The following is a 111,066-nucleotide window of genomic DNA, read 5'->3' as shown; positions in this document are numbered from 1 at the left end:
TTTCGGCACCTACGATCAGGTCTCCAAGTCCTTCACCGTCGATGACACGAAGCCCAACGCGGTTTGGGTCGAAACCAGCCGCCTCGGCGAAAAGGCCAACCCGGTGTCGAGCTTCCTGTTGCAGTTCATCGGCTTCTGGGACTGGGATGTGCGGACGACCTCGGTCTTCACCCGCGAAGTGCTGCCCTGCACGACCGACGGCTTTTACGCGAATGGCCGCGTGGACATGCAGTCGAACAACAAATTCATGAACGGCTTCTGCGTCCACTCCGACACGCAGGTCGAGATGAATCAGAACAACTTCTTCGACTACGACAATGGCGTTCGCGTCTCGATGCCGACCTTTTCGAACCTGATCATCCCGGACAACGACTACACGAAGAACACCAATCTTGACGCGGCGCGGATGGAGCGGGGCCCTTACAATCTGAATGTCGAAAAGCTGATCGACGAGATCATCGCGGGCATCAAGTCGGGGCATGTGGACTACGCGCGGAGCTATATCACCAACCTCACGGTTCTGGATGTCACGCCGGGATCGGGTGCGGGTGGCTCGGGCGGCGGCTCGATCACCGGCACGGTGACCGATGGGGTCGAGACCGTGGTGGAGGTTGCTGTGGATACGACGGACACCACCAACACCAACGGCTCCGGCAAGAAAGAGCTGTCGATGGCCGACCTGACGAAGGGCCGCATCCACCAGGTGAGTTGCACCAGCGGCAACACCCTGTCGGTCGCGGCCGAGACCTTTGAGGACGTCGTCGTCATCACCGATTGCGACTTCGCCTTCGCCAATGGCGTGGTCCTGTCGAACGCCACTTTCATCACCGAAAGCACGGACATGGACAGCTCCATCGGCTCGCCCCAGGGACTGACCATCGGTACGGCCTCCGGCTGCGCCACGAACGGCTCTGCCACTTTGGTCACGCGGGGCGGCATGAAGTCGGCGGCCAAGATCAGCATGTTCGGCGGCCAGATCATCGCAGCCGGCAACGTGAACTTCGCGGCACAGGGGCTGGGCTTCGGCAGCGCCTCGGTGATTGCGGGCGGTGAGATCGATGGCACGTCGCTGGCGACATTCGCCGGATGCACCGTGGGCAACGGCCACTTCTTCACCGTGATGGGACGCCCCCGTCTGCGCGGCTGACGCCGGAGAGTTTGCAACCGGTCAGGGGCGCTTTCGGGCGCCCTTTTCCATGGTGCGAGGTCCGTTTGCGTCACGGGTCGTCGTATTAGGCGATTGCCAAGCGCCCGCCGAGTTGTTTCGATCTCCTCAGGCAGAGGAGGGACGATGCGCTATTCTGGGTTTCGCGTATTTCGCGAGGGGTTGCGCCGGAACAGCGGCTGGCAGCCCCTCTGGCGCGATCCCGAACCGAAACCGGCCTATGACATCGTTATCATCGGCGGCGGGGGGCACGGCCTTGCGACGGCGTATTATCTGGCAAGCGAACACGGTCTGACGAATATCGCGGTTCTCGAGAAGGGCTATCTGGGCGGCGGCAATGTGGGCCGGAATACGACCATCGTCAGGGCCAATTACCTGCTGCCGGGCAATTCGGAGTTCTACAGCCACTCGCTGAAGCTCTGGGAAGGGCTAGAGGGCGCGCTCAATTTCAACGTCATGCATTCGCAGCGGGGTGTCCTGAACCTTTTTCATTCGGACGGGCAGCGGGATGCGGCGGTCCGGCGCGGGAATGCGATGATAAATCAGGGGGATGACGCCATTCTGCTGGACCGTGAGGGTGTTCGCGAGAAGGTGCCGTTTCTCGATTTCGATAACCACCGTTTTCCGGTCTATGGCGGGCTTTTCCATCCAAGAGGCGGTACCGCGCGGCACGATGCCGTGGCCTGGGGCTTTGCCCGCGGCGCCGACATGCGCGGCGTCGACCTCATCCAGAATTGCGAAGTGACTGGCATCGACATCGAAGGCGGCCTCGTGCGCGGCGTCCAGACCACGCGGGGCGCGATCCGGGCGGGCAAGGTTGGCATCGTCGTCGCCGGGCGGTCGAGCCAGGTGGCGGCGATGGCGGGGCTTCGCCTGCCCATCGAAAGCCACGTCCTGCAGGCCTTCGTGACCGAAGGTCTGAAGCCCTGTCTCGACCACGTGGTGACCTTCGGCATGGGGCATTTCTATATCAGCCAGTCGGACAAGGGCGGTCTGGTCTTCGGTGGTGATCTGGATTTCTACGCCTCTTATGCGGCGCGGGGGAACCTGCCCATGGCGGAGCACGTGATGGAGGCGGGGATGAGCCTGATGCCGATGATCGGGCAGGCGCGGGTTCTGCGCTCCTGGGGTGGTATCATGGACATGTCGCCAGACGGCTCGCCCATCATCGACCGGACGCCGGTCGAAGGGCTCTATCTGAACTGCGGCTGGTGCTATGGCGGGTTCAAGGCCGTGCCGGGTTCGGGTTTTGCCTTTGCGCATCTTCTGGCCCAGGACCGTCCGCATGAGACCGCCGCGCGCTATCGTCTCGACCGGTTCCGGACGGGTTCCGGGCTGATGGATGAAGAGGGTACCGGCTCTCAGCACAACCTGCATTGAGGGGGCTGGCGCAGGTGTATCAGGATCGCTCTTTCATCGCCGGTTCGGAGGGCGCTCATGCGGATTGAATGTCCCCATTGCGGCGAAAGGGACCTGAGAGAGTTCACCTATCGCGGTCACGCTCTTGCACTTTCCCGACCTTCCGAAGGGGCCAGCGCGGAAGAATGGGACGATTTCCTGCACAATCGCGACAATCCCGCGGGCGCCACCCAAGATCTCTGGCGGCATGACCCCTGCGGCGCGTGGCTGGTGGCGGAGCGCAGCACCACGACCCATCAGGTGCGCGCCACCCGCGCGGTTCGGGGCGGCGAGGCATGAGAGTCCGGGGCGGACATGAGATCGACCGGCGCACGCCCATTCGCTTCACGTTCGATGGCCGCGTCATCGAGGGGTTTCAGGGTGACACCGTCGCCTCGGCGCTGATGGCGGCTGGGGTGCGGCTGGTCGGGCGGTCGTTCAAGTACCACCGACCACGGGGGCTCGTCACCGCCGGGTCGGACGAACCGAACGCGCTCGTCACCACCGGGCAGGGGGCCGAGCAGCGCCCCAATACGCGGGCGACGATGCAGGAGATCTGGCCGGGGCTGGAGGTGCAGTCCCAGAACCGCTGGCCCTCGCTTTCCATCGATGCCATGGCGGTCAACGATCTGGTGTCGCCCTTTCTGGGCGCGGGGTTCTACTACAAGACCTTCATGTGGCCGAGGAGCTTCTGGGAGAAGGTCTATGAGCCTGCGATCCGGCGGGCTGCGGGGCTTGGTGCCTTGTCCGGCGACAGCGCTGCGGACCGGTCCGAGAGGGCCTTTGCCCATTGCGACCTGCTGGTGATCGGCGCCGGACCGACCGGGCTGATGGCGGCGCTGACGGCTGCGCGGGCCGGTGCCGACGTGATCCTTGCCGACGAGAACACGCGGCCGGGCGGGCGTCTCCTGTCCGAGCGGATCGAGGTGGGGGACGAACCCGGCGCGGAGTGGGCGGCGCGTGCTGCGGCGGAACTGGCCGCGATGCCCAACGTTCGGATATTGTCCCGCACCACCGTGACCGGCGCCTATGATGGCGGCACCTTCGGGGCGCTCGAGCGTGTGGCGCTTCACGCGGCGCCGGGTGCGGCCCCGCCGGAGTGTTTCTGGCGGATCGCCGCGCGGCGGGCGGTACTGGCGGCAGGCGCCCTCGAGCGTTCGATTGCCTTTCCGTCCAACGACCGGCCCGGCATCCTGATGGCGGGGGCAGCGCGGAGCTATCTTCACCGCTGGGGTGTCACACCTGGCAAGCGGGTCGCGATTTTCGGCAATAACTCAGATATTTACCGAACGGCGAAGGACCTTTCGGCGGCGGGTGTAGAGATTGCCTTTGTCGCGGATACACGTCCGGGAGAATCAGGCAAAGGTGACTGGCCGGTCTTTCAGGATGCCCGTGTCGTCGCCACGAGGGGGCGGCGCGGTCTGAGCGGTATCAAGCTCGACCATTCGGGCGGCACCGCGCAGCTCCGTGCGGATGCGCTGCTGGTGGCGGGCGGCTGGAACCCGGCGGTACACCTGACCTGCCACATGAATGGGCGTCCGGTCTGGGACGAGGCCATCGCAGCCTTCGTTCCCGCGCCGGGCGCTGTGCCGGGCCTGATCGCGGCAGGTGCTGCGGCGGGGCGATTTTCCACGGCCGCGTGTCTGGCGGACGGTGTCAGGGCTGCGGGTGAGGCGCTTGAGGAACTCGGGTATTCCCTTCGCGGCCGCCCCGATCTGCCGGAAGCGGAAGATGCGCCCTACGACATCACACCTCTCTGGACGGTGAAAGCGCCGGGCCGGGCCTGGCTGGACCTTCAGAACGATGTGACGACCAAGGACGTCCGGCAGGCGGCGCAGGAGAACATGACCTCGGTCGAGCATATGAAGCGCTACACGACCCAGGGCATGGCGACCGATCAGGGCAAGGGGTCGAACGTGCAGGCGCTCGCCGTTCTGGCCGATGCGACCGGGCGCGGCATCGCCGCCACCGGTACGACCACCTTCCGCCCGCCCTATGTTCCGGTTCCGATCGGGGCGATGGGCGCGGGCGCCCGGGGCGAGGGCTTCGCGCCCCGTCGTCTGAGCCCGACCCATGCCGCCTGCGTCGCGCGGGGCGCGCCGATGATCGAGGCGGGGCTGTGGATGCGCCCCTCCTATTTTCCGCGGGATGGCGAGCGAGACTGGCGCGAAAGCTGTGACCGCGAGGTCGGGCATGTGCGCCACGCGGCAGGCGTGGCCGACGTCTCGACCCTTGGCAAGATCGACGTGCAGGGGCCAGACGCCGGGAGGTTTCTGGATTTCGTCTATGCGAATGGAATGTCCGGGTTGGCACCGGGACGTGTCCGTTACGGGTTGATGCTCCGCGAGGACGGCCATGTCATGGACGACGGCACGGCGGCGCGACTGGGGGACGCGCATTTCCTTGTCTCGACCACGACAGCCGCAGCGGCACAGGTCATGGCGCATATGGAATTCGTGCAGCAGGCCTATCTGCCGGACCTCGACGTCGCGTTCTCGTCCGTCACCGATGCCTGGGCGCAATTCGCAGTGGCGGGACCGCGCGCGCGGGACCTGCTGGACCGCGTGCTGGACAGGCCTGTCTCGTGGGACGGTTGGCCCTTCATGTCCTGTGGCGATGTCTCTGTGGGCGGCGTTCCGGGACGGCTTTTCCGAATCTCGTTCTCGGGCGAGCTTGGCTACGAGATCGCGGTGCCGGCGCGCTATGGCGGGGCGCTGTTCGAGGCTCTGGTGGCGCGGGCCGAGGATATGGGCGGTGGTGCCTACGGCATGGAGGCGATGAATGTCCTCAGGCTGGAGAAGGGATTTCTGACCCATGCCGAGATGCATGGCCGCGTGACCGCCTTCGACATCGGGCTACAGGGAATGCTGTCGGCGAAGAAGGATTTCATTGGCAAGGGCGCGGCGGCGCGACCGGGGCTTCTGGATGCGACCCGCGAGCGGCTTGTAGGGCTCAGAGCAGTTGAGCCGGAGGATCGGATCGTGGCGGGGGCGCATCTTTTCGGCGAGACGGGCTCTGAGGGCTATGTCACCTCGGCCGGGTTCTCGCCCACGCTCGGTGGCTTCATCGGCCTCGGCTTTCTGAGGAATGGGCCGGAACGGTACGGTGAGCGTTTGATCCTCAAGGATCGGCTGCGGCGGATCGAGGCGAAGGTGGATGTTGTCGCGCCCGGTCCGTTCGACCCAGAGGGAGGCCGGATGCGTGGTTGAACTGATGGCGCAATCGCCGGTGTCCAGTCGGCTGCCACTTGAGATCGGTGGCGTCACGCTGGCGCTGGCAGAACCGGGGCGCGTCACCTGGGTTGCGGTTCGGGACGACGGCGCGCTTGCCAGTGCGTTGGAGGAAGAGGTCGGTTGCGGCCTGCCGACCGCGCTTAGGTCGACCACAGCGTCTGGATTGCGGCTGGTCTGGCATGGACCGGGGCAGGTGCTCGCCATCGGCGCGCTGCCCTCTGCGCTGGCGGGTCTTCCGATGACCGATCAGAGCGACGGCTTTGCCTGCCTGGCGCTGTCCGGCCATGGCGCGCGGGATGTTCTGGCGCGGCTGACGCCGGTCGATCTTCGCGGTCACGTCTTTCCTGTGGATGGCGCTGCGCGAACCCTCCTTGGGCATATGACGGCGACACTGATCCGGGAGGGCGATGCGGCTTGGCTTTGCCTTGTGCCGAGGTCGATGGCGGATAGCGCGGTTCACGACCTGACGCGCGCGATGGAAGGTGTCGCGGGGCGGGCGACGCTGTGACCGGATTTCGTCGTGGGCTTTGCCCGCGCCGACCGGCCGGGGGAGCGCTGCTCCCCCGGACCCCCTCGGAGTATTTTCACCAAGAAGAAGAGGCGCGCGCGTCTGGACTCGGACCGAGGCGGCGCCGATAGTGAGACCATGAGTCTGCCACCCGGTTTCATGGACGAGCTTCGCAGCCGCACCTCGCTCGCGCAGGTGGTGGGGCGGAAGGTCATGTGGGACCAGCGGAAGTCCAACCAGGGCAAGGGCGACATGTGGGCGCCGTGCCCATTCCATCAGGAAAAATCCGCTTCTTTTCATGTAGATGACCGAAAGGGCTTTTATTACTGCTTCGGCTGCCATGCGAAGGGGGACCTGTTTTCCTTCGTTCAGGAAACCGAGAATGTAGGCTTCATGGAGGCGGTCGAGATCCTGGCCCGGGAGGCCGGGATGCAGATGCCCGCGCGGGACCCGAAGGCGCAGGAGAAGACGGACCACCGCGCCAAGCTGGCCGAGGTCATGGAGCAGGCGGTTCAGTTCTTTCGCCTGCAGCTGAAGACCGGCGGCGCGGCGGCGGCGCGGGAGTATCTGGCGGGGCGCGGGCTGTCGGGTGCGGCGCTCGACCGGTGGGAGATCGGTTTCGCGCCGGACGGCTGGCAGGGGCTTTGGGACCATCTGACGGGCAAGGGCGTGGCCGAGGAATTGATCCTGGGCGCGGGACTGGCCAAGCCCTCGAACCAGGGCAAGCGGCCCTATGACACATTCCGGAACCGGATCATGTTCCCGATCCGCGACGTTCGGGGGCGGTGCATCGCTTTCGGTGGCCGGGCGATGGACCCGAACGACAACGCCAAATACCTGAATTCACCGGAAACCGATCTCTTCGACAAGGGGCGGAGCCTGTATAACCACGGGCCGGCGCGCGAGGCGGCGGGGAAGGGCCAGCCGCTGATCGTTGCCGAGGGCTATATGGATGTAATCGCCTTGTCCGAGGCGGGGCTGGCGGCGTCTGTGGCGCCCCTTGGTACGGCGGTGACCGAGGATCAGGTCCGGCTTCTCTGGCGGATGCATGACGAGCCGGTGATCGCGCTAGACGGGGACAAGGCCGGGTTGAGGGCTGCGCTGAGAGTGATAGACATCGCGCTGCCGATGCTCGAGGCGGGCAAGTCGCTTCGCTTCTGCCTGATGCCAGAGGGGTTGGACCCCGATGATCTGATCCGCGCCGAAGGCGCCGGCGCGATGCGGAAACTGGTGGAGGGGGCGGTGCCGATGGTGCGGCTGCTCTGGCAGCGCGAGACCGAGGGCCGCGTCTTTGACAGCCCCGAGAGGCGCGCGGCACTGGACCTGTCGCTGCGTGAGGCCGTCAGGAAAATCGCGGACCCGTCGATCCGACGCCATTATGGAGACGAGCTGAACCGCCTCCGCCGGGCGCTTTTCGACCAGGGTGGGCCGGGTCGCGCGCGCGGGATGGGCCGGCCCTTCGCCATGGGGCGTGGCGGACGCTTCGCCGGACCCGCAACGCCGATGGTCGAGACCAAGGCAAGCGCGCTCGCCGCCGAGGGCGCCGCCTTCGAGGATCGGCTCCGCGAGGCGGTGATCCTTGCCACGCTGCTGCGGCACAGGTCGCTTTTGCCTGAGTTCGTGGCCGATCTGGAACGGCTGGACACGACCGATCCCGATCATGCCGCTGTGCAGGGCGCGCTTCTCTACCTTGCCGGCGACGGGTCTCTCGAAATCGAAACGCTTTGTCCGCCGCACGCTCTTGAAAAGGTCCACGCGCCGGCCCATGTGCGCATCGCGCCGGGGGTGCAGCCGCACGCGACGGAAGACGTCGCGCGGATGTCCTTGGCGGAAGAGTTTGCAAAGCTGACAGCGCGTCGGGGCGCCGAACGGGAGATCGCCGAAGCCATCGAGGATGTCGAGGGCCTGGTAGATGAAGGTCTGACCTGGCGGCTTGGCCAGGCGGCCGAAGCGCGGGCGGCGGCAGAGCGGTCGGGGCAGGAGGATCGGGCGGAATACGACACCGGACCCAACGGGGCGCGAATCAGACGTGAAGAGAAATCTGCCTTCTCTGCTCTGCTGGATCGAATCGACTTCGCCAAGAGCGGCCGCCGGGAACCGTAGCAAAAACGCTTTGCAAGCACATAAACAAGGGCCGCGCGGGTTGAAGAATCGTGATTCGCGCTAGATGATTCGGGTTGAAACCGAATCACAAGTTTTGTCGGGAGAGCCGCATGGCCGCCAAGGACACGGACGAGCGCAAACAAGACGATCAGGAAGGCGATGTCGTTCTCGACATGAGCCAGGCCGCGGTCAAGAAGATGATCGCGGATGCCCGCGAGAAGGGCTACATCACCTACGATCAGCTCAATCGCGTTCTCCCGCCCGATCAGGTGTCCTCGGAACAGATCGAAGACGTCATGTCGATGCTGTCCGAGATGGGCATCAATATCATCGAGGACGAAGAGGCCGAGGATGACGACGGCGACGGCAAGTCGACCGAGGTCGTTGAAACCTCTTCGTCGCGTGAGGTGGCGGTCTCCACGACCGAGACCGAAAAGCTGGACCGCACCGACGATCCGGTACGCATGTATCTGCGCGAGATGGGGTCGGTCGAGCTTCTGAGCCGCGAAGGCGAAATTGCCATCGCCAAGCGGATCGAGGCAGGCCGGAACACCATGATCGCCGGGCTTTGCGAAAGCCCGCTGACGTTCCAGGCCATCACGATCTGGCGCGACGAACTTCTGAGCGAGGACATCCTGCTTCGCGACGTCATCGACCTTGAGACCACCTTCGGACGGTCCATGGGCGAGGATGACGAGGACGAGCCTGTGGTCGGCAATGTTGATGTCGACGCCTCGGCCAATACCGAGAAGAAATCCGACGAGCCCGAACTCGACGCCGACGGCAACCCGATCCGGACCGACGATGACGAGGACGAGGACGATCAGGCCAACATGTCGCTGGCCGCGATGGAAGCCGCGCTCAAGCCGCGCGTGCTGGAGACGCTCGACCGGATTGCGCGCGATTACACTAAGCTGTCGGACATGCAGGACCTCCGCATGTCCGCCACGCTGAACGAGGATGACAGTTTTTCGGCCAAGGAGGAAAAGGCCTATCAGAAGCTGCGGTCCGAGATCGTCGAGCTGGTGAACGAGCTTCACCTCCACAACAATCGGATCGAGGCGCTGATCGACCAGCTTTACGGCATCAACCGCCGGATCATGTCGATCGACTCGTCCATGGTGAAGCTGGCCGACCAGGCCCGGATCAACCGCCGCGAGTTCATCGAGGAATATCGCGGCTACGAGCTTGACCCGAACTGGCTGGACCGGATGGCCGAGAAGTCGGGCCGTGGCTGGCAGACGCTGCTTGAGCGCTCGACGCCCAAGATGGAAGAACTGCGCGCCGAGATGGCGCAAGTCGGCCAGTATGTCGGTGTCGACATCCCCGAATTCCGCCGCATCGTCCAACAGGTCCAGAAGGGCGAGAAAGAAGCCCGTCAGGCCAAGAAGGAAATGGTCGAGGCGAACCTGCGTCTGGTGATTTCGATCGCCAAGAAATACACGAACCGCGGCCTGCAATTCCTTGATCTCATTCAGGAAGGCAACATCGGCCTGATGAAGGCCGTCGACAAGTTCGAGTATCGCCGCGGCTACAAGTTCTCGACCTATGCGACGTGGTGGATTCGTCAGGCTATCACCCGGTCCATCGCGGATCAGGCGCGCACGATCCGTATTCCGGTCCACATGATCGAGACGATCAACAAGCTGGTCCGGACCGGCCGTCAGATGCTGCACGAGATCGGCCGCGAACCGACGCCGGAAGAGCTGGCCGAGAAGCTGCAGATGCCGCTCGAAAAGGTTCGGAAGGTGATGAAGATCGCCAAGGAACCGATCAGCCTCGAGACCCCCATCGGGGACGAAGAGGACTCGCAGCTTGGCGATTTCATCGAGGACAAGAACGCGGTCCTGCCGCTCGACAGCGCCATTCAGGAGAACCTGAAGGAAACGACGACGCGGGTTCTGGCCTCGCTCACGCCGCGCGAGGAGCGGGTGCTGCGGATGCGTTTCGGTATCGGCATGAACACCGACCATACGCTGGAAGAGGTCGGCCAGCAGTTCAGCGTGACCCGCGAACGTATCCGCCAGATCGAGGCAAAGGCGCTTCGGAAGCTGAAGCACCCCAGCCGGTCGCGGAAGCTGAGGTCGTTCCTGGATCAGTGAGTCTTTCTCGAGAGCATATCGAAGAGCTCCGGGCACGCATCAAACGTCCCGAGGTGTCGCATGCTCTCGATGACATTATCGCATACTTCCTCGCCGCGCCGGAGTTGGTTCCGAAAGGCAAGACAGCAGGTCTAAAAAAGGCGCTACACGTAGAGTGGAAGGGGCGAGACGTTTTTGGTTTGATTGCCAATGCCGAATGGCTGTTGTGGTACTTTCGGCGACCGGGAGTAACATGCGGACTGTTCGAATATTCAGAGCTTCTGGAAACATTCCCGGACGCCAAAATGTCGGGTCGCTCAGAAAAAGACAAAGCTGAGCTGACCTTGAGAATAAGAAATCTTGACGATGCGCAGAGGTTGCTCGTCTCGGTTGATAAACTTTTCCGCTAACTGAAAGGGGGTCCGGGTTGTCGATTTTGAAGAGACTTTTCGGCGGCGGCGGGTCCGGCACGAAGACCGAGGCGGAAGCCACGGATCACAACGGTTTTTCCATCGTCCCGAACCCTCAGAAGGAGGCCGGAGGCTGGCGCGTGGGCGCTCGGATCGAGAAGGGCGGAAAGGTGCATCAGCTGATCCGGGCCGACACGATCCAGGATCAGGACCAGGCCATCGAAGCGTCGGTCCGGAAGGCCAAACAGGTGATCGACGAGCAGGGCGAGCGGCTCTTCGGTTAAGTCTTTCCCGGTTCAGGCGCTGGGGCTATCGTTCGACATGGACCCGATTTCACTGACTTTCTACGCCGTCATCTGCGGCATTCTCAGCCTCTTCGCGCCGTCGCTTGGCGGGCGGGTGCCCCGTCTCGCCATTGGCGCGGTTGTCGGGATCATCGCCGCGACGGTGCTTCCGGTGATCCGTGCGGCTGTCGGCTCCTGACTCGTTGCCATGACGCATTTTACCCTGACTGTTGCCACCAGCGCCGACGGCTACATCGCGCGGGCAACCGATGACGCGCCGCAGTCATGGGCCAGTCCCGAGGAGCAGGCGCTGTTCTTTCGGGATGTCGAGGCCGCGGACTGGGCGATCATGGGGCGGCACACCCATGAGGCGGCGGACAAGCCGCATCGGAGGCGTATCATCTTCTCGACGGGCAGGGGCGGCTGGCGGCGACCGACGCAACTGTGGCTCGATCCGCGCGATCTGACGCCGGGCGATCTGGCTGGGCGGGTTGCCGGCGTGGCACCGCTCGAGCGGGGGCTGATCCTTGGCGGAACGCGGGTGCATGACTGGTTTCTGGCCCATGGCGCCATCGACCGGGTGAATCTGACCGTGGAACCGGTCACATTCGGCGGCGGCTTGCCGGTCTTCTCCGACAGCGCGGGAGAGGATCCGGTCGGACTCTTCACACGGCACGGCTTCGCCATTTTGTCGGAAGAGGTTCTGAACGGGGAGGGCACGCGCTATCTTGAGCTTGAAAAGGCGGTGCTGCCGGACGGTCTGACATCGGAGGCAAGATGAATTCACTCAAGGCCACTGCAATCGGGGCCGTGCTGCTTGCGTTTCCGGGGGCGTCTGACGCCTTCGTGGCGGAGAACGGGCTGGTGGTAGAACCCGGCCCCGCCCGTGGTTTCGAGGTGACCTATCGCGGCCGCTCGGGGGCGCCGGCCTTCTGGTGCGCCGCGGGGGATTACGTGACGCGCCATCTTGGCCTTCGGCCCACGACGCGGATCTATCGTGTCTCCACCGGTCCCCGCCGTGGCGGGGCGGCGATGCGGTTCAGTCTGGATGCGGAGGGCGCCAAGAGACCGGGGCTTTTCATCTGGTCGGATGACAAGGGCCTGACCGCATCCTTTGCGCGCCAGTTCTGCGATCTGCCCGGAAGCCGCTGACCCGTGGCGGAGGTTATCGACATCGAAACCAGTGGACCCGGACTTTACGAGTTCACCGGAAGGCTCGCCTCGTTCGCCAAAGGGGACGGGGTGCTGACCGTTTTCGTGCGCCACACATCCTGTTCGCTTCTCATTCAGGAAAACGCCGATCCCGAGGTTCAGAGTGACCTTCTGGCCTTTTTCAATCGGCTGGTTCCGCCGTCCGATGACCCCTCCATGAGTTATCTCACCCACACCTATGAGGGGCCGGACGACATGCCAGCCCATATCAAAGCAGCGATGCTGCCGGTCAGCCTGTCGATCCCGGTCACGGGAGGGCGGCTGATGCTGGGTACGTGGCAGGGCGTCTACCTGTTCGAGCATCGCAGGCGACCGCATACCCGTCAGGTCGCGGTCGCCATGATACAGGCAGTCTAGGTTCAGTCTTCGAGAACGAAGGTCACCATCATGTTGACCTGATAGTACATGATCGAGCCGTCCTCGACGGAGACGCGCTGTTCCTTGACCCAGGCGGATTTCACGTTGCGAAGCGTCTTGTTCGCCCGCTCGATGCCGCTGGCGACGGCGTCGTCGAAGCTTGTCTTCGAGGTGGCGGAAATTTCGGTAACGCGTGCAATGGACATTTCAGTATCTCCCTTTGTCTAATGTCAGTCCCGTCAGGCGCTGATCGTCTGCGGTGACACGACCTCAATGCGGCGCCGGGGCGCTCCGTTCCCGGATTTCCCGAATTCAGCATCTTGCGCCCGGATTTCGCCCCTACCCAAAATGACGGGGCTCCCCTATAGTCTCGGTGGGTAGGTCAGAATGGACCCCAATCAGGCAGGGAGAAGAGGCGGATGCGCTGCCCGTTTTGCGGAAATATCGACACTCAAGTGAAGGACTCGCGACCGGCGGAAGACCATGTCGCGATCCGCAGGCGGCGGTTCTGTCCGGCCTGCGGCGGACGGTTTACCACCTATGAGCGGGTGCAGCTTCGTGACCTCGTGGTCATCAAATCCAACGGGCGGCGCGAGGATTTCGACCGCGACAAGCTGGAGCGTTCGATCCGCATCGCGTTGCAGAAACGTCCCGTCGAACCTGAGCGTATGGACCAGATGATTTCGGGCATCGTGCGGCGTCTTGAGAGCATGGGCGAAACGGACATTCCGTCCCATACGATCGGTGAGATCGTGATGGAGAGCCTCGCCCGGATCGACACCGTGGCCTATGTCCGGTTCGCCAGCGTTTACAAGAATTTCCAGGCCGCGGACGATTTCGACAAATTCGTCAGCGAACTGCGCCCCGCGCCCCCGGAAGAGTGACCGACACCGACCGGCGCCACATGGCTCATGCCCTGTCGCTGGCAGGGCGGGGTCTGGGCCGGGTCTGGCCCAATCCGGCGGTGGGCTGTGTGCTGGTTCGGGATGGTCGCATCGTTGGGCGTGGCCGGACCGCCGATGGCGGGCGCCCCCATGCCGAGCGCGTCGCTCTGGATATGGCGGGCGATGCCGCGCGGGGGGGCACGGCCTATGTCACGCTGGAGCCCTGCGCCCATCACGGACAGACGCCGCCCTGCGCCGATGCGCTGATCGATGCCGGGGTCGCGCGGGTGGTCGTCGCCCATGAGGACCCCGATCCGCGCGTGGCGGGCGGGGGCGTCGCCCGTCTCAGGGCGGCCCGGATCGACGTAACGGTCGGGTGCCTTGAGGGGCAGGCCAGGGCGATACAAGCCGGGTTCCTCAGCCGCGTGACCCGTGGCCGTCCCTGGCTGACGCTGAAGCTGGCGCTGACGCTTGACGGTCGGATCGCGACCGCTTCGGGGGAAAGCCGCTGGATCACAGGCCCCGAGGCGCGCCGCCGCGTTCATGCCGAGCGTGCCGCCCACGACGCGGTTCTGGTGGGCGCGGGAACGGCGCGGGCCGATGATCCCGACCTGACTGTCCGGGGGCTGGGCGATGTCGGACCGGGGCGGGTTCGGATCGTTCTGTCGCGCCATCTGCGCCTGCCGCGAGACAGCCGCCTGTTCCAGAGCGCGGGGGATCCGCCCGTCTGGCTGATCCACGCCGGGGCCGACGCGGGCGACGTGGGCGCGTGGGAAGACGCAGGCGCGCGCGTGATCGAAGGCAGGTCGCTCGGCACGCAGGTTGACTTGGCTCACGCCTTCGAGGCGCTCGGGCAAGCCGGGCTGACCCGCGTCTATTGCGAGGGTGGCGGCACGCTGGCCGCGGCGCTGATGACTGCCGATCTGGTGGACGAGTTGCAGGTCTTCTCCGCAGGCAAGCTGATCGGCGCCGAAGGGCAGCCCGGGATGGGCGCGCTCGGCCTGGCGCGGCTGTCGGAGGCGCGGGCTTTCGATCTGGCCGAGGTGTCGGCGCTTGGCGGGGACATTTTCCACCGCTGGATCAGACGCGTCTGAAGAACCTCTGCAGCCGCCCGAGAAGGGTCTCGCCCGGCAGATCCGCTTCGTCGCTTGCCAGAAGCGCGACCGTCTGTTCCGGGGACAGGGGCGCGCCCGTCGCAGGGTGGAAGTAGCGCGGGTATCCAATGAGACAGGCATGGATCAGCCCTGCGCGGGTCACGTCCTTTCCGCGATGCGCGGGCGCGGGCATCCGGTCGTCGGTCAGACCCCACCCGGCATAGAACGGCATTCCCAGCGTCGTCACGGGCTTGCCACGGAGAAGCGCCTCGAAGCCGAGTGTCGAGGTGATCGTCCAGACCTCGTCCGCCACGTCTATCGCGGCGGCGGCCCCCGCGCCGGTCAGCGCCACGTCGGCAAGTCCTTCGAGGTCGCTTTCCTCGACCCGGCCTTTTCGCAGCCCCGCTTCGACATCGGGATGCGGCTTCCAGATGATCAGCGCATCGGGATTGGCCTGCCGCGTCTCGCGAAGCAGGTAGATATTCCGCCTGATCTCGCCAGCGCCCATCAGGATGGAGGCGTCGTCTTCCACCTGTCCGGCCACAAGGATCTTGCGCCTCGGGTCGTCGAGTGACGGGGGAACGTCACTCTGACCGTATTTCGTCACGCCCGCCTTCGCGATGCGACGGGCAAGCGCTTCGGCGCGGCGAAGCTCTCCCTCGGGCAGGTCGCCGGAGGCTGCGATCAACCGGTCCAGCCGGCTTTCGCGGGTCGGGTCGAAATAGATGCCGCTATCATCCAGAACCAGCGATGCGGGCGGCGTCAGGCGGGCGCCAAGACCGCGGGAGCGGAGGAAGCCGTCTTCCATCCGGATCGTGCCGTCCGGGGCCTCCGCGCCGCCCCAGACCACCGCGCTGCGACCGTCTTTCTGTGCCAGGGTCTTCGCTTTGTCCGGGCTACTGGCGAACTTGAGCCGTTTTTCCTGTCCGAAAGCGTGCTGCAGGTGCGGGCGTTTCCAGCGCCGGATGCCTGCCGCGACATAGCCGGCCCGATCTTCGCGCCATTGCCGGGTCTGGGCATCCAGAATGGAGAGCGCATCCTCAACCTCGCACAGGCGGTCCGCCAGCGGATCGTACCAGACCGGGTAGAGGATCATGGCCGCCGCAAAAAGCTGCGCGCGGGAGAGCGTCCGGTCCCGCCGTGGGATCAGGTCCTCGTCCTGTGTCAGGCCCCAGCCGGCGTAAAAGGGCTGTCCGAAGACGCGCGGCTTGTGGCCTGCGTAGATCGCCTCGAACCCAAGCGTCGAGGAATGGGTATAGACCGCGACCGCGCCCTCGAAGAGCACCCATGGGCTAATTGGGTCCGAGTAGGGTTCGGCACGATCTACGCCACGGAGGTCGTCCAGCATTCCTTTCCGTGCGCCGCCCGCCGTCTCGGGGTGCTGCTTGACCAGAATGCGCGAGGCCGGGTTCTCGGCTGCGGCTGTCGTCAGCATCTGGCGGAAATCGTCTCGCGTGGCGCCCATCAGCGCGGCATCGCCCTCGGTCTGGTCGATCACGACCGCATAGCCTGGATCGGGCGGGGCGAGGTCGGGATCTGTGGCGGCGTATTTGCCCAGATGCGCATGGCGCATCCGCGCGGCTGCGTCGCGGGCACGGTTCAGAAGATGCGTGTCGTCCAGCGGATGAGTAGCCAGAAGAGTCTCGAGGTCAGATGGCACGCTTGCGTCGAAATGCACGCCCGTTCGGTCGAGGCAGAGGCCAAGGGGCAGGCTGTCTCGCAGGCGCGCAGGGTGCACCGATCTGAGAAACGCGTCCTCGACCGTCAGGACCGGGGCTTCCGTCCAGCCGGCGACCTTTTCGCCGCGCCAGGCGGTGGGGCTCCTGCCCCAGAGGCCGACCCAGTCGCCCTCGCCGGGAAGCCCCGTGGTTACGTCCCATCCCGCCAGCGACAGGATGCGCTTCAAACCGGGCTTGAGCAGCAGCCCGCCATTGTAGACGCAAAGCCGCGTGGCGGCGGCGGTGCCGTCGGTCACTCGACCAGCGTCTCGATCGACGCGGCCGCCCCAAGGGGCTGGACGATTGCGGACAGGATCTTGCTGAACTGGGTGTAGGGCGCCTCGGTGACGTAGATCGTGTCGCCATCGCGAATATCGAAGTCGCGGGCCACGAAGACACCGTTGGGGCTGGTCAGGTCAAGGACATAGACCACACGCTGTTCGTCCACGAAATCGTTCCGTGCCAGCACTGCGTTGGCGACCTCGGGGGTCTCGTCGCGGAAGACGAAGATGCCGGTCGGGTCGGCAAGGTTGGGCGAGAGACCGCCCACATTGGCCATCGCCTCGATCGCGGTAAGGGTCGGGGTGTCGAAAGGCACCTTGGTCTGCGCTCCGGTCGCGCCGAGCGCGGTGAAGGACCGGTTGTCCTGTTCGACAAGGATGCGGTCGCCCGCGCGGAGCGAAATGTCGAGCGCGGGGTCGCGGTAGAGGTCGCTCAGCCAGACGGTGCCGGATTCGTGGCCCCGGATCAGCGTGACCTGGGTGATGTCAGGCGTAAGCGTAATGCCACCCGCCTGCGCGAGCATGGCGGTCAGCGTGCGGGTCGGACGCTCGATCGGGTAGACCCCCTGACCGCCGACATTGCCGATGAGCGACACGGTCGCGCCGTCGCCCGCCACGCGGTTTACGAGGACCTGCGGGTCGGGCGTCTGCGCTTCCAGCTTTTCGGTGATGATCCGGCGGATCGCCTCGGGCGAGTTGCCTGCAGCGCGGATGCGGCCGGCATAGGGCACGAATATGAAGCCGTTACCGTCGACCTGGATTTCCTGAAGCGCGGCGCCGCCCGTACCGGCAGAGGCCAAAAGGCCATCCTGAACGTTTTCCCAGATCCGGAGGCTCAGGGTATCGCCGGGTTGGATCGTATCCGAGCCGAGCGTCGCGGCATTGATCAGTTTCGTGGGGAATCCGAGCGCAGGTGTGACCGAGGTCAGCTTTGCGACCCTGTCATCCACGGTCACGATATATGCATCGCCCTGCTTCTGGACGGAGCCAGCGAAGATTTCGTTCTTGGTGGGACCTGTACGCGGAAGGGCGCAGCCCGACACCAGCGCAACGGCCACAGAAAGCGCGACGGCGCGCCCGTAGGGACGGTGAATTCGAAACACTGCTCGGTCTCCTCGACCTTGTTTTTTGCCTGCCTCGGCCTGTTTTGCTGAGATGCTAGTCGCGCGCAGTCTCGTTTTCCAGAAAATTTCCGGGGCCTTAGGCGACGATATGCAACTGTTGCCTGTCGGACGCAGGGCTTTGAGCCAGTTTTTCATAAGGGTCGCGCGGGCTCAGCATCATGTCCGGCACCCGGCGAAGCGCCTCTTTCCTGCCGCGCGCTGAATAGAAACCGCCATGCACCTGTGACGTCGCCAAAAGGTACTGACGATAGGTCAGATATGCCTCGTGGTCGGGCGCGACGGGGTCGGCAAAAAAGGCGGCAAGAGACTGACCAGAAGCAAATTCGGGCCGGTCGTAGATGGCGCGGCCAAGTGCCCTCAGCGGCAGTCCGCGCCAGAGCGCCTGCTCGGCGGCGGTCGAGTTTACGGTTACAGCCGATGCCGCGCGATCGAGCAGATTGGCGAGCTTTCCACCGGTGACGAGATGAACCCGGCCCCGAAGCCCGTGACGGCGTGTCAGGTCGGCGATGAGCGGCGGTAGAGGCTCTCGCCCGTCTTCCAGTGGGTGCGCCTTGATCACGAGGTGGTGATGCCGTGGCGCGCCATGGGCGAAGCCGTTGAAGACTTGCATCAGGAAGGCGGCCTGAGACGGGATGTCGGAATGATCGCGGAAGTTCGCGTCATGGGCCAGTTGGCAGAGGACCACATGGTAGGGGAAACGGCCGTTCCGAATGCGCCAGGTCACGATACGACGTTGCAGGCGACGCCAGGGCAGTGTCGTCAGGTGATTGATATAAAGTGCGAATTCGCCTTTGGGGCCGGGCTGACGGTGCGGTCTGTAGCCCGGATGCCAACGCTCTCCGACCAAAAGAAGGAAATGGTAGACCGCGCCCCAGAAGATGTGCTGTCGCATCGCCCCCCATCGGTCCGGTGCCGCACGCAGGTGACCCGGACGGTGGGCAAGGGCGTCCGACATCTCGGTCAGACTGATCTCCATAAGACGTGAACCGGCGTTGGTGCCGCCCCGCTCGTAGGTGATCCAGTAGGGACGGAGGTACCCCTCTTCGAATACGTGAAAAGTCAGGCCAAGGGCCTCGGCCACCCCTCGCGCGGTTGCGTGAAGCGGGCGGCTCGCTCCGTAGCAGACGATATCGGTGATCCCGTCGCGCGCGATCCGGTCGCGAAGCGTGTTCTCCCAATCCTCGGGCCCACCGTCGAAGCGTTCGTATCCGGGCAGGCGGCCCCAGAAGATCCGGTCGCCAAGCGTCACGCCGATCCGCCCCACCTCGGCCCCGGCAGCGACAAGCTGACGGGCGAGGGACGCGAAGAAGGGACCGTGTGGGCCCTGAAGAAAGAGAAAGCGACGCTGTGCCATCGCCTTTCAATACGCGGACGAGGCGCGCGCGTCACGTCGCTTTGCTTGCCTGAGGCCCGCATTGGCATTACCCCGGCAGGGAAGGACCAGAAGGGCGGCACCATGTTCACGGGCATCATCACCGACGTCGGAGAAATCATCCATCTGGAGCAGGCCGGCGACCTGACAGCGCGGATCGCAACCGACTACGATGTCGATTCCATCGACATCGGCGCCTCCATCGCCTGCGACGGTGTCTGCCTGACGGTGGTGTCCATGGGACGCGAGCCGCGGAACTGGTTCGAAGTACAGATCTCTGCCGAAAGTGTCTCGAAAACGAACCTCGATACCTGGACGCTTGGTCGTGCCGTCAATCTCGAGCGTGCGCTCAAGGTCGGAGACGAACTGGGCGGGCATATCGTGTCCGGCCATGTGGACGGCGTTGCGACGCTGGTGTCGCTCCGGGACGAGGGCGACAGCACCCGGATGACCTTCGAAGCGCCCGAGGCACTGGCCCCGTTCATCGCGCCCAAAGGCTCGGTGGCGCTGAACGGCGCGTCCCTGACGGTGAACGAAGTGGAGGGCGCGCGCTTTGGCGTCAACATCATCCCTCACACCAAGGCCGTCACGACATGGGGTGCAGTCAAGGAAGGCGACCGGATCAATCTGGAAATCGACACGCTCGCGCGATACGTCGCGCGGCTGCGGGAATGGGGAGCGTAAGCCATGGCGGGTATCGGTCACAATAACGGCCCCACAATGGAGAAAGGCCGCGCCTGGCGGCGCTATGCCTGGACGCGGGCGCGCGCGGACCTCTTGCCCAAATTGCCGCTCGAAGTCGCGCGGCGGCGCGTGCGCCGCGCCCGTGAATTGGGGATCGACTATGCCTCCTATGCCGGTATCCGCGCCGCGACGGGCAGGGATATCGTGGCGCTTCTCTTCTCGACCAATGCGCTTGCTGCACTGAGAGACCTGAACATTCCCGAAGAGCGCGACGCGACGGTGCAGGCGGTGCGCGGCGCGGACCTGCTTGCGATGGTGCAACCGCCCATCGACCCGCACACCTTTCGCGAACGGCACCCGGTCTTCATACGTGCTGCGCGTGCGCCCGGCATTGCCAGTTCCTGGCGCGAGACGGGTGGCGCGCTTGCCGATCTGCGCGGTGCAGTTCCGGCCGACGGTGTCGTCGTCATCGGTGCCACGCATCTGGAAAGAGACTGGGTCGCGGCGGGCCGGCTGGCCGGCTTCATCAAGGCCGACCGCTACTTCGCGTCACGCTGACTGGCTCTGGCCATTGGCCGGACCTTGGGCTATGCGGGCGGCCTGAACGCCTGCTCAGGGATTAGCCGTACCATGTCTTTCGAAAAAGCCGGTGAAGTCGAGGAAAACTGGCGCGACGCCATCTCGTCGGTCGAGGAAATTCTCGAAGACGCCCGCAATGGGCGCATGTTCATTCTGGTCGACCACGAGGACCGAGAGAACGAGGGCGACCTTGTCATCCCCGCCCAGATGGCGACGCCCGAAGCAATCAATTTCATGGCCACCTACGGACGCGGTCTGATCTGCCTCAGCCTGCCGGCCGAGCGGTGCGACGCGCTGGGTCTGCAGCTCATGTCCTCGCAGAACTCGTCCCGTCACGAGACCGCCTTCACCATCTCGATCGAGGCGCGCGAAGGCGTGACCACGGGCATCTCGGCGCATGACCGCGCCCGGACCGTCGCCGTGGCGATCGATTCCGGAAAAACCGCCGCCGATATCGCGACACCGGGCCATATCTTTCCACTCCGCGCACGCGAGGGTGGGGTCCTTGTCCGCGCGGGTCATACCGAAGCGGCAGTGGATGTCGCGCGGCTGGCCGGTCTGAACCCGTCCGGTGTGATCTGCGAGATCATGAACGACGACGGTACGATGAGTCGTCTGCCGGACCTCGTGGCCTTCGCTCAGCGCCACAGCCTGAAGATCGGCACCATCAGCGACCTGATCGCGTATCGCAGACGCCACGACAACCTGGTTGCTGTCACACGGGAAAGCACGGTCACCTCGGAATTCGGCGGTGAGTGGCAGTTGCGCATCTTCACCGATACGGCTCATGGCGACGAGCACATCGCGCTCGTGAAGGGCGACGTCACGGGCGACGAGCCCTGCCTCGTCCGGATGCACGCGCTCGACCCGATGCTGGATGTCGTTGGCCTTGGCCCGAAAGGCCGCGCGGCGGAATTCGGGGATGCCATGGAGCTGATTGCCGCCGAGGGGCGCGGTGCTCTGATCCTCCTGCGCGACACCACTATGAAGCTGAAGACGGACGACGCGACCTCGCCGCAGACGCTCCGTCAGTACGGTCTGGGGGCGCAGATTCTGTCGTCGCTCGGGCTGTCGAAACTGGTCCTTCTGACGAATTCGCCGCAACCGCGCGTCGTCGGCCTTGAGGCCTATGGGCTGGAAATCGTCGGCACCCGCAAGATTTCGGAGATTGGATAATGGCCGGACATTCCGATAACGACCTGGGGCTTCCCAGCTTCGACCGCGCGGTCAAGGTGGCGATCGTGATCGCGCCTTACTACAAGTCCATCTCCGAGCAGCAACTCGCCTCGGCCCGTGGCGTGCTGGAGCGGGCGGGCGCGGTTCACGAGACGATCGAAGTGCCCGGAAGCCTGGAAATTCCATCGGCCATCGCGTTGGCGCATCGCATGTCGAACTATGACGGCTTCGTCGCACTCGGCTGCGTGATCCGGGGCCGGACGAGCCACTATGACGTGGTGGTAAACCAATCCGCAGAGGGCATCATGTTGCTCGGACTGCAGGGCGCGGCCATCGGCAACGGAATCATCACGGTCGAGAACATGGAGCAGGCGGAAGAACGCGCCGACGCGTCGCGTCTCGACACGGCAGGCGGCGCGTCGGCGGCGGCGCTGCATCTCATCGCTTTGGCGCGCCGCTTCGGCGGCTCCAGGAAGCCGGTGGGCTTCGGCGCGGACGACATTCTGCTTGCGGGCAAGACCGGAGGCGGCGACACCGCATGACGACCGCATCCAGACAGATGAAATCAGCCGCGCGGCTCTACGCGGTTCAGGCTCTGTTCCAGATGGAGGCGTCCGGGCAGTCGGCACCGGCGGTCGAGCGCGAGTTCGAGGACTTCCGTTTCGGGGCCGAGATCGACGGCGAGGAGCTCGCCGAGGGCGATGTGGACCTGTTTCGGAAACTGGTCGATGACGCGGTGAACTGGCAGGCCAAGATCGACCGCATGACCGATCGTGCGCTTGTTGCGAAATGGCCCATCGACAGGATCGATCCGACGCTCAGGGCGCTGTTTCGCGCCGCAGGCGCGGAGCTTATCGAGGGCGATGCGCCGCCGAAGGTCGTGATTACCGAGTTCGTGGACGTGGCCAAGGCTTTCTTTCCTGATGGCCGCGAACCCCGTTTCGTGAACGCGGTTCTGGATCACATGGCGCGAGACGCCCGGCCGGACGCGTTCTGAGGCGGCCGAGGGGCTCTGCCCCTCTTGGCCTCCGGCCAATTCACCCCGGGATTTCCAGACCCAAAGAAGAAAATTTGACTCAAATTGTCTTCGCCTGTTCGGAAATATCCCGGGGGAGGCGCCCGAAGGGCGACGGGGGCAGAGCCCCCTCACACGCAATCAGCAATTCGGAACGTTGACGGCGAGGCCGCCGAGAGCGGTCTCCTTGTATTTCTCGCTCATATCCTGACCGGTCTGGCGCATAGTCTCGATGGCGGCGTCGAGCGGCACGAAATGGGTGCCGTCGCCCCGCATGGCGAGCGAGGCCGCGGAGACCGCCTTGATCGCGCCGAGCCCGTTCCGCTCGATGCAGGGCACCTGGACCAGGCCGCGTACGGGGTCGCAGGTCATGCCGAGATGATGTTCCAGCGCGATTTCGGCGGCGTTTTCGATCTGCTCGGGCGTACCGCCCATCACAGCGGCAAGTCCCGCCGCCGCCATGGCCGAGGCTGAACCCACTTCGGCCTGGCAGCCGCATTCCGCGCCAGAAATCGAGGCGTTGAACTTCACAAGCCCGCCGATGGCCGCGGCGGTCAGAAGGAAGTCCCCCAGCCGCGCTTCGGATGCGCCCGGCATGTGGTCCAGCCAGTAGCGGATCGTCGCGGGGATCACGCCTGCCGCGCCATTGGTGGGGGCGGTCACAACTTGCCCGCCGGCGGCATTTTCCTCGTTCACGGCCATGGCGTAGGTGCTGATCCAGTCATTGATCACATGGGGCGCCTGCAGGTTAAGCCCGCGCTCGGCCTTCAGGCTGCGGGCGATTGCGGCGGCGCGTCGCTTGACGTTCAGTCCGCCGGGCAGGACACCGTCGCTGGCTAGCCCGTTGTCCATGCAGCCCTTCATGACCTCCCATATGCGCGCCATGCCCCGGTCGAGCGTCGCGGCGTCCCGGCGGGTGAGTTCGTTCCTGCGTTTCAGTTCGGCGATAGAGGCGCCCGCGTCGCGGCACATCTCCAGCATCTCCGCGGCGGTTTTGAACGGGTAGGGGACGGGCGGGCCGTCATCGGTATCCTTGCCCGCGGCCAGTTCCGCGTCAGTCAGAACGAAGCCACCGCCCACGGAATAGTATGTTTCCTGCAGGATTACGTCGCCTTCGGCGTCGAGCGCGTTCAGGATCAGACCATTCGGATGACCCGGAAGAGCGGGGCCGTAGTCGAAGGTCAGGTCTTGTTCGGGGTCGAAACGGAGCCTTCCGAAGCCTTCGGGAGAGACCGTTCCAGTCGCGCGAATGTCTTTAAGGGCCTGCTCGGCGGCCTCCCGGTCGTAGGTTTCTGGCAGGAAACCGGCAAGGCCCAGGATCACCGCCCGGTCGGTCGCATGGCCGACGCCGGTGAATGCAAGCGACCCGTGGAGCGAAGCGCTGAGGCCGCGTGGCTCGAACGGCGAGGCGCGGAGCCGGTCGAGGAACCGCGCTGCGGCCACCATCGGCCCCATCGTATGCGACGAGGAGGGGCCGACGCCGATTTTGAACATATCGAATACCGAGAGAAACATGTCCGTTCCCTTGTTGCTCGAAAGCCTTATCCGCTACCCGCCTGTCGCGAAGATGTCCCTTCGCGGCATCGGCGGGTGGAAAACGCCTTCAAACGTCTCGCCTCCTGTCTGCGAGGGGGCTATATCACCCCGAACTTAGGCGGATCGAGGCAGATTTCACGATGTCGATGCTGGAAGAAGTGGCGAACGGTCTTGCGAAACGGACGCTCGAGCAGATCGAGCGAACCGGCGACGAGACGATCGAGAAGCGGATCTCGGATGAGGTCGGGGCGTCTTCGCCCACGCTGCAAGAGGCTTTTGCCACCGCCATGCGCATCCGCAAGGCCGAAATCCGGGGCCATAAGCTGTTGGACAAATATGCGGCCGGCGCGGACATTCCGGTCGCGGCGATCTCGTCGCAGCCGCAGGACGATGGCGGCCACTAAGGCCGTCGCGCTCAGATAGCGCCCGACACCCAGACCAGCAGAACACCAAGCGCCACGGCGGCGAGCCCAATGGCGCGGCGTGTCTCGATCGGCGTCTCCGCGATCACCTTGATCAGCTCTTCCAAACGCGAAGGGGCCAGTGCGAACACCAGCCCCTCGAAGACGAGTACAAGTCCGATGCCTAGGAGGAGGACCGTCATCCGAAGGCCGCTCCTCTGGCCTTAGTTGCCGGACGGGGTCACGCCGGACGACAGACCGGCACCGTCGAGGAATTCGAAGAACTCGCTGTCGGGTGTGATGACCATGGTGGAGTTCTGCCCCTGCAGCGCACGCTCATAGGCTGCAAGCGAGCGGTAGAAGCGGAAGAAATCCTCGTCGGCACCATAGGCTTCGGCAAAGATCGCGTTCCGCTCGGCATCGGCCTCACCGCGGACGATCTCGGATTCGCGGCGTGCCTCCGAGACAAGCTCGACCACGGTACGGTCGGCCTGTGCGCGGATACGCTGCGCGGCTTCCTCGCCTCGGGCGCGCTCGTCGGTCGCTTCACGCTCACGCTCGGCGCGCATCCGGTCGAAGGTGGCGGCGAGGTTCTGCTCGGGCAGGTTGGTCTGCTTGAGACGCACGTCCACCACGTCGAGGCCGAGGGCCTGCGCACGGCTGTCTGCCAGCACGCGGATACGGTTCATCAGGGCGGAGCGCTCTTCCGACAGGATCGTGTTCGACGTCACACCCTCAGCACCAAGGACCGAGCGGATGTTGTCGTTCAGGATGTCGGCAAGACGGTCTTCTGCAAGGCGCGTGCCGCCGGGGCCCACCGCCTCGCGGAACTGGACCACGTCCGCGATCCGGTAGCGCGCAAAGGCGTCCACGACAAGACGCCGGTCGTCCGAGGGCGTGACCTCGATGGCGGGCGTGTCGAGCGACAGGATGCGGTCGTCGTACCGGACAACTTCCTGAATGAAGGGAATCTTGAAGGCGAGACCCGGTTCCTGCTTCACCGCCCGGATCTGACCGAACTGAAGGACGAGAGCCTTTTCACGCTCGTCCACGATGAAAATCGAGGAAAGGACGCCGACAATGGCCAGGACGGCCACGATGAGAAGCGCTGTTACACTGCGCATATCAGTTACCTCCCTGCGTGCCGCGACGCAGTTCGTTCAGCGGCAGGTAGGGCACAACACCCTGACCGCCCGATCCGCCCGCATTTTCGTCGAGGATGATCTTGTCCACGCCCCCGAGCACGCGCTCGATCGTTTCGATGTAGAGACGGCGGCGGGTCACCTCCGGCGCCTGTTCGTATTCATTCAGAACCGCGGTGAAGCGGCTGGCCTCACCCTGAGCCTCGTTCACGACCCTGGCGCGATAGCCCTCGGATTCTTCGAGGATCTGCGCGGCTTCACCACGCGCACCGGCCAGAACCCGGTTGGCGTAGGCGTCGGCCTGACGTTCGAGCCGGTCGCGTTCCTGTTCCGCCGCCTGCACGTCGCGGAAGGCGTCGATCACCTCGCGCGGCGGGTCGGCCTTGTTCAGGTTGACGCGGACGACATTGATGCCGGCCTGATAGCTGTCGAGGGTCGACTGGATCAGCTCCTCGGCGCGCTGCGCCGTTGCGGCGCGGTCACGGTTGAGAAGGGGGGCCAGTTCGGACCCGGCGACGATCTCGCGCATGGCCGATTCAGACACGGCGCGCACGGTTTGCGGACCGTCACGCAGGTTGAACAGATAGTCGGCCGGGTTGTTAATGTTCCAGACGACCTGGAAGTCGATGTCGACGATGTTTTCATCCGTCGTCAGCATCAGCCCGTCGCCGCCGGAAGAGCCGGAGCGACCCATGCCGATCTCTTCCGACTGTTCGCGGGTCACGGGGATGACTTCGTAGGTCACAAGCGGCCAGGGGGCGAAGTTCAGGCCCGGATCGCCGACGGCGCTGAATTCACCCAAGAAGAGCTCGACCGAGCGTTCTTCCGGGCGGACCGTGTAGAAGGATGAAAAAGCCCAGAGCGCTGCCAGTGCCAGAAGCCCGAGCCCAACGGTGCCGCGCGTGAGGCGCGGTCCGTCGCCGCCGCCATTGCCGCCCGAGCCGCCATTGCGGCCGCCACGGCCACCCATCAGCACCTTGAGCTGTTCTTGGCCCTTTTTCATGATCTCGTCGATTTCCGGGATCTGGGGTGTGTCCTGTCCCGGACGCCGACCCGGTCGCCGGTCATCGCCATTTCCGCCGGAGCCGCCACGGTTGCCACCGCCACCGCCGCCCCAAGGTCCGCCATTGTTACTGGCCATAAAGGCTGTTTCCCTCAATTATGGTCACGCATGTCGCTCAGAGTGCTACCTGTAGCGTCACCAGGTGAATTTCAAGCCGTTCTGACCGGCTTGTGCATCGTGACAAGCTCTTCCGACATGGTCGGATGAACGGCCACGGTGCGGTCGAAGTCCTCTTTCGTAAGGCCCGCCTTCACTGCGATGCCCACCATCTGGATCAGCTCGCCCGCCCCGTCCGCGACAATCTGGCATCCCAGAACCTTGCGGGTATCGGCGCAAACGACCAGTTTCATCAGCACCCGGTTGGGCTTTCCGGCGAAGGCCGAGCGCATGGGCCGGAACGACGTGCAGTAGACCTCGATCGGGCCGCGGTCGCGCGCCTGTTCCTCGCTCAGGCCGACGGTGCCCAGTTCCGGCTGGGTGAAGACGGCAGACGGCACAAGCTCGTGGTCTGGTGCGGTCGGGTTGTTCTTGAAGACGGTTTCGGTGAAGGCCATGCCTTCGCGAATGGCGACAGGCGTCAGCTGGATGCGGTCGGTGACGTCGCCGATCGCGTAGATGTTGTCGACGGCGGTTTTGGAGTACTCGTCCACCTCGATCGCGCCCCGGCGATTGATCCCGATACCCAGCTCTTCCAGCCCCAGACCGTGCGCATTCGGCGCGCGGCCGGTGGCGAAGATCACGGCGTCGTAGACCCGTTCCTGACCGTTGGTCGCTTTCACGCGGATCGGGCCGCGATAGGTGGCGGGCGCGTCTTTTTCCGCGACATCGCCGGTGTCTTTCGAGCCGCTGTCGCCTTCGCCCACCGGGGCGCCCATTGCCGCATCGGAGGCTGTCGGTCTCGGGCCGGCGTCGTCGCCGGCTGGACCCATTTCGACGATGTTCGTTCCTAGGTGCAGGTCGATGCCCTGCTCCTTCATCATCTCGGCCACCAGACCCCGCGCCTCGTCATCGAAGCCACGCAGAACCTGAGCGCCGCGATAATACTGGCAGACCTCGACGCCGAGGCCGTTCAGGATGCAGGCGAATTCGCAGGCGATGTAGCCACCGCCGATGATCAGAACCGACTTCGGCAGGCTTTCCATGCTGAAGATATCGTCCGACACCAGACCAAGCTCGGCATTCGGGATGTCGGGGCGCACCGGTCTGCCGCCCGTCGCCACGAGGATGGTCTTGGCGGTCACCGTCTCGCCCGCAACTTCGACGGTGTTGGCGTCGGTCAGTCGCGCCCGACCGTCATAGATCGTCACATCTGACCCGCCCAGCAGGTTGCGGTACACCTCCTCCAGACGGTCCAGTTCTCCGTTCAGCTTTGTCCGGAAGCCGGTCCAGTCGAAATTCTCTGCCTTGGCGTCCCAGCCGTATTCCCGCGCCAGATCGGCCTGGCCGCGAAACTCGGAGGCAAAGACCATGAGCTTCTTCGGCACGCAGCCCCGGATAACGCAGGTGCCGCCCATCCGGCTTTCCTCGGCCAGCGCCACACGGGCGCCGGTCGCTGCCGCGGTGCGCGCCGCGCGGACGCCGCCCGAGCCGCCACCGATGACGAAGAGGTCGTAGTCAAAGCTCATGGGTCAGTCCGCCTGCTCGCTGAAGAGGTTGTCGATCTCCGGTTCCAGCACTCGGGTGACGTCTTCTTCGCCCGTGTTGATATCGCGCATCTCGACCCGCCCGTCGCCGTGGCCGGTGACGATCACGTCGCAGATATCAATGAAAAGACCGTTTTCAACCACACCGGGGATCTGGTTCAGCACAAGAGCAAGCTGACGCGCGTTCCCGATCCGCCCGAGATGGAGGTCCAGAATGTGATTGCCCTCGTCGGTGACGTAGAGCCCGCCATCGGTCATGCGCGGCTCGGCCTTGGTGCCCATGACGTCGAGCCCGTCGAGCAGTTCCTCTATCAGCATCCGGGTGGTCCTCATGCCGAAGCCGATGACCTCGACCGGCAGGGGAAAGGCGCCGAGCGTGTCGACCTTCTTGGTCGCGTCCGCGATGACAATCATCCGGTCGGATGCGGTTGCCACGATCTTTTCCTGCAGAAGAGCGCCGCCGCCGCCTTTGATCAGGTTCAGCTCGGGGTCGTATTCGTCCGCGCCGTCGATGGTGAGGTCGAGCCAGCGCGCCTCGTCGAGCGTGGTGATGCGGATTCCCACCTCTTCGGCCAGCGCCGCCGTCCGCGACGAGGTCGGCACGGCGATGATATCGAGCCCTTCGTCCTTCACCCGTTCACCAAGGCATTTGACCAGCCACGCGGCGGTCGAACCGGTCCCCAGCCCCACCTTCATGCCGCTTTCGACAAAGGCACTGGCGCGCTTTGCGGCGGCGAATTTCGCGCGGTCGACGGGGGAAAGGCTGTCGCTCATCGGATGCTCCCTTGCATGGCCCCGGCCTTATAGGGTGGATAGGGGGCAAGTGCGAGGGGGAACCGAATTTCCTCTCGCAACGCGGACAAGCCTTTGCTAGACCGCGCCCGTTGCGGGTGTGGCGAAATTGGTAGACGCACCAGATTTAGGTTCTGGCGCCGCAAGGCGTGGGGGTTCAAGTCCCTCCACCCGCACCATCCTTTCGGAGCCTTCGCCGGGCGCCCCGAACCCGTGATTTATTTCCCCGCCTTTCGCCTTGCGCGCGCGCCCGTCCTTGCCTAGAAGGGCCGCTGATTTTTCGCCTTGCGGGACAGCGCCCCGCGGCCCGATGAGATGAGGACAGAAATGCAGGTCACCGAGACCCTGAACGAAGGCTTGAAGCGCGGCTACAACATTACCGTGTCGGCGGCCGAGCTCGATGAGAAGGTCAACGAGAAGCTGCGCGAAGCGGCTCCGGAAATTTCGATGAAGGGGTTCCGGAAGGGCAAGGTCCCAATGGCGCTTCTGAAGAAGCAGTTCGGCCCCCGTCTTCTTGGCGAAGCGATGCAGGAAAGCGTCGACGGCGCGATGGCCAAACATTTCGAGGATTCGGGCGACCGTCCGGCGATGCAGCCCAAGGTCGAGATGACCAACGAGAACTGGAAGGAAGGCGACGACATCGAAGTCGCCATGTCCTACGAGGCGCTGCCAGAAATCCCCGAGGTCGACCTGTCCAAGGTCAAGCTGGAAAAGCTGGTGGTCAAGGCGGATGACGCCGCCATCGACGAAGCGCTCGGCAGCCTTGCCGAGACCGCCCAGAACTTCGAGGATCGCAAGAAGAACTCCAAGGCCAAGGACGGCGATCAGGTCGTGATCGACTTCGTCGGTAAGGTCGATGACGTGGCCTTCGATGGCGGTGCAGCGGAAGACTTCCCGCTGGTGCTGGGTTCGGGTCAGTTCATTCCGGGCTTCGAAGAGCAGCTGGTCGGCGTGAAGGCGGGCGAGGAGAAGGCGGTCGAGGTCACCTTCCCCGAGGAATACGGCAACGCCGATCTGGCCGGTAAGGCCGCTGTCTTCGACGTGACCGTAAAAGCGGTAAAAGAGCCGAAAGCGGCCGAGATTGACGACGAGCTGGCCAAGAAGTTCGGCGCAGACGATCTTGCTGCGCTCAAGGCGCAGATTGCCGAGCGTCTGGAAGCCGAATATACCGGCGCCAGCCGACAGGTGATGAAGCGCGGTCTTCTCGACGCGCTCGACAAGGCGGTCAAGTTCGACCTGCCGCCGTCGCTGGTCGAGGCGGAAGCCAATCAGATCGCACACCAGCTCTGGCACGAGGACAATCCGGACGTGCACGGCCACGACCATGACCACATCGAGCCCACCGACGAGCACAAGGCACTGGCGGAGCGGCGCGTTCGGCTTGGCCTCGTTCTGGCCGAGGTTGGCTCGAAGCAGGAAATCACCGTGACCGACGCCGAGATGACCCAGGCCGTCATGAACCAGGCGCGCCAGTATCCGGGCCAGGAGCGGCAGTTCTTCGAGTTCGTTCAGCAGAACCCGGGGATGCGCCAGCAGATCCAGGCGCCGATTTTCGAGGACAAGGTCGTCGATCACCTGTTCGAGCAGGTGACGGTGAAGGAGAAAGAAGTCTCGAAGGACGATCTCCAGAAGGCCGTCGAGGCGCTGGAAGACGAATAATTCCGAAGCCAGAGGGCGCGGAAACGAGAAGACCCGCCGGCGGAATGCCGGCGGGTCTTTCCCTTTTGGGGTGGCTGCCTGATCAGCTGTCGGCGAAGAACAGGTCGACGATCTGGGTGCGGGTCACGATATCCGCGCGATAGTCCCGCTTTGCAAAAGGTGCGGGTCGGCCCGCGCGGCGCCAGGCCCGCGGCGTCATCAGGCGACAGGTTGAAACGACATAGGTGATGTAGGCGAAGGTTTCAGAGCGAAAGCCGCTCGCAGCGTAAAGTGCTGTCATTGTTGAACTCACTAAAAAGACTACAAAAAACTAAGTAACGATCCCCTTATCGCTCACGAATCGGTCCGATTTGCGGCAATCCGGGAAAATTTTCGCGGAATTGTCGCGACCCGTCGTGTGTCTACACACTGTTTCCGCGCGTTCTTGAAAAAGTCACGATCTGATCATGGTAAATATACCGTTGATCGCATATTAAGACCGGGTAACCAGTTTCGCCTCGTAAGGTGTAGTCACATGTTCGACCAAGCGCTCCCCCCCAAAGATTCCGGCCTGTCCTTTGACATGGACATCATGTTGGCTCTGCTGTCCGACCTTGATGACGCCGCATTGTCAGCGATCGAAGACGACCTTGATTTCTATCACTTTTCCGGCGTCGCGTCGGATCGTCTCAAAGGCCTTCTCGACATCGCCGCCATGCCTCCGGCCATCGCCGCCTGAGCCCTACAGCGGGCTGCCCTCGAACGGTTTGAGCGCGATGCCCGCGTCTTCCAGTCCCTTGCGTACCGCGCGCGCCACGGCCACGGCTTCGGCCGAGTCGCCATGGACGCAGATCGTATCGATCCGCGTTTCCAGCCGCTGACCGTCCTCGGTCAGGATCGCACCGGCCTCGACCATCTTCACCATCCGGGCCGCCGCTTCGTCAGGGTCGGTGACCATTGCACCCGGTTTCCGGCGGTCGACGAGCGACCCGTCCGGCTCGTAGGCGCGGTCGGCGAAGATTTCCCCCGCCCAACGGCAGCCAAGGTCGCGCACCACCTGTTCCATCGCGGTCGCGGGGTTGCCCATGATCACGACATCGGGGGCCACATCAAGCGCCGCCTCGTAGCAGGCCCGCGCCAGATCGGCGTCCTTCATCGCCATGTTCGAAAGCGCGCCGTGCAGCTTCAGGTGCCGCACCTCGCCCCCCGCAGCGCGCGCCATCGCCTGGGCCGCGCCAACCTGATAGCGGACCATGTTCGCGATGGTCTTGAGAGGAACCTCCATCCTGCGCCGGCCGAACCCTTGAAGATCGGGAAAGCCGGGATGCGCGCCGATGCCGACGCCCCGCGCGACCGCCAGCGCCATCGTCTCGGCCATCGTATCCGGATCGCCCGCGTGATAGCCGCAGGCCACATTGGCAGAGGTCACGACATCGAGAAGCTGGGTATCGTCGCCCATGCGCCACGGACCGAAGGCCTCGCCCATGTCGGAATTCAGGTCGATGCTCTTTGCCATGGGTTCCTCCCTTTTGGCGGGAAAAGACCCGAGCCGGGCCGGCAATGCAAGCCGGAATGGCTGCGCGGTGCATTAGCTGCCGCTGCCCTCGTCCGACGCGCGCGCGATCAGCTCCAGCACATGGGGTCCGATCCCCTCGACGATGCGTGTGACGCCCTCGGCATTTGGATGGATGCCATCGGGTTGCATGAGGGTCGCCAAGGCCGTCGCCATGTCGCTCTCTGCCGTCAGTGGCGCAAGAAACGAGGGATAGAGCAGAGCGTCATGCGTCTCGGCAAGGTCAGGGAATATGGCCTCGAACCGCGCCTCGTAATCGGCGCCGTAGTTGGACGGGGCGTCTAGGCCGACCAGAAGGACAGGCACGTCCGCCTCATCCGCCGCTTTCAGTATCCCATCCAGATTGGCGCGGGACACGTCGGGGTCGATCCCCCGAAGAAGGTCGTTGCCGCCGAGCGCGACGATCATCGCGTCGACTTCGGGCGTCAATGTCCACGCGACCCGGCTGAGGCCACCCGCCGTCGTGTCGCCCGAGACGCCCGCGTTTATCACCGTGACCTCCGCGCCGTTCCGATCTAGCCACCGGGACAGGACCGGGACGAAGCCGTTCTCCGGCGCCAGACCGAAGCCCTGTGTCAGGCTGTCGCCCAGAGCCGCGACGGTCACCGGCTCGGCCGTGGCAAGGCCCGTGCCAGCCAGAATGGTCAATCCGACATTGCGGATCGTCCGTATCACCCCATATGCCCCACTAAGCCAACGCCGCGGAGTTCTGATGACCGACACCGTCCTGTCCCTTGAGGATGCACGCCTTTCGCTCGACGGAAACGCCGGGCGCGTGGATATTCTGAAGGGTATCTCGCTGGAGGTCCGGTCAGGTGAAACGCTGGGTCTTGTAGGGCCTTCGGGGTCGGGCAAGTCCTCACTCCTCATGCTCATGGGCGGCCTTGAACGCGCGACGGGGGGGCGTGTGACCGCGCTTGGCCATGATCTGACGGCGCTGGACGAGGATGCGCTCGCCCGTGTCCGTCGCGAACATATGGGCGTGGTGTTCCAGTCTTTCCACCTGATTCCGACGATGACGGCGCTTGAGAACGTCGCGACGCCGCTGGAACTGGCGGGTGCCGCCGATGCCTGGGAAAGGGCGGAGGCCGAGCTGGAGGCCGTGGGCCTTGCCGGGCGCGCGGGCCATTACCCCAGCCAGATGTCGGGCGGCGAGCAGCAGCGCGTCGCGCTGGCCCGGGCCGCGGCGCCGCGCCCCGATATCCTGCTGGCGGACGAGCCGACCGGAAACCTCGATGGCGCCACGGGGCAGATTATCATGGACCTCCTGTTCGGGCTGAGGGATCGCCACGGCGCGACGCTGGTTCTCGTGACGCACGCGCCCGACCTTGCCGCGCGCTGTGACCGGGTGATCCGGCTGGACGATGGGCGGATCGCACCCGAAAGTCGCGCCGAGGCGGCGGAATGACACTGCCTGTCGCCGCGCGCATCGCCCGGCGCGAGCTCAGGGGCGGGCTGGACGGGTTTCGCGTCTTCCTCGCCTGTCTGGCGTTGGGCGTTGCCGCGATCGCGGCTGTAGGGACCGTCCGGGATTCCATACGCGCGGGGCTCGACCGCGAGGGGGCTACGATCCTTGGAGGCGACGCCGAAATAGAGCTGACCTATCGTTTCGCCGAGCCGGATGAGCGTGCCTGGATCGAAGGGCGCGCCCGCGCGGTGTCCGAGATCGTGGATTTTCGCTCCATGGCGGTCTTTGCCTCCGAGGACGGGGATGAAGAGCGCAGCCTGACTCAGGTGAAGGGCGTGGACGAGGCTTATCCGCTTCTGGGTGCGGTAGACCTCAGCCCAGAGATGCCGCTCGACACCGCTTTTGCGGGGCAGGGCGGCCGTCCGGGTGCCGTGATGGATCCGGTTCTGGTGGCGCGCCTTGGGATGGAGGTGGGCGACACGCTCCGCCTTGGTGAGACCGAATTCGTTCTGATGGCTGAGCTTCTGTCGGAACCCGACCGGGCGACGGCGGGGTTCGCGCTTGGTCCCCGCACCATGGTTCGGACCGAGGCGCTGGACGGAAGCGGACTGATCCAGCCAGGCACGCTTTTCGAGACGGAATACAAGCTGCTTCTGCCCGAGGGGACCGATCTGGACGAGATGCGCGCCGCCACCGATGCCGAGATCACCGGCGCCCGATGGAGCGACCGTCGGAACGGCGCGCCCGGCATCGCGGAATTCGTCGATCGGCTGGGTGCCTTTCTGGTTCTTGTGGGTCTTGCGGGTCTTGCGGTCGGCGGTGTCGGCGTCTCGGCGGCGGTCACGGCCTATCTGGACGGCAAGACAGGCGTCATCGCCACGCTGAAGACGCTGGGAGCCGACCGGCGCACGATCTTTCAGACCTATTTCCTGCAGATCGGCGCGCTGACGCTTCTGGGTCTGGCCATCGGGCTTGTGCTGGGGGCGCTGACGCCGTTTGTCTTCGGCCCGCTGATCGAGGCGCAATTGCCAGTCCCGGCCGAGATCGGCATTCGCCCCGTGGCGCTTGCCGAAGCGGCGCTCTATGGCGCGCTGGCGGCGCTGGTCTTCACGATATGGCCGCTGGCGCGGACCGAGCGGGTGCGGGCGGCGACGCTCTTCCGGGACGGCGCGGCTGGGGCGGGCTACAGCTTGCCGCGGCCGCTCTGGCTGGCGGTGACGGGCGGTCTGGTCCTGATGCTGGTCGGGGTAGCGGCCTGGCTTTCGGGGCTCGTCACGCTGACACTCTGGTCGGCGGCGGGCGTTCTGGCGGCTTTTGTCGTTCTCGTCGGCGCGGCCTATCTGGCCCGCTGGGTGGCGCGGCGGCTGTCGCGGGCGCGCGCCCTTCGCGGCAAGAGCGCGCTCCGCCTCGCCATGGGTGCCGTTGGCGGACCGGGCGGCGAGACCGCATCGGTTGTGTTGTCCCTCGGCCTTGGCCTGACCGTACTGGCCGCCGTGGGGCAGATCGACGCCAATCTGCGCGGCGCCATCGCCCGCGATCTGCCTCAGGTGGCGCCGTCCTTCTTCATGCTCGACATTCAGCCCGATCAGCTGGACGATTTCCGTGCGCGGCTCGACGCGAACGAGGCTGTCGAGACTGTGGAAAGCGCGCCGATGCTGCGGGGGATCATCACGGGCATCAACGGACGCCCCGCCGCCGAAGTGGGGGGCGACCACTGGACGCTTCAGGGGGACCGCGGCGTGACCTATGCCGCGACGCTACCCGAGGGCACGACGATCACCGCCGGCAGTTGGTGGTCTGAGGACTATACCGGCGCGCCGCAGGTCAGCTTTGCTGCGGAAGAGGCGGAAGAGCTTGGCCTTTCGCTTGGCGACACACTGACGGTCAACATCCTTGGCCGCGACATCACCGCCGAGATCACCAGCTTTCGCGAGGTCGATTTCTCGACCGCCGGAATCGGGTTCATCATGGCGATGAATCCGAGCGCGCTTGCGGGTGCACCGCACACCCATATCGCCACGGTCTATGCCGATGAGGATGCAGAGGCGTCCATTCTCAGAGAGATTTCGAACGCTTATCCGAACGTGACCGCCATCCGTGTGCGCGACGCGATCGACCGGGTGTCCGAGATCCTTGCCGGCATCGCCGCCGCCATCACCTATGGCGCGCTTGCCACGCTGGTGACGGGCGGCGTCGTGCTGATCGGTGCGGCGGCGGCAGGCGTGAGGGCGCGCACTTTCGAGGCGGCGGTCCTAAAGACTTTGGGCGCGTCGCGGGGCACGATCCTGAAGAGCTTCGCGCTCCGCTCGGCCTTTCTTGGCCTCGCCGCCGCAGTGGTCGCAATCGCCGCGGGCGCGCTTGCGGGCTGGGCGGTGACCACCTTCGTCATGGACACCGATTTCGTTTTCGAGCCCGTTTCGGCTCTTCTGATCGTCTTGGGCGGCGTGCTGGCAACACTTCTGGCGGGGTTGTTTTTCGCCTGGGCGCCGCTTTCGGCGCGGCCCGCAGGCATCTTGAGGGCGCGGGAATAGGAACTGCAGCCGCCCTCAGAGGAAACGGGCATTGGGCGGTTCGACAATAAACGGTCTTGATCGCTCCGAGGCTGACCAGGATGCTGTAGCCATGTCAGGGAATCGCCAGCGTCACTGGGAAAAGGTCTACTCCGAAAAGGCAGAGACAGATCTGAGTTGGCATCAAGATGATCCGGCACCCTCGCTCGCATTCTGCGATCTTGCAGGTATAGGCGCAGGGAACTCGGCAATCGACATAGGAGGCGGCCGCTCGCGCCTGGCTGAACGGCTGCTGGACCGGGGCTTGACCGATGTGACGGTGCTGGACCTGTCTCAGGCTGCTCTGGAAGCTGCCCGACGGGCCTTGGGGCCGCGTCGTGATGCTGTCACCTGGATCAATGCTGGCATCACAGAATGGCTACCCCAACGAACCTGGGATCTCTGGCATGACAGGGCTGTATTCCACTTTCTGACCGAGCAGGCCGACCGGGACGCTTACATCGAAAGATTGGAGCGCGCCGTGCGTCCGGGAGGTCATGCCATCATCGCGACATTTGCGCTGGACGGCCCTGAACGCTGTAGCGGGCTGCCCGTGCAGCGCTACAGCCCGGAAAGCCTTGGCCGGGTGTTGGGCCCCGGTTTCGAGCGGGTGGCGGACCAGGCGCACCTGCACAGCACTCCGTCAGGACGAGCGCAGTCATTTCAATTCAGCCTCTTCCTCAGAAAGGGTTGAGGATGCGGAAACCGGCCATGCCGGGGCGGCAGGGCTGGACAATTCCGAATTCGACGCCAAGCTTCGGAAAAGGTTTTTCGCGGAGATTGCAGCATGAGACTTCTGACTTCGGCCATGGTTCTGATGATGAGCGCCGGCGGCGCGCTGGCGCAGGATTCCTGCGCGGCGGGCAAGACCCTTGAGGACGGCGTCCTGACCATCGCGACGGGCAATCCTGCCTATTACCCTTGGGTGATGAATGACGATCCGGAATCCAAAGAAGGCTTCGAAGCGGCGGTCGCTTATGCGGTGGCCGGCGAGATGGGTTTTTCCGACGATCAGGTGACCTGGGTTCGGTCGTCGTTCGACGAGGCGATCCAGCCGGGCGTCAAGAATTTCGACTTCAACCTGCAGCAATACTCGATCACGCCCGAGCGTGACGAGATCGTCGATTTCTCGGCACCGTATTATTCCGCGGCCATGGCGGTGCTCACGACCGAGCCCGTGGCCGCGGGCGGCGCGACCCCGGACCTGGACTCGCTTGCAGGGCTAAAATGGGGCGGTGTGGCATCGCATACATCCTACGGGATGATTACCGGGGTCATCCAGCCGGACAGCGATCCGCTGCTTTACGGCGACAATGCCGATGTCACCGAGGCGATGAAGGCCCGCCAGATCGACGCGGCGCTCTTCGATCTGCCGACGGCGCTTTTCCTGGCTGCCGTGATGCTGGATGACGGGGTCGTCCTGGGCCAGTTCCCGGCGGATCGGAGTGAGAACCCCGACCAGTTCGGGATGCTCTTCGAAGAAGGCAACCCGCTGAAGGACTGCGTCGACGCAGCGCTTGAGAGCCTGAAGGCAAGCGGCCGTCTGGCCGAGATCGAGGCCCAGTGGCTGGCCGAGGCGACGGGTGTGCCGGTCATCGAGTAAATGACCTTTCGTAATGAGGGCAGGGGGCCGGCGCTGACACGTCGGCAGGCCTATGAGGCGCGATTGAGGCGGCGGTCAAACACGATCGCCGCCCTGTCTACGCTCGCGGTCGTCGTGGCCATCGTCCTTTTGGTGCCTCTCGCACCGCGCTGGGAAGCGGTGAAGAAGAGCTTCTTCAACTGGGATGTTTTCGCCCGGACCTTTCCGGGTCTTCTCGAAGCGTTTCTACTGGACGTGGCGATCTTCGCGTGGTCCGCGCCACTGATCTTCGGTCTGGGGCTTGTCATCGCGCTGATGCGCGATGTCCGCTCGCCGGCGCTCTATCCGCTGCGCCTGTTTGGCATCGTCTACACCGATGTCTTCCGGGGTGTGCCGGTCATCCTTGTGATCTACCTCGTGGGCTTCGGCATCCCCGGCCTCGGCCTGCCGCGTCCGTGGAATTCGCCCTATATCTGGGGGACGGTCGCGCTGGTGCTGACCTATGCGGCCTATGTGGCCGAGGTCTTTCGCACTGGCATCGAGTCTATCCACCAGAGCCAGCGGGCTGCCGCGTCTTCACTCGGCCTCTCGGAGGGCGACACGATGCGCTATGTCATCCTGCCTCAGGCGATCCGCCGCGTCGTGCCTGCCAACATGAACCTATTCATCGCACTGCAGAAAGACGTGGCGCTTTTGTCGTTCATCGGCCCGGTCGAGATCTTCCGGCAGGCAGGCGTCTACAAGTCTCTTCTGGCGAACTTCACGCCCTATGTCGGTGCCGCGCTGATCTTTCTGGCAATCACCATCCCGGCCACGCGCTATGCCGATTATCTGCTGGCCCGGCAGATGAAGGCGCGGAACTGATGGTCTGGCTTCAGGCGAAAGGCCTCAGGAAATCCTTTGGGACCAACGTGGTCCTTGACGGGATCGACCTGAGCATTGACCGGGGCGAGATGGTCTGCCTGATCGGCGCGTCGGGGTCGGGCAAGTCCACGCTTCTGCGCTGCCTGAACCTGCTCGAACCGCTGGATGACGGCGAAATCCGTCTCGACAGTGTCGATATCGCCGAACCCGGTCTTGATCCTGCGCCGGTACGGAGGCGGATCGGGATGGTTTTTCAGAGCTACAATCTGTTCCCGCACATGACCGCCGCCGAGAATGTTCTTCTTGCGCCCAGACGGGTGAAGCGCATGACGCGAGAGACCCTCTTGCCGGAAGTGACTGAGCTTTTCCGGCGCTTCGGTCTCGAAGACCGGATGGACCACTATCCGGACCAGTTGTCCGGCGGCCAACAACAGAGGGTGGCTATCGTTCGGGCGCTGGCCATGAAGCCCGAGATGATGCTCTTCGACGAGATCACGTCGGCGCTCGACCCCGAACTGGTGGGCGAGGTTCTGGACGTGCTCCGGCAGTTGCGTGCCGAGGGTATGACAATGGTTCTTGCCACCCACGAGATGGGCTTCGCGCGCGAATTGGCCGACAAGATCTGCTTTCTGGATCGGGGGCGCATTCTTGAAGAGGCGCCGCCCGAGGTTCTGTTCTCGGCGCCGAAAGAGGAGCGAACCCGCGCATTTCTATCCCGCGTTCTCTGAGGCGCCTTGTCAGGTCCGGTCGTCTCTTGCGACCATGTCGCGAAAACGCCTTTGGCAACCGGATTGTGGTCTTGACGGACGCGCCGCCAGCCTCTACCTAGCCCTCGCTTACGGCGGAGTAGCTCAGTTGGTTAGAGCAGCGGAATCATAATCCGCGTGTCGGGGGTTCAAGTCCCTCCTCCGCTACCATCCCATCCTAGACGTGCACTTTCGGCCATAGATGTCCCGCGGATGTCATGACACCGGCTGCGGAGAAATCAGAAAGCCGTAGCCGCTACGTTTTCCGCACTCGGGCTTTGATGCTGCTCTGGGCGACAAACCTGGAAAGCCGGCCTGACGAGTTCCCCCCGGTTTAAGCCCTCAGGCGAGGCGCCCAGATTGGCAAACGTGGTTCATACCCGCATTCAGGTCTGCGCCTCGACCCTCTTTCTTGCGAAGTCTATCCAAGGTTCGACATTCAGGATGTGCCCGACAACGCCAAGGCGCTGCGAGAGCGAGGCGGTTTCCTCATTCGCAAGGTCCGACAGCGAATTTACGCCACACTGGTGGAACATCCAGATCATACCGGCACCAGCGCCCGGCAGCTCGAACAGATCTGAGTCGGCATCGACCTTCTCGAAACCGGTTTCCTGAACTGGACTGGCCGTCGTCTTTGGCGCCTCGGCTTCCGGATCTGGCGTGGCCTCGGCCGATTCGAACGGAGCATCATCGCTTTCCGCTTCGGCCTCTGCCGCCTCGGTCTCGGAGGCTGGAGGCCGCTCGTTTGCCGACTCTGCCTCTTCCGGTACATCGGGCGCCATGTCGACGGGCGCGGCTACGGGGTCTCCAGACCCAGGTTCGTGACGGACCTCCGAAGGAATATCATCCGGGACGTGCGCTTCCGTAGCGGGTGCCGAGGACTCGATCGCAAAAAACGAGGCCGGGCTGATGGTCGTTTCGTTTTGGTGAGCAACTGGCTCGGCGCCCGCCGCTTCGCTACTCTCGGCGGACACGCGTTTTTTCGATTTCAACCGCGCCTCGCGGAACGCCAGAAGCGTTTCGCGCGCCTCGCGACGGGCCGCCCGTGCCTGTTCTCTGTAGGAAGTTTCCACCGACATCACATGTCCTTTCTGGTGCAACGGTCACTCTGCCTGTTCCAGCAGGCGGTCCCAGTCATCGAGCGCCCGTCCGGCGAGGCGGCGAAGGTTTCGCCCGGTGAGCCGATCAACCGCCAGTGAAGGAACAAGCGCCAGTGGTTCCATGTCAGTTGCGGTATCACCGGCCTCGCAAATCTCTTCGAGCCAGTCCATCATTTCGCCAAGATCAGCGCGTGAGGCGGCGTGCGACGCGTCGCCAGCTTCGGCCACGCCAACGAAGCCGCCGGACTTTTTCAGCCAGAGCGTGATCGACGCCGCCAAGATGCCGGCGCCATCCTGAACCCGTGACAGGGCACGCCCCTTGAAGCGCAGAGGCGGGGCGCCCGCGCGCCGAACCATCGTATCGGACCATTTGTCAGCAAGTACGCCGCGCGCTGTGCTGCGGCGAGCTGCGGTTCGGGACGTGGATTTCGAACGTGTTTTCGACAACATGCCAGCGCGGTACCATCACCTGCGTTAGCATGTGGTAAACGCGGCCTAATGCATCAGTGGCTGAATCACGAATTTCGCCGTCGGGAAGAAATCCCGCAGGAAATCGAACATCTCCGCCGCCTCGTCGATCGCCTTGAAGGAATAGATCAGGATGTCTTCGCCGTCCTGATGTACGCGGAGCTCAACTGCGCCGCTCCCGTATAGACTGCTACTCATAGTCTTCCCCCAACACAAAGTTACCCTCGCTTAACCGTAAGCCACGAAGTTTGAGAGCTTCAATGAATAATTTACTCCTGCGGTCGATACCGGCCTCGTTCGCTAGATGGCGAAACACGTAAATGCCAATGCCGCCGAAAGGAGCATTCAGCGTATGGATGAAATTGGTCAATTGAAGGAAGTCGACGGACGTTTCGAGTTCCGCCATGACGGTCTCGGCCTGGTTGTCCGCGGCGACCATCCCGAATGGGTCCTCATGGCCGCCGCCGAAGTTATCTCGAGTACCGCAAGGATCGAGGGCGAGGCCGAACTCGAAAGTCTTACAGCGCTCGCGGAGTTTGAAGAGGTGAGCGGAATCGAGGTCGATTCCGCGAAATTCGCCTTGAAGCAGCGCTTCGAAACGATCCCCCAGTGCATCGTGAGCCTGGGCAAGATCGACTACAAGTGGGCGACGGCGGAGGGTCGCGAGAAGCTCACCGAGGAATACGACGGCCATATGGTCCGCCGCATTCACGACATGTCTCTGACATTCAACGATTCCTTCCTCGATAACGAGGATGGTGTCGAGATGAACGACTAATCCTCCCGTCAACGACAAGGATACGAAAATGGAAATCATTCCTTTCGGCAGCCAAGACCTTGATAACATCTTGGCGCGTGAACCTCAGCGGGCGGAATACCTGCCCTTCGGCGCCGTCATGCTCGACCGGAACGGCAAGATCGTGAAGTACAATCGTGCTGAAGGCATGATCGCGAACCGGACCCCCGAAGACATGATCGGGAAGGACTTCTTCAACGAAGTGGCCCCCTGTGCCAAGGGCAAGCGCTTCCACGGTGAGTTCCTGACCTTCCACCGCACAGGCCAGATCAACGTCATGTTCGACTACAAATTCGCCTATAAAGGCGCAAATGTCGGCGTGAAGATCCATCTGAAGTCGCAGCCCGACGGCCAGCATTGCTGGATGTTCGTGAAGCGCGTGTAACGAGCCGTAGTTGGTCCGCAAGTGCGCACAGAAACAAACCACATACCCTACGAGGTCACGATCTCGGACGAGTTGCGGGCGCTCATGCGCGCCGCCAACTCGTCGGGTACGCCGTCCGATGGTGGTTGGCGCGAAGGCCGTCAGAGCCGGCCCGTCTACGAGAGGCGTAGGCTTCGCGTGGATGGCCATCCCCCGTTTCGGGACGATATGAGCGAGATTTTGGTGGTCCGTGTCGGCGGTCCGCCCGTTGCCGAAACTGTTTCGGCGGCTGGGGAAGCAGGCACGGAGACGCTCTCGATCATGTTGACGGCTGATGGGCATTGCGTTGCGCATTTTGCTGCTGAACCACCCGTGGGTGCACCGGCAAGACCAACCTATCGTCTCGCGCGGATCGAGGTCGGGGCAGATGTCTCAGCGCTTGTCCGTGAGGGCCACAGAGATCTCGAAGCGGTGATGACGACAAATATTGGTCCGGATAGTGCGAAAGCGCATGAGCATCCGGTCCAGCTCCTCAAACAAACCTCCGCGACCATGGAGAAAACGATCGCTCCATACGTCGCATCGTTGTGAAAAAAGGTGAACCCATGTCCTATGCACTTGAAGACACCAATAAAGATCATCCGGGTGCCGGCGGCGTCGCTCCCTCGAATATCGGGCAGCCCAACGGATATCGCATTTCGCGGTCTGGCGCCCGTCCGCTCAAGTTCAACGGGTCCGAACTTGCGATGGCGATGAGCTTCACTCCCGAAATTCCCTATTGGTATGAAATCAACCTCTACCGCACGACGGAGTCTGACTTTGTCGCCGCTGTTAGGCTCTTCCACCAATCGGAAGACAAGCTCGACACGGTCGAGGCGTGGCGCTGCAAGTCGCTGGATGAAGCGCTGACCAGTCTTGAGCATTATGATGCAGCGAATGACGTCGAAGTGACGCTGATCGCACCGGGTAAGGATATGGCCGCCTCGGAAGTCGCCGCCGCTTCATTGGAACTGCACGCGCGCATTCATGCAAAACGACAACACTACCGCGGCCTGGTCGGAGAAATTCTCCATGAGCTCGACGCAGGTTGACCGGTCGCAATTAAGTAGTTTGTCGCCATCCTTGGCAAATGGGGACGCCGAACGCTTGGCGTCTCCGAAAAACTTTGCTCTTGGCCGTGAGCATTCCGACCGTCTCTTGAGGCATCTCATCCTTGACGACATCCAGTCGAGCGGCGGGAAAGGACCTCTTTGGTTTCAGGCCGCCAAGGCGCTGTTTCGACCAGACGGCGGCGCGTCAGATGCGAAGGACGTGGTTATCGGCGAAGACGGTGTGGGTCTGGACAGCCTCGCGAGGCTCTCTGCAGCGTCCGCGGTGTCGCGTTTTTTCGATCTCGGTTCAGCCGGACTGGATGACTATCTCCTTCTTGAGCCTAGTCTCGACGGCTGGTGCGGTCTCGTTTTGAAGCGCCTGAAAGAAGCATCGGGTTCACCTGTTCTCGTTTTCCAGACCTCAGGCAGCACTGACAGTCCGAAAATGGTCACGAAGCCGGTTTCGGAGATGTTCATCGAGGGAACGGCTTTGGGTTCCGTCGGCGTCATGAGGGAGGTGAAGCGCATCGTGTCGCTCGCGGCACCGACACATGTCTTCGGATTCATTTTCTCGGTGATCATGGCAGAGATCAGGACCGTTCCTGTGATCGATTGCGCCCTGCGCTCTCCGATATCGGTCATGAAAGGGCTCCGACCTGGCGATGTGCTCGTCGCGACGCCGTTCCAGTGGAAGTTTCTGATGGAAACCGGAGTTTCCTTCCCGAACGGTGTCGGCGGGGTCTCGTCTGGCGCGGCCTTGCCGGAGCAGACTTGGAACGACTGTTCCAATGCTGGTCTCGCGACGATGACGGAGGTCTTCGGGTCCACAGAAACGGGCGGGCTCGGGTATCGGACTGCGCCTGACTCTCCTTTTGCGTTTCTGCCCCATCTGGATGTCTCGGCGGAGACGCTGAGCTATGCCGGTTCAGGCGTGCCCGTCCCTTTACAAGACGAACTGGAACGTATCGGCGAAGATGGCTTTACGCCAAAGGGAAGACTTGACCACGCGGTGCAGGTGGCCGGCGTAAACGTCTCCTTGAGCCGTGTGGCTGACACGCTCCGCCAGTGTGACCTGGTGGCAGATGCCGCTGTGCGCGTCTCGGGGGCACGCCTTAAGGCCTATGTGGTACCTGCAGATCCATTGATGCCGGACGAGCAAATCATGTCGGCGCTACATGCCCATGCGACCCGTCTTCTTGAGCCAGTCGCGCGGCCGATCGCATTTTCTATTGGTGCCAAGCTGCCGCTGAACGAGATGGGTAAGCTGTCCGACTGGTAGCGAGTCAAACAGGACGCCGCGGTCCGGATTTCTGGCCGTCATGGATCGATATCGGAGTTCACTTAAGAACTTATCAACCAGAATCGTGCGAAATCCGACGTGTCGACCGATAGAAAGTGAAGCGCCCGTGTCTGTGATCCCCCGCATCCCACCTGTCGATGTCGCCGAATTCGGACCGGCTTTTTCCTCCATTGCGACCCGCAAACCCGGCACGTTTTGCGACACCGCTGAAGTTCAGGACATTATCGGACGCGGCAGGCGCTGCCTCGATGCTGGTGTCGCTGTCCATCTCTCCGGCCCGGCCGGAATCGGGAAGACAGCCCTTGCCATTCGGATGGCGGCTGAGATCGGCCGCCCGATGGCATTGCTGACAGGGCATGAGGGGCTATCTTCCAAGGATTTTGTCGGCCAGGAGATCGGTCATTCGGAATCGGTGGTGGTAGACAAGTATATTCAAAGCGTAAGGCGAAAGCAGACGCAGCGTCGCGTCGACTGGCGTGACGCCATGCTGGCCGAGGCGATGCGCGAAGGCCATACACTTATCTACGATGAGTTTACGCGCGCCTCGCCACAGGCCAATGTGGTGCTTCTTTCAGTACTGGAGGAAGGACTGCTCGTCTCCGGTGGCGGGCAGAGCGGACATTCCTATGTCCGCGCCCATCCCGATTTCCGTATCATCCTGACTTCTAACCCGTCTGACTATGTTGCCGTGAATGCGGCGCCTGATGCTTTGCTCGACCGTATGGTGACATTCCGGCTCGATGGATACTCTCCGGAAACGGAGGCTGAGATCCTGCGCGCCACAACCGGGATCGACGCCAAACTGGCGCGGCGCATCGTCGCCATTGTGCGCCATATACGCGCCGAGCATGACGAGGCACTGCTGCCGTCCATGCGCACGTCCATCCTGATCGGACGCATCATTGCTCATGCCGCGCTGACCGATACGCTGGACGAAGAGCGGTTCCGAGTGGTTGTCTCGGACGTGATCCGCGGTCGTGCGCCTGACATCGCGCCCGACACCGTTGTACGGGCTGTCGCCCAATCAACGGTTCCACAGCCGAAGGACGCCTGATGCGCAGACCGGCACCCAATAACCCGCCCCAAGTCCACAAGTCCTATGCCACCGGCGCGCTGACACCGCAGGAGGCGGCGTCGCGGCTTGCGCGGTTGGAATTCGACATTGCGCGGTTGGAACGGGAAATCGCCAATTCCGAAGGTCGCGCGCATCGAGCGCGGCGCCAGCTCGCCAAACAGCATGACGATCGGTTCACGCTTCTGGACGTTATCGCGCGCGCTCCATCGGCCCTGAAAAAGAAGAAGTGACATGGAACATAGTCCGCCGGACACTTTCCTTTCCAGCCGCGGCGGTACCCGCCCGGGCTGGAAAGAGGCAATCGCAATCGCCCGACGCTCGGTATCTGGCATCACCGATCAGCCGATCGACGCGGTCTCGCATTGTCAGCGTAAGGAAAACGGCGACTGGAATGTCGTGATAGATGTCATCGATAGCCCCGCACGCATGGGGGACAATGATCTTCTGGCCGCATTCGAAGTGCATCTCGATGAGACCGGAGAGGTGATTTTCTGTTCGCGGACAAGGCGCTACCGACGAGAGGACCGGGAGGCGTCATGAGCCTCGACATGCAAAGCTCGGTCGGTGCCGACGGTCTGGCCGATGTGCTGGAGCGCATCCTCGACAAGGGGGTCGTGATCGCGGGTGATGTCGCGGTCTCGCTCGTCGGAATCGAACTTCTGACGATCCGTCTCAGACTGTTGATTGCGACGGTCGACAAGGCGCGCGAGATCGGGATCGACTGGTGGGAAAACGATCCGATGCTCAGTTCCCGCGCCCGTGGCCTCGAGACCGAAAACCGGGACCTGCTGGAACGTGTGGCGCTTCTCGAAGACCGGCTGGCTGGCCTGAAAGACAGGGACGGAGCAAACTGATGGCAGATCGTGAAAAAAGGCGAACCGACGCGGACCCGGTTTCGGATATTCGCGCAGGATTTGACGGCATCCTGAGCGCGCTGGGCGAGGCGCTATCGGACATAAGTAGTCGTATCGAGAACGGGAATACGGGCGAAGTCCACCGCAGCTTCGACATGGATACGGCCAAGGGGCCGCTCCGCGCCGAGGCGGGCGTGAGGGTGCGTTTCGCCGGACAGGAGATCGGTTCGACTGCGCCGCGACGCAGGGCGCCGACGACGCCCGTGAACGCCCCCAGGCCCGCGACGCGGGATGACACACCCCTCAGCGAAGCGCCGGTTCGCAAGATGGACCACGACATCGTCGAGGACGATGAGACGTGGCGCCTGACCGCCGACATTCCCGGCGTCGGCCGCGAGGACCTTGTGCTCGACCTGGTTGAGAACACTCTGATCATTACCACCACAGGCACGCGGCGCTTTCGCGGAGAAGCGTCCCTGCCGCCAGGCATCGCTCTGGACGACATCACGGTGAGCCTGAGAAATGGCATTCTGGAACTGTCGTGTCCGCATGGCGGCGAGGCGGGCGGATGATCTACCTCTACGGGCTTCTCGAACCGGGGGATGCCGAGGCCGGACGCATCGTTCTGACCGACGTCGCCGGGGTGACCGGTGCTGTATCGGTCAGCGCGTGCGGCGGTCTGGCCCTGATCTACGGTCCCCATGACGGAGAGGACATTCTTCCGCGCCGGCGCCTGCTTCTGGCCCATGCGAAGGTGCTCGAGCTGGCGATGCAGGCGGGCCCCGTGCTTCCGATGCGCTTCGGAATGAGTTCGCCGTCGCTGGACGAGGTCGAGAGGCTTGTGATCCAAAGCCGCGACGCGGTTCGCGAGGCGTTTGACCGGGTCCGCGGCCATGTCGAGATCGGCGTTCGGGTGTCCACCTCGGAGGAGGACGCGCTCAAGGCAGCCATTTCGGCCTCGCCGCAACTGGCCGCCGCGCATGCACGATTGTCAGACGGCCAGGCCGATCACTTTGCAAAAGTCGATTTCGGCCGGGCGCTGGGAGAACAGGTCGGACGTCGGCGCCAGGCTGCGCAGAAGAGGCTTCTGACCGAATTGAAGCCGTTCGTCGCATCGCATGTGCTTAAGGCGCCGGAAACTGATTTCGAAGTTCTTCGGGCCGAATTCCTGATCGCAGAGGACAGCCTCGATTCGTTCACTTCAGCACTGGAAGCGGCCGCCTCGGGCTTGGAGTTCGGCAATGGCACAGACGGCGCGGCGCAGATCGTGGGGCCCGGACCTGCCTTCCATTTCGTCAATATCTCTCTTGCCGGCGAAGCCGCCGGGAAGGCTGCCTGATGGGGTTGCTGACACGGCTTCTTGCGGTTCCCGTCTCGGGGCCTGTTCACGGCAGTCTGTGGATTGCGCGCAAAATCCACGAGGCCGCCGAGCAGCAATTGACTGACCCCGGCGCGATCCGCCGAGAACTGCAACAGCTCGAGGCCGCGCTGCTGGCCGGTCAGATCAGTGAGGAAGCATATGACGAGGCCGAAGAGGTTCTTCTGAACCGGTTGCGCGAGGCCCGGTCCGGGGCGGGCAGGTGAGCTTTCACGAAGTAACCCTGCGCGCGGCACCAGAGGCCGACGCGGGCCGGGCGGTCATTCGTCTCCCGTCAGACATGATGGCGGCGCTTGCCATTTCGCCGGGCGACGCCGTGGCCGTGCGGGGCAAGGCGCTGACCCACTGCCGCGCGGTGCGCGCAGCTTCAGGCGGCGACGCGGTCGAACTGGACCCGGCGGCGCTGGAGCGGATCGGTGCCTCGGACACCGGGCGCGCGGAGATTGCGGTCGCCGCTCTGCCGACGGCGAACAGCGTGCTTCTGACGCTGGACGGAGCAGAAATCAGGGTCCGGCCAGCGGACCTTTCCGAAAGCCTGTTCGACCTGCCGCTGACCCTCGGCGACCGCCTGATGGTACCGTCCGGCATGGGGCAAAGCGTGCCGGTTGTCGTGACAGAGATCACGCCCGGTCCGGCGGCCATCTTTTCCGCAAAGACGATCCTGTCCGTTGGGGGGCAGCCTGCGCCGGCCCCTGTTTTCGAGGGGATCGGTGGCCTCGAAGAACAGATCGCCCGCGTTCAGGAGATGGTCGCAACGCCGCTCGCGCGGCCCGAGCTTTTCGAACGGTTGGGAGTGCCGCCCCCCCGGGGCATTCTGTTCACAGGACCGCCGGGGTCCGGAAAGACGCTTCTGGCACGCGCCGTGGCCGCGCGCACCTCGGCAGCCTTCTTTCACATCAACGCACCCGAGATCGTGTCGAAACACTATGGCGACAGCGAAGCGGCGCTGCGTCAGGTCTTCGACGCCGCTGCCCGCAAATCCCCGGCGATCATCTTTATAGACGAGATTGATGCCGTCGCACCACGGCGCGACGCGCTTTCGGGTGAGAAACAGGTCGAACGTCGCGTCGTCGCACAGCTTCTGACATTGCTCGACGGGTTGTCTGATCGGGGCCGGATCGTGGTCATGGCGGCAACGAACCTGCCTGACTCCATCGATCCGGCACTGCGCCGACCGGGCAGGTTGGAGCGCGAAGTGGTGTTCCGCCCACCCAACCGAGCGGAACGAAGGGACATTCTGTCGGTCCATTTGGGGCAGGCCCCCCTGGACGCGGGTGTCGATCTGGACGCGATAGCCGAAGCAAGCCACGGCTATGTCGGTGCGGATCTCGCAGCCCTCGCACGCGAGGCCGCTCTTGCGGCGCTTGCCCGCTCGGTCAGGGCGGCAGGGGGTGAGGATATGGTCAGCGCAGACGACCTCGTTGTCTCCGCCGCCGATCTCGAGACGGGATTGGCCCTGACGCGCCCGGCAATCCTGCGCGATACCGTGGTCGACAGCCCGACGGTGCGCTGGTCGGACATCGGTGGTCTGGACGACGTGAAGGCGGCTCTGGAAGAGGCCGTCGTCTGGCCGATCCGGCACAAGGACAGTTTTCGCAGTCTCCGCGTTCCTGCCGCACGTGGTGTCATTTTGGCGGGGCCGCCGGGAAGCGGGAAAACCCTCTTGGCGCGCGGGCTTGCCGGTGAAAGCGGATTGAATTTCGTCGGAGTGCGTCCAACGCGCATCCTGTCGCAGTTTCTTGGCGAGGCCGAGCGTGCCGTAGCAGAACTTTTTGCCAAGGCCCGGCAGGCGGCGCCTGCGATCCTCTTCTTCGATGAATTCGACGCTCTTGCCCGGCGACGCACCGGGCAGGATGCTGTGCTCGACCGGATCGTGGGGCAGCTTCTGGTCGAGATGGACGGTCTCAGTCCAAACGACGACGTCGTCGTTCTGGCCGCCACGAACCGCCCGAATGCCATTGATCCGGCCCTTCTTCGGCCGGGGCGGATCGACCACGTGCTCACCGTGCCCTTGCCCGACGCGGCGGCGAGGAGGGCAATTCTGGACGTGCATTTCCAGTCGCGATCCGTTGAAGAAGGCGTCGATCTCTCTGCACTGGTCGGGGCGACCGACGGGTTCTCGGGCGCCGATCTGGCCAGCCTCGCACAGTCCGCTGCACGGCAGGCGCTGCGGCGGCACCTTTCGGGCAGCGACTTGGCGGCCGCACCAGCAATCGGCGCGGCGGATATCGACGCCGCGCTGGTCGCACTCAGGCGGCGTGCGTCGGATGTCGCCGTCGATCACTTGCGCCAGGTCACGGAGGCCATGCGATGAGACGCGAACTGCTGGCGATCCTTCCCGGTCATCCCGACCTGCCTCCACTGGGTGATTGCGGGGTCGTTCAGGACCATGGGTTCACGGCCATCCACGTGCCACCGACGCCCCTCTGGATCCGGGGCAAGATGCTTCGCCAGCGCCGACTGGAGGAGGCCCCGGCGCGCCAGAAACTGCTCGAAGGACTGATGCCCTCCGGGACCGTCCTGCCATTCGCTCCGGGCAACGTCATCGAGATCGCGCAGATGCCGGACCTTCTGAACTGCAATCGTGATATGCTTGATGGTCTGGCAAGGCGCCTGTCGTCGGTGGTCCAGTATCAGGTCTCTGTCGGCTGGGACGCCCCCCGGGTTCTGGAGCGGTTTCGCGACGCACCCGAGATCGTACCGCTCTTTTCAGATGCGGCCGTCTCGGGCCCCGCACTATCGTCGGCTGTGACACGGTTGGCGCAAAGGTTGGGCCGTGAGATCAGCGCGCGCCTCGAAGGTGTCGCTCGCGAACTGGTCGAGCTGCCGTGCGGCGCGAATATGATTGCCAATGCCGCGGTTCTTGTCGGTACCTCGGAGGACGCCGGTCTCGACGCGGCACTTTCGGATATCGATGCGATCTGGACCGAAGGGTTCCGCATCCGGCAGGTTGGGCCGGGGCCGGCCGTCTCCTTCGCGACATTGCAGCTTCATCAGGTATCTGCGTCCGGCGTGGCCGCTGCATTCGAGCGGCTTGGCGTCAAGGCGCCCGGCACCCCGGATGGTGTGCGCGAGGCGAGGCAGGCATTGCTCCGTAAACCGGACTGTGATGCAGCGGCCATCCGCCACGCCGCCCGCATCGCGCTGGCGGCCGGCTCCACCGCCTCTTCCGGGCCGATTGCGCTGATCGACACATGGTCCGAAGGGGTCTCTGTCACGCCCGGGCTGGAGGCGGTGGCATGACGGCGCTTGTCCTGCACGGCATCCTGCCCAAGGACGCCCCCGAGCCTTCCGATGCGCCGCAGCACCTCAGGATCGAGCTTGATCGGATGGCGCTGATCGTCACTTCCGCCCAGAGCGATGCGATGTCAGCAGAACAGGAGCCAGGCATCGACGAGGTTCTGGCACATCACCAGTTGCTCTCGGCCTATGCCCTTCAGACGGACGTGCTTCCGGTCCGGTTCGGGACCGTTTTTTCGTCGGCCTCCGGAATGCTCGATGGCATCGCCACGGATGAAGAATGGTTCTGTCGCGGTATGGCGCGGCTGAGGGGCCGTGTGGAATTCGCGCTTTCCCTCGTTTGGGGCGGGGGCGCTCCCGCACATGCGCCATATGAGCCGTCGCCGCCCTCCGAAGACGGGCGCACATTCCTAACACGGAAACGCGCTGTTCGCGACGGTATCCGAAACCTCTCGGCCAGAAGGGACGCCTTCGCGCGCGGTTTTGCCGAGAGGATCGCGACAGTCACCAACGAGTTGCGACAGAGCCCGACGGGACAGAAAGATACGATTGCCTTCTTCGCGGTTCTTGTGGATCGCGACGACATCGCCCCCTTTGTTTCCACCGTAAGAGATCTGGCGGAGGACGCCGGCGCGCTCGGCCTGACCGTAAAGCTTAGAGGGCCGGGCCCGTGTTATTCCTTCGCGGACATCCGGGAGACTGAAGAGCGGGGCAGGGTATCCCATGGCTGAACGCCGCCCCCTCGACATGGTATTCGCCACGCCGGAAGACGCATTGTCCGCGCGCGACGAGCGGCTGGTCGACCTTGTGGATGGGCTTCTCGATCACGGCGTCGTGCTCCACGGAGAGGTCTGGCTGACCGTGGCGGGCATCGATCTTGTTTATCTTGGTCTGAGCGCCGTCCTGACCACGGCCGACAAAATCCAGGCTGGACCGGGGGCGGCATGACGACCCTGCTTGGATGGACCCGCTCGGGCGGGCGTTTGCCGCCTGGATGCCTGGCAAAGCGGATGGTGAACGGCAACCTCGTAGAAATCGTGGCGGTGTCAGAGCTTTCAGAGCTGCGCGCCCGTCTTGCGCTGCTTCAGAAATGTTTTCGCATCTCCGATGGCTTCCTTCCGGCCCCTCTCGGTCATGACGCCATGTGTACCGACAGGATGGCAGCAGCTTTCGAGCGTATCGGGGATTGCGGCCAGTTCAGTCTGCACCTGCATTTCGTCCGGTCCGACGAGGGCGCCGCTACCGCTCCTACGACAGGTCGCGGTTTTCTGCGCCACCGCCGCCAGAGTAATTCTGACGCCAGGAAAGCGCGAACCGTCGGGGCGGAGGTCCTGCGCGATATCTCTGAACGACTGAAGCCGCGCGGCCAGTCGCTCCGCCCGATTGGTACCGGATTCGCGATGGACCTCCTCTTCCCGCGCGGCCAGGAAGCATCCGTGCGTAATCTCTTTTCTTCCGGACAACTTGGCGTTGACATCCACTTGGGCCAGCTCGTTGCATCAGGTCTCTGGGCACCTGTCGGCTTTGCGGCTGAGGCGTTGGCACCCGATGGCTGAGCCGCTGACGTTTGACCTGGACAAGGGCGCCGCATCCCTCCGCACGGCGCTGTCGGCCGCCGCAGGGCCGGACGGCCGGGTCGAGATCGATCCCGAAACCATCGAACAGGACCTGGCGCGTCTGGTGCTCGGCCTCATGGAATTCATCCGTCAGCTCATGGAATTGCAGGCGATCCGTCGGGTCGATGCGGGCACGCTCACCGACGAGGAGGAAGAGAGGATCGGTCTTGCCCTGATGCGCTCCGAACAGGCGATCCGCGACGTGGCCGGGCAGTTTGGCCTCGATCCTGCCGACCTCTCTCTCGACCTCGGCCCGCTCGGCAAAACGATCTGAGGCGCATTAGCCGGTCCTTAAGCTCGCTGAGCTAGGAGATGCGCGACATGTGTGCGCGCCGCCTTCGGCAGGGCGCAGGCAAATTGGTGATCAGCAGGAGGATGAGGATGTCAGGCCAGGACGCCACCTCGGAATATATTGAATTCTTGCGCGGACATGACCGTATTACGCATGTGGTGTCGGCGCCGCCCGCGCATGCGATTTCGACGCTGGCTCTGACACAGCGGTGCCTTGCCAGCGGCATCGATTTTCCTGTTCCGCTGCCTGACGGGCGCGTTGCAATCAAGGTCGACGGGGACGTCCCGCGCGCCTTGGCGGCGCTGGATTTGGTCATCGAGCGGCTTGATGCCGGCGAGGGTCACGTCTCGGACGTCGAGGACGTGGACGATGACGGCGTCGCGCAGGATGACGAGCCTGTGAGCGAACTGGACTTTGAAGCCAGCTCGGACACCGACCTTACACCGGACCATGAGGGGATCGAGACCTCGGAAAACCACGACGATGCGACGGAGCACATGGTCGAAGATGGGGTCATCGATGGCGCTGTCCCCGTCCCGGACGAGGATGCTCCAGCGGGATCTGAGGAAAGCGACGCAGCTGCCGAGGTGAGTGACGATTCGCCGCCCATGTTCCTGCGCGGCGGTGGCGCGGTACCAGAAGACGCGGACGCCCCGGTCGAGGGTGTGGACGAGTTCGCCTTTGTTGTGGACAAGGACGAAGACACCGGATCTCAGATCGATGAGGCGCAGAGCGCAGAAAATCCGATGGATGCCGAGGCTAGCGATCATGCAGAAGCCGTTTCCGAAGATATGCCGAATGCCTCAGAGGTGTCTGATGGAATTGGGGCCGCGGATGAGCCTGATGACACTAACGGCGCAGCTCGCGAAAACGCGCGCCTCGACGGGCTTGCCGAACGATTGGAAGCGGTCGAGCGACTGATCGAAGGCGGAAGAGTGGCGCAGGAGACTGTTGCACAGCAACTCGAAGCGCTGACACAAATGGTCGACACCTTGTGCTCGCGACCGCTGCCGCGTCCGGATACATCCGAATTCAACCGTGGCATGGCGCGTGTCACCGCCGCACTGGCTCAGACCATGCGGCGTCTCGATACGGTCGTCGACAAAGCGGCGGATCAAGGCGCAGGCATGGATGCTGCACAGGTTTCGGAGGCGCTCGCGCGCGGGTTCACCTCGCTCGCGGAGGCGATCCGCGGGGCGATGGGCGCGGCGTCCTCGCCGTCCTCCGAGACGCGGTCGGAACTCTCGGTCATCGCGTCCATGCAAGAGACGATGAGCCACCAGCTCGCCAAACTGATCGAGGCTCAGCCGGCTCACAAGGCGCCTGAGCTGGAGGAATTTCTGCTGGATGTCAGACATGCGACGGCCGAGTTGCTGGCCGAGCAGGCCCGTCTGGCGAAGGCAGTCTAAATATCGGAAATTAAGAAGTTTTTAGGAACGAGTTCATCGCTTCTTAGAAATTGTCCGATATCCAGACGAAATCCCGGGCTGCTGGGGTTTCTTGCACTCAAACGAAGGACTTAACATGGCTATCGAAAAAAGTGTTGCATCGGCCTCCATCGCCGAAGTCGTCGATCGAATTCTGGACAAGGGCGTGGTCGTCGATGCGTTCGTGCGTGTGTCGCTTGTCGGCATCGAACTGATCGCAATCGAAGTGCGTGCGGTTGTCGCGTCTGTCGAGACATGGCTCAAATATGCCGAAGCGGTTGGACTGACCGTGGATCCGGCCACCGCCTGACGAGGACGCTCTCCGGGATTTTCACAGCGGTCGCCGGTCTGACGCCGGCGTCCGCTTTCTGGCCGGGTAAGCTTATCTCGAGACCGCCGGCAGACCGTGCGGTGCGCCCTCCTCGCTGTCAGCCGCCAGGTGAGATGGAACGGGCGGTTCCTTGCTTTCGATGTGCGAAAGCATGTGCGTGACACCAGAGAGGTCACTGTCAGGTGATTTGAACGACGTCTCGGCTGGAAACGGTTTCCAGGCATTGCCTGGCTCATGGTCAGATAGATTTCGGGACGTCTTTCGGCTGGTCCGCTTCGCGTGCCTGACTTGGCGGTCATCCAAAACGATCCGCCCCGACCGTCTGGGCTGATGCCGCCCCTTGTCTGAATGCGCTGCAAGATCGACGGCTTCAGATGACTTCATGACAATGCCGCCTGGTTTATCCCGAATTCCAAGGTCCTGGCTGGCATGTTACACGCTTTTGCAATCAATCGTTTGGAATTGCCCGTCAGACTGTGAGCGGCTTCTGTCCCATCCGCGCGGCCAGAATGTCGATCTCGCCTCCGAGAGGGCGATCCTGCTCCAGGTATGGAGATGTTTTGCGGACAAACACCCGGAGCAGTGAGGCGGACGCCGAGAGAGGCGCAGCCGTGCCCCGCCGTTCGGCAATATCGAGCGCTTGTGCCGCCGCGATAGCCGCGATCGCTTGAATTCTGAAAAAATTGTCGAGCTTCTCTGACAGCATGCGGGCCGCGATCGTGCCCTGAGACACCACATCCTGATTGGCGCCGTTCGTCGAAATCGAATGCACTGATGCCGCGCCCGCAAGCCGCATCTCGGCCAGAAGCGCCGTTGAGGTGACCTGTGCCCCCATCAGACCCGAGTCCAGCCCGATCTCGCCGCCGCTCAGAAACGCAGGATAGCCGCGGATCAGCTTTTCGTCGGTGATGCGCGCGATCTGCCGCTCGTGAAATCCCGCAAGGACCGTGACGGCGTTTGCCGCCGCATCGGACGCGAGCGCGACGTGCAACCCCATGAAGTTGCCTCCATGCAGAGCAACCGAGCCTGCATTTGTCGGAAAGATCGGATTGTCGGTCACCGCGTGCAATTCGGTTTGGGTCACGCGTCGATGCCAGTCAACCGCATCCCAGACCGCGCCGATGACCTGCGGAGCACAGCGCAGGGAATAGGCATCCTGGCCTGCTTCATCCTCCTCTGTCACGCCCTGACCGGGTTCGAGCACGCGCGCGGCGAGCGGTAGGTCTCTGACGCAGCCAGTGCCTGCGATCGCCCGGTTCAACCGCTCGGTTGCGCGTTGCTGGCCGGGGTGAGGCCGAAGCGCGGCGAATGCCCGGTCCCAGGCCTCGCTTCGTCCGCCAAGCGCTTCGGCAAGGGCACCCGTGACCGCGACCGACCAGTCCAGCGCCCGTGCCATGCGCACAGCGTTCAAAACCGCGACCCCGGTCATGGCCGAGGTGCCGTTGACCAGCGCCAGACCGTCCCTGTGGGACAGATCGAGCGGCGCGATGCCTATCCTGGCGAGCGCATCTTTCGCGGCCACGCGAGTGCCGTCGCGCGTCAGGAAGTGGCCGTGGCCCTGGAGGCAAAGCACGATATGCGCAAGCGGCGTCAGGTCCCCCGATGCCCCAACCGTGCCGCGCATGGGAACTTCGGGCGCGAACTCGGAATTCAGGACGGCCAGCAGTTTCTCGACCGTGGCGGGTCGGGCGCCCGATGCGCCCTGCACCAGAGCCATGATGCGCGCCAGCACGATTGCCCGCGCCGAAGTCCAGGAGAAGGGCTCGCCGACGCCGCTGGCAAGGTGGTAGACGAGGTTTTGCTGCAGCCGCTCGCCGCTTTCCGCGTCGACCAGCCGATTGGCAAGAGGTCCGAAGCCTGTGGTCAGACCGTAGATATGACGCCGCTCGGACAGGGCGGCCTGGAGACGCGCGAACGCCCCTTCGCAGCGATCACGCGCGCTTTCCGCGAGAGCGATTCTCAAGCTGCCATCAGCGACACGTGCCGCGTCGGTGAGAGAAATGTGCCGATCGATCAGGAGGGTGCCAAGGTCTTCGGCCGCCATGTGCATGTCTGTCGTTTCCCGGTCCCAACGCTGTTGCCTAGAGGGGCTAGGCCATGTCGGTTAGCATTTCCCTAATTCCCATGAAAATCGGAGAGCTGCAGCGCGGCAAACCATTGCTTAACGAATGATACGGTATGCGGGCTTTCGAGCAGCACAGGACTTGCCGATGAGCACCGATACCCTCACCGAGCCGCCTCTTTCGGACGACACGCCGCCTTCCGCATCCGAAACCATTTCGGCGGCGCTTTTCGCGTCCGACGCCGTTTTGCGTTTCGACGCGGAAACGGGCGGTATTCTGACGATGAACGAAAAAGCGCGCGAGGCGCTGGATATCTTCAGTGACACCTATGACGGGTTGGATTTTACAGGCTCGATCACAGTCGATGGCGGCGAACCCAATGATATCTGGTGGCAGATGTCGGCGGGCGAACGCTCGGCCTGGACGGGCGCATTGGTCTCGGCCTCGGGTCAGAGCATGCCGGCGATGTTCCGCGGCGGCCTGTCGGCCGACGGCGCCGCGATTGACGTCGTCGCCATCGCAGGCGCCAGCGCGACCGCGGAGGGTGGCGGATCGGATTGGCCGTTGATCGAACCGGTTCTGGGCGTCATCGAATATGACGCCGACGGCGTGATCACCGCGGCCAACGATCGTGCCGTCATGTCGCTGGAGCTTTTCGGGGAAGAGGTCGCAGGACGGCATCACGATTCGCTCTGGCCACCCTCGACGACGCAGACCCCCGCCTATGTCGAGTTCTGGGAAAAGCTCCGCTCAGGCAGAATCATCGAAGGGCAGCACGAGCATGTCTCGGGCACCGGCGAGTCGGTCTGGCTGCAGAGCACGTTTCTTCCGATCCGCGATGACAGCGGTTTCGTGAAGCGGATCATGCAGATCGCGATGGATATCTCCGACGTGACGCATAAGGCGAAGCGTGACGAACTGGCGCTGGAGGCATTCAAATCCCAGTTCGCTTGGTCCGAGCTCGACCAGGAGGGGTATATTCGTTCGGTGAACGGAGCGATGCTCGACTGCTACGGTCTTCCGGAAGCCGAAGTTCTGGGCAAACGCTTCGATGCGCTCTGCGACGACGAATTCAGGAAATCCGAAGTCTTTGAAAACGCCTGGCAGGAGGTCTTGAAGCGACAGAAATACGCCAGGCTGTCAATCCGGCATGTGACCTCCGAGGCTTTGAAACGATGGATGGAAGTCACGCTGATTCCGGTGGTCGAAAGCGATGGTGAGGTGCGCAAGGTCATCCAACTGGCGCGGGACAACCACGATGAGCGGAACCACTCCCAGTCGCTGGAGGCCAAGAGTGGCGCCGTGGATCGCGGTCTCGCGTTGGTAGAATTCAATTTGCGGGGCGAGGTTACGTCGGCCAATAGGAAGATGTGCGAGATTTTCGGTGTCATTCCCGAGGATTTCACGGGCGTGAACCATGTCGATCTCTGCGACCCGGAATTCGCCACGACGCGACGCCATACGGATTTCTGGGACAAACTTGTCGCGGGCGAGGTGGTGGCGGGTGTTTTCCGCCGCATTTCGCCCGCCGGTGCGACCTTCTGGCTGCGCTGCGTCTATAGCCCCATTGTTGAGGCCAACGGACGCATCAACACGATTCTCCTCGTGGCAGAGGACGTCACTGAGAGCCACCAAGCGCTTTTGCACAAGGAGCAGAAGCTTCAGGCGGTCGACGATTTCGTCTGCATGATCGAATACTCGCGCGATGGCGATGTCGTGGATGCCGGCGGCACGTCGCTCAAATCCTTCGGTCAGACGGCTCAGCAAATCCGACGGAAGACCTTTTCGGATTTCTGTGCAAATGGGGGAGAGGTCAGTCGGAACGATACTGATATGTGGGCCGGCGTGTGTCGCGGCGAAACGGTTAAAGGAGAATTCCACCGCAGCCTAGAAGATGGCAATTCGGTATGGCTTACAGGCTCTTACAGCCCGCTTTACGACCGTTCGGGACAGGTCGATAGAATATTTCTTGTTGGAATCGACATCACCAAGGCACGTGCGGAGCGCATTGATTTCGAGGCGCGCTTCGCGGCCGCGGATTCCGGGCTCGCGATTGCGGAGTTCGACATCGACGGCAGCGTCCTTTCCGCCAACGAGAACCTGCTGAAATATCTCGGACACTCCCGTCGTGAGATCATCGGTGAACATCATAGCGCCTTTTGTTCCCCCGACTTTGTGAAGACCGACGAGTATCGGGAGTTCTGGCTGAGCCTCGCGCGAGGTGAATCATGGGTCGGGCGGATGAGCCATGTCGACCGATACAATGGCGATGTGCACTTGCATTCCATTTACTGCCCGATCCGCGACGAAAAGGACGAGATTTCGCGGATCGTCGCCTACTCGGTCAATGAGACACGACAAACGCGGTTTGAGCGGCTGGCGGTCGATTCCGCAGATGGTATCCTGTCCGAGACGCAGCGGTTGAAGACATCCGCGACGATGCTCTCGAGCCAATTGGCCGAGATCGCCACGCTTGCCCAATCTTCGCGGGAACAGGCCGAACGCAGTTGCGAAAACCTGACCACCGGGCGCGCCGCGTTCGAGACCGCGCGTGGGTCGTCTACCGAGATCTCGAAGGTCGTCGAAGTCATCGGAGACATCGCCGGTCAGACCAACCTTCTCGCGTTCAACGCCTCGGTCGAAGCCGCACGCGCCGGCGAACACGGAATCGGCTTCTCGATCGTGGCGGAAGAGGTGCGCAAACTTGCCGAGCGGAATGCCGATGCTGCGCGCAAGATCACCCGGCTTGTCGAGGATGCCGACCGGGAATTCGAATCCAGCTCGCGGAAGGTCGATGAGACGGTCGACGGCCTCCGCGCCATCACCAAATCCCTGAACGCCTCAATTGACGGGCTGGCATCGACATCCGAGGCCAACCTCGCGAATTCGAAGGTCTGTGACGGGATTGCGGACCTGGCCAATGCGCTATGCAAGACAGGAACCTGAGGGCGGCTGGAGCACCGAGGGGTCATGGCGTCTTCAGGATTGGGGACCGGCTTGTCGGTGTGCCCGTAAATCATCTGGCGGAGGTTTGCGTTGTCCCCGAACTTTCCAATCTGATGGAGCCGGACAAGGCCATTCTGGGGGCGTTTAACCTTAGGGAAAGCCTCGTCCCGCTTCTGGATATCGAAGCGTTGTCCGACCTTCCGGGCCGTCCCCGAAGCATCGAACGAGCGGCAGTGCTGAAATTCAAAGACCGCATTACGGCGGTCGCGGTCGATGAAATCGTCAGCCTGAGTGACGCGGATCAGATTGACACCCGTTTCGGCATGTCGGGCTCCGGTACCGCTGGGCATGGGGACCAGCGCCTCTTCGGCGGGGGCTTCGTTCTGGATGGAAAGGTGGTGAATTGCCTGGATGTCGAAAAGCTGTTCTCTAACGCGCAGGTCCCAAGCGTGTCTTTCGGGCGGGGCACGGGGCCCAAGGTAGAAACCGCGTCAAGCACGAAGTACCTGATTTTCACTTCTGGCGGTGCGCATTTCGGGGTCGATGCTGCGCATATCTCGGCGACCGTTCCGCGTAAGACCGTGGATAGCCGGGAGATCGGCGGCGACGGCGGGCTTTGCATGGGCTTCATCGACCATCATGGATGGAAGGTGCCCGTGGTAAATGCGAGCCGGGTTCTGGGCTTGGGGGACTCCGATGCCCCGCGCGAGACCGAAACGGTTGTCCTGCGTTTTCCTGGCGACAAACTGCTGGCGCTGTCAGTCGATGCGACCGAGCGTCTCTCGAACGTGCCGCTTGACCGCCTGAAACCATCCAGTCCTATTCTGACCAGGCATACCTTGCTTCCGCGGGTGTTCGTCGCCGAGACCGGCGCCCAGGTTTATGTGCTCGATTTCGAGGATTTCTGCCGCCGTCCGGACATTGCTTCGATTGCCGCTCTGTCCACACGAAGCAGCACCGAAACAGAGAGCGCGCCGCGAAAAGCTACGGATGGCTCGGGGATTGTCCGGGAAGCGGTGCGATACCTGATTTTCGATGCCGGCCACAAACGGGCGGTGCCAGCCGCTCAGATTTCCCGCATTCTGCCAATGCCGACGGAGCTGACCCCACCGGGTGACATGCCGCCAAGTGTCAAAGGTGTTTTCCCCGTCGGCGACCGTTCAGTCCCGCTCGTTGTTCTTCATGATGGCGCATCGGAAGGGCTGACGGAGAGCTACGTTCTTCTGGTTTCGCTCGGCGACCATGTCGTCGGGTTCGTCGCCGAACGGATATGCAGCATTCAAACCTCGCAATGGCGGAGTTCGTGCGACGCTGTCGACCGGATCGGTGCCAGTGAGATGGTCCAGGTCATCGACCGGGGTGAGACAATGGTTCTGCCCGTCTCGGACCTGCTGAGCGTCGCAAGGTCACTTTCCGCAACGGCGGCTAAGGACTGAAATCTCCTCGGTGGGCGCGACCTGCAAAGGGTAAGGAACAGAGACAGCGAGTGTGGTCGACGCTATCGTCGCGCGCCACCCTCGCAAAAAATCACAATGATCATGAAGAAATTGGAGCGGGCGATGAGATTCGAACTCACGACCCTTACCTTGGCAAGGTAATGCTCTACCCCTGAGCTACGCCCGCGTCCGTTGGGTGAGGGTCATCTATAAAGTCCGGCGGCAGGCTGCAAGAGGGAAATGTGCTGGCCGGTAAAAAAGCGTGTCGCTTTTTTCGAGGCTTGCAACAGCACGGCTGGTCCGCGGGTGTCGGGACGATTGCAGACCCATCGCCGCGTCGATGCGACCGGGAAATCTTACCAGCCAGAGGGATAGGCGTGGAGCGACAGCGCGGCCGTCATCAGGGCCGCATGATGTGCAGGCAGCACTTCGGCGATTTCCCGAGCTCCGAAATTGCCGTGGAGGCGACCGTCTTGCCCCGGGTGGGACCAGTCGACCACATCTGTCAGAACAAACTTGTGCTGAGCGGACGCGTCAGCAAGGGATTGGCCGACGAAGAATTCGCCTGTCCGACCGATGCGCTCGAGCCACAGAAATTCCACGGCTCCCTCGGAATTCGTCATTCGCACCCGTGCAGCCGATCCGGGAAGCGTTTTCCCGGATCGTCCCATGGCACCGGCAAGGAAGCGCGGAAAGCTCTCTCTGGCAAGCGCCGCACCACGATCGGCGGCGGCGCTGCGCATCATCGGATCATAGGAAGATCGTTCCGCGGCGGAGGCGGTGGACGGCTGTGCGATGGGCGAGCTGTTCGCGGTCAGAAACCCCACGGCAAGCAGGGCAATACCGGTCCAGCGTCCTATCGTCTTTGCAGTCATGCCACCCTCCTAACCAACGGATGGAACGGTTCTCGGCGAAAAATCGGGCCGCTTTGGCACCGGATTGTGACCAAAACGTGGATGGAGCGTTCATAGGTCCGGCCTGCGACGGCGTGTCCCGTTCGCCGACACTCTACGCGCGGCGTGGTTAGAACTTGGTAAACGGAAGATTATGAGCCCGGTCAGCTACTTGCGCTGCAACAGATCCCAGCGGTTGCCCCATGGGTCGCAAAAGACCGCGACCTGTCCGTAGGGCTCGTCGCGAGTCGGTTCCTCGTAAACCGTCCCTGCGGCCTCCATCCGGGCGCGGTCGCTCTCGATGTCATCCGTCTCGAGAAACAGCCAGACCCTACCAGCGCCCTGCTGACCGATGGCGGAAGCTTGCGTGGCGGACGCCGCACGGGCAAGGACGATGCCTGTCCCGCCGCCGGCTGGCCCGACCACCACCCAGCGTTTGTGTTCCTCGTCCCTGTCTTCTCGCAGAACCCACCCGAGCGCGGCCGTAAACCAGGAGATGGCGACGTCATAGTCTTCGACGATGAGCGTCACCAGCCCGAGGCGGCTCACTCCAGCTCCACAAGAAGGTCCTTGGCGTCGATCTGTGCGCCGGGCGCGACGTTGACCGCCTTGACGGTCGCGTCGCGTTCGGCGTGGATACCGGTTTCCATCTTCATGGCCTCTATGGTCAGAAGAAGATCGCCAGCCTTGACCGTGCCGCCTACCTGAACGCCAACCGAAGCGACGACGCCCGGCATGGGCGCACCGATGTGGTTCGGATTGCCCGGGTCGGCTTTGGGATTCACCTTGGCGGCCGCCGCGCTGGCGCGGTCGGTGACGCGCACGGTGCGCGGCTGGCCGTTCAGCTCGAAGAAGACCTTGGCAATCCCCTCGTTGTTGGTGTCCGCAATCGCCTGACACCGCACTTCCAGTGTCTTGCCGGGGTCGATTTCCACCGAGATTTCGTCACCCGGCTGCATTCCATAGAAGAATGTCTTGGTCGGCAGCGTGCGTACCGGGCCATAGGTGGCGTTCCGGCGCGCGTAATCGGTGAAGACCTTCGGATACATCAGGTAGCCGTTCAGATCCTCGTCATCGATCTCGCGTCCGTCGAGCTCCTTGGACAGGGCCTTTCGGGTCGCCTCGAGATCGACGGGGGGAAGATGCTTGCCCGGCCGCTCGGTTTCGCCTTTTTCGCCCTTCAGGATTTTCTTCTGGATCGCCTTCGGCCATCCGCCCGGGGGCTGACCGAGATTGCCCTTCATCATGTCGACGACGCTTTCGGGGAAGGACACCTCTTTCTTGGGGTCCTCCACATCGGCACGGCTCAGGCCTTGGCTGACCATCATGAGGGCCATGTCGCCCACAACCTTGGACGAAGGCGTGACCTTCACGATGTCGCCGAACATCTGGTTCACCTCGGCGTACATCTCTGCGACCTCGTGCCAGCGCTCTTCCAGCCCGAGCGAGCGGGCCTGCGCTTTGAGGTTGGTGAACTGACCGCCGGGCATCTCGTGGAGATACACCTCGGAGGCGGGGGCCTGCAGCCCTGACTCGAAAGCGGCATAGTGGCCGCGGACCGCTTCCCAATAGTTCGACATCTCGCGCACCGCGCCGATATCGAGGCCGGTGTCGCGCTCGGAGCCCTTCAGAGCCTCGACGACGGTGCCGAGCGTTGCCTGGCTGGTGTTGCCGGACAGTGCGTCCATCGCACAATCCACAGCGTCGACGCCAACATCGGCAGCGGCCAGGATCGTGGCCGAGGCGATACCCGCGGTATCATGGGTGTGGAAGTGGATCGGAAGACCGACATCCTCTTTCAGCGCCTTGATGAGAATGCGCGCGGCGTCGGGTTTCAAGAGGCCAGCCATATCCTTGAGGCCAAGGATATGTGCGCCCGCATCCTTCAGCTCGCGGCCCATGTCGACATAATATTTCAGGTCATACTTGGCGCGGTCAGGATTCTGGATGTCGCCTGTATAGCAGATCGTGCCTTCGCAGATCTTGCCCGTATCGATCACCGCGTCCATCGCGACGCGCATGTTCTCGACCCAGTTCAGGCTGTCGAAGACGCGGAACACGTCGATGCCGGTTTCGGCGGCCTGTTTGACGAAGGCCTGCACCACATTGTCAGGATAATTGGTATAGCCCACCCCGTTCGAGCCACGGAGCAGCATCTGCGTCATGATGTTGGGCATCCGCTGGCGAAGATCGCGCAGGCGTTGCCAAGGGCATTCCTGAAGGAAGCGGTAGGCCACGTCGAAGGTCGCGCCGCCCCAGCATTCCATGCTGAACAGGCCGGGCAGGTTCGTGGCATAGGCGGGCGCTGCGTTGATCATGTCGATCGACCGCATCCGTGTCGCCAGAAGCGACTGGTGGCCGTCGCGCATGGTCGTGTCGGTGATCAGGAGGCGCTTTTCTTCCGCCATCCAGTTGGCGACGCCCTCGGGGCCGAATTCCTCGAGGATATTGCGCGTGCCCGGTACCGGCGCGTCGGCACGGAGCGCCGGCGGCACGGGGTCGCGGGCATCTGCGTGAGGCTTAGGACGGCCGGCGGTCTCGGGATGACCGTTCACGGTGATATCCGCGATATAGGTCAGAATCTTGGTGGCCCGGTCCTGACGCGGTTTGAAGTCGAAAAGGCCCGGCGTCTCGTCGATGAACTTGGTGTGGTACTCGTTGTTCAGGAACATCGGGTGCTTGAGCAGGTTCTCGACGAAGGCGATGTTCGTCGCCACGCCGCGAATACGGAACTCGCGCAGCGCACGGTCCATGCGGGCGATCGCGGCCTCGGGCGTGGGGGCCCAGGCGGTGACCTTCTCAAGCAGCGAGTCGTAGTAACGCGTGATAACAGCGCCCGAATAGGCCGTGCCGCCGTCAAGACGGATGCCCATGCCGGTCGCGCCGCGATAGGCGGTGATCCGGCCGTAGTCGGGAATGAAATTGTTGGTCGGGTCCTCGGTCGTCACGCGGCACTGGATGGCGTGGCCGTGCAACTCGACGTCGTATTGGCTCGCGGTGCCGGTCGCCTCCATCAGGCTCTTGCCCTCGGCGATCTTGATCTGTGCCTGCACGATGTCGATGCCCGTGACCTCTTCGGTCACGGTATGCTCGACCTGTACGCGTGGGTTCACCTCGATGAAGTAGAATTCGCCCGAATCCATATCCATCAGGAACTCGATGGTCCCGGCGCACTCGTAATTCACCTCTTCGGCGATCTTCTTGCCGAGCGAACAAATCCGCTCGCGCTGCGCGCCGGACAGATACGGGGCAGGGGCACGCTCGACCACCTTCTGGTTCCGGCGCTGCACCGAGCAGTCGCGCTCCCAGAGGTGATAGATGTTGCCGTGACTGTCACCGAGGATCTGAACCTCGACGTGGCGGGCGCGCATGATCATCTTTTCCAGATAACCCTCGCCGTTGCCGAAGGCGGCCTCGGCCTCGCGACGGCCTTCGAGAACCTTTTCCTCAAGCTCTTCGGGCTTCAGGATCGGGCGCATCCCGCGCCCGCCGCCGCCCCACGACGCCTTGAGCATCATCGGATAGCCGATCTCTTCCGCCTGCTTACGGATCACGGACATGTCGTCGCCCAGAACCTCGGAGGCCGGGATCACCGGAACGCCGGCCTTGATCGCCACCTTCCGCGCGCTGGCCTTGTCGCCAAGGGCGCGCATCGTCTCGGCCTTGGGCCCGATGAAGGTGATGCCGTTCTTCTCGCAGGCCTCTACGAAGTCGGGGTTCTCCGACAAGAGGCCGTAGCCCGGGTGGATCGCATCCGCGCCGCATTCGCGGGCCACGCGGATCACCTCGTCGATCGAGAGATAGGCGGCAACGGGGCCAAGCCCCTTGCCGATCTGGTAGGCCTCGTCGGCCTTGAAGCGATGCAGGCTGAGCTTGTCCTCTTCCGCATAGACCGCGACGGTTCGTTTCCCGAGCTCGTTCGCGGCGCGCATGACGCGGATGGCGATTTCTCCCCGGTTTGCGACGAGAATCTTCTTGAATTCAGCCATGTGCATCCCCTTTTTGCAGGTGCAGCATTTGGTAGCCCCGAGGTGGTGTCAAGGCAAGGACGTTATCTGGGGCCAGGAAACGCTTGCCTTCCCGCGTGCCTCGATGGGGCGGTTGACACCCATCTGCGCCATGTCGAGGCGTATCTCTTCGGTCAGGATGTGGATCGCTTGCCGCACCCCGTCCAGACGAGCTGCCGCCAAACCGTAATGGAAGGCGCGCCCCAGCATCACGAAATCCGCGCCAAGTGCGATGGTTCTCAGAACGTCAGTGCCGGACCTGACCGCCCCGTCCGCGATGATCGGGACGTCCGGGCCAAGCGCTTTCCTGATCTCGACCAGGGCGGGCAGGGGGGCGGGCGCGGCCTCGAACTGTCGGCCCCCGTGGTTCGACACCCAGATCGCGTCGGCTCCGGCCTCGGTCAGCCGCAGGGCATCTTGGGCGTTGAGGATGCCCTTGACGATCAGCGGGCCATCCCATTCCGCGCGCAGCGCTGTCAGATAGTCCCAGTCCGGCGCGCAACGCACGGTCAGGCCGATATGCTTGTCACCCGCTGCCGGTGTCATTCCTTTGGTATAGGGATCGAAGATCTTCGGTCGGGGAATGGGGCGGCCGAAATGGCCAAGGGCCCAGGCCGGATGCATGGCGCTCTCGAGGAGCACTCCCGGCGTCAGCTTCATCGGATTGGCAAGACGCGCCCTGAGCTCGCGCGGTCTGCGGCTGAGAAGCGGCACGTCCAGCGTGAAGACCAGCGTGTTGAAGCCCGCCTCCCTGGCCCGCCTCAGGATGTCGCGGCGGATCTCGGGATCGCGTGGCGCGTAAAGCTGAAACCACGCGGAAGGGCCGAGGGCGCTCGATACCTCTTCCGGTGTTGCTGCCGCGACGGTGGAAAGGCCATAGGGAATGCCCGCCTCGCGCCCGGCCCGCGCCAGAAGACGCTCGGCATCGGCCCAGACGACGCCAGACATGCCGACCGGCGCGATGCCGAAGGGCAGCTTGTGGCTCTCACCCAGAAACTCGGTTGTCATGTCGGGCGCGGGATCGCCTGCCAGGATACCGGGGCTGAGCGTGACGGCCTCCATCGCCGCTTCGGCGCGGGCATGGGCCGCCTCGTTACCGGCACCCCCTTCGAGGTAACCCCAGACGAAACCGGGCAGGCGCCGCCGCGCGGTCCGGCGCAGGTGTTCGATGGTCGGATAGAGATGATCGAGCGACATGAGCGCCGCTTAACCGAAAACGCGAGGCATTTGAATGACCTCTTACGCCGATCCGCAAATCCACTTACCATTTCCCTCAGGGTGTATGTGAGGGTGCTATGAACGAACTTGCGGTGACGGCGCTGCTCTGCGGTCTTCTCGGCGGGGGCGTCACGGAACAGAAGCAGTATTTCCCCTCGCTGGGCGAGACGCGCCACATTCGGACCGATTGCGAGACGCCGACCCACGTGATCGAAGTCGGGCTTGATAACACGTCTTCGGCGCGCGACAGCGTTCATCAGGCGGTTTTCGCATCGATGCTGACCGGCAAACGGCCCATGGTCATCCTGATCGATACCGACGGCATGGAGGGGCGCTACGAGCAGGAAATGCGCCTCGTCACCCGCCGCCTCGGCGTGCCTTATGGAACATGCCGCAAGAATTTCGTTCTGCGCTGGGCCGCCACGTCGCCCTTCCGCGGCGTCGGGCTCGACAAGACGCTTGACGACCTCCCGCAAAGCGCAAGCACCCGCACCCATTGCGAGCTCGGCGCGGAATTCCAGGCCCCGAGTCTCGGTAACTGACCCGTTTCTTCTTGGCGGAAATACTCCCGCCGGAGGCGCAATCTGTCTCCGTGAACAGAAGAAGAACAGTTCTTTAACTCGCCTCTCAGGCGCGCTAGTCTCCCGCGCCATGAGCAGTGATTTCGCAGAAGACGAATTCCCCGACCGCATGCCGCTTTCCGCGCAGGCTCTTGCAGCGCGGCCTGCGCCCTATCTGGACGAATTGAACGCCCCTCAGCGCGAGGCGGCGACGACGCTTGACGGCCCGGTCCTGATGCTTGCCGGTGCGGGGACGGGCAAGACCAAGGCGCTGACTGCGCGCATCGCGCATCTTCTCTGGACCGGGACCGCGCGCCCGAACGAGATCCTTGCCGTCACCTTTACCAACAAGGCCGCGCGCGAGATGAAATCCCGCGTCGCCCGGCTGCTCGGCCAGACGGTCGAGGGGATGCCGTGGCTCGGCACCTTCCACGCGATCTCGGTCAAACTTCTCCGTCGACATGCCGAGCTTGTGGACCTGAAGACCAGCTTCACCATCTTGGACACAGACGATCAGGTGCGCCTTCTGAAGCAGCTGGTGGTGGCCGAGGGGATCGACGAGAAACGCTGGCCCGCGCGGCAACTGGCCCACATCATCGACAACTGGAAAAACCGTGCCTGGACACCTGACAAGGTGCCCGCCGCCGAACACGGCGCGTTCAACAACCGGGGCGTCGAGCTCTATGCCCAGTATCAGGAGCGGCTGAGGTCGCTCAACGCGGTCGACTTCGGCGACCTCCTTCTTCACGTCGTCACGATCTTCCAGACCCATGACGACGTGCTGGAACAGTACCGCCGCTGGTTCCGCTACATCCTCGTGGACGAATATCAGGACACCAACGTCGCGCAGTATCTCTGGCTGAGGCTTCTGGCCGGAGGGCACCGGAACATCTGCTGCGTCGGCGATGACGACCAGTCGATTTATGGCTGGCGGGGTGCAGAGGTCGGCAACATCCTGCGGTTCGAAAAGGACTTTCCCGGCGCCAAGGTGGTGCGTTTGGAACAGAACTACCGCTCGACGCCACATATCCTCGCGGCCGCCTCTGGGGTCATCGCATCGAACGAAAGCCGGTTGGGCAAAACGCTCTTCACCGAGGCGGAGGAGGGCGAAAAGGTCCGCCTGATCGGCCATTGGGACGGCGAGGAAGAGGCGCGCTGGATCGGGGAAGAGATCGAGGCGATGCAGACCGGCACGCGGGGGATGCGGCCCTTCGGTCTCGATGAGATTGCGATCCTCGTCCGGGCCTCGCACCAGATGCGCGCCTTCGAAGACCGGTTCCTGACCATTGGGCTTCCCTATCGTGTCATCGGCGGTCCGCGCTTTTACGAGCGGATGGAGATCCGGGATGCCATGGCCTATTTCCGCGTGGCCGTCAGCCCGGAAGACGATCTGGCCTTCGAGCGGATCGTGAACACGCCTAAGCGCGGTCTCGGCGACAAGGCGCAGCAGAAAATTCAGGTTGCCGCCCGGCAGAACGGCGTAAGTCTTGTCGAAGGGGCGCGGCTGCTGCTTCAGTCCAAAGGGCTGACCGGCAAGGGCGCGGCCGAGTTGCGGAAACTGATCGACGGGATCGACCGCTGGCACGCCGAGGCGCGGGCTCAGGCCGTGGCCCCGCAGGACGATCCGGATGCGGTGGTCGAGGATATGGACGCCCCAAGGGGCAGCGCCCATGACCATGTCGAACTCGCCGAGATCATTCTGGAGGAATCCGGCTATACCGAGTTCTGGCAGAACGAGAAGACGCCCGAAGCGCCGGGCCGGCTGGAGAATCTGAAAGAGCTCATCAACCAGTTGCACCAGTTCGAGAACCTGCAGGGGTTTCAGGAACATGTGAGCCTTGTCATGGACAATGAGCGCGACGATGGGGGCGAGAAGGTCTCTATCATGACTCTTCATGCGGCCAAGGGGCTGGAGTTTCCCGCGGTCTTCCTGCCAGGGTGGGAGGACGGGCTTTTCCCGTCGCAGAGATCCATGGACGAAACCGGGCTCAAGGGTCTCGAAGAGGAGCGGCGTCTCGCCTATGTGGGCATCACGCGGGCCGAAGAGCTGTGTACGATCAGCTTCGCGGCCAACCGCCGTGTTTATGGCCAGTGGCAGTCGGCGCTGCCGTCGCGTTTCATCGACGAATTGCCGGAGGCCCATGTCGAGGTTCTGACCCCGCCGGGGCTCTATGGCGGCGGCTTCGGGGCCGCGGGCATGGCGGCAAGCGCATCGCCGTCAATCTCGGGCGGAACTGGGTCGGACCTTTATGAGCGGGCCAGCCGCGCGGATGTTTACAACTCGCCCGGCTGGAAACGGCTTCAGTCCCGCGCAGGGCACCGCCCGATGTCGCAGCCGAGCGAGGGCCGGAACATGACCATCGACGCGACGGCGATCTCGGCCCATTCGGTGGGTGACCGGGTGTTTCACCAGAAATTCGGCTACGGGCGGATCACGGGCATCGAAGGCGACAAACTGGATATCGCCTTTGAAAAGGCCGGTGAAAAGAAAGTCGTCGCAAAATTCGTGACTGCGGCAAGTTCCGGTGGCGATGTCCCGTTTTGAGGGGCAAAGCATTAAAAAGTTTAAATAAATGCACCTAGTCCGCCGCGCTTGAGCGTGACTGTGCGGCGAAGCACCTAAAGGTTTTCGGGAACTTGCCATCCTTCGTCAGGGTTGCCTTGACGAAAGGAACTCATCGTGCGTGACCAGATCAAAACCGGAGAATTCGTTCACCCGCTCAGCGTGTGCGCCAACAATCTTGGCGGCGAGCGCGGTCTGACGCGAGAGGACGAAAATGCGTTCTTCACCCTGCCGCACACTCCGATGGATGCACGGCGTGGACAGGAATTCGTTGCCGTGGGCGCAAAGCCCCGCGCGGTATTTCTGGTTCTGGATGGCTGGGCGATGCGATGCGTGCCTCTTGCCGACGGCCGACGCCAGATCCTGAGCGTCGCATTGCCGGGCGATATCGTCGGTCTGGATAGTCTGGCGATTGGGACGTCGGACTATGCCGCAGTGGCCTTCAGTCACATGAGCCTCGCCGCGGTCGAACCGTCCGCGTTTCTGCGCGTCATGACCGAGCGTTCAGGTCTGCGCGATTGCGTCAATCGGGTCGAGGCTCTCGAGGCATTGCACATGCGCAACCAGATTCTCCGCCTTGGCCGCCTGAACGCGAAGGAGCGCATTGCCCATTTTCTGTGGGAGGTCCATGGACGCCTTGCACGCGTGGGTCGCGTCGAGGACGGCATGATGTCCTTTCCGATGACGCAGACCGATTTGTCGGACGCTCTTGGCCTGAGCCTTGTGCACACGAACCGGCAGCTTCAGGAACTGCGCCGCGACGACCTGATCACGCTCCGCCGTGACCGGCTGACGATCCATGCGCCGGACCGACTGAGAGAAGTGGCTCTGGCTGGCGCCGGCTGAGGATCAGTCGGCCCAGTTGCCGCCCCGGAAGACAGGCACGCGGGTTCCATCTGCCGCGATGCCGTCTATCTCGGTATCCTTCGCGCCGATCATCCAGTCAACGTGAACGAGGCTCTCGTTGCCTCCGCGCGCCGCCAATGCGTCTCCGGTAAGAGCACCGCCATCCTCAAGGCACTCGGTATAGCAGTTGCCAAGCGCGATGTGGCAGGCGGCGTTTTCGTCAAAAAGAGTGTTGTAGAAGAGAACGCCGGACTGCGAGATCGGGGAGGCGTGAGGCACCAGCGCAACTTCGCCCAGGCGCCGTGCACCTTCGTCCGTATCAAGCAGGTTTAGGAACGCCTGTTCGCCCCTGCTGGCCCGCGCCTCGGTAATCCGACCGTCTTCGAACACGACTTCGATCCCGTCGATCAGCGTCCCCTGGTATGCAAGTGGTTTCGACGCGCGTGCGCGTCCGCTCACGCGCATCTTGTGCGGTGTAGTGAAGACCTCTTCAGTCGGCATGTTCGGGTTGCACACGATGCCGTTCTTGGCCTCTGCCGCGCCACCTGCCCAGAGATGGCCGTCCGCCAGACCAACCGTAAGGTCGGTGCCCTCGGAGCGGAAATGCAGCGCATCGAAGCGCTGCGCGTTCAGCCAGTCGCGGCGGCGTGCGAGCTCGACATTGTGTTCGGCCCAGGCAGCGACAGGGTCCTCCACGTCGACGCGGCTTGCCTTGAAGATCGCTTGGGCGAGGGCGGCCTGCGCGGCATCCGCGTCGAGGTCGGGGAACACCTGCTCGGCCCAGGCGCGACCCGGATAGGCGGCGATGGACCAGTTGATCTCGAAATTCGCGATCTTCGCCATAGCGGGCTTGTAGGCCTTCGAGTTGGCCCGCGCCGCGCGCGCCACGCGGGCCGGGTCCTGGTCCGCCAGCGCCATGGGATTGTCGGCGGCGATATGGCAGCGCGCCCAGTTGTCCTCGAAGGCCTGCGCAACCCCCTGATAGAGCCATGCGGGCGCGGCATCGAGCGCCTCATCCCGCGCCAGTTCCATCCGTGCTCGTGTCAGGTCTTCGTCCGAAAGGACCGGCACCACGATGCCCGCGCCCGCCTTGTACGCCTCGCGCGCGACGCGGCGGATGAGCGGGAGCGCTTCTGCCGAGCCGGTCAGGAACACGTTCTGGCCCTCGGATACATTCAGACCGGTGCGCACCACCGCTTCGGCGAGCTTGTCCAGAAGGGCTGTATCGAAGGGAAGGGCGTCAGACATCGGGAACTCCGGTTTGGGCGTGGTTCTGGCCGAGAGGTAGCGTATTGCCGTCCGCGTTCCCAGAGCGAAACGCGGCGATCCTTATCAGGCGGCAGATAGTCGGAAGACAGGGTTCCCAAAAGAAAAAGCGCGCCCCGCCGGGACGCGCCTTTTTCAAGAAATCCGGCTGATATCAGGCGGCTTTCGCCTGCTCAGCTGCATTGCGCCGTTCGCTTTCCTCACGGCTGAGCGCGACCGAAGTCCGCACGCCTTTGGAGACGAATTCCATCAGGCCCTTGACCACGCGCTCGTTCGGGTCGATGCCCGCACAGGTCAGAACCTCGCGACCGTCGCGCGACCGCGCCCAACGCGCAATCTGCTCCGGTCCGTTGCCGTATTTCTTGTCGTCGGCGATGGCATCATCGAGCGCCGCCAGCACCACGGCTGCGAAAAGTTTTCGCGCGCGATTGCCCTGCTCGTGATTGAATGCCGTGCCGTCCACAAAGTCAGCCATTATCCACCTTTGTTTTTCCTGTCGCGTTTCATGGCGTGCCGCCCCTTATGACGGCTTCGCGACCACTTTAGTCTTTCTTTTTTGGAATACCTGATATGCGCTGTATGCATAACAGATCGCCACTTCCTCCGGATTTACGCGCCTTGTCAGCGTTTCTTCGGTCGAATATAGGACACCCCAACTCTCCATCAACCTTTACGCAGGGTTAACAACATGCCCAAGATCAACGGGAACGAGATTCGCCCCGGAAACGTACTCGACCATAATGGCGGCCTTTGGGCTGCCGTGAAGGTCGACCATGTAAAGCCCGGCAAAGGCGGTGCCTTTGCACAGGTGGAACTCAAGAACCTGCGCAATGGTTCCAAGCTGAACGAGCGTTTCCGCTCTGCGGACAAGGTCGAGCGCGTGCGTCTCGAGCAGAAAGATCAGCAGTTTCTATACGAAACCGACGGCATGCTGGTCTTCATGGACAGCGAGACGTTCGAGCAGATCGAGCTTCCGGCGGATATCCTCGGCGATCGGCGCCCTTTCCTTCAGGACGGCATGACGATCCAGATCGAATATTACGAAAGCGAAGCGCTGAACGCGACGCTTCCGCAAAAAGTGACCTGCAAGGTGGTCGAGACCGAGCCGGTGGTCAAAGGCCAGACGGCGGCAAACTCGTTCAAGCCCGCGATTCTGGACAATGGGGTCAAGGTCATGGTTCCGCCCTTCGTCGGGCAGGACGAGGACATCATCGTCAACACCGAGACGATGGAATACGCCGAACGGGCCTGAGCCTAGGCTTCGCGCAGGCTGCTTCTCAGCCTCATCACATCATCGCGCAGGCGCTCGATTTCGTCTAGCGTCATGCCGGTTTTCTCGGCGATGCAGCGCGGCACATGTGCCGCGCGCGTCTTCATTGCGCGGCCCTCGGCCGTGAGCGCGATCACCACCTGGCGTTCGTCCTTGTCGCTGCGCGTCCTGCTGACCAGCCCCATCAGTTCGAGCCGCTTGAGAAGCGGGGTCAGCGTACTCGACTCCAATTGCAGGCGCCGTCCGATCCCATTGACCGTTTGATCTGCGTCCTTCGTCCAGAGCGCACTGAGGACGAGGTATTGCGGATAGGTCAGACCCAGCTCGTCCAGAAGGGGGCGGTACGCCTTTTGCATCGCATGGCCCGCCGAGTAGAGCGCGAAGCAGATCATATCCTCAGGTGCGAGCGTCATGAATGGAGTGTATGTCGCGCGCGATATTCTTGCAAGCGATTGACAATCCGCCTGACAGGCTCTAATTAATCGTGCACGATTTAATCGCGTAATGTAACGGAGGAAAGCTATGTCTATTGAAACGAAATACTGGACCGAGGCGAAAGCTACCGGCGGCGGCCGCGAGGGCCGGGCGGGCCTGACGAACGGTATGCTGACGGTCACCATGGCGCCTCCGACCGAGTTGGGAGGTTCCGGCAAGGGACACAACCCCGAAGAGCTCTTCGCGACCGGATATGCCGCGTGCTACCTCGGTGCGATGCGCTTTGCGGCTCAAAACGAAAAGCTGGGCACCGTGCCGGATGACGCGACCGTAACGGCCCATGTCGGTATCGGCGGGCGGAGCGAAGGTGGCTTCGGGCTCAAGGTCAAACTTGTGGTCTCGATGCCCGGAGTCGAGCGGGACGTGGCCGAAAAAATCGCCGAGCGGGGCCACTTCATCTGCCCGTACTCGCACGCCACGAAGGGCAATATCGAGGTCGAGACGGAAGTCGCCTGACCTGATCCTCAGCTTGTGAATGGGCCCGCCGGAGCATCCCGGCGGGCTTTTTCATGCGCCGTCCGGAAGGCGCAAACGCGCATCACCGGCGCGCATCGGACCCGTGGCCCGGTCAAAGCGCAGATAGGCGATCGCCTTGCCTTCGGCCTGACTGTAAAGCGTGCCCGCGGCCTTGCCGTCTTCGGTGATGATCTCGGTGCCGACAGGTGCTTCGCCCTCGATCTCGACCGTGGCAAGACCTTTGCGCAGCTCGGTCTTGTGCTTCATCCGGGCGGTGACTTCCTGCCCGACATAGCAGCCCTTGCGGAAATCGACCCCATGCAGCCGCTCGAACCCCGCTTCCAGCGGATAGGTGTCGTTGGGGATCAGCTCGATCCCGCTTTCGGGGATGCAATGTGCGACCCGTATACTCGTGTCGTCGAGCGGCTCGCCCGCGCGCCCGTCATAGGCGCGCCAGCCGAGCGCCTCGTGCCGCGGATCGGCAAAAGCGCCGTCTGGCACCGGGCCTAGACCGCGCGAGACATCGATGCCCGACGGTTCGATCGAGACCTTGGAGCGGAGTTTGTACATGGTCAGCCGCTGCAACAGCCCGGCGGCAAGCGGTGTCGCCACGTCGAGAAGGATGGCGTCGCCCTCAGGCACCAGAAAGAAATCGGCCAGGTACTTGCCCTGCGGCGACAGGATCGCGGCCCAGACCGCGCCCTTGTCGAGCCGCCCGACATCGTTGGTGACCAGCCCTCGCAGGAAGTCGCGGGCATCCTCGCCCGTGATCCTGAAAACCGTTCTGTCGGTCATGTTCAAAACTCCTTCTGGCCCGCCGACGCGCCGCGGCGCGGTCAGCCGTCGAATTGCAGCGCGTGAAGCTTGGCATAGACGCCGCCGCGCTCCAGAAGCTCTTCGTGGCGGCCTTCGTCCACGACCCGGCCGTTTTCCATCACGATGATCTTGTCCGCCTTCCGCACAGTGGACAGCCGGTGTGCGATGACAAGTGTCGTGCGCCCTTGCGCCAGGCCGTCGAGCGCCTCCTGCACCTTGACCTCGCTTTCGGCATCTAGTGCCGAGGTCGCCTCGTCCAGAAGCAGTACCGGGGCGCGTCTCAGAAGCGCGCGGGCAATGGCGACCCGCTGTTTCTGCCCCCCCGAGAGAGCGGAGCCGCGCGGACCTGCCGGCGTGTCGAGACCGTCGGGAAGCCGCGCGACGAATTCCGACAGGTTGGCCGCCGCGACCGCTTCCTCGATCCGCGCGTCATCGACGCCGGGCGTGCTGAGTACGATGTTGTCCCGAAGGCTTTCGTCGAACATCGGTGCGTCCTGTGTGACCACCGAAAAGAGCGAGCGCAGGTCCTTCAGGTCGAGCGTGCCGGACGGCGTGCCGCCGATCCGCACCGCGCCGCTCGACGGGTCGACCAGCCGGGTGAGCACGTTGAAAACGGTGGATTTGCCAGCGCCGGATGCCCCGACAAGCGCCGTCGTCTGCCCTGCCTTGGCCGTGAAGCTTGCGCCGTTAAGGGCGGGCTCGCCGCCATAGACGACCACGACATCCTCGAAAACGATATCGGCTTCGTCCGGCTGCGTCGCCAGCCGGGCGGGGGTGTCGGGCGAAGAGATCGTTGGGGAGGAACGGAACACCTCCTGGATACGCTCCAGATTGGCCCGCGCCGCCTGCCACGCGCCGGTGACGTTGGCCACCCGGCGGACCGGCTCAAACAGAAGGCCCATCGCGGTGAAGAAGGACATGAATTCGCCCACGGTCTTGTCGCCGTCGATGATCTGATTGCCGCCGTAGACCAGCACCCCGGCAAAGCCGATGGCGGCGACGAAATCGGTCATCATCGGAATACCGGCCTGACCGGCGCGGGCCTTCATCTCTTGCTTGAGGTAACCGTCCGTGGCCTCGGTAAACCGGTTGTTCTCGCGGCGCTCCGACGTGTTCAGCTTGATCGTGTTGACGCCGTGGAAAATCTCGTCCAGCCGGGTCGAAAGCCGACCCGCCGCCTCGCGGGCGCGGAAAGTCGTCTTCCGCACATAGCGCTGAAGCGCCACGACAGGGCCGAGAAGCAGCGGCACACCCGCCACCGCGACCAGCGTCCAGAGCGGATCCACCGAGATCGCAACACCCAGAAGCGCGATCATCCCGATGAGGTCGCGCCCCGCTGCGCTCAGGATCACGCCCCAGATCATATTGGCCGCGCCCGTGTCGCCGCGCACCCGTTCGATCAGGGTGCCGGGCGGGTTCTTCTGGAAATACGCGCTGTCGAGCGTCATCAGATGAGCGACCATGTCCCGCTGCATGGTCGTGATGATCCTGAGACCCGCGCCTTGCATCAGCATCCGGTGAGAAAAGGCGGACACCGCCCGGATGACGAAGATGCCGCCGACGGCGGCGGCAACCCAGTAGACCGCCGACCGGTCGCCGGCGATGAAGACCTCGTCGAACATGGGCTGGATGATGTAGCTCAGAGCACCCAGCATCGAGCCTTCGACCGCCATGAAGAACAGCGCGAAACCGAGCCAGAGACGCTGCGGCTTGAGATAACTCCGCCAGAGCCACGACAGCAGCGCCAGATCGCCTGCCTGAACGGACGAGCTTCGGGCGCGGTCCGCCGAGGCGTCCACGCTCTGGTCGTCTGAAAGTTCGTCGGTGCGGCTCACGGGTGGGTTCCTGCGTTCTCGGGATGTCCTATCCGCTGGTGCCGCTTCAGACAAGAAGCGCCGATTGACGGCGCGCGGGCCTGCGCTTAGGCGGAGGTCGTGAGACGAGTATTTCCGACAGGTAGACGATGACGCTTTCCCAAGGCCGCCCCTATCTTGCCACTCCGGGACCTTCGGTCATTCCCGACAGGGTGCTGGCCGCAATGCACCGCCCGGCGCCGAATATCTACGAGGGCGAACTGGTCGAGATGGTGCCTGGCCTCATCCGCGATCTGAAGAAGGTGGCCCGCACCGACGGTCATGCGGCGATTTATATCGCGAACGGTCACGGCGCATGGGAAGCAGCGCTGTCCAATGTCCTGTCGCCGGGCGACAGGCTGCTGGTCCCCGCCATGGGAAGTTTCGCACGGGGCTGGGCGGATATGGCCGAGCGCCTGGGCGCGGTGGTCGATATCGTGGATTGCGGAACAACGCATCCCGTCGATCCGCAGGCGGTGGCCGAGCGTCTGGCCCGCGACGATGGCTCGATCCGCGCCGTTCTGACGACCCATGTGGATACGTCTTCCTCGGTCCGGGCGGATATCGAAGCGCTCGGGCAGGCGATCCGCGAAACCGGGCATCCCGCGCTCTTCATGGTCGATTGCATCGCCAGCCTTGGCTGCGACGTCTACGAGATGGACGCCTGGGGCGTGGATGTGACCGTGGCCGCCTGTCAGAAGGGGCTGATGACGCCGCCCGGCATGGCATTCGTTTTCTTCAACGACCGTGCGGACCGGGTGCGCGAGACGGCACGCGCCGTCACGCATTACTGGGACTGGCGGCCTCGTGTCTCGCCCGAACTTTTCTACCATTATTTCGATGGCACCGCGCCGACGCATCACCTCTATGGGCTGCGCGAGGCGCTGGACATGATCGCCGAAGAGGGGCTGGAACATGTCTGGCAACGCCACGCGACGCTGGCGCGCGCGGTTTGGGCCGCTCTCGACTGCTGGAGCACGGATGGCGGGGTCCTGTCGCTGAACGTGCCGGACGCCGCCGCGCGCTCGCACGCGGTGACCAGCATTCGGGCCGGTGGCGAGAACGGGGCGCGTTTGCGCGACTGGTGCACGCGCGAGGCAGGGCTGACGCTTGGGATCGGGCTTGGGTTCACGCCGCAGGATCAGGCTTTTCGGATCGGCCATATGGGGCACGTGAACGCGCAGATGGTGCTGGCAGTTCTGGGCTCGATCGGGGCCGGGCTTCGTGCGCTCGGGCTTCCGCATGGGGCAGGGGCGATCGATGCCGCGCTTTCGGTCATTGCTGAAGGGGGCGGCCCGGCTTGATCAGGTGCGCTTGCGCCGGAAATCGATGGTGATCAGCCGGTCGGCGATCCAGCTCACGATGCCCGCCATGATCAGACCCCAGATCGCCCATATCGCGAAAAGTGCCATGAAGATCAGCACGCCGAACGAGGCCAGAAAGGCCCCGGTATAGTCCGGTACGGGCGAGGGATGTTCGGGTCTGCGATCGTACATGCGCCAAGAATAGCGGCATTGTGACGCGGTTCCAGACCTGAATTCGGACAAGGCGAAACAAAATTTCGCGAGCGGCGGGATTCAGCCGTCGTTCATTGCGGATCCAGCTTCCGCCAGCGCCGGGGGCAGGGCTGCGGCGAAGCGGTCGAGGTCCTGATCCGTGCCGCAGCTGACCCGGATACAGCGATTGCCCGGCTCGGCGAAGGGCATCCGGATGAAAATGCCGCGCGCCACGAGCGCGTCGAGCACGGTCTTGGCGAATTCCGCGCCACGCCCGCAATCTATGGTGACGAAGTTCGTGGCGGATGGCAGGGGCGTCAGGCCGTTCTCTCGGGCGATGCCGGCGATCCGGTCGCGCGCTCTGGCGACCTCGGCTCGGACGATCTCCAGCCACTCGGTGTCGGCCAGCGCGGCGAGCGCTGCCTGCTGGCTGAGGCGGCCGATGCCGAAATGGTTGCGCACCTTCTCGAACGAGCGGATGACGCCAGCCTCTCCGATGGCGTAGCCGATCCGCATTCCGGCCATGCCATAGGCCTTCGAGAAGGTCCGCATCCGGATGACCTGCGGGTTCGACGTATCGATCAGCGGCGCGGTGCCGTCCGGAGCGAGTTCGATATAGGCCTCGTCGAGGACCAGAAGGCAGCCGTCGGGAAGGTCCGCGATCATGTCGTCGATGACTTGCGCGGGATGGTGGCTGCCCATCGGGTTGTCGGGGTTCGAGAGATAGATGAGCCGCGCCCCCGTTTCGGTCGCCGCTCGCAGAAGCGCCTCGGGGTCTTCATGGTCATCCCGAAACGGCACCTTGGTCAGCGTGCCGCCATAGCCTGCCACGTGGTAATTGAAGGTGGGGTAGGCCCCGTCCGAGGTCACGACAGAGACGCCCGGTTCGACATGGAGCCGGACAATCGAGTTCAGAAGTCCGTCGATGCCTGCGCCGCAGACGATCTCGGACATCTCGACTCCGTGATGCAGGGCAAGTGCGCGTCGGAGATCGTGGCTTTCGGGGTCGCCATACATCCAGACATCGGGGGCCGCGGCCTCGATGGCGCGGAGAACCTTGGGCGACGGGCCGTAGACGGATTCGTTCGCCCCGAGCCGCGCGGTGAAGGCGGTGCCCCGCTGACGCTCGGCGGCCTCGGGGCCGACGAAGGGGACGGTCGACGGAAGCGCCTCGGCGATCTTCGTCAGTTTCGCGCCGCTCATGGTTGCGCCCCGCTTCGCGGGTCGCGGTGGTCGGATGCCGGGACGGCGTCCGGACGGAATGCGGACGCATTCCGGTGCGCGGGTGCTGTCGCAGCCGCGCTGCCGGAGGGGCGCTGCCCCTCCGGACCTCCCCGGAGTTTTTTGACCAAGAAGAAGGCCATCAGGACACCTCGGCAAGGCGCGCGAGCGCTGTTTTCAGGCGCGTCTCTTCTTCCTCTTTTCCGGAGAGAAGCTCTTTCGTTTCCTCGACCACGTCATCCGGCGCGCTTTCGAGGAATTTCGGGTTGGAGAGCCGCCCTTTCAGCCCTCCCATTTCCTTGGCGAGCTTGCCGAGGCTCTTCTCGAGCCGCGCCTTTTCGGCGGCAATGTCGATCAGCCCTTCGAGGGGCAGCGCGAAAGTGCCCCCATGCACCGCGATGGTGGCCGAACCCTTGGGCGCGGCATCGGTGGAGGTGAGGCTTTCTATTCTTGCCTGGCGCAGAATCATCGCTTCGTTCCGCGCCCAGGCCGCTTCGCCTGTCTCGTCCAGCGCAAGTTTGAGAAGCGGCACCTTGGCGCCGGCGGGGACGTTCATCTCGCCCCGGACCGAGCGGACCTTTTCGATCAGGTCGATGACCCATGCCATTTCGGCATCGGCCTCGGTGTCGATCAGGTCGGCCCCATAGGTCGGCCAGTCGCCATGGATCAGGTGTTTCTCGCGCGTGGCGGACGCGCCCCAGAGCTCTTCGGTGATGAAGGGCATGAAGGGGTGGAGCATGATCAGAACCTGATCGAGTGCCCAGCCCATGACTGCGCGTGTTTCCTCGGCGGCGTCCGCGTCGAAGAGTGGTTTCGAGAACTCGAGATACCAGTCGCAGAACGTGCCCCATGTGAAGGCGTAGAGCGCGTTGGCGGCGTCGTTGAAGCGGAAGGCCGTCAGCGCCTCGTCCACGGCGGCCCGCGTCTTGGCGATCTCGCCCACGATCCACTTGTTCGCGGTCGCCTCGATGGGCTGTCCCGGCTGCCATCGCGCATGGCCGAAGACGCCGTTCATCTCGGCGAAGCGCGCGGCGTTCCAGAGCTTGGTGCCGAAGTTGCGGTAGCCTTGAATGCGCTGCGTGGAGAGCTTCAGGTCGCGGCCCATTGCGGCCATGGAAGTGAGCGTGAAGCGGACGGCATCGGCGCCGAATTCGTCGATCAGCTCCAGCGGGTCGAGCACGTTACCAAGTGATTTCGACATCTTCTTGCCCTTCTCGTCGCGGACAAGCGCGTGGACATAGACGGTGTCGAAGGGTCGTTCGCCCACGGTGGCGTATTGCATCATCATCATCCGGGCGACCCAGAAGAAGATGATGTCGAAGCCGGTGATGAGGACGGAGGTGGGGAAGTATTTCTTCAGCTCCTCGGTCTCCTCGGGCCAGCCGAGGGTGCCGATGGGCCAGAGGCCGGAGGAGAACCAGGTGTCGAGGACGTCGGGGTCGCGCCAGACCGGGTAGACCAGCTTCGTCGGGTCCTGATCCACCGTATAAGCCGCAAGGCTTTCGCTGATCGTGTCGATTGCTGTCGCGCGGTCCGCGACCTCGACCACGCGGGCGTGGTGAACGGGTGTCGGAAGGTCGGCAAGGACATCCCCGAAACGCTCTGCGACCTCGGCAAAGGACGCCGCCGCGTGGTGACGTTCGTCGCCCTTCAAAAGCGATTGGTCCGACAAAAGCCGCCGGAGTTCGACCTCGTCCAGCGCGCCGTCGCCTTCGTCGTCGGTGAACCCCGCCCCGGTCAGGTCGAAGCCGTACCAGACCGGGATCTGATGCCCCCACCAGAGCTGACGCGAGATGCACCACGGTTCGATGTTCTCGAGCCAGTTGAAGTACACTTTCTTATGCTGCTCGGGCAGGATGTCGGTCGTGCCGTTCCGCACCGCTTCCAGCGCCGGGCCGACGATCTTGGCAGTGTCGACGAACCACTGGTCGGTGAGCATGGGTTCGATGACGACTTTCGAGCGATCCCCGAAGGGCTGCATGATCTTCTTGGCCTCGACGAGGGGGACGAGGTTCTCGTCCTCGGTCCGCATCTCGCCGCCTTCGGAGGGCTCGACGGGCGCCTTGACGGCAGCCTTGCCGAGGCGCGGATCCGTTGCCTCGGTCATAACGGCCAGACCCTCGGAGGTGATCTGATCGATGACGCGCGTGCGCGCCTCGAAGCGGTCGAGACCGCGCAGATCGTCGGGGACGAGGTTGACCGCATCCGCCTCGGCCTCGGTCAGCATCGCCTCGCCTTTGGCGACGGAAATCGCCACGCCCGCCGCCTCGGCATAGGGTGCGCCGTCGTCGCGCATCGCACCTTTCGTGTCCATCAGGCGGTACATCGGGATGCCGCCGCGCTTGGCAACCTGATAGTCGTTGAAATCATGGGCGCCGGTGATCTTGACCGCGCCCGAGCCGAAAGTCGGGTCGGGGTACTCGTCGGTGATGATCGGGATAAGGCGGCGGTGCTCCTTCGGGCCGACCGGGATTTCGCAGAGCTTTCCGACGATGGGCGCATAGCGCTCGTCCGACGGGTGAACCGCGACCGCGCCATCGCCCAGCATCGTCTCGGGCCGGGTCGTGGCGATGGAGATATAGTCGCGGGTTTCGCGGAAGAGCTCGTTACCGTCTTCGTCGCGCTCGACATATTCATATGTCACCCCGTCCGCGAGCGGATACTTGAAGTGCCACATGTGGCCGTCGACTTCGATATTCTCGACTTCGAGGTCGGAAATCGCCGTCTCGAAATGCGGGTCCCAGTTCACCAGCCGCTTGCCGCGATAGATCAGGCCGTCCTCGTACATCTTGACGAAGACCTTGATGACGGCGTCGTGGAAATTGCCTTCCTCACCCGCAGGCGCGCCAGGAGCGCCCGACATGGTGAAGGCGTTTCGCGACCAGTCGCATGACGCACCGAGGCGCTTCAGTTGTTCGATGATCGTGCCGCCCGATTGGGCCTTCCACTCCCAGACCTTGGCGGTAAACGCCTCGCGTCCCATTTCGCGGCGGGAAGGCTGCTGGTGCCTGGCCAGTTCGCGTTCGACCACCATCTGCGTTGCGATGCCGGCATGGTCCTGACCCGGCTGCCAGAGCGTGTCGTGCCCGCGCATCCGGTGCCAGCGGATCAGGATGTCCTGCAACGTGTTGTTGAAGGCGTGGCCCATATGAAGGCTGCCGGTCACATTTGGGGGCGGGATCATGATCGAGAATGTCTCCGCGCCCGGCGCCGCGTTGGCCCCGGCCCTGAAGGCGCCGCTCTCTTCCCAGTCCTTGTAGATCCGCGCTTCCGCGTCCTCAGCGTTGAAGGTCTTTTCCATGGTCACATGCCTTTTTTGTCGGGCATCGTTTAGCCGGGCCGGAAGGCGAGGGGAACCCCCGGAGGCCATTCGGGACCACAGCCGCCAGGCCATTTCGGGGCTCCGCCCCCGCTCGTCCCTTCGGGCCGCGCTCCCCCGGAGTATTTCAGCCAAGAAGAAGCGCAAATTTGAGTAAAATTGTCTTCGCCTGTTCCAAAATATCCCGGGGGTGAGACCGGGCGAAGCATGGTCGAGGGGGCAGCGCCCCCTCAGCGGCGGTCGAGCTTGGTTGTCAGGTGGATCAGGCTTTCGGAATCGGTGACGCCGTCGATCTCGCCGATGGTGTCGAGGGCCTTGTCCAACTCTTCGGTCGTGCGGGCCGCGATGGTCACCAGAAGATCGATGCGGCCCGAGGTCGTGTGGACCGACTCGATCGAATCGATCTGCCTCAGCCGCGCCATGACCGCGACCAGCTTCCTCGGCTCGATCTCGAGAAGCGCGGACGCCCTGATCGGTCGTGCGCGGACCGCCGAACTGACCCGCACGGTGTAGCCCTCGATCGCGCCCGAGCTTTCCAGCCGCTCCAGCCGGGATTGCACCGTCGAGCGCGCGAGGTCGAGCCGCTTGGCGATGGCGGCCACCGGCGTGCGGGCGTTCTCCCTGAGGCAGCGCAGGATATCCCGATCAGTTTCGTCAATCTGTATCATATAGCCGTCTTATTGTCCGAAATGACCTGACATTACCTCAGAATGATACTGGTTTTCCACGGCCAAACAAGAGACTCTGCCGGTGTAACGCTTATTAGGACCCAACGCCGATGCGCCTGTCTCCCGCCCTCTGGTCGACCCCTGCCGCCTATCTCAACCACGCGGCGCCCGACCTGCCGGTGCTTTTCTTCTCGCCTGCCACGCTTCAGGACACGGCCAGGCGGTTCCTGGCGGGTTTTCCGGGGCTCGTGACTTATGCGGTCAAGGCCAATGACGGCGACGCGGTGCTCGACAACCTCATGACGGCCGGTATCGAGGCGTTCGACGTGGCGTCTCCCTTCGAGATGGAGAAAATCCGGGCCCGGAACCCTCGCGCGGTCCTGCACTACAACAACCCGGTCCGTTCCGAGGCCGAAATCCGCATCGCGCTCGGCTACGGCATGGCCTCTTGGTCCGTCGACGATCCGTTCGAACTGGACAAGCTCCTTGCCGCCGGCCTGCCCGATCGTACCGAGATCGCCGTCCGCCTCCGTCTACCGGTTGCAGGTGCGGCCTATCATTTCGGTGCGAAATTCGGCGCCGATCCGGACCTTGCCGTGGCGCTTCTCAAGCGCGTGGCAGAGGCGGGTTTTGTCCCGGCGATGACGTTCCACCCAGGCACGCAATGCGAGGCCGCGTCTGCATGGGTCACCTATATCGAGGCCTCCGCCGATGTGGCCCGCCGCGCCGGCGTCCGTCTTGCCCGTCTGAACGTGGGCGGCGGTTTCCCGTCGCACCGGACCGGTGACGCTCCGGCGCTCGAAGTGATCTTTGCCGCAATCGGCGAGGCTACGGCGCGCGCTTTCGGCGCGGACGCTCCGGCGCTGGTTTGCGAGCCGGGACGCGGGCTTGTGGCTGAGTCCTTCACGCTGGCCGCCCGGATCAAGGCTATCCGTCATGACGGCTCGGTCTTTCTGAACGACGGCATCTATGGCGGTCTGGCCGAGCTTCCGATCGTCGGCAATATCGACCGCATTACGGTTCTCGGCGAAGAGGGCTGGCGCACCGGCGCTGCGGTCGAACGGGTCGTCTTCGGCCCGACCTGCGACAGCCTCGACCGGCTGAAGGGCGCCGTGGGTCTGCCGGCTGATGCCCGTCCGGGCGACTATGTCGTCTTCCGCGGCCTCGGCGCATACTCGACGGCGACGGTCACCCGTTTCAACGGGTACGGCGCCATCGAGATCGTCACGACCGACTTTCCTGGCTGAACCCTCTGGACACGCCCCGCCGGCCCGCTAGGGTCCGGCGGGTAGCAGTCCCGAGGTGTCAGATGGAAAAGTTCGGCAAGGCGCAACCGGTCGCACGGTTCGAGGATCACCGCTTCGTCACGGGGCATGGACGGTACATCGACGATATCGCTCCCGAGGGTGCGCTTCACGCTGTCTTCGTGCGTTCGCAGGTGGCCCATGGTACGCTGGCGCCTGTAGACCTGACCGATGTGCGCGAGATGGACGGCGTCCGTCTGGCCGTCGCGGCCGAGGATCTGGACGAGCTTGGTGTCCGGAATTCCATGAAGGCGACGGTGGTCAAGAACCGCGACGGCACCAAGGGCGTCAAGACACTCCGGCCCATCCTCGCAACCGGGCGCGTCCGTTTCGTGGGCGAGCCAATCGCGTTGATCGTGGCGGACACTCTTGCCCAGGCCAAGGATGCCGCCGAGGCGGTCTTTGCCGAAATCGACGACCTGCCCGCCAAGGTGGACATCGCGCCGGGGGGCGAAACGCTCCACGAGAACGCGCCCGAAAACGTCGCCTTCACTTGGGGCAAGGGCGACGAGGACACCGTGAAGTCAGCAATCGCTGGCGCGGCCCATGTGGTACACACCCGTGTCGTGGACAACCGCATCATCGTGAATTCGATGGAGCCGCGCGGCTGCGTCGCGGACTGGGACGGTGAGCGGCTGCATTTCGGCTTTGGCGGTCAGGGTGTCTGGGGAACGCGCGACGAGCTGGCCAAGATGCTGGATCTGAAGAAAAAGCAGGTCCACGTGACCAATCCCGACGTCGGCGGCGGCTTCGGCATGAAGGGGATGGATTATCCCGAGTATTTCTCGATCGCAGGTGCAGCGCGTGCCCTTGGGCGCCCCATCCGCTGGATGAGTGAACGGACCGAGGCGATGCTCTCGGATAATGGCGGGCGCGACCTGATCTCGGACACCACGCTCGCGTTCGACGCCGACTTTCGCCTCGTGGCCTATCACGTCGAGACGGTCTGCAATCTCGGCGCCTACAACTCGCAATACGCCCAGCCGATCCAGACCGATCTGTTCCTCAAGGTCGCGACAGGTGTTTACGACCTGCGCACCGTGTCGCTGAACTGCCGGGGCATTTATACGAACACCACCCAGATCGACGCCTACCGTGGCGCAGGACGGCCCGAGGCGATCTTTGCGCTCGAGCGTTCGATGGACAACGCCGCGCGAACGCTCGGCGTCGATCCGCTGGACCTGAGGCGGCGGAATTTCATCAAGCCCGATCAGTTCCCCTACAAGACCGCGCTGGCCGAGACATATGACGTCGGCGATTTCGAGCGGGTGCTGGACCGGGTTGCCAGGGAAGCCGACCTTGCCGGTTTCGCAGCGCGCCGGGCCGCGTCCGAGGCAAAGGGAAAGCTCAGAGGGCAGGGGCTTTGCTACTACATCGAGAGCATTCTGGGCGACAAGGAAGAGACCTCGGCCATCGAATATGGCGATAACGGCAAGGTAAGGCTCTATGTCGGCACCCAGTCGAACGGGCAGGGCCACGAGACGGTCTATGCCACCTTCCTGTCGGACCAGACGGGCATCCCCGTAGAGGCGATCGAGATCGTTCAGGGCGACAGCGATCTGATCAAGGAAGGCGGCGGCACCGGCGGGTCGCGCTCGGTCACGGTGCAGAACACCGCGACGCTTGCCACGGTCGAGACGATGACCAGGGCATTCCAGTCCTATCTGGCCGAGAAGACCGGCGAGGACGGGATCGAGTTCGATGACGAGCGCTTCCGCATCCCCGGATCGAACGAGACGCCGACCATGCTGGACGTGGCCGCAATGGCGCGCGCCGACGGGCGCGAGGATCTGCTCCGCTTTCAGGAAAAGATCGAACTTGAAAGCCGCTCCTTCCCGAACGGCGCGCATATCGCCGAGGTCGAAATCGACCCTGAGACCGGGCTGGTGAGCGTCGACCGCTACACCGTCACCGACGATTTCGGAAACCTGATCAACCCGATGCTGGCCGAGGGTCAGGTGCACGGCGGCGTGGCGCAGGGGATCGGCCAGGCGCTGACCGAGCGCGTCGTCTATGACGGCGAAGGTCAGCTTCTGACGGCGACCTTCATGGATTACGCCATGCCGCGCGCCTATGACCTGCCGATGATCGGCTTCACGACCGAGCCAGTGCCCTCTACGACCAACCCGATGGGGATGAAGGGCTGTGGCGAGGCGGGGACGGTGGGCGCGCTTGCCGCCATCGCGAACGCCATGGCAGATGCCTTCTCCACCCGCGGGCTGGACGCGCCCGACATGCCGTTCACGCCCGAGAGGGTGTGGCAGGCGCTACAGCAGGAAGCGATCGCCGCCGAGTAACATTGCTCTCGAAGGCTTGACACTCTGTTTCGTTTACTGGGGCCGTCCGGCACCCTATCTCTTTGGGATGAGCGGGCGTTTTGAATATAGCCCAATGGGCCGGACAGTCGGGCGAAGATGAGCGTCGCCGCCCGCCTCCGCGACCTTCTGGGTCTGTTCCGGCGTACAGAGCGCAGTCAGACCACGTCATCCCGCGGGCCGGTGTCTCATGTCATCCTTCTCGACGGGACGATGTCGTCGCTCGATCCCGGTGAAGAGACGAATGTCGGCCTTATCTACAAGCTGATCGACGAGGCCGCCGAGAACGGGCAGGTGGGCCTGTATTACGAGGCGGGCGTGCAATGGACCGACTGGTCGGCCACGCTGGATGTTATCGAGGGGCGTGGCATCAACCGCCAGATACGGCGTGCCTATGGCTGGCTTGCCTCGCGCTATCGTCCGGGGGACGCAATCTACTTGATCGGCTTCTCGCGCGGCGCCTTCGCCGCGCGTTCGCTCGCGGGTGTGATTGGGCGCGTGGGTCTTTTGCGACGGGATTGCGCGACCGAGCGGATGGTGCGGGACGCGTACCGGCACTACGAGCTTGAGAGCGACCCTGAACTGACCGCGTATTTCCGGGACCATTATTGCTATCCCGAGACGCCGATCGAGGCGGTGGCGGTCTTTGATACGGTCAAGGCTCTGGGTTTCCGCGCACCTTTCATCTGGAAATGGGCCGAGGTGAAGCACGCTTTCCATGATGACCGGCTGGGGGCACATGTGCGGCACGGATTCCACGCCGTTGCGTTGGACGAGACGCGCGAGGCCTTCGCGCCCGTTCTATGGACCACGCCGGACGATTTCGACGGCCATGTCGAGCAGGTCTGGTTTCCGGGCAGCCATGGCGATGTGGGCGGCCAGTTGACCGGCTTCGCCGATGCGCGGCCCTTCGCGAATATCTCGCTGGTCTGGATGCTGGAGCGGCTGGAGAGGTGCAGCCTGCCGCTACCCGCCGACTGGCGCCTGCGCCATCCAACCGACGCCGACGCGCCCCGTGTGGGGTCGTGGCGCGGCTGGGGGCGGTTCTTTCTGGCGCGCCGCCGACGCGTTGTGGGTCGCGACAAGAGCGAGGCTTTGCACCCGACCGCCGAGGATCGCAAGGACCGTCTGGGCCTTCCGGTCAGCGAACGTCTTGCCCTGAACTGAACAAGCGGTTGCCGTTGCCGCAAACACCGTTATATCCCCCCACGAGGTCATACTTGGTGGGGTAGTAGGTGGTTCGAATTCGGTCCAGGGTAACCCGCTGTTTTACATATGTTTTGCTGACGTTCGGCGTGGCCGGTCCGACTGCTGCGGCAACTGTCGATGGCAGAAACGCAGCCTATCTTCGATCGGAACTGGTCACGGATTTTCTCGCCACCGGCGAGGCAGACGAACCAGCGCAGATGCCCTTCGATCTCGGAGTTTTCTACCAGATCGTCCGGGCGGTCTTTCCGCAGGGCGCGGATATGCTCTGGACGGAAGTATCCGGAGAACTGCCGGAGCCATCAGCACCGGCGTTCCGATTCTTCGACGTCGGTGGATAACCGGCACAGCACGGTGTGAGGTGCCGGCCAGACTGGTTCAGGCAACTTTCTGAAGCGTCGCGGCAGGTGCAAGACCAAGCGCGTGCGCCACGTCGCGGGTCAGGTCGGGGCGGTTCAGCGTGTAGAAATGCAGGTGCTCCACGCCGCCCTCGATCAGGTCGGTGCAAAGCTCGGTCGCAACCGCAGTCGCCAACAGTTCGACCCTGTCGTCGCGGGTCGCCGCCTCAAACGCCTGTGCCAGCGTCTCGGGGATATGCGCGCCGCAACGGGCGGCGAATTTCTGAACGCCTTCCCAGGACTGGATCGGCAGGATGCCGGGAAGGATCGGCGCGCTGATGCCGGCATCGACCGCGCGGTCGCGGAAGCGGAAGAAGGTCTCGGCCTCGAAGAAGAATTGCGTGATCGCGCCGGTCGCGCCAGCGTCAATCTTGCGCTTCAGCCAGCGGACGTCGGCATCCGGGTCGCTCGCTTCGGGGTGCGGATCGGGATAGGCGCCGACGAGGATCTCGTCGAAAAGACCCGTTTCGGCCAACGCGGCCACAAGCTCGGTCGAGTCCGCGAAACCGTCGGGGTGCGGCACGAAACGCTCGGCGCCCTTCGGCGGGTCGCCACGAAGCGCGACGATCTTGGTGACACCGGCTTCGGCATAGCTTCTGGCGATCTCCAGCGTTTCGTCGCGGGTCGCGTCCACGCAGGTCAGATGCGCCGCCACGTTCAGCCCCGCATGCTTGCCGATGGTCTTGACCGCATCGTGGGTCAGGTCACGCGTCGTGCCGCCTGCGCCATAGGTGACCGACACGAAGGACGGGTCCAGATGGGCCAGCGCATTCATCGTGTCCCAAAGGCGGAAGGACGCCTCGAGCGATTGCGGCGGGAAGAACTCGAAAGAAACTGTGGGCGCGGCCATGTCTGTTGGACTCCTGTAAGACAGCCTCTTGTCTCACAGTACCAAGCATGAAACAAATTCATAAAACTAAAGTTCATTATGAGCAGAACCGCGAATGCATATCGAGTTCCGTCATCTCAGAACGATCCGCGCCATTCACCAAGCAGGTGGGCTGGCGCGTGCTGCCGACCTTCTGAACATCACGCAATCGGCCCTCAGCCATCAGGTGAAAGGCCTTGAAGATCAGGTGGGTGTCGAGCTTTTCGTGCGGCGCTCGAAACCCCTGAAACTCAGCGCCGCGGGGCAGCGCCTGCTGGCGCTGGCCGAGCGGATCATCCCCGAGATGGAAGCGCTGGAAGAGGATTTCCGCAACCTCAAGACCGGCAAGACCGGGCGGTTGCATATCGCGGTTGAATGCCACGCCTGTTTCGAGTGGCTGTTCCCCGTCCTCGAAGAGTTCCGCAAGGCCTGGCCCGAGGTGGATGTCGACATCCGCCCCGGCCTCGCCTTTGGCGCGCTTCCGGCGCTGGAGCGGGAAGAGGTCGACCTTGTGGTGTCGTCCGACCCTGAAACGATCCGGGGCGTCGAGTTCCGTCCGCTTTTCGACTATGAACCGGTGTTCGTGGCCTCCGCCCAGCATCCGCTGGCCGAAAAGAAATTCGTCGTGGCCGAGGATTTCCGAGACGAGCTTCTGATCACCTATCCGGTGGACCGTTCGCGGCTGGACGTGTTCACCGAGCTTCTCACGCCTGCCAAGGTCGAACCGCGCGCGGTCCGGCAGGTGGAACTGACCGCCGTGATCCTGCTTCTGGTGGCGTCCAACCGGGGCGTGGCGGTGCTGCCCGACTGGGTGGTTCGAGAGGTGCGCTATCATTCGGACTATGTGACCCGGCCCCTGACCGAGGACGGGGTTACAAAGCGCCTGTACGCCGCCATCCGCAGTGACGACGCGGCCAAGCCGTTCATGGCGCATCTTCTCAAGCTGGCCCGCAAAATCCCGGTCCAACTGCAGCGCGGCGGCTGAGAGACCGCGAAACCCATTGTTTCCCAATAGGTATTTGCCTTGCGCACCCCTCCTGCGGATACTCCTGACCGTTGGTAAGGGGTTAGGGCTGGAATCATGCCGAAGCGTAATGGTGAAATGGTCGAGCGCATTCTTGCCGTTGCGCGCGACATCGTCCGCGAGGACGGGCCGGACAACCTGACGTTCGACCGCGTGGCGGCGCGGGTCGGGGTTTCGAAACAGGCGATCATCTACTGGTTTCCGAACAAGGCGCGCCTAGTCGAAGCACTGGTGCGCCCCGCGCTTGAGGCCGAGGCGGCGGCGGGCAAGGCGGCGCTGCGCGCAGACACCACAAACGCGGGCCATGCGATCCGCGCCTTCGTCGAGGCGCTGGCCGCCTTTCACGTCTCGGATCTCGACAGATTCCGACTGATGTATGTCACCCCGCAGATCGGGCAGCGCCCGGGACGTTCGGGCGCCATGCTCACCACGCTCGGCCGCATCCACCCCGCCACCACCGAAATGTACGACGCGCTGGCCGAACGGCTCGTCGCGGCAGGGCGATATGGCCGGGTCATCGACGCGCGCCGTGCGGCGACGGCCATTCACACCGCGCTTCTCGGCCTGCTTCTGAGAATGGCGATGGCCGACACGCTGGATGCGCCGCTCCGGCACCGGGATCACGCCCTGATCGACGCGCTTCTCGGCGTGCTCACGCCCGAGGCCGCCTGAGCGGCCCCTTGCAGCCTCCCTGATTGCCGCCTACCTCCTCGGTAACGACGGAAAGGACGGCAGATGGCGCGGATCGGAGTGACGGGACTGGGAACGATGGGCGCGGCACTGGCGCTCAACATGGCGGATCGCGGGTTCGACGTGGCGGTGCACAACAGAACCGAAGCCGTGGTCGATGAGTTCATGGAAGGAACCGGCTCTCTCTCGGATCGCTTCACGCCCGTGAAAAGCCTTGAAGCCCTGGTCGACGCGCTGACGCCGCCCCGCGCGGTTCTGATCATGGTGAAGGCGGGCGACCCCGTCGATGCCGTGATCGACGCGCTTGTTCCGCTGCTCGACAAGGGCGACCTAATCATTGACGCGGGCAACGCCGACTTCAACGACACGCGCCGCCGTACTGCGCGCGTGACCGACGAGGGCATCGGCTTTCTCGGCATGGGCGTCTCGGGCGGGGAAGAGGGCGCGCGGCACGGCCCGTCCATCATGGTGGGCGGCACCGAAGACCTGTACCGCCCCGTGCAGGACATCATCGAGGCCATCGCCGCGCGTTATCAGGACGACCCTTGCGCGGCGTGGCTCGGTCCGGACGGGGCGGGTCATTTCGTCAAAACCGTTCATAACGGCATCGAATATGCCGACATGCAGTTCATTGCCGAGGTCTTTGGCATCCTGAACGCCTCAGGCCGCAGCTATGCCGATCAGGCCGACCTCTTTGCCGAGTGGAACGGTGGGCCGCTGCAGTCTTACCTCATCGAGATCACCGCCGAAATTCTCCGGGCGCGTGACAGCGAGACGGGCGCGCCTGTGCTGGATGTCATCGTCGACAAGGCGGGGCAGAAGGGCACCGGACGCTGGACAGTGATCGAGGCGCTGAAGCTCGGCCAGTCCGCGACCGCGATCGAGGCGGCCGTCGCCGCGCGGTCGTGGTCAGCCGAGGCCGACGCTAGAGCCAAGGCCGAAGAGACCTATCCGACCGGCACGACCCGCATGTCCCACGTTCTGGATGGCGACCTTGAGAAGGCACTCCTGGCGGCACGGATGATCGGCTACGGGCAGGGCTTTGCGCTTCTGAGCGCAGCCTCGCGGCATTTCGACTGGTCGCTGGACCTGGCCCGGATCGCTGAAATCTGGCGCGCGGGCTGCATTATCCGATCAAGCCTTCTGGACGATATCTCGAGCGCCGCGCGTGACGGTTTGCCCCATGACCAGCTCATCCTCGCCCCCGGCATCGCGCCCCGGCTGGCCGACGCCGTTGAGGGGCTGAGGCGCGTCGTTCTGGCGTCGATGGAAGAAGGTGTGCCCGTTCCCGGGCTGGCTGCGGCGCTGTCCTATTTCGACACCTACCGGCGGGCGCGCGGAACAACGAACATGATTCAGGCGCAGCGCGACTTCTTCGGCCGCCACGGTTTCGAACGCCGGGATCGTGACGGCACCGGTTTCCACGGACCCTGGGCCGAAAGCGACTAGCCCGCGAGGCCAAGGGTTCGCAGCCCGTTCATTATTGGCCCCCCAAGTATCCCGGGGTTTGGGGCAGAGCCTCAATCCGCCCGTTCGACCGGGCACTGGGGTATTTTCACCTTGCCCGGTCGGGCGAGGTTGCGTACACGACGCCGGTTATTCCAAAGGGGCACGCGATGCAGGGCAGCGCCAATCTCAACGTGATGATCAAAGCCGCGCGCGCCGCCGGGCGCAGCCTGGTGAAGGATTTCCGCGAGGTCGAGAATCTTCAGGTCTCTTCCAAGGGCGCGGGCGACTTCGTGAGCCGCGCCGACATCGCCGCCGAAAAGATCATCCGCGACGAGCTGATGCAGGCGCGTCCGAACTATGGCTGGGTGGGCGAAGAGAGTGACGCGGTCGAGGGCAAGGACCCGACGCGCCGCTGGATCGTCGATCCGCTCGACGGGACCACAAATTTCCTGCACGGGCTGCCGCATTGGGCAGTGTCCATCGCGCTTGAGCACAAGGGCGAGATCGTCTCGGGTGTGGTCTTCGACCCCGCCAAGGATGAGATGTTCGTGGCCGAAAAGGGCGCGGGCGCATGGCTGAACGAATCCCGTCTACGCGTGTCGGACCGCACGAAGATGATCGAGTCGATTTTCATCACCGGTCTGCCCTTTGGGGGCCGCGGCGATCTGCCGGAGACTTTGAAAGATCTGGGCCGGCTTCTGCCGATGACTGCCGGTGTCCGCCGCTGGGGCTCGGCCGCGCTGGACCTCGCCTATGTCGCGGCGGGGCGTGGGGACGGTTATTGGGAACGGCGCCTGAACGCGTGGGATATTGCCGCCGGTCTTCTGATCGTCCGCGAGGCTGGCGGCTTTGTCGAAAGCCTGTCGGGCGAGGGCGATCCGCTGGAAACCGGCGATCTCATCTGCGGCAACCCCGGCGTGTTCGATAAGTTCTCGAAGACAATCCGAAACGTCTGACGTCACCGAACAAGGCATAGCGCAACGGTTTGTTTCCGTTTCGCCTCCGCGTCCCGACATTTCCGCCCCATTCTCGTCACAATGGGCGGCTTGGCTGGGACCATGTTGCCCCCACCCGAATTCACACGCAACGAAGACGGCGGTCTCCCGATGTGGAGCATCGCCGTCCTTCTTCTTCTTGCACTGTCCGTGATGTTTCTGCGTCCGGTCGCCCCCGAGCACATCACGCTCGAAGAAGGGCTTGGCCCCGAGGTCAGGATCGAAAGTCTCTGACATCCTGTCGCATGGGCGGTTTTCCCTTGCTTTTCTGCATCCGCGAAGTAATTAAGTTTCGTAATGGAGCATTCTTGCGCCATTAAGTTGCGAGAAGGGCTTGGCATGTTGGACAACGCACCCAGAGGAACAATCGTCATCGAGGATCTCGAGGTCGGCATGACCCGGACCCTGATGAAAGAGGTGACCGATCTCGACATCGAGCTCTTCGCGCAGGTCTCGACGGACCGGAACCCGGTCCACCTGGATGACGCTTACGCAATGGACACGATCTTCGGCGGGCGCATCGCCCACGGCATGCTGACGGCTGGCCTGATCTCGGCCGTGATCGGCGAGCAGCTTCCGGGCCACGGTACGGTCTATCTGGGCCAGAGCCTGAAATTTCTCGCCCCGGTCCGGCCAGGCGACATGGTGACGGCCGAGGTCGAGGTTCTTGAAATCGACTATGCCAAGCGGCGGGTCCGGCTGGATACCCGTTGCCTTGTCGATGGCAAGCCGGTCCTCAAGGGCGAGGCTACGGTCCTCGCACCCTCGGCCAAGTTCGACTGACCCTTGCGGCGTCCGGCGCGGGGCGCTACCCCCGCGACATGCGGATCCATCGGGACACCACCTTTCTTGCTGACAAAGACCGGGGCGCCACGGCGGCCATCGGCAATTTCGACGGTGTCCACCTCGGCCATCAGGCGATCCTGAAGATCGCGGCCGATGCTGCCGACGCGCCCTTGGGTGTCGTCACCTTCGAGCCGCATCCGCGCGAGTATTTCTTTCCCGACGCGCCCGCCTTCCGCCTCATGAACAGCGAGGCCAAGGCCCACCGTCTGGAAAGCCTCGGTGTGGCGCATCTCTATGAGCTCGGGTTCAACGCTCGGCTCGCCGAACTGACGCCGCGGGCCTTCGCGGGTGAAGTGCTGCGTGACCGGCTGGGCCTTGTTCACGTCACGATCGGTGCCGACTTCCGCTTTGGTAAGGACCGCGAGGGGACAGCCGAGATGCTCACCGAATTCGGAAGTGAGATGGGTTTTGGAGTGACCGTTGCCGATCTCGTCGCCGCCTCCGGCACCGAGGTCAGCTCGACCCGTATCCGCGAGGCGCTGAGCGAGGGCCGCCCCGAGGATGCCGCCCAAATGCTGGGTCACCTTCACCGAATTGAAGGTCCGGTCGAGCGAGGCGACCAGCGGGGCCGCGACCTGGGCTATCCCACGGCCAACATGTCCCTCGACGGGCTGCACCAGCCGAAATTCGGGGTCTACGCCGTGCGCGTCCGGGTTCAGGACGGCGATCACAAAGGCGATTACGACGGTGTGGCGTCTCTTGGCGTCCGGCCCATGTTCGGGGTGAACCGGCCAAACCTTGAAACCCATGTCTTCGACTTCAAGGGCGACCTTTACGGTGCGCATCTGTCCGTCGCGCTTGTCGCCTATCTTCGTCCGGAAGAAAAATTCGACAGCCTCGATGCGCTGATCCGCCAAATGGATGCCGACAGCGCCCGTGCGCGCGAGATCCTCGGATGACAGCCTCAGACCCGATCCGCCGCGAAGGCCTGCGCGACCTCTATTGGGAGCGTGTGCCGCTCCGCAACATGACGCCCCGCGAGTGGGAGGCGCTCTGCGACGGTTGCGGCAAGTGCTGCCTGAACAAGCTTGAAGACCCCGACACGAACGAAGTGGCATTCACCCGCGTCGCCTGCCGGCTGCTCGACGATGCGACCTGCCGCTGTGCACAATACGATATCCGAAAAACGCTCGTGCCCGAATGCGTGGTCCTGACCCCCGCAAACCTGGCCGAGATCGCCTATTGGATGCCGTCGACCTGCGCGTACCGGCTTCTTTACGAAGGCAGGCCGCTCTACGACTGGCACCCGCTCGTCTCGGGCCGCGCCGAGACCGTCCACGAGGCGGGGATGTCGGTCAAAGGCTGGACGGTGCCCGAGTTCGAGGTCGACGAGGACGAGTGGGAAGACCACATCATCGAGGATCTCTGATGTTTTTCGCGTCCGACAATTCCGGGCCCGTGCACCCCAAGGTTATCGAGGCGCTGGCCCGCGCCAATGACGGCTATGCCATGGGCTATGGGAACGATCCTCTGACCGCGCGTGCCATCGAGAGGGTGCGCGACCTGTTCGAGGCGCCCGAAGCCGCGGTCTGGTTCGTGACGACCGGCTCGGCGGCCAATGCGCTGGCGCTTGCCTGTCTCTCCGAGCCGTGGGATTCGATCTACTGCTCGCCCGCCGCGCATATCTTCGAGGACGAATGCAACGCGCCCGAATTCTATACCGGCGGCGCAAAGCTGATGACCATCGGGGATCAGGCCGACAAGTTCACGGCCGAGGCTCTGGCCGCCGAGTTCGCGCGGTGGCCGCGCTCGGTCCACACGCCGCAGCACGGGCCGGTGTCGATCACCAACGTGACCGAAAAGGGAACGCTTTATTCCCTGGACGAAATCCGGGCCATCGCCAATGTGGCCCATGGGCAGGGTCTGAGACTTCATCTCGACGGCGCGCGGTTCGCCAATGCCTGCGTTGCGCTCGGTGCGACAGCGGCCGAGATGAGCTGGAAGGCGGGCGTCGATGCGGTCAGCTTCGGCGGCACCAAGAACGGTCTGATGGCGGTCGAGGCGGTGGTGGTCTTCGACCGCGATCTCGCCCGTGACTTCGAGCTTCGCCGCAAACGCGCGGGGCATCTGCTGTCGAAGGGGCGTTACCTCGCGGCGCAGATGGACGCCTACCTGACCGACGACCTCTGGCTGGAGATGGCGACGTCGGCCAATCGCGCGGGCCAACGACTGGCCGAAGGTCTACGTCAGGATGAACGCATAGGGTTTCCCTGGGCGCCCGAGGCCAACATGATCTTCGCGGAATTGCCCTCCGTCGCGCACCGCCGCGCGCGGGAGGCGGGCGCAGTCTATCACGTCATGTCAGGCGATCCGGACCGCGACCCGACCGCGCTCTGCCGCCTGGTGGCCGACTGGTCCGCGCAAGACGCGGATGTTGACCGCTTCATCGACCTCGTGACCGGTTAGGGGGGCTCTGCCCGCCGGGTCTGAAGACCCTCCCCCCGGAGTATTTTCGAACAGAAGAAGACAATTTGAATCGAATTGTCGCTTCTTCTTGGTGGAAATACTCAGGATCAGACGTCGCAATCCGCACGCGGATCGGTGTCAGCGGGCGCGTGCCAAGGGTGGCGGATTCTCTCAGAATCCGGCTTTCTCGGCACTGTCCATGGCGACCATGCGGTCGATGGCATCCTGTCGGTGGGGGCGCCGGGTACGGCCATCCTGTTCGAGGCTGACGACAACCGCCGTGCCGGTAGCCCGAAGCGCGCCGTCGACATGGACGGCATAGGCCATGACGAAGCTCGACGGTTTGATCAGAGTTGTCCTGGCGGTCAGGAGATAGTTTTCGTCCTGGTACATCGGCGACAGGTAATCGGCGCTGACGTGGCGCACCACCAGTTGCGGGTCGCTGTCGGTGTGGCTGTAATCGGTCAGGCCGTAGGCTTTCACATAGGCAACGCGGATCGTCTCGAACCATCTTAGAAAAATGACGTTGTTCACATGGTTGAGCGCATCGAGTTCGTGAAAGCGCACGCGGTCGCGGTAGCCGAAGGGCCAGCCGGGCAGACCCGCGGCGGTCAGGGCGTCGCCGTCGAGATAGTCAAGATAGGCGGGGTCGCTCATGTCGTTGATCCTCGGGTGGCCTTGATCGTTCGGGGGATGGAGCGGGTGAAGGGAATCGAACCCTCGTCTTAAGCTTGGGAATCGTTGCGTGCCAGTGCAAACATCTACGACTAAACACAGCTACGGCTTCCTCGGGGGCGGATAAGTGTCTGTTAGAAATAGGAAAACCAAGAGAATTGTCCATCTCTACCCAACTTAGAACGGCCTTGAACTGGGTACTATGCTGGGCAAAATTCTAGGCAAAGCCGGGGGTCTGCAACCGCTCCAACCGTGATCTTTTGCTAGTCATCTACGCGTGAGTAACAGAGCACTTTTCGTGCGCGACGCATCATTTCATCGGGCGGGTGTGCAGTCATGGCGCTTATGAGTTCCGAATCCCAGTCCGGTTTCTTTAACTTCCCCAATACTACCATCGCAGCAAAGAACATCTCCTTCTCATGCGTCATTTCGCAATTTAGATGAGCGGCGCACCCGATAGCTTGAAATATCAGATCTTCGTTGTTCAAGTGAGCCTGATCGAGAAGTTTAGCGTGGTCGCGATCCGCATGCTTAAGGAAATTGTATGACTTCCTCTTCTCTCTCCAGAACTCCTGCACGTAGGCAGGCGGTCCCGAAACCCGGATCTCATCGACGTTCAGCTCAGGATCGTTGCGCAGCATCTCAATAAAGGGCTCAAGAGCCTCAAAAGCGCCGTCTCCCCATTTTTCCACGTCTTCTTTCGCCAAATTGCCGTCGATGTAATCTCTCGCTGCCCGTAGCAGCCCATAAACGATGCCGAAGATAGCGGGGTCCTTTCCTCGACGCTTCAAGAGATCGGCATAGAGGTTCATTGCGGCGGAGGCGACGGTGTGAATTGCGAGGGGGTCCTCTTCCATGAAGTACATCCTGATGGCAGCAGAAAGCTGACGTTCCGCGGCCGCCAACTTGTTCACGAAGACCTTTCCGTCTTCAGCCTCGTTCTTGATGATCTCCATCTACTTCCCTTCAAAGCTCGGCTTAGTACGGCATCGACCTGATTGGTGGTCCGCAAAGCACTGTGAACTCGCCATAATTTCTCTGTTTAACCCAAAGTGACCCGATCGAAGAAAATTTCGGACCGGGCACAGATTGCCGCATCTTATGCCACGGAGGAACGGATGACGATCAAGTTGACTCAAGGTGTGGTCGACCGGGCGACCCGCGAGGGCTCAGGAGCGACACTCTATGATGAAGAGGTTCCGGGGCTCGTGCTTAAAGTAGGCAAGCGCTCTGGCAGCTACCGCTACAAAGGCACCGTAAATGACGGTCGCTCGACCCCTTTGACCCTGACCATCGGCAGGGCGGACTGCATCTCGCTTAAGGAGGCGAGGAACGAGGCGCGCTCCCTCAAGGTCCGCCTTTCTCGGGGGGAAGATCCAAGAGATGAAAGAAAGCGAAACAAGGATGCTCCTACGGTCGAGGAGTATCTGGAGCGCTACCTTGAGAACCGCCCGAACCTCAGCCCGAGGACGCTCGTCTATTATCGTGATTGTCTCAAGCGGATGGGCCGGCTTGCGCGAATGCCTATGGATAGGATCACGCGGCAGGATGTCCGCTCGCACTTCGAGCGCGTGAGCCGCAAGGGAGCTTACGGGGCGAATTCAATGTATCGCACGGGTCGGGCCCTCTGGGCCGACTACCTCAGGTCCGACGAACTCTCAGAGGGGAACGTGTGGGCGCGGGCCATCAGGCCGAACAAAGAGACGCCAAGGGACTGGGCACTCGACGACGATGCATTCCGATCACTTTGGCGCGCTGTGGATGCCATGGAAAACCGCGTAAGGGCCACGGCGTGGATTTCCTTGGCACTGACCGGCCTGCGGCTTTCTGAGGCGCTGTCGCTCAGGTGGGAGAGCATCGATCTCGACGCAGGCACGGCATGGATCGCATCGCCCAAAGGCGGGCGGGATCGCGCCTTCACCCGCGCTCTGCCAAAGGCGCTGTGCTCCGAGCTTCATTCGATCAGAGAAGCTGCGCCCTGGTCGCCTTTCCTTTTTCCTGCCAACTCGAAGAGCGGGCACATCCCGCATCTTCGGACCGGCGACGCCGGGTTTCCGCCCCCGCACGCGTTGCGGCACTCCTGGGCAACTCGCGCGCTCGACCTCGGCGTCGAGATGTCGACGATCAGCCTCTGCCTTAACCATTCCCAGCTCGGCAAGACGACGACCTCCAGATACGTGTCGCGGGATAAGGTCACGAAGCCCGTAGTCGAAGCGACTGAACGTGTGGCGGAACATCTTCTTTCCTTCCGCGACTGAACTCCATCAAGCCCGACTGATGGTTCGCAGCCCAGCCCTCCGTGGCTCAAAATGGTCCTGACTGGTGACGAATGGAGTGCGGACCATGGGCTTGATTGAGAGGCTTGAGGAGAAAATCGACGCGGTACTGGACCGGCTGGAGGCGCTTGAGATGGCGGAGGCTATGGCTGTTTCGGTGTCTCCGGCTGATGCGGTGCGATGGCTCACGCCCGAGCAGGCGGCAGAGCATCTCGCGGTCGGGGTGAGGACACTCGAGCACTGGCGCACCAAGGGCGGAGGGCCGCCTTTCGCACGTCAGGGCCGGACGGTGCGCTATGAGGTAAAGCGCCTCGACGAGTGGATGAATGCGCGGGGGTCTAAATGAGGATTGACACGCAAAGGACTGCTTTTGTATTGAAATCAGCCGGTCATTTTGACCGCATGACTCGGTCTCGCAGACCGAGATGACAGTGAACCGAAACCAACGGATGAGGCGCCGGCCCTGACCGCCGACGCCCCCTGATCCGTGCAGTTAGAGGAGCACTGTCCTGTGCCCCATCATGATACTCAAGACCAAAAGACCCGCGAACCCTCGAAGGCACCGGCGGAGACCGCGTTTCCGGAGAACTTCGAGACCACTCTGACAAACCTGTGGGAGGCGTCTGAAGACCGCTTCCTCGAGCCGGCGTTCGTCCTGCTGCGTGACAAACGTGCGTTCCGGAAGAACTGGCCCAACCTTAGGCCGACGCTCGAAGAGGTACTCAGGCACCTGCGTAACTCGGCGGCGAATTCGGTGGGCATCCAGCCCGGATCGCTCGGATGCGTGGTGTTCGACTGCGACGAGGGCGATGGACCCGAAGCGGCGGCGGAGGCGCTGAGAGAGGCACACGGTGACGTCGTGGCCTGCGTCACGCCGTCGACAAGCGGTGCAAAAAACAAGGGCCATGTATGGGTCCGCTGTGACGATCCGGCAGCGGTCGGAAACTGGAAGTTCCGGACGGGGTACTTCCTCGAAGGCGAGGCACACGGCGATCTGCGCTCGTGGGGCGGTCAGGTACGCCTGAACCAGAACTCGGCGGCGCTGATCCTCGAGCACGTGATCGAGGGCGCCTCCGGCGACGTCATGACGGCTGCTGACCTCGCCGCCTATCGCACTTCATCGACCGCTGAGCGCGACCCCGCCTTCGATCGGACCGAAGGCAGGGTCCCGGACTGGCACGGGGCCGACGCTGCCCTCTGGCCGTGGCTCGAGCAAAGGCTGATCGAGGATCCGGACGACCGTTCGGCGGAGTTCTTCGCCGTCGTCGGACGGATGAAGATGAACGGCCTCTCGTTCGACGCCTGTCTCGAAACGCTCGAGCCCTATACGTCAGCATGGACGAAAAACGGCGCTGCCGACGGCAAGTATCAGGGCCAGGCGCTGAAAGATGCGCTCGAGAAGGCGTGGACGAAGCTGCCAGCACGTCCGTCTCCTGCCGAGGATTTCGAGGATGATGCCGACGTCATAGAAACTGACGATGAAGATCCGTCGCCGACCGGAGTTCTGAGGAACTGGGTCTGGGTCGCGGACGCATCGAGGTTCATCCGCCGGTCCGACCTGAAACAGTTCAACAAGGACCAGTGGAACAGTCTGTTCGCCGACCTCGAGCCGGAGGGCAGCCTCCTGAACAAAGTCTGGAGAAGCAAGACGCCCGTGCGGCGCTTCGAAAGCCTCGCGTACATACCAGGTAAGCCGGAGCTGATCGGCGACTCGACCTACAACATCTGGCGGCCGTCGCGCATCGAGCCGGCCGAGGGCGATGTCTCGGTGATCGAAGAGCACCTCGCGTACCTGCTGCCCGATCCGGTCGAGCGGGGCCACCTGATCGACTTCATGCACTTCGCATGCGTAAAGCCCGAGGTGAAAATTCACTTCGCGCTGCTGCTTCAGGGGATGCAGGGAACGGGCAAGACAGCTGTCGGCACGCTGATGAAGCGGATCGTCGGAACTGCAAACGTGGCCGAGCCTAGCCCCGATGAACTGAAGAGCCAGTGGACCAAGTGGCAGGAGGGCGCCTCGCTGGCGTTGGTCGAAGAACTCATGATGAACGGCCGCCTCGAACTGGCGAACAAGCTGAAGCCTGTCATCACGAATGAAACGCTGCGGATCGAGGATAAGGGCGCGCCGCTCTACTCCATCCCGAACCATCTCAACATGCTCTGCTTCACCAACCACGAGAACGCGGTGCGGCTTGAGGAGGGGGACCGGCGGTGGCTGGTCCTGTTCTCGCCTGCCGAGCCGCGCGATGACGCCTACTACAGCCGCCTGTTCGACTTCATCGAAGGTGACGGTCCGGCGCGCTGGCTTCGTCGTCTGCAGGCGCACGAGCCTGCGCTGAACCCGAAGGGCAGGGCGCCGGAGACGGCGGCCAAGGCTGCGATGCGGGAGGCGTCTCTCACTGACGTCGAGTCGACGGTCCGGGAATGGATGGCGTCGGGCACCGGTCCGATGGCAAACGACCTGTTCCGGTTCGACGACGCATGGGGAATGCTGTCTGGCCGTTCGCATAAGTCGAACCTGACGCTCGCACTGAAGGCGGTCGGGTGCGTAAAGCACACGCGGCAGACGAATGAAGGGCTGCCCAAGGTCGTCGTCTGGTCCTGCCGGAACCACGAGAAGTGGGAGAATGCCGGGCCGACGGAACGGACACGGGCATGGATGGAGATGGAGGGCTACGACACCCTCGCCGACTTCCAGGCAGTGAACTGAGCCATGCAAGTCGCCATTTAATCGTGGCGACTTGCCAGCCGACTTGGCGAGGTGGCTTTAGATTTGTTCCTTGTTTTTATGGTGTTCTTCGAGAGTAAGTCATCAAGTCACCTAGAATTACAGGTTGTCGCGAGTTCTGTTTCTTTTTGCGGCAGTGGAGCGTTCGATGGGGCGGACAACTCGCTCGTGTGTTCCTCGGACCTTGGGCTCGGTGACTTAGGTGCCTTGCTGTCTTGATTGGCTCAAATCGCTGAAATCGCTTCGAAAAGGGTAAGACATACAGTCAATCCCCTTCTTGTCTTGGGTTGGCAACGTGACTTCGCGGTCTGCGGGGCTGCAAGTGCTGGTTCGACGGAACTGGCGAATGCGGTATCCATGATGTGCGAGACGAGCGTAGCTGAAATCTTCGCCAGCGACATCTGACGACCGATCAGGCGCCCCTCGTAACGCCATGACGATGAAGGGGAATTGGCCCCCTTTTTTCGGAGCCCAGCATATGCCCAATAGAGCCACTGCCATCATGCAGCCTCCGAAGGAGCGCCAGGCAGGCAATGCGAGCGTGATGTCCTTCGAGGACATGCGCGAGGAACTGTTCGAGGAACTTGACCGCCAGGGCGGGGTCATCACACGCGCCTGCCGTGAACTGGGCGTATCTTTCCACGCCGTCCATCGCGAAAGAATCCGGGATGCCCGGTTTGCCGCCGAGCTTGCCGCCCGCATAGACGACGCCCGGAGGAACAGGGCGATGGAGATGGTGGACCTTGCGGACCGGCACGTCCGTAGCCACCTCGAACGCAACCTCGAGCCCTTGATCGATGACGACGGCAACCTCGTCCTCGACGACGACTTCGAGCCGGTCATGGTTAGCCGGCTCCCGCTTAAAGGTGTGATCGACGCAAGGCGCGAGTACAGGCAGCAACTCGATGGCGGGGAGGGGACGAGCATTGCCATCCAGAACGTGAACGAGGCTGTAGTGGCACAGGTGCCGCCCACGGCGCCTCGGCTGGTGCGCCCGGAGCTCTCGGCGGATTCTTATGGCATGGAGGACGCCGAGATCATCGAGGAGCTGTACGATGCCGAAGAGTGAGATGCAGCGGATCGCGGATGGGAGGCCGCCCACCGGCGCGTTTTCGATCTCGTTCGTGAACCCGTCCGGAGTGTTGGCGCTGCCGACCGCTGAGGGGGCCTATACGGTCCGCACGTTCATCGAAGGGTGCGTGCTCCACGTCGATGCACCCGACGACGGTCTGATCGCGGAGATGCAAAGCGGCAGAGAGCCGATCCCTTGGAAGAACGCGGAACAGCGTGAGGCGGCGTTGCGCCAGATCAGGGAAGAACGCCCTGATCTCCCTGATGACATTAGATCTCGGCTGGCGGATTGGATCAAAACGTCGGGTTGGTATGAGAGTTAACCCGCAAACGTGGTTTTTGCTGAAGGCGTGTCGCACGCGCTCACGGTTAGCTGGTAGGCCAACATTGTAGCGGTTCGCCTGCACACTCGTTTGCGCGTTACGGACATGCAAGGTTGAGCGTTCGGTGCCAGCAGGTCCGTTGACGCCACGTTCGAAATTATTACATAAAGACCAATCCGTCGGGCGTCCCGGCGGGCTTTTTTGTTGAGTGACGGCCCATTAGGGTTGCGTGAGGAAGCGAAAGGAGTGCCCGGAGCCATCAAACATACCTAATATGTGTGCATTTTGTTTGAGGTGCACAACATGTTGGGGTAGTGTGCTTTACAGCACCTGCGGTAGATGGGTGGCACGGGCAAGAGGCTAGATGTTGCAGATGCCGAATCATACAAGGGGCGATGCGACGTTCAAGGACTTCCAGCGACGTTCTGAGTTGCGCCAGAACCGTTCTGTGGAGCCCAAGAACGACGGACCGACGAAGTACTCGTTCGCAAAGGTTGTAGGAAATCTTGCGAAAGAGGACGGGATTCATGGGACAGTCCTCAAGCGTTTGAGACGCAAAGAACCAACATAGCCCTTCCATTGAGCGGGAGGGAGTAATGAACTCGTTGCCTACCAACGAGATCGGGTTCTTCGCTGACCGATCTTATAGAATAATCAACGAGATCTTGGCTTCGTTGAGCGTCGAGCCCAACGAAGCCTCTATCGACAAAGATATTTTGCTCGAGGTGTCGGAGTTTTTCCTCAGAGACATCTATCGTGTAGACAAGCAGCAGCGCGGATCGGTTTCCATTGCAAAATGGGCTGGCTATTGGGGCTTCTGGATCCGGAAGCTCAAACCAGTAAAGATGCAAACACTTGAAGATGATGCGACCTACAAAACCATTTCAATTGAAGATGCTGTCAACATAAACGAGAGAGTAGCTTTCCAATTTGCTTTGGAGATTGTCGCTGGACACCGCAAATATGGTGGTTTTCAAGATCACGTCTATCGCAACTGCTCCCTGGCCGCAGCGGGAGAGTGTGACGGCGTGGATTGCTTCTGGAAGTTTGCACTTAGATATATGAATTTTGAGGATGAGTTCTTCTCAAACTACATCACTTACTCAATGAGGAACCGCACTTTTGGTCCTCATCACTTCGCGCTATTGCTAGAAAACATAGTATTTTCGTCGTGTCGTGGGTTGGAGGAAAAAGATGGTTGAGAAGGCGATTCATTTGAAGGATGTGCAAAATGTAATAGTGAATTGGCTGGATAAGTACGATGTAGATGAAATATTTGACCATACATTCATTTTTGGCAGCTTAATAAACCGCGACGGACGGCACTTTGTACCTCAGGGAAGCATGGCTTCAGACGTTGATTTGGTGCTTCGGTTAGGGGATCACTTGGAGGGCGCAAATTCACGATTTGAAGCCATATTGAAACTGCGTAGCATTGTTCCTGAACTTGAGCATGAAACTGCAAAAGTACTTGGGAGGAAAAGTGTCGAACCTATCTATAGTATCCTTCCCATAACAAGCTATGAGATCCATCAGTGCATCCACAAAGGGCATGATCCAAAACTCTTTATGTCAAATCTATTTCTTGATGCGCGAACCGGCGAGAGACTTGAGGCCGGCCTCACAAATTATGTTGATTACGATTATCACTTTGAAAACCTTGAGCCATTCTCAGTAATTAGACTTTCACAAAGCTATCGGAATCGGTATCTTCGTTGCGATCACCTTGGCGTTTATTCCCAGGGTGATTTTGACGGAGATACTGCGTTTCCAAAGGAAGTAATGCGAAGTGCGGCACTGCTCAGGTTCTACGACGGCAAACAAGATGATGGTGCGCGTCGTACGGACCTCGAAGAAGGAAACAGATATATTTCAAGACTAATTGAGGACTTAGCTGACGAATCTGACCGGCATCGTCAGCTTTGGGACACCGTTAGTGCAAGGTCATTTCCGCGTGGCGATACACCTAACCTGTTAGCGGATCAGATGCTACTTATTCATGAGATCATGTACGACAAGGCGCGCTCATTAGTCATCCCTTCAGTTAGAGATGCCATCCGTGAGGTGATGGAGTCCGAGATTGGTGAATGATCTCGTTGATCTAGAACATGCGTAGATCAGGGAAATTGCGACGGTAAAGTCAGTTGCCAGAGAGAATGGATCTCTTGGATTCGTTCGTTCTGGATTTGTCCCGTCCGGTAACATCATAGCATTTCTAGAACACAAACTGCTACGACGCACCTTTCATTATTTTGCTTAGATTGCTGGCTTACGCACGCGGTACGTTGCTGCATCCTTTTCCTGAATGTGCGCGTGCGGGCACGCACGTAACAGAAAGTGGACTACGGATATGAAGACGCCGCAGGAACTGAATGCACTTTGCAAGGACGCTGCCGCTGCGGTCGAGAACCTTGATCTGAAAATCGCTGCCGCGCTTGCGAATGGCGAAACTTTAGAAGAACTCGAGAACGAGCGAGACAGGGCGGCGACACGGGTGCGCCAGTTCCAGATGGCTGCCAGGTCCGCCGAGGAGCAGCTGGAGGCCGACAGACTCCGTGCGTCACGTGAAGCCCGTTCGAGGCGTCTCGCGGAGGCGGAGGTGGCCGCGGATGAACTTATGGCGGCGGCTGAGCAGATCGACCAAGCCTTCGTGGCGCTCGAACTCGCCTTCGAGCGCCTGACGCTCGCCCACCTGGAGCTGCAGCAGCGTCTGAGGATTGCCGGATTCTCAGATGCCAACCGTCTGGTTAACACGATGCGGGCGGGCCTCAGATGGAGCGCCTACCACTTCTGCGATGGCGCCGCAGATGCACTAGAAGTGCCCCGGGTGCCCGCGAACAGGCGGCAGTCTCTCCAAAAGACACTGGACGCTGCGATCCCGCGAATTGTGGACGAACAGGCGGCCTGAAGGTTCCGGGGAGTTCGCAAGATGATGAAATCAGATCTTAAGAGCGAGGATCACATGACCAGCATCAGCAAATCTGCGGCGATGGACGCCCTGAGAACCCTCGATGGCCTTTTGGCCAAGGCCGAGGCAGACGGAGGGGCGATCCGGAAGCGCGCTGAAGACCTCTGCGCGGAAGTCCAGGCCCGGTTCGAGGCCCAGGGCATGAGCAAACGTGACGCCAGCGTGGCGGCGACGAAGGACCCTGTGTACCGCAAGGCCTATGCCATCGCCATCGAAGCGCAGGAGCGCCAGCTGCGCGACATGGCAGGGGCCCGCGCCGTAGGCGCGTACATCAGCTGAATAGAACAGAGACGCCGGCGCTGAGTGTTCCTCCTCACGGGCCGGAACAGATCCGCCCCGCCGTTGGCCTGGTCTGGCGGGGCGGGTTGCTTACTCTGCCCGCTGTGGTCTCTGTCAAGCTGTGCGCGAGGTAAGTTCCGCTTGGTCAAGTCGGGAAATTCCTCTCACGCAAGGTCAGCATCAACAATCACGATTTATTACAGTTGCGCGCGGCAAAATGCCAAGCCACTGTAATTGCAGGAAAAGACGCCTAGCGTTGCAGGATAAATAATAATATCCAGCTGGGAAAATGTGGTCTTTATGGGTTGTCAGGCGAAACTTCAAAGAGAGAACCTGATATGCCCTACGACAATATGCTCGCACACACGCCCCGTGGCGCCATCGGCCACTTCGCGGAGCAGCTGATTCTGGCTGGCTTCAATAACAGCGATGTTCTGACCATCGTGCGGAAGCGGTTCCCGACTGCCCGCACATCGGATGCTTCGATCAGGTGGTACCGGTGCAAAGTGCGCAACAAGAATGCGTTCGTGCCTGCCAGCCGTGAGGTTCAGAAGGCGGATTTCTAACAGACCAATGCTGATTGGCCGATGTCAGGGCCGGCAATCTGCCGGCCTTGCATCGCTCAGTATGTCTCTTGATGGTCGCCGAATAGTTGAGGCCCTTGCGCAAAAGGGGAAAGGACAAACTCTCTAGCAAACGGTATTTCCTCGCGTTGCACCGGCCGGCCCTAAGAATCTTCGAAGCCTTTTGCGAATAGCGGCCTCGTCCTTCAGCTCACATTCCCAAACGACTAGCACTCGCCAGCCTGCTTCTTCTAGCGCTGTGCGGGCCGAGACGTCCCGTTCGACGTTGCGCGCGAGCTTCGGTGTCCAGTAGTCGGAGTTTGAGGAAGGGATCCGGCCTGCACGGCAGTTGTGCTGATGCCAGAAGCAGCCGTGGACAAAAACAACTGCCTTGCGTGGGCCGAAAACAAGGTCAGGTTTGCCGGGCAAGTCTTTCCTGTGGAGACGGAAACGGTACCCCATTCCGTGGACAATCCGTCGGACATGCATTTCCGGTTTCATGTCCTTTGAACGGATGCGCCGCATGTTCTCGCTTCGGCGCTCCTTCGTGATCCGGTCAGCCACGGGATCTAGGCGTTATGCAGCCTCTCGATCGGCGCCAAGGAAAAGCAAATTGAGATGTTCTCCGATGGCTCGACCGAGGAGCGGCGGCACGGCATTGCCTACTTGAACATACTGTTCGGTCCTGGAGCCCGAAAACTCAAACCAGTCTGGGAATGACTGCAGACGTGCAGCTTCACGCACTGAGATTGCGCGGTCCTGGTCTGGATGTATGTAAGCGCCCCAATGGACATCGCACTTCGTCAGGACGGTGCAGGAAAGGCCATCCCAAGTCATTCGACCATAGCGCTTTGTGTGGTCACTTCGTTTAGCCCGTTTCATTCCTGCAGGGAGCAGGTCGATCGGGATGTCTCTCCAGCTGCCGCCTGGGGGAATATGTGCCATTCGTTCTATGTTGATTGCCCCGAGTCTTGGAGCGGAGTGGTTGCTGACCTTTGTCCTGTTGCCGCGCAACAGGCGCTGGTAGTCACAGTTCGGCTCCGATGCGTAGGCCTTCGCACCTGAGTCCTCCCCGTTCTCGAGTGGCGGCAGATCACTGATTGCATCTTTGATGCTAACAAAGGGTGTGAGGCCCGGCCCATGTGTCGGCTCCGGGTGCGAGATGGGCAGACCCAGCCTGTTCCCAATGAAAACGACCCGCCTTCGTTCTTGCGGTACGCCGTAGTCCTCAGCGCGGAGTACCTTCTCTTCCACCTTGTAGCCAATCGCCGAGAGTTCATCCTTGATAGCTCTTACGGCCGCGCCGCCTCCGATCGAATAGATACCGGTTACGTTCTCCATAACGATCCACTCAGGTCGAAGGCCGTCAACAATACGGAGATATTCCCGGAACAAGGTCGCTCTTGAATCGTCCATGCTGCGCTGATGGTTGTAAACGGAGTAGGCTTGGCAGGGCGGCCCCCCGACGAGCACCGTCAGCTCTTTGCGCTGCAATCCCGTAGCTTCCATCACGGCTTCAACACTTAGATCCTCGATCGGACCAGGCAGGAACCGCGCGTTCGGATGTGTCTGACAGAAAGTGCGACCTGCTGCCTGGAAGATGTCGTTACCAGCGAGCACGGTGAAGCCGGCCATTTCGAGACCTGCCGATAGTCCGCCAGCTCCGCAAAAAAGATCTATCGCAGTCTTTTTCATGATGGATGCCTGTCTGTTTTGTTCTTGTTTTGTGCTGAACTTATATAAGAAACGTTAACTGGGCAACAGCCCCATCAGCTTATCTTGGACGCAATCCTCTTTTCGAACTCATCGAGCGAAACCGGCACGCCGCCGGTCAGTCCCTCGATGGAGTCTTCCAGTGTCGTATAGACTTCACGCACGACCTCCAGGCGTCGTATGTCCTCCCCGGGCACCGACCTGAAGTCCACCAGGTACCAGACGATGTCGGCATTCGAGACATTTTCCACAGTTCGCATGTTGCCCATCGACATAAAGAAGGGGATGTCCACGACGATGCCCATTTTCTTTCCCCATCTTCGCAGCGTTGGGACTTTGATTTGCAGCTGTGGCATGAGCCGTTTGGGCCCACTGCTGCGGTAATCTGGTCGCCGCTTGGCCTGAGCCATCGAGAGGCGCCCAGCTGTCTTGTCGAGGTGGCGAAACTCAAGCCCCATCTCGCGCCCCGAGAAATAAACTGCCTGAATCTCTACCGCTGCCCATTTTGCTGGAGCACCCATCGCTGAAGCGGGGCTGTAAAGGATCATGTCGATCCGGCCAACATTCTCGCCCGGGGCGCTGTCTAGGTTGCCGGTGGACTCTAGAAAGCCGACTTCACCAACCTGTTTC

116 protein-coding genes and 3 tRNA genes (2 of these 119 running past the window's edge) are annotated in these 111,066 nt (G+C 63.0%); 81 read left to right on the top strand and 38 right to left on the bottom strand.

The annotated features are described in order from the left end of the window. The 13 genes from GQ651_RS09045 to GQ651_RS08990 all read left to right on the top strand — a co-directional run. Window positions 1–1,147, top strand: partial view of a Tad domain-containing protein gene (locus GQ651_RS09045; protein ID WP_160763834.1) — the 3' portion only. 317 nt of this gene lie to the left of the window's left edge; 1,147 of the gene's 1,464 nt are visible here — the last part of the coding sequence; its start codon lies beyond the left edge, outside the window; it ends in the stop codon at window positions 1,145–1,147. 144 nt (window positions 1,148–1,291) lie between these two features. Next, window positions 1,292–2,545: a sarcosine oxidase subunit beta family protein gene (locus GQ651_RS09040; protein WP_160763833.1), complete on the top strand. Its 1,254-nt coding sequence runs from the start codon at window positions 1,292–1,294 to the stop codon at window positions 2,543–2,545. A gap of 57 nt (window positions 2,546–2,602) precedes the next feature. Then, the gene (locus tag GQ651_RS09035; RefSeq protein ID WP_160763832.1) at window positions 2,603–2,863 is read left to right on the top strand and encodes a sarcosine oxidase subunit delta; all 261 of its coding nucleotides are present in this window, start codon (window positions 2,603–2,605) and stop codon (window positions 2,861–2,863) included. Then, window positions 2,860–5,772: a sarcosine oxidase subunit alpha family protein gene (locus GQ651_RS09030; RefSeq protein ID WP_160763831.1), complete on the top strand. Its 2,913-nt coding sequence runs from the start codon at window positions 2,860–2,862 to the stop codon at window positions 5,770–5,772. The genes GQ651_RS09035 and GQ651_RS09030 overlap by 4 nt, the downstream gene beginning before the upstream one ends. Next, window positions 5,765–6,304 (top strand): sarcosine oxidase subunit gamma, encoded by a 540-nt coding sequence (locus tag GQ651_RS09025; RefSeq protein WP_160763830.1) that lies wholly within the window; start codon window positions 5,765–5,767, stop codon window positions 6,302–6,304. Before GQ651_RS09030 ends, GQ651_RS09025 begins: the two co-directional genes overlap by 8 nt. Before the next feature lie 138 nt (window positions 6,305–6,442). Beyond that, window positions 6,443–8,407, top strand: coding sequence for a DNA primase (gene dnaG, locus GQ651_RS09020; protein ID WP_160763829.1), 1,965 nt, complete (start codon window positions 6,443–6,445; stop codon window positions 8,405–8,407). Between the two features lie 110 nt (window positions 8,408–8,517). Next, window positions 8,518–10,509, top strand: a complete 1,992-nt coding sequence (rpoD, locus tag GQ651_RS09015) for an RNA polymerase sigma factor RpoD (RefSeq protein WP_160763828.1) — start codon at window positions 8,518–8,520, stop codon at window positions 10,507–10,509. Between the two features lie 53 nt (window positions 10,510–10,562). After that, a complete protein-coding gene (locus GQ651_RS09010) occupies window positions 10,563–10,898 on the top strand; it encodes a hypothetical protein (RefSeq protein WP_160763827.1) in 336 nt (111 codons plus the stop codon). A gap of 26 nt (window positions 10,899–10,924) precedes the next feature. Next, a complete protein-coding gene (locus GQ651_RS09005; RefSeq protein WP_319637373.1) occupies window positions 10,925–11,182 on the top strand; it encodes an HlyU family transcriptional regulator in 258 nt (85 codons plus the stop codon). A gap of 37 nt (window positions 11,183–11,219) precedes the next feature. After that, on the top strand, window positions 11,220–11,381 hold the full coding sequence (locus tag GQ651_RS18705; protein ID WP_227258013.1) for a hypothetical protein: 162 nt from the start codon (window positions 11,220–11,222) through the stop codon (window positions 11,379–11,381). A gap of 9 nt (window positions 11,382–11,390) precedes the next feature. Next, the gene (locus GQ651_RS09000) at window positions 11,391–11,963 is read left to right on the top strand and encodes a dihydrofolate reductase family protein (RefSeq protein WP_160763825.1); all 573 of its coding nucleotides are present in this window, start codon (window positions 11,391–11,393) and stop codon (window positions 11,961–11,963) included. Beyond that, the gene (locus GQ651_RS08995) at window positions 11,960–12,334 is read left to right on the top strand and encodes a hypothetical protein (RefSeq protein WP_160763824.1); all 375 of its coding nucleotides are present in this window, start codon (window positions 11,960–11,962) and stop codon (window positions 12,332–12,334) included. Before GQ651_RS09000 ends, GQ651_RS08995 begins: the two co-directional genes overlap by 4 nt. 3 nt (window positions 12,335–12,337) lie before the next feature. Continuing rightward, window positions 12,338–12,751, top strand: coding sequence for a secondary thiamine-phosphate synthase enzyme YjbQ (locus tag GQ651_RS08990; RefSeq protein WP_160763823.1), 414 nt, complete (start codon window positions 12,338–12,340; stop codon window positions 12,749–12,751). Window positions 12,752–12,753: 2 nt separating this feature from the next. On the opposite strand, the gene GQ651_RS08985 is transcribed toward GQ651_RS08990, so the two are convergent. Beyond that, a complete protein-coding gene (locus tag GQ651_RS08985) occupies window positions 12,754–12,957 on the bottom strand; it encodes a dodecin family protein (protein WP_160763822.1) in 204 nt (67 codons plus the stop codon). A 213-nt stretch (window positions 12,958–13,170) separates the two neighbouring features. Here GQ651_RS08985 and nrdR point away from each other — a divergent pair, with 213 nt between their 5' ends. Then, complete coding sequence (nrdR, locus tag GQ651_RS08980) at window positions 13,171–13,635, top strand: transcriptional regulator NrdR (protein ID WP_160763821.1); 465 nt, start codon at window positions 13,171–13,173, stop codon at window positions 13,633–13,635. Continuing rightward, complete coding sequence (ribD, locus tag GQ651_RS08975) at window positions 13,632–14,729, top strand: bifunctional diaminohydroxyphosphoribosylaminopyrimidine deaminase/5-amino-6-(5-phosphoribosylamino)uracil reductase RibD (protein ID WP_319637372.1); 1,098 nt, start codon at window positions 13,632–13,634, stop codon at window positions 14,727–14,729. Before nrdR ends, ribD begins: the two co-directional genes overlap by 4 nt. On the opposite strand, the gene GQ651_RS08970 is transcribed toward ribD, so the two are convergent. The 3 genes from GQ651_RS08970 to GQ651_RS08960 all read right to left on the bottom strand — a co-directional run bounded on the left by GQ651_RS08970 (window position 14,716) and on the right by GQ651_RS08960 (window position 19,206). Next, a complete protein-coding gene (locus tag GQ651_RS08970) occupies window positions 14,716–16,704 on the bottom strand; it encodes a capsular polysaccharide biosynthesis protein (RefSeq protein ID WP_160763820.1) in 1,989 nt (662 codons plus the stop codon). The two genes, ribD and GQ651_RS08970, sit on opposite strands and share 14 nt — an antisense overlap. Next, complete coding sequence (locus tag GQ651_RS08965; RefSeq protein ID WP_319637370.1) at window positions 16,701–17,831, bottom strand: polysaccharide biosynthesis/export family protein; 1,131 nt, start codon at window positions 17,829–17,831, stop codon at window positions 16,701–16,703. The genes GQ651_RS08970 and GQ651_RS08965 overlap by 4 nt, the downstream gene beginning before the upstream one ends. A gap of 97 nt (window positions 17,832–17,928) precedes the next feature. Further along, on the bottom strand, window positions 17,929–19,206 hold the full coding sequence (locus tag GQ651_RS08960; protein ID WP_160763818.1) for a capsule biosynthesis protein: 1,278 nt from the start codon (window positions 19,204–19,206) through the stop codon (window positions 17,929–17,931). A gap of 102 nt (window positions 19,207–19,308) precedes the next feature. On the opposite strand from GQ651_RS08960, the gene GQ651_RS08955 reads away from it, so the two are divergent. From GQ651_RS08955 to nusB, 5 genes are all read left to right on the top strand, one after another. Beyond that, window positions 19,309–19,908, top strand: a complete 600-nt coding sequence (locus GQ651_RS08955; RefSeq protein ID WP_160763817.1) for a riboflavin synthase — start codon at window positions 19,309–19,311, stop codon at window positions 19,906–19,908. Between the two features lie 3 nt (window positions 19,909–19,911). Further along, entirely contained in the window at window positions 19,912–20,466 is a 555-nt protein-coding gene (locus GQ651_RS08950; RefSeq protein ID WP_160763816.1) for a hypothetical protein, read from the top strand. 72 nt (window positions 20,467–20,538) lie between these two features. Beyond that, window positions 20,539–21,663: a 3,4-dihydroxy-2-butanone-4-phosphate synthase gene (ribB, locus tag GQ651_RS08945; protein WP_160763815.1), complete on the top strand. Its 1,125-nt coding sequence runs from the start codon at window positions 20,539–20,541 to the stop codon at window positions 21,661–21,663. After that, entirely contained in the window at window positions 21,663–22,205 is a 543-nt protein-coding gene (locus GQ651_RS08940) for a 6,7-dimethyl-8-ribityllumazine synthase (protein WP_160763814.1), read from the top strand. Before ribB ends, GQ651_RS08940 begins: the two co-directional genes overlap by 1 nt. Next, window positions 22,202–22,660 (top strand): transcription antitermination factor NusB, encoded by a 459-nt coding sequence (gene nusB / locus GQ651_RS08935; RefSeq protein WP_160763813.1) that lies wholly within the window; start codon window positions 22,202–22,204, stop codon window positions 22,658–22,660. Before GQ651_RS08940 ends, nusB begins: the two co-directional genes overlap by 4 nt. Before the next feature lie 159 nt (window positions 22,661–22,819). On the opposite strand, the gene GQ651_RS08930 is transcribed toward nusB, so the two are convergent. Beyond that, entirely contained in the window at window positions 22,820–24,193 is a 1,374-nt protein-coding gene (locus GQ651_RS08930; protein ID WP_160763812.1) for an L-serine ammonia-lyase, read from the bottom strand. Between the two features lie 161 nt (window positions 24,194–24,354). Here GQ651_RS08930 and GQ651_RS08925 point away from each other — a divergent pair, with 161 nt between their 5' ends. After that, window positions 24,355–24,618 carry a hypothetical protein gene (locus GQ651_RS08925; RefSeq protein WP_160763811.1) on the top strand — a complete coding sequence of 88 codons (264 nt, stop codon included), beginning with the start codon at window positions 24,355–24,357 and terminating at the stop codon, window positions 24,616–24,618. 11 nt (window positions 24,619–24,629) lie between these two features. Here GQ651_RS08925 and GQ651_RS08920 read toward each other — a convergent pair whose 3' ends face one another. The 5 genes from GQ651_RS08920 to rpiA all read right to left on the bottom strand — a co-directional run bounded on the left by GQ651_RS08920 (window position 24,630) and on the right by rpiA (window position 29,237). Beyond that, the gene (locus tag GQ651_RS08920; protein WP_160763810.1) at window positions 24,630–24,818 is read right to left on the bottom strand and encodes a DUF2065 domain-containing protein; all 189 of its coding nucleotides are present in this window, start codon (window positions 24,816–24,818) and stop codon (window positions 24,630–24,632) included. A gap of 21 nt (window positions 24,819–24,839) precedes the next feature. After that, window positions 24,840–25,739 (bottom strand): protease modulator HflC, encoded by a 900-nt coding sequence (hflC, locus tag GQ651_RS08915; protein ID WP_160763809.1) that lies wholly within the window; start codon window positions 25,737–25,739, stop codon window positions 24,840–24,842. Window position 25,740: 1 nt separating this feature from the next. Further along, window positions 25,741–26,898 (bottom strand): FtsH protease activity modulator HflK, encoded by a 1,158-nt coding sequence (hflK, locus tag GQ651_RS08910; RefSeq protein WP_160763808.1) that lies wholly within the window; start codon window positions 26,896–26,898, stop codon window positions 25,741–25,743. 71 nt (window positions 26,899–26,969) lie between these two features. After that, window positions 26,970–28,445, bottom strand: coding sequence for an FAD-dependent oxidoreductase (locus GQ651_RS08905; protein WP_160763807.1), 1,476 nt, complete (start codon window positions 28,443–28,445; stop codon window positions 26,970–26,972). A 3-nt stretch (window positions 28,446–28,448) separates the two neighbouring features. Next, a complete protein-coding gene (gene rpiA / locus GQ651_RS08900; RefSeq protein WP_160763806.1) occupies window positions 28,449–29,237 on the bottom strand; it encodes a ribose-5-phosphate isomerase RpiA in 789 nt (262 codons plus the stop codon). A 112-nt stretch (window positions 29,238–29,349) separates the two neighbouring features. Between rpiA and GQ651_RS08895 the strand changes: the two genes are divergently transcribed. After that, window positions 29,350–29,434 (top strand) — tRNA-Leu (locus tag GQ651_RS08895). A gap of 148 nt (window positions 29,435–29,582) precedes the next feature. Further along, complete coding sequence (tig, locus tag GQ651_RS08890) at window positions 29,583–30,914, top strand: trigger factor (protein WP_160763997.1); 1,332 nt, start codon at window positions 29,583–29,585, stop codon at window positions 30,912–30,914. An 82-nt stretch (window positions 30,915–30,996) separates the two neighbouring features. Here tig and GQ651_RS08885 read toward each other — a convergent pair whose 3' ends face one another. Continuing rightward, complete coding sequence (locus GQ651_RS08885) at window positions 30,997–31,194, bottom strand: hypothetical protein (RefSeq protein WP_160763805.1); 198 nt, start codon at window positions 31,192–31,194, stop codon at window positions 30,997–30,999. A 234-nt stretch (window positions 31,195–31,428) separates the two neighbouring features. Here GQ651_RS08885 and GQ651_RS08880 point away from each other — a divergent pair, with 234 nt between their 5' ends. Further along, a complete protein-coding gene (locus GQ651_RS08880; RefSeq protein WP_160763804.1) occupies window positions 31,429–31,632 on the top strand; it encodes a hypothetical protein in 204 nt (67 codons plus the stop codon). A gap of 3 nt (window positions 31,633–31,635) precedes the next feature. Here the strand turns inward: GQ651_RS08880 and GQ651_RS08875 are convergent, their stop codons facing one another. Further along, window positions 31,636–32,409, bottom strand: coding sequence for a LamB/YcsF family protein (locus GQ651_RS08875; RefSeq protein ID WP_160763803.1), 774 nt, complete (start codon window positions 32,407–32,409; stop codon window positions 31,636–31,638). A gap of 72 nt (window positions 32,410–32,481) precedes the next feature. Beyond that, on the bottom strand, window positions 32,482–33,141 hold the full coding sequence (locus tag GQ651_RS08870) for an arylesterase (RefSeq protein WP_319637369.1): 660 nt from the start codon (window positions 33,139–33,141) through the stop codon (window positions 32,482–32,484). A gap of 37 nt (window positions 33,142–33,178) precedes the next feature. On the opposite strand from GQ651_RS08870, the gene GQ651_RS08865 reads away from it, so the two are divergent. The 7 genes from GQ651_RS08865 to GQ651_RS08835 all read left to right on the top strand — a co-directional run bounded on the left by GQ651_RS08865 (window position 33,179) and on the right by GQ651_RS08835 (window position 39,786). Then, window positions 33,179–33,874: an ABC transporter ATP-binding protein gene (locus GQ651_RS08865; RefSeq protein ID WP_160763802.1), complete on the top strand. Its 696-nt coding sequence runs from the start codon at window positions 33,179–33,181 to the stop codon at window positions 33,872–33,874. Further along, window positions 33,871–36,405, top strand: a complete 2,535-nt coding sequence (locus GQ651_RS08860) for an ABC transporter permease (protein WP_160763801.1) — start codon at window positions 33,871–33,873, stop codon at window positions 36,403–36,405. Before GQ651_RS08865 ends, GQ651_RS08860 begins: the two co-directional genes overlap by 4 nt. Before the next feature lie 31 nt (window positions 36,406–36,436). Continuing rightward, window positions 36,437–37,117 carry a class I SAM-dependent methyltransferase gene (locus GQ651_RS08855; RefSeq protein WP_227258012.1) on the top strand — a complete coding sequence of 227 codons (681 nt, stop codon included), beginning with the start codon at window positions 36,437–36,439 and terminating at the stop codon, window positions 37,115–37,117. 93 nt (window positions 37,118–37,210) lie between these two features. Continuing rightward, window positions 37,211–38,026 (top strand): ABC transporter substrate-binding protein, encoded by an 816-nt coding sequence (locus tag GQ651_RS08850; protein WP_160763800.1) that lies wholly within the window; start codon window positions 37,211–37,213, stop codon window positions 38,024–38,026. Further along, entirely contained in the window at window positions 38,027–38,869 is an 843-nt protein-coding gene (locus tag GQ651_RS08845) for an amino acid ABC transporter permease (RefSeq protein WP_160763799.1), read from the top strand. Further along, the gene (locus GQ651_RS08840) at window positions 38,869–39,597 is read left to right on the top strand and encodes an amino acid ABC transporter ATP-binding protein (protein WP_160763798.1); all 729 of its coding nucleotides are present in this window, start codon (window positions 38,869–38,871) and stop codon (window positions 39,595–39,597) included. Before GQ651_RS08845 ends, GQ651_RS08840 begins: the two co-directional genes overlap by 1 nt. Window positions 39,598–39,709: 112 nt before the next feature. Beyond that, window positions 39,710–39,786, top strand: a tRNA-Met gene (locus tag GQ651_RS08835). A gap of 215 nt (window positions 39,787–40,001) precedes the next feature. Here the strand turns inward: GQ651_RS08835 and GQ651_RS18700 are convergent. The 3 genes from GQ651_RS18700 to GQ651_RS08825 form a co-directional block, all read right to left on the bottom strand. After that, entirely contained in the window at window positions 40,002–40,694 is a 693-nt protein-coding gene (locus tag GQ651_RS18700; protein ID WP_227258011.1) for a hypothetical protein, read from the bottom strand. A 24-nt stretch (window positions 40,695–40,718) separates the two neighbouring features. Continuing rightward, entirely contained in the window at window positions 40,719–41,072 is a 354-nt protein-coding gene (locus tag GQ651_RS08830) for a hypothetical protein (RefSeq protein ID WP_160763797.1), read from the bottom strand. Between the two features lie 138 nt (window positions 41,073–41,210). Beyond that, a complete protein-coding gene (locus GQ651_RS08825; protein ID WP_160763796.1) occupies window positions 41,211–41,381 on the bottom strand; it encodes a hypothetical protein in 171 nt (56 codons plus the stop codon). A 154-nt stretch (window positions 41,382–41,535) separates the two neighbouring features. Here GQ651_RS08825 and GQ651_RS08820 point away from each other — a divergent pair, with 154 nt between their 5' ends. From GQ651_RS08820 to GQ651_RS08745, 16 genes are all read left to right on the top strand, one after another. Further along, window positions 41,536–41,961: a hypothetical protein gene (locus tag GQ651_RS08820; RefSeq protein ID WP_160763795.1), complete on the top strand. Its 426-nt coding sequence runs from the start codon at window positions 41,536–41,538 to the stop codon at window positions 41,959–41,961. 28 nt (window positions 41,962–41,989) lie between these two features. Further along, window positions 41,990–42,364 carry a photoactive yellow protein gene (gene pyp / locus GQ651_RS08815; RefSeq protein WP_160763794.1) on the top strand — a complete coding sequence of 125 codons (375 nt, stop codon included), beginning with the start codon at window positions 41,990–41,992 and terminating at the stop codon, window positions 42,362–42,364. A gap of 207 nt (window positions 42,365–42,571) precedes the next feature. Next, a complete protein-coding gene (locus GQ651_RS08810) occupies window positions 42,572–42,934 on the top strand; it encodes a hypothetical protein (RefSeq protein ID WP_160763793.1) in 363 nt (120 codons plus the stop codon). A 14-nt stretch (window positions 42,935–42,948) separates the two neighbouring features. Next, entirely contained in the window at window positions 42,949–43,434 is a 486-nt protein-coding gene (locus GQ651_RS08805) for a hypothetical protein (protein ID WP_160763792.1), read from the top strand. Further along, a complete protein-coding gene (locus tag GQ651_RS08800) occupies window positions 43,415–44,713 on the top strand; it encodes an AMP-binding protein (protein ID WP_160763791.1) in 1,299 nt (432 codons plus the stop codon). The genes GQ651_RS08805 and GQ651_RS08800 overlap by 20 nt, the downstream gene beginning before the upstream one ends. 127 nt (window positions 44,714–44,840) lie before the next feature. Next, entirely contained in the window at window positions 44,841–45,788 is a 948-nt protein-coding gene (locus GQ651_RS08795; protein WP_160763790.1) for an AAA family ATPase, read from the top strand. Beyond that, a complete protein-coding gene (locus GQ651_RS08790) occupies window positions 45,788–46,039 on the top strand; it encodes a hypothetical protein (RefSeq protein ID WP_160763789.1) in 252 nt (83 codons plus the stop codon). Before GQ651_RS08795 ends, GQ651_RS08790 begins: the two co-directional genes overlap by 1 nt. Before the next feature lies 1 nt (window position 46,040). Then, entirely contained in the window at window positions 46,041–46,349 is a 309-nt protein-coding gene (gene gvpO, locus GQ651_RS08785; protein ID WP_160763788.1) for a gas vesicle protein GvpO, read from the top strand. Further along, on the top strand, window positions 46,346–46,663 hold the full coding sequence (locus tag GQ651_RS19115; protein ID WP_227258009.1) for a gas vesicle protein: 318 nt from the start codon (window positions 46,346–46,348) through the stop codon (window positions 46,661–46,663). Before gvpO ends, GQ651_RS19115 begins: the two co-directional genes overlap by 4 nt. After that, the gene (locus GQ651_RS08775; protein ID WP_160763787.1) at window positions 46,663–47,235 is read left to right on the top strand and encodes an Hsp20/alpha crystallin family protein; all 573 of its coding nucleotides are present in this window, start codon (window positions 46,663–46,665) and stop codon (window positions 47,233–47,235) included. The genes GQ651_RS19115 and GQ651_RS08775 overlap by 1 nt, the downstream gene beginning before the upstream one ends. Continuing rightward, on the top strand, window positions 47,232–48,002 hold the full coding sequence (locus GQ651_RS08770) for a GvpL/GvpF family gas vesicle protein (RefSeq protein WP_160763786.1): 771 nt from the start codon (window positions 47,232–47,234) through the stop codon (window positions 48,000–48,002). Before GQ651_RS08775 ends, GQ651_RS08770 begins: the two co-directional genes overlap by 4 nt. Continuing rightward, entirely contained in the window at window positions 48,002–48,247 is a 246-nt protein-coding gene (locus GQ651_RS08765; RefSeq protein WP_160763785.1) for a gas vesicle protein GvpG, read from the top strand. Before GQ651_RS08770 ends, GQ651_RS08765 begins: the two co-directional genes overlap by 1 nt. Then, window positions 48,244–50,355 (top strand): AAA family ATPase, encoded by a 2,112-nt coding sequence (locus GQ651_RS08760; protein WP_160763784.1) that lies wholly within the window; start codon window positions 48,244–48,246, stop codon window positions 50,353–50,355. Before GQ651_RS08765 ends, GQ651_RS08760 begins: the two co-directional genes overlap by 4 nt. Next, a complete protein-coding gene (locus tag GQ651_RS08755; protein ID WP_160763783.1) occupies window positions 50,352–51,284 on the top strand; it encodes a GvpL/GvpF family gas vesicle protein in 933 nt (310 codons plus the stop codon). The genes GQ651_RS08760 and GQ651_RS08755 overlap by 4 nt, the downstream gene beginning before the upstream one ends. Further along, window positions 51,281–52,012 carry a GvpL/GvpF family gas vesicle protein gene (locus tag GQ651_RS08750; protein WP_160763782.1) on the top strand — a complete coding sequence of 244 codons (732 nt, stop codon included), beginning with the start codon at window positions 51,281–51,283 and terminating at the stop codon, window positions 52,010–52,012. The genes GQ651_RS08755 and GQ651_RS08750 overlap by 4 nt, the downstream gene beginning before the upstream one ends. Beyond that, window positions 52,005–52,229, top strand: coding sequence for a gas vesicle protein (locus GQ651_RS08745; RefSeq protein WP_160763781.1), 225 nt, complete (start codon window positions 52,005–52,007; stop codon window positions 52,227–52,229). The genes GQ651_RS08750 and GQ651_RS08745 overlap by 8 nt, the downstream gene beginning before the upstream one ends. Before the next feature lie 107 nt (window positions 52,230–52,336). Here GQ651_RS08745 and GQ651_RS08740 read toward each other — a convergent pair whose 3' ends face one another. Next, complete coding sequence (locus tag GQ651_RS08740; protein ID WP_160763780.1) at window positions 52,337–52,762, bottom strand: hypothetical protein; 426 nt, start codon at window positions 52,760–52,762, stop codon at window positions 52,337–52,339. A 67-nt stretch (window positions 52,763–52,829) separates the two neighbouring features. Here GQ651_RS08740 and GQ651_RS08735 point away from each other — a divergent pair, with 67 nt between their 5' ends. The 3 genes from GQ651_RS08735 to gvpA all read left to right on the top strand — a co-directional run bounded on the left by GQ651_RS08735 (window position 52,830) and on the right by gvpA (window position 54,926). Then, window positions 52,830–53,171, top strand: coding sequence for a gas vesicle protein K (locus GQ651_RS08735; RefSeq protein ID WP_160763779.1), 342 nt, complete (start codon window positions 52,830–52,832; stop codon window positions 53,169–53,171). Window positions 53,172–53,278: 107 nt separating this feature from the next. Then, window positions 53,279–54,598 carry a hypothetical protein gene (locus GQ651_RS08730; RefSeq protein ID WP_160763778.1) on the top strand — a complete coding sequence of 440 codons (1,320 nt, stop codon included), beginning with the start codon at window positions 53,279–53,281 and terminating at the stop codon, window positions 54,596–54,598. A 115-nt stretch (window positions 54,599–54,713) separates the two neighbouring features. Further along, on the top strand, window positions 54,714–54,926 hold the full coding sequence (gene gvpA / locus GQ651_RS08725; RefSeq protein ID WP_160763777.1) for a gas vesicle structural protein GvpA: 213 nt from the start codon (window positions 54,714–54,716) through the stop codon (window positions 54,924–54,926). A gap of 490 nt (window positions 54,927–55,416) precedes the next feature. Here the strand turns inward: gvpA and GQ651_RS08720 are convergent, their stop codons facing one another. Next, on the bottom strand, window positions 55,417–56,991 hold the full coding sequence (locus GQ651_RS08720) for an HAL/PAL/TAL family ammonia-lyase (RefSeq protein ID WP_227258008.1): 1,575 nt from the start codon (window positions 56,989–56,991) through the stop codon (window positions 55,417–55,419). 166 nt (window positions 56,992–57,157) lie between these two features. Between GQ651_RS08720 and GQ651_RS08715 the strand changes: the two genes are divergently transcribed. Together GQ651_RS08715 and GQ651_RS08710 are read left to right on the top strand one after the other, a co-directional pair. After that, entirely contained in the window at window positions 57,158–59,956 is a 2,799-nt protein-coding gene (locus tag GQ651_RS08715) for a PAS domain-containing methyl-accepting chemotaxis protein (RefSeq protein ID WP_160763775.1), read from the top strand. Continuing rightward, window positions 59,938–61,392: a chemotaxis protein CheW gene (locus tag GQ651_RS08710; protein WP_227258007.1), complete on the top strand. Its 1,455-nt coding sequence runs from the start codon at window positions 59,938–59,940 to the stop codon at window positions 61,390–61,392. Before GQ651_RS08715 ends, GQ651_RS08710 begins: the two co-directional genes overlap by 19 nt. Before the next feature lie 112 nt (window positions 61,393–61,504). Here GQ651_RS08710 and GQ651_RS08705 read toward each other — a convergent pair. The 5 genes from GQ651_RS08705 to GQ651_RS08685 all read right to left on the bottom strand — a co-directional run bounded on the left by GQ651_RS08705 (window position 61,505) and on the right by GQ651_RS08685 (window position 67,489). Beyond that, window positions 61,505–61,579: transfer RNA gene (locus tag GQ651_RS08705), tRNA-Gly, on the bottom strand. Between the two features lie 169 nt (window positions 61,580–61,748). After that, the gene (locus GQ651_RS08700) at window positions 61,749–62,267 is read right to left on the bottom strand and encodes a hypothetical protein (protein ID WP_160763773.1); all 519 of its coding nucleotides are present in this window, start codon (window positions 62,265–62,267) and stop codon (window positions 61,749–61,751) included. Window positions 62,268–62,453: 186 nt separating this feature from the next. Continuing rightward, complete coding sequence (locus GQ651_RS08695) at window positions 62,454–62,834, bottom strand: VOC family protein (protein ID WP_160763772.1); 381 nt, start codon at window positions 62,832–62,834, stop codon at window positions 62,454–62,456. Further along, window positions 62,831–66,274 carry a pyruvate carboxylase gene (locus GQ651_RS08690; RefSeq protein WP_160763771.1) on the bottom strand — a complete coding sequence of 1,148 codons (3,444 nt, stop codon included), beginning with the start codon at window positions 66,272–66,274 and terminating at the stop codon, window positions 62,831–62,833. Before GQ651_RS08690 ends, GQ651_RS08695 begins: the two co-directional genes overlap by 4 nt. Window positions 66,275–66,322: 48 nt before the next feature. Next, window positions 66,323–67,489, bottom strand: coding sequence for an alpha-hydroxy acid oxidase (locus GQ651_RS08685; protein WP_160763770.1), 1,167 nt, complete (start codon window positions 67,487–67,489; stop codon window positions 66,323–66,325). Window positions 67,490–67,587: 98 nt separating this feature from the next. Here GQ651_RS08685 and GQ651_RS08680 point away from each other — a divergent pair, with 98 nt between their 5' ends. From GQ651_RS08680 to GQ651_RS08670, 3 genes are all read left to right on the top strand, one after another. After that, on the top strand, window positions 67,588–68,052 hold the full coding sequence (locus GQ651_RS08680) for a hypothetical protein (protein ID WP_160763769.1): 465 nt from the start codon (window positions 67,588–67,590) through the stop codon (window positions 68,050–68,052). 109 nt (window positions 68,053–68,161) lie between these two features. After that, entirely contained in the window at window positions 68,162–70,615 is a 2,454-nt protein-coding gene (locus GQ651_RS08675) for an ATP-dependent helicase (protein ID WP_227258006.1), read from the top strand. Between the two features lie 135 nt (window positions 70,616–70,750). Continuing rightward, window positions 70,751–71,479: a Crp/Fnr family transcriptional regulator gene (locus tag GQ651_RS08670; RefSeq protein ID WP_160763768.1), complete on the top strand. Its 729-nt coding sequence runs from the start codon at window positions 70,751–70,753 to the stop codon at window positions 71,477–71,479. Window positions 71,480–71,482: 3 nt separating this feature from the next. Here GQ651_RS08670 and GQ651_RS08665 read toward each other — a convergent pair whose 3' ends face one another. Further along, window positions 71,483–72,727 (bottom strand): aminopeptidase, encoded by a 1,245-nt coding sequence (locus tag GQ651_RS08665; protein ID WP_160763767.1) that lies wholly within the window; start codon window positions 72,725–72,727, stop codon window positions 71,483–71,485. Between the two features lie 172 nt (window positions 72,728–72,899). Continuing rightward, window positions 72,900–73,220 carry a DUF6280 family protein gene (locus GQ651_RS08660; RefSeq protein ID WP_160763766.1) on the bottom strand — a complete coding sequence of 107 codons (321 nt, stop codon included), beginning with the start codon at window positions 73,218–73,220 and terminating at the stop codon, window positions 72,900–72,902. Window positions 73,221–73,433: 213 nt separating this feature from the next. Between GQ651_RS08660 and efp the strand changes: the two genes are divergently transcribed. After that, a complete protein-coding gene (gene efp / locus GQ651_RS08655; RefSeq protein WP_160763765.1) occupies window positions 73,434–73,997 on the top strand; it encodes an elongation factor P in 564 nt (187 codons plus the stop codon). A gap of 2 nt (window positions 73,998–73,999) precedes the next feature. On the opposite strand, the gene GQ651_RS08650 is transcribed toward efp, so the two are convergent. Beyond that, window positions 74,000–74,428, bottom strand: a complete 429-nt coding sequence (locus GQ651_RS08650; RefSeq protein ID WP_160763764.1) for a MarR family winged helix-turn-helix transcriptional regulator — start codon at window positions 74,426–74,428, stop codon at window positions 74,000–74,002. A gap of 109 nt (window positions 74,429–74,537) precedes the next feature. Here GQ651_RS08650 and GQ651_RS08645 point away from each other — a divergent pair, with 109 nt between their 5' ends. Next, complete coding sequence (locus tag GQ651_RS08645; RefSeq protein WP_160763763.1) at window positions 74,538–74,966, top strand: organic hydroperoxide resistance protein; 429 nt, start codon at window positions 74,538–74,540, stop codon at window positions 74,964–74,966. A gap of 51 nt (window positions 74,967–75,017) precedes the next feature. Here GQ651_RS08645 and ygfZ read toward each other — a convergent pair whose 3' ends face one another. Then, a complete protein-coding gene (gene ygfZ, locus GQ651_RS08640; protein ID WP_160763762.1) occupies window positions 75,018–75,761 on the bottom strand; it encodes a CAF17-like 4Fe-4S cluster assembly/insertion protein YgfZ in 744 nt (247 codons plus the stop codon). A 41-nt stretch (window positions 75,762–75,802) separates the two neighbouring features. Beyond that, window positions 75,803–77,617, bottom strand: coding sequence for an ABC transporter ATP-binding protein (locus GQ651_RS08635; RefSeq protein ID WP_319637366.1), 1,815 nt, complete (start codon window positions 77,615–77,617; stop codon window positions 75,803–75,805). Between the two features lie 128 nt (window positions 77,618–77,745). Here GQ651_RS08635 and GQ651_RS08630 point away from each other — a divergent pair, with 128 nt between their 5' ends. After that, a complete protein-coding gene (locus tag GQ651_RS08630) occupies window positions 77,746–78,939 on the top strand; it encodes a pyridoxal-phosphate-dependent aminotransferase family protein (RefSeq protein ID WP_160763761.1) in 1,194 nt (397 codons plus the stop codon). On the opposite strand, the gene GQ651_RS08625 is transcribed toward GQ651_RS08630, so the two are convergent. The 4 genes from GQ651_RS08625 to GQ651_RS08610 form a co-directional block, all read right to left on the bottom strand. Continuing rightward, on the bottom strand, window positions 78,940–79,131 hold the full coding sequence (locus GQ651_RS08625; RefSeq protein ID WP_160763760.1) for a hypothetical protein: 192 nt from the start codon (window positions 79,129–79,131) through the stop codon (window positions 78,940–78,942). 81 nt (window positions 79,132–79,212) lie between these two features. After that, a complete protein-coding gene (locus GQ651_RS08620; RefSeq protein WP_160763759.1) occupies window positions 79,213–80,334 on the bottom strand; it encodes a pyridoxal phosphate-dependent aminotransferase in 1,122 nt (373 codons plus the stop codon). 160 nt (window positions 80,335–80,494) lie between these two features. Beyond that, window positions 80,495–83,659: a valine--tRNA ligase gene (locus GQ651_RS08615; protein ID WP_160763758.1), complete on the bottom strand. Its 3,165-nt coding sequence runs from the start codon at window positions 83,657–83,659 to the stop codon at window positions 80,495–80,497. A gap of 242 nt (window positions 83,660–83,901) precedes the next feature. Further along, window positions 83,902–84,336, bottom strand: coding sequence for an Lrp/AsnC family transcriptional regulator (locus tag GQ651_RS08610; RefSeq protein ID WP_406565454.1), 435 nt, complete (start codon window positions 84,334–84,336; stop codon window positions 83,902–83,904). Between the two features lie 113 nt (window positions 84,337–84,449). On the opposite strand from GQ651_RS08610, the gene GQ651_RS08605 reads away from it, so the two are divergent. The 4 genes from GQ651_RS08605 (at window position 84,450) to GQ651_RS08590 (ending at window position 89,505) form a co-directional block, all read left to right on the top strand. Continuing rightward, window positions 84,450–85,586 carry a type III PLP-dependent enzyme gene (locus GQ651_RS08605; protein WP_160763757.1) on the top strand — a complete coding sequence of 379 codons (1,137 nt, stop codon included), beginning with the start codon at window positions 84,450–84,452 and terminating at the stop codon, window positions 85,584–85,586. Between the two features lie 62 nt (window positions 85,587–85,648). Next, window positions 85,649–87,940 carry a xanthine dehydrogenase family protein molybdopterin-binding subunit gene (locus GQ651_RS08600; protein WP_160763756.1) on the top strand — a complete coding sequence of 764 codons (2,292 nt, stop codon included), beginning with the start codon at window positions 85,649–85,651 and terminating at the stop codon, window positions 87,938–87,940. Window positions 87,941–88,057: 117 nt separating this feature from the next. Beyond that, complete coding sequence (locus GQ651_RS08595; protein WP_160763755.1) at window positions 88,058–89,125, top strand: DUF2235 domain-containing protein; 1,068 nt, start codon at window positions 88,058–88,060, stop codon at window positions 89,123–89,125. Between the two features lie 113 nt (window positions 89,126–89,238). Then, complete coding sequence (locus GQ651_RS08590) at window positions 89,239–89,505, top strand: hypothetical protein (RefSeq protein ID WP_160763754.1); 267 nt, start codon at window positions 89,239–89,241, stop codon at window positions 89,503–89,505. Between the two features lie 37 nt (window positions 89,506–89,542). On the opposite strand, the gene metF is transcribed toward GQ651_RS08590, so the two are convergent. Then, window positions 89,543–90,412 (bottom strand): methylenetetrahydrofolate reductase [NAD(P)H], encoded by an 870-nt coding sequence (gene metF, locus GQ651_RS08585; protein ID WP_160763753.1) that lies wholly within the window; start codon window positions 90,410–90,412, stop codon window positions 89,543–89,545. Between the two features lie 94 nt (window positions 90,413–90,506). Between metF and GQ651_RS08580 the strand changes: the two genes are divergently transcribed. From GQ651_RS08580 to GQ651_RS08540, 9 genes are all read left to right on the top strand, one after another. Then, on the top strand, window positions 90,507–91,415 hold the full coding sequence (locus tag GQ651_RS08580; protein ID WP_160763752.1) for a LysR family transcriptional regulator: 909 nt from the start codon (window positions 90,507–90,509) through the stop codon (window positions 91,413–91,415). A 96-nt stretch (window positions 91,416–91,511) separates the two neighbouring features. Further along, on the top strand, window positions 91,512–92,126 hold the full coding sequence (locus GQ651_RS08575; RefSeq protein WP_160763751.1) for a TetR/AcrR family transcriptional regulator: 615 nt from the start codon (window positions 91,512–91,514) through the stop codon (window positions 92,124–92,126). A 63-nt stretch (window positions 92,127–92,189) separates the two neighbouring features. Continuing rightward, the gene (gene gndA / locus GQ651_RS08570; RefSeq protein ID WP_160763750.1) at window positions 92,190–93,593 is read left to right on the top strand and encodes an NADP-dependent phosphogluconate dehydrogenase; all 1,404 of its coding nucleotides are present in this window, start codon (window positions 92,190–92,192) and stop codon (window positions 93,591–93,593) included. 167 nt (window positions 93,594–93,760) lie between these two features. Then, window positions 93,761–94,549 (top strand): inositol monophosphatase family protein, encoded by a 789-nt coding sequence (locus GQ651_RS08565; protein WP_160763749.1) that lies wholly within the window; start codon window positions 93,761–93,763, stop codon window positions 94,547–94,549. A 102-nt stretch (window positions 94,550–94,651) separates the two neighbouring features. Next, window positions 94,652–94,822, top strand: coding sequence for a hypothetical protein (locus GQ651_RS08560; RefSeq protein ID WP_160763748.1), 171 nt, complete (start codon window positions 94,652–94,654; stop codon window positions 94,820–94,822). Window positions 94,823–94,927: 105 nt separating this feature from the next. After that, window positions 94,928–95,371, top strand: coding sequence for a MaoC family dehydratase (locus tag GQ651_RS08555; RefSeq protein WP_160763747.1), 444 nt, complete (start codon window positions 94,928–94,930; stop codon window positions 95,369–95,371). Window positions 95,372–95,409: 38 nt separating this feature from the next. After that, entirely contained in the window at window positions 95,410–96,333 is a 924-nt protein-coding gene (locus tag GQ651_RS08550; RefSeq protein WP_160763746.1) for a bifunctional riboflavin kinase/FAD synthetase, read from the top strand. Beyond that, window positions 96,330–96,803: a YcgN family cysteine cluster protein gene (locus tag GQ651_RS08545; RefSeq protein WP_160763745.1), complete on the top strand. Its 474-nt coding sequence runs from the start codon at window positions 96,330–96,332 to the stop codon at window positions 96,801–96,803. Before GQ651_RS08550 ends, GQ651_RS08545 begins: the two co-directional genes overlap by 4 nt. Continuing rightward, window positions 96,803–97,840 carry a threonine aldolase family protein gene (locus GQ651_RS08540; RefSeq protein ID WP_160763744.1) on the top strand — a complete coding sequence of 346 codons (1,038 nt, stop codon included), beginning with the start codon at window positions 96,803–96,805 and terminating at the stop codon, window positions 97,838–97,840. Before GQ651_RS08545 ends, GQ651_RS08540 begins: the two co-directional genes overlap by 1 nt. Window positions 97,841–98,011: 171 nt before the next feature. On the opposite strand, the gene GQ651_RS08535 is transcribed toward GQ651_RS08540, so the two are convergent. Then, window positions 98,012–98,497, bottom strand: a complete 486-nt coding sequence (locus tag GQ651_RS08535) for an acyl-CoA thioesterase (protein WP_160763743.1) — start codon at window positions 98,495–98,497, stop codon at window positions 98,012–98,014. Window positions 98,498–98,778: 281 nt separating this feature from the next. Further along, the gene (locus GQ651_RS08530; RefSeq protein ID WP_160763742.1) at window positions 98,779–99,471 is read right to left on the bottom strand and encodes a hypothetical protein; all 693 of its coding nucleotides are present in this window, start codon (window positions 99,469–99,471) and stop codon (window positions 98,779–98,781) included. 96 nt (window positions 99,472–99,567) lie between these two features. On the opposite strand from GQ651_RS08530, the gene GQ651_RS08525 reads away from it, so the two are divergent. The 10 genes from GQ651_RS08525 (at window position 99,568) to GQ651_RS08480 (ending at window position 108,726) form a co-directional block, all read left to right on the top strand. After that, complete coding sequence (locus GQ651_RS08525; protein WP_160763741.1) at window positions 99,568–100,773, top strand: tyrosine-type recombinase/integrase; 1,206 nt, start codon at window positions 99,568–99,570, stop codon at window positions 100,771–100,773. 85 nt (window positions 100,774–100,858) lie between these two features. Then, complete coding sequence (locus GQ651_RS08520; RefSeq protein ID WP_160763740.1) at window positions 100,859–101,137, top strand: helix-turn-helix domain-containing protein; 279 nt, start codon at window positions 100,859–100,861, stop codon at window positions 101,135–101,137. A gap of 165 nt (window positions 101,138–101,302) precedes the next feature. Continuing rightward, window positions 101,303–103,501, top strand: coding sequence for a DUF5906 domain-containing protein (locus GQ651_RS08515; protein ID WP_160763739.1), 2,199 nt, complete (start codon window positions 101,303–101,305; stop codon window positions 103,499–103,501). Window positions 103,502–103,997: 496 nt separating this feature from the next. Continuing rightward, window positions 103,998–104,588 (top strand): hypothetical protein, encoded by a 591-nt coding sequence (locus GQ651_RS08510; protein WP_160763738.1) that lies wholly within the window; start codon window positions 103,998–104,000, stop codon window positions 104,586–104,588. Then, complete coding sequence (locus tag GQ651_RS08505) at window positions 104,575–104,913, top strand: hypothetical protein (RefSeq protein ID WP_160763737.1); 339 nt, start codon at window positions 104,575–104,577, stop codon at window positions 104,911–104,913. Before GQ651_RS08510 ends, GQ651_RS08505 begins: the two co-directional genes overlap by 14 nt. Before the next feature lie 596 nt (window positions 104,914–105,509). Further along, window positions 105,510–106,115, top strand: coding sequence for a hypothetical protein (locus GQ651_RS08500; RefSeq protein ID WP_160763736.1), 606 nt, complete (start codon window positions 105,510–105,512; stop codon window positions 106,113–106,115). Next, complete coding sequence (locus GQ651_RS08495; RefSeq protein WP_160763735.1) at window positions 106,108–107,004, top strand: hypothetical protein; 897 nt, start codon at window positions 106,108–106,110, stop codon at window positions 107,002–107,004. Before GQ651_RS08500 ends, GQ651_RS08495 begins: the two co-directional genes overlap by 8 nt. Window positions 107,005–107,263: 259 nt before the next feature. Continuing rightward, window positions 107,264–107,821, top strand: coding sequence for a hypothetical protein (locus GQ651_RS08490; RefSeq protein WP_160763734.1), 558 nt, complete (start codon window positions 107,264–107,266; stop codon window positions 107,819–107,821). 21 nt (window positions 107,822–107,842) lie between these two features. After that, complete coding sequence (locus GQ651_RS08485) at window positions 107,843–108,160, top strand: hypothetical protein (RefSeq protein ID WP_160763733.1); 318 nt, start codon at window positions 107,843–107,845, stop codon at window positions 108,158–108,160. A 338-nt stretch (window positions 108,161–108,498) separates the two neighbouring features. Next, window positions 108,499–108,726: a hypothetical protein gene (locus GQ651_RS08480; RefSeq protein WP_160763732.1), complete on the top strand. Its 228-nt coding sequence runs from the start codon at window positions 108,499–108,501 to the stop codon at window positions 108,724–108,726. A gap of 123 nt (window positions 108,727–108,849) precedes the next feature. Here the strand turns inward: GQ651_RS08480 and GQ651_RS08475 are convergent, their stop codons facing one another. The 3 genes from GQ651_RS08475 to GQ651_RS08465 form a co-directional block, all read right to left on the bottom strand. Further along, the gene (locus GQ651_RS08475; protein ID WP_160763731.1) at window positions 108,850–109,287 is read right to left on the bottom strand and encodes a very short patch repair endonuclease; all 438 of its coding nucleotides are present in this window, start codon (window positions 109,285–109,287) and stop codon (window positions 108,850–108,852) included. A gap of 12 nt (window positions 109,288–109,299) precedes the next feature. Beyond that, window positions 109,300–110,418, bottom strand: a complete 1,119-nt coding sequence (locus GQ651_RS08470) for a DNA cytosine methyltransferase (RefSeq protein ID WP_160763730.1) — start codon at window positions 110,416–110,418, stop codon at window positions 109,300–109,302. 74 nt (window positions 110,419–110,492) lie between these two features. Further along, window positions 110,493–111,066, bottom strand: the 3' portion of a protein-coding gene (locus GQ651_RS08465) for a NotI family restriction endonuclease (protein WP_160763729.1). 371 nt of this gene lie beyond the right edge of the window; the window shows 574 of its 945 coding nt (coding positions 372–945); its start codon lies off the right edge, out of view — the gene reads right to left on this strand; it ends in the stop codon at window positions 110,493–110,495.

The sequence above is a fragment of the Kangsaoukella pontilimi genome, assembly GCF_009830125.1.
GTDB lineage: Bacteria > Pseudomonadota > Alphaproteobacteria > Rhodobacterales > Rhodobacteraceae > Kangsaoukella > Kangsaoukella pontilimi.
This window is presented reverse-complemented; position numbering and strand designations above follow the sequence as displayed.

Excerpts from the sequence above, each read along its gene's own strand:
- GQ651_RS09040 (WP_160763833.1), top strand. The coding sequence starts at position 1,292 with ATGCGCTATTCTGGGTTTCGCGTATTTCGCGAGGGGTTGCGCCGGAAC.
- GQ651_RS09035 (WP_160763832.1), top strand. The coding sequence starts at position 2,603 with ATGCGGATTGAATGTCCCCATTGCGGCGAAAGGGACCTGAGAGAGTTC.
- GQ651_RS09030 (WP_160763831.1), top strand. The coding sequence starts at position 2,860 with ATGAGAGTCCGGGGCGGACATGAGATCGACCGGCGCACGCCCATTCGC.
- dnaG (WP_160763829.1), top strand. The coding sequence starts at position 6,443 with ATGAGTCTGCCACCCGGTTTCATGGACGAGCTTCGCAGCCGCACCTCG.
- rpoD (WP_160763828.1), top strand. The coding sequence starts at position 8,518 with ATGGCCGCCAAGGACACGGACGAGCGCAAACAAGACGATCAGGAAGGC.
- GQ651_RS18705 (WP_227258013.1), top strand. The coding sequence starts at position 11,220 with ATGGACCCGATTTCACTGACTTTCTACGCCGTCATCTGCGGCATTCTC.
- GQ651_RS09000 (WP_160763825.1), top strand. The coding sequence starts at position 11,391 with ATGACGCATTTTACCCTGACTGTTGCCACCAGCGCCGACGGCTACATC.
- GQ651_RS08995 (WP_160763824.1), top strand. The coding sequence starts at position 11,960 with ATGAATTCACTCAAGGCCACTGCAATCGGGGCCGTGCTGCTTGCGTTT.
- GQ651_RS08985 (WP_160763822.1), bottom strand. The coding sequence starts at position 12,957 with ATGTCCATTGCACGCGTTACCGAAATTTCCGCCACCTCGAAGACAAGC.
- nrdR (WP_160763821.1), top strand. The coding sequence starts at position 13,171 with ATGCGCTGCCCGTTTTGCGGAAATATCGACACTCAAGTGAAGGACTCG.
- GQ651_RS08960 (WP_160763818.1), bottom strand. The coding sequence starts at position 19,206 with ATGGCACAGCGTCGCTTTCTCTTTCTTCAGGGCCCACACGGTCCCTTC.
- GQ651_RS08955 (WP_160763817.1), top strand. The coding sequence starts at position 19,309 with ATGTTCACGGGCATCATCACCGACGTCGGAGAAATCATCCATCTGGAG.
- GQ651_RS08950 (WP_160763816.1), top strand. The coding sequence starts at position 19,912 with ATGGCGGGTATCGGTCACAATAACGGCCCCACAATGGAGAAAGGCCGC.
- ribB (WP_160763815.1), top strand. The coding sequence starts at position 20,539 with ATGTCTTTCGAAAAAGCCGGTGAAGTCGAGGAAAACTGGCGCGACGCC.
- GQ651_RS08940 (WP_160763814.1), top strand. The coding sequence starts at position 21,663 with ATGGCCGGACATTCCGATAACGACCTGGGGCTTCCCAGCTTCGACCGC.
- nusB (WP_160763813.1), top strand. The coding sequence starts at position 22,202 with ATGACGACCGCATCCAGACAGATGAAATCAGCCGCGCGGCTCTACGCG.
- GQ651_RS08930 (WP_160763812.1), bottom strand. The coding sequence starts at position 24,193 with ATGTTTCTCTCGGTATTCGATATGTTCAAAATCGGCGTCGGCCCCTCC.
- GQ651_RS08925 (WP_160763811.1), top strand. The coding sequence starts at position 24,355 with ATGTCGATGCTGGAAGAAGTGGCGAACGGTCTTGCGAAACGGACGCTC.
- GQ651_RS08920 (WP_160763810.1), bottom strand. The coding sequence starts at position 24,818 with ATGACGGTCCTCCTCCTAGGCATCGGACTTGTACTCGTCTTCGAGGGG.
- hflC (WP_160763809.1), bottom strand. The coding sequence starts at position 25,739 with ATGCGCAGTGTAACAGCGCTTCTCATCGTGGCCGTCCTGGCCATTGTC.
- hflK (WP_160763808.1), bottom strand. The coding sequence starts at position 26,898 with ATGGCCAGTAACAATGGCGGACCTTGGGGCGGCGGTGGCGGTGGCAAC.
- GQ651_RS08905 (WP_160763807.1), bottom strand. The coding sequence starts at position 28,445 with ATGAGCTTTGACTACGACCTCTTCGTCATCGGTGGCGGCTCGGGCGGC.
- rpiA (WP_160763806.1), bottom strand. The coding sequence starts at position 29,237 with ATGAGCGACAGCCTTTCCCCCGTCGACCGCGCGAAATTCGCCGCCGCA.
- tig (WP_160763997.1), top strand. The coding sequence starts at position 29,583 with ATGCAGGTCACCGAGACCCTGAACGAAGGCTTGAAGCGCGGCTACAAC.
- GQ651_RS08885 (WP_160763805.1), bottom strand. The coding sequence starts at position 31,194 with ATGACAGCACTTTACGCTGCGAGCGGCTTTCGCTCTGAAACCTTCGCC.
- GQ651_RS08880 (WP_160763804.1), top strand. The coding sequence starts at position 31,429 with ATGTTCGACCAAGCGCTCCCCCCCAAAGATTCCGGCCTGTCCTTTGAC.
- GQ651_RS08875 (WP_160763803.1), bottom strand. The coding sequence starts at position 32,409 with ATGGCAAAGAGCATCGACCTGAATTCCGACATGGGCGAGGCCTTCGGT.
- GQ651_RS08865 (WP_160763802.1), top strand. The coding sequence starts at position 33,179 with ATGACCGACACCGTCCTGTCCCTTGAGGATGCACGCCTTTCGCTCGAC.
- GQ651_RS08860 (WP_160763801.1), top strand. The coding sequence starts at position 33,871 with ATGACACTGCCTGTCGCCGCGCGCATCGCCCGGCGCGAGCTCAGGGGC.
- GQ651_RS08850 (WP_160763800.1), top strand. The coding sequence starts at position 37,211 with ATGAGACTTCTGACTTCGGCCATGGTTCTGATGATGAGCGCCGGCGGC.
- GQ651_RS08845 (WP_160763799.1), top strand. The coding sequence starts at position 38,027 with ATGACCTTTCGTAATGAGGGCAGGGGGCCGGCGCTGACACGTCGGCAG.
- GQ651_RS08840 (WP_160763798.1), top strand. The coding sequence starts at position 38,869 with ATGGTCTGGCTTCAGGCGAAAGGCCTCAGGAAATCCTTTGGGACCAAC.
- GQ651_RS18700 (WP_227258011.1), bottom strand. The coding sequence starts at position 40,694 with ATGTCGGTGGAAACTTCCTACAGAGAACAGGCACGGGCGGCCCGTCGC.
- GQ651_RS08830 (WP_160763797.1), bottom strand. The coding sequence starts at position 41,072 with ATGGTTCGGCGCGCGGGCGCCCCGCCTCTGCGCTTCAAGGGGCGTGCC.
- GQ651_RS08825 (WP_160763796.1), bottom strand. The coding sequence starts at position 41,381 with ATGAGTAGCAGTCTATACGGGAGCGGCGCAGTTGAGCTCCGCGTACAT.
- GQ651_RS08820 (WP_160763795.1), top strand. The coding sequence starts at position 41,536 with ATGGATGAAATTGGTCAATTGAAGGAAGTCGACGGACGTTTCGAGTTC.
- pyp (WP_160763794.1), top strand. The coding sequence starts at position 41,990 with ATGGAAATCATTCCTTTCGGCAGCCAAGACCTTGATAACATCTTGGCG.
- GQ651_RS08810 (WP_160763793.1), top strand. The coding sequence starts at position 42,572 with ATGAGCGAGATTTTGGTGGTCCGTGTCGGCGGTCCGCCCGTTGCCGAA.
- GQ651_RS08805 (WP_160763792.1), top strand. The coding sequence starts at position 42,949 with ATGTCCTATGCACTTGAAGACACCAATAAAGATCATCCGGGTGCCGGC.
- GQ651_RS08800 (WP_160763791.1), top strand. The coding sequence starts at position 43,415 with ATGAGCTCGACGCAGGTTGACCGGTCGCAATTAAGTAGTTTGTCGCCA.
- GQ651_RS08790 (WP_160763789.1), top strand. The coding sequence starts at position 45,788 with ATGCGCAGACCGGCACCCAATAACCCGCCCCAAGTCCACAAGTCCTAT.
- gvpO (WP_160763788.1), top strand. The coding sequence starts at position 46,041 with ATGGAACATAGTCCGCCGGACACTTTCCTTTCCAGCCGCGGCGGTACC.
- GQ651_RS19115 (WP_227258009.1), top strand. The coding sequence starts at position 46,346 with ATGAGCCTCGACATGCAAAGCTCGGTCGGTGCCGACGGTCTGGCCGAT.
- GQ651_RS08775 (WP_160763787.1), top strand. The coding sequence starts at position 46,663 with ATGGCAGATCGTGAAAAAAGGCGAACCGACGCGGACCCGGTTTCGGAT.
- GQ651_RS08770 (WP_160763786.1), top strand. The coding sequence starts at position 47,232 with ATGATCTACCTCTACGGGCTTCTCGAACCGGGGGATGCCGAGGCCGGA.
- GQ651_RS08765 (WP_160763785.1), top strand. The coding sequence starts at position 48,002 with ATGGGGTTGCTGACACGGCTTCTTGCGGTTCCCGTCTCGGGGCCTGTT.
- GQ651_RS08755 (WP_160763783.1), top strand. The coding sequence starts at position 50,352 with ATGAGACGCGAACTGCTGGCGATCCTTCCCGGTCATCCCGACCTGCCT.
- GQ651_RS08750 (WP_160763782.1), top strand. The coding sequence starts at position 51,281 with ATGACGGCGCTTGTCCTGCACGGCATCCTGCCCAAGGACGCCCCCGAG.
- GQ651_RS08745 (WP_160763781.1), top strand. The coding sequence starts at position 52,005 with ATGGCTGAACGCCGCCCCCTCGACATGGTATTCGCCACGCCGGAAGAC.
- GQ651_RS08735 (WP_160763779.1), top strand. The coding sequence starts at position 52,830 with ATGGCTGAGCCGCTGACGTTTGACCTGGACAAGGGCGCCGCATCCCTC.
- GQ651_RS08730 (WP_160763778.1), top strand. The coding sequence starts at position 53,279 with ATGTCAGGCCAGGACGCCACCTCGGAATATATTGAATTCTTGCGCGGA.
- gvpA (WP_160763777.1), top strand. The coding sequence starts at position 54,714 with ATGGCTATCGAAAAAAGTGTTGCATCGGCCTCCATCGCCGAAGTCGTC.
- GQ651_RS08720 (WP_227258008.1), bottom strand. The coding sequence starts at position 56,991 with ATGGCGGCCGAAGACCTTGGCACCCTCCTGATCGATCGGCACATTTCT.
- GQ651_RS08715 (WP_160763775.1), top strand. The coding sequence starts at position 57,158 with ATGAGCACCGATACCCTCACCGAGCCGCCTCTTTCGGACGACACGCCG.
- GQ651_RS08710 (WP_227258007.1), top strand. The coding sequence starts at position 59,938 with ATGCAAGACAGGAACCTGAGGGCGGCTGGAGCACCGAGGGGTCATGGC.
- GQ651_RS08700 (WP_160763773.1), bottom strand. The coding sequence starts at position 62,267 with ATGACTGCAAAGACGATAGGACGCTGGACCGGTATTGCCCTGCTTGCC.
- GQ651_RS08690 (WP_160763771.1), bottom strand. The coding sequence starts at position 66,274 with ATGGCTGAATTCAAGAAGATTCTCGTCGCAAACCGGGGAGAAATCGCC.
- GQ651_RS08685 (WP_160763770.1), bottom strand. The coding sequence starts at position 67,489 with ATGTCGCTCGATCATCTCTATCCGACCATCGAACACCTGCGCCGGACC.
- GQ651_RS08680 (WP_160763769.1), top strand. The coding sequence starts at position 67,588 with ATGAACGAACTTGCGGTGACGGCGCTGCTCTGCGGTCTTCTCGGCGGG.
- GQ651_RS08675 (WP_227258006.1), top strand. The coding sequence starts at position 68,162 with ATGAGCAGTGATTTCGCAGAAGACGAATTCCCCGACCGCATGCCGCTT.
- GQ651_RS08665 (WP_160763767.1), bottom strand. The coding sequence starts at position 72,727 with ATGTCTGACGCCCTTCCCTTCGATACAGCCCTTCTGGACAAGCTCGCC.
- GQ651_RS08660 (WP_160763766.1), bottom strand. The coding sequence starts at position 73,220 with ATGGCTGACTTTGTGGACGGCACGGCATTCAATCACGAGCAGGGCAAT.
- efp (WP_160763765.1), top strand. The coding sequence starts at position 73,434 with ATGCCCAAGATCAACGGGAACGAGATTCGCCCCGGAAACGTACTCGAC.
- GQ651_RS08650 (WP_160763764.1), bottom strand. The coding sequence starts at position 74,428 with ATGACGCTCGCACCTGAGGATATGATCTGCTTCGCGCTCTACTCGGCG.
- GQ651_RS08645 (WP_160763763.1), top strand. The coding sequence starts at position 74,538 with ATGTCTATTGAAACGAAATACTGGACCGAGGCGAAAGCTACCGGCGGC.
- ygfZ (WP_160763762.1), bottom strand. The coding sequence starts at position 75,761 with ATGACCGACAGAACGGTTTTCAGGATCACGGGCGAGGATGCCCGCGAC.
- GQ651_RS08630 (WP_160763761.1), top strand. The coding sequence starts at position 77,746 with ATGACGCTTTCCCAAGGCCGCCCCTATCTTGCCACTCCGGGACCTTCG.
- GQ651_RS08625 (WP_160763760.1), bottom strand. The coding sequence starts at position 79,131 with ATGTACGATCGCAGACCCGAACATCCCTCGCCCGTACCGGACTATACC.
- GQ651_RS08620 (WP_160763759.1), bottom strand. The coding sequence starts at position 80,334 with ATGAGCGGCGCGAAACTGACGAAGATCGCCGAGGCGCTTCCGTCGACC.
- GQ651_RS08605 (WP_160763757.1), top strand. The coding sequence starts at position 84,450 with ATGCGCCTGTCTCCCGCCCTCTGGTCGACCCCTGCCGCCTATCTCAAC.
- GQ651_RS08600 (WP_160763756.1), top strand. The coding sequence starts at position 85,649 with ATGGAAAAGTTCGGCAAGGCGCAACCGGTCGCACGGTTCGAGGATCAC.
- GQ651_RS08595 (WP_160763755.1), top strand. The coding sequence starts at position 88,058 with ATGAGCGTCGCCGCCCGCCTCCGCGACCTTCTGGGTCTGTTCCGGCGT.
- metF (WP_160763753.1), bottom strand. The coding sequence starts at position 90,412 with ATGGCCGCGCCCACAGTTTCTTTCGAGTTCTTCCCGCCGCAATCGCTC.
- GQ651_RS08580 (WP_160763752.1), top strand. The coding sequence starts at position 90,507 with ATGCATATCGAGTTCCGTCATCTCAGAACGATCCGCGCCATTCACCAA.
- GQ651_RS08575 (WP_160763751.1), top strand. The coding sequence starts at position 91,512 with ATGCCGAAGCGTAATGGTGAAATGGTCGAGCGCATTCTTGCCGTTGCG.
- gndA (WP_160763750.1), top strand. The coding sequence starts at position 92,190 with ATGGCGCGGATCGGAGTGACGGGACTGGGAACGATGGGCGCGGCACTG.
- GQ651_RS08565 (WP_160763749.1), top strand. The coding sequence starts at position 93,761 with ATGCAGGGCAGCGCCAATCTCAACGTGATGATCAAAGCCGCGCGCGCC.
- GQ651_RS08560 (WP_160763748.1), top strand. The coding sequence starts at position 94,652 with ATGTTGCCCCCACCCGAATTCACACGCAACGAAGACGGCGGTCTCCCG.
- GQ651_RS08555 (WP_160763747.1), top strand. The coding sequence starts at position 94,928 with ATGTTGGACAACGCACCCAGAGGAACAATCGTCATCGAGGATCTCGAG.
- GQ651_RS08550 (WP_160763746.1), top strand. The coding sequence starts at position 95,410 with ATGCGGATCCATCGGGACACCACCTTTCTTGCTGACAAAGACCGGGGC.
- GQ651_RS08545 (WP_160763745.1), top strand. The coding sequence starts at position 96,330 with ATGACAGCCTCAGACCCGATCCGCCGCGAAGGCCTGCGCGACCTCTAT.
- GQ651_RS08540 (WP_160763744.1), top strand. The coding sequence starts at position 96,803 with ATGTTTTTCGCGTCCGACAATTCCGGGCCCGTGCACCCCAAGGTTATC.
- GQ651_RS08535 (WP_160763743.1), bottom strand. The coding sequence starts at position 98,497 with ATGAGCGACCCCGCCTATCTTGACTATCTCGACGGCGACGCCCTGACC.
- GQ651_RS08530 (WP_160763742.1), bottom strand. The coding sequence starts at position 99,471 with ATGGAGATCATCAAGAACGAGGCTGAAGACGGAAAGGTCTTCGTGAAC.
- GQ651_RS08520 (WP_160763740.1), top strand. The coding sequence starts at position 100,859 with ATGGGCTTGATTGAGAGGCTTGAGGAGAAAATCGACGCGGTACTGGAC.
- GQ651_RS08510 (WP_160763738.1), top strand. The coding sequence starts at position 103,998 with ATGCCCAATAGAGCCACTGCCATCATGCAGCCTCCGAAGGAGCGCCAG.
- GQ651_RS08505 (WP_160763737.1), top strand. The coding sequence starts at position 104,575 with ATGCCGAAGAGTGAGATGCAGCGGATCGCGGATGGGAGGCCGCCCACC.
- GQ651_RS08500 (WP_160763736.1), top strand. The coding sequence starts at position 105,510 with ATGAACTCGTTGCCTACCAACGAGATCGGGTTCTTCGCTGACCGATCT.
- GQ651_RS08495 (WP_160763735.1), top strand. The coding sequence starts at position 106,108 with ATGGTTGAGAAGGCGATTCATTTGAAGGATGTGCAAAATGTAATAGTG.
- GQ651_RS08490 (WP_160763734.1), top strand. The coding sequence starts at position 107,264 with ATGAAGACGCCGCAGGAACTGAATGCACTTTGCAAGGACGCTGCCGCT.
- GQ651_RS08485 (WP_160763733.1), top strand. The coding sequence starts at position 107,843 with ATGATGAAATCAGATCTTAAGAGCGAGGATCACATGACCAGCATCAGC.
- GQ651_RS08480 (WP_160763732.1), top strand. The coding sequence starts at position 108,499 with ATGCCCTACGACAATATGCTCGCACACACGCCCCGTGGCGCCATCGGC.
- GQ651_RS08470 (WP_160763730.1), bottom strand. The coding sequence starts at position 110,418 with ATGAAAAAGACTGCGATAGATCTTTTTTGCGGAGCTGGCGGACTATCG.